The sequence below is a fragment of the Pseudomonas sp. NPDC090208 genome (assembly GCF_044746785.1).
Classification (GTDB): Bacteria; Pseudomonadota; Gammaproteobacteria; order Pseudomonadales; family Pseudomonadaceae; genus Aquipseudomonas.
Genome location: NZ_JBIVCU010000005.1, coordinates 287,589 through 392,987, shown reverse-complemented (window position 1 = coordinate 392,987; position 105,399 = coordinate 287,589). Strand labels below are relative to the sequence as shown.

The 105,399-nt window shown below is 62.6% G+C and carries 93 protein-coding genes and 2 pseudogenes (1 of these 95 cut by a window edge); 46 read left to right on the top strand and 49 right to left on the bottom strand.

Annotated elements, in window-relative coordinates; translation table 11 throughout:
• On the top strand, positions 1–603 hold a 603-nt coding region (locus ACIPL0_RS12120), incomplete at its 5' end, for a type VI secretion IcmF C-terminal domain-containing protein (protein ID WP_400731535.1).
• Between the two features lie 365 nt (positions 604–968).
• Entirely contained in the window at positions 969–2,891 is a 1,923-nt protein-coding gene (locus tag ACIPL0_RS12115) for a tyrosine-protein phosphatase (RefSeq protein WP_400602215.1), read from the top strand.
• A 31-nt stretch (positions 2,892–2,922) separates the two neighbouring features.
• Here the strand turns inward: ACIPL0_RS12115 and ACIPL0_RS12110 are convergent, their stop codons facing one another.
• The 4 genes from ACIPL0_RS12110 to ACIPL0_RS12095 form a co-directional block, all read right to left on the bottom strand.
• Positions 2,923–3,903, bottom strand: coding sequence for a helix-turn-helix domain-containing protein (locus ACIPL0_RS12110; protein ID WP_400602213.1), 981 nt, complete (start codon positions 3,901–3,903; stop codon positions 2,923–2,925).
• Between the two features lie 313 nt (positions 3,904–4,216).
• Positions 4,217–5,653 (bottom strand): efflux transporter outer membrane subunit, encoded by a 1,437-nt coding sequence (locus tag ACIPL0_RS12105; RefSeq protein ID WP_400602211.1) that lies wholly within the window; start codon positions 5,651–5,653, stop codon positions 4,217–4,219.
• Positions 5,650–7,230 (bottom strand): DHA2 family efflux MFS transporter permease subunit, encoded by a 1,581-nt coding sequence (locus tag ACIPL0_RS12100; RefSeq protein ID WP_400602209.1) that lies wholly within the window; start codon positions 7,228–7,230, stop codon positions 5,650–5,652. Before ACIPL0_RS12100 ends, ACIPL0_RS12105 begins: the two co-directional genes overlap by 4 nt.
• A complete protein-coding gene (locus tag ACIPL0_RS12095) occupies positions 7,223–8,329 on the bottom strand; it encodes an HlyD family secretion protein (protein ID WP_400602207.1) in 1,107 nt (368 codons plus the stop codon). The genes ACIPL0_RS12100 and ACIPL0_RS12095 overlap by 8 nt, the downstream gene beginning before the upstream one ends.
• A gap of 100 nt (positions 8,330–8,429) precedes the next feature.
• Here ACIPL0_RS12095 and ACIPL0_RS12090 point away from each other — a divergent pair, with 100 nt between their 5' ends.
• Positions 8,430–9,140, top strand: a complete 711-nt coding sequence (locus ACIPL0_RS12090) for a CerR family C-terminal domain-containing protein (protein ID WP_400602205.1) — start codon at positions 8,430–8,432, stop codon at positions 9,138–9,140.
• 194 nt (positions 9,141–9,334) lie between these two features.
• Here ACIPL0_RS12090 and ACIPL0_RS12085 read toward each other — a convergent pair whose 3' ends face one another.
• The gene (locus ACIPL0_RS12085; RefSeq protein ID WP_400602203.1) at positions 9,335–9,778 is read right to left on the bottom strand and encodes a hemerythrin domain-containing protein; all 444 of its coding nucleotides are present in this window, start codon (positions 9,776–9,778) and stop codon (positions 9,335–9,337) included.
• Between the two features lie 207 nt (positions 9,779–9,985).
• Here ACIPL0_RS12085 and ACIPL0_RS12080 point away from each other — a divergent pair, with 207 nt between their 5' ends.
• The 3 genes from ACIPL0_RS12080 to ACIPL0_RS12070 all read left to right on the top strand — a co-directional run bounded on the left by ACIPL0_RS12080 (position 9,986) and on the right by ACIPL0_RS12070 (position 13,929).
• A complete protein-coding gene (locus ACIPL0_RS12080; protein ID WP_400602201.1) occupies positions 9,986–10,927 on the top strand; it encodes an aliphatic sulfonate ABC transporter substrate-binding protein in 942 nt (313 codons plus the stop codon).
• Between the two features lie 15 nt (positions 10,928–10,942).
• Positions 10,943–12,268, top strand: coding sequence for an LLM class flavin-dependent oxidoreductase (locus ACIPL0_RS12075; RefSeq protein ID WP_400602199.1), 1,326 nt, complete (start codon positions 10,943–10,945; stop codon positions 12,266–12,268).
• A gap of 923 nt (positions 12,269–13,191) precedes the next feature.
• Positions 13,192–13,929, top strand: a complete 738-nt coding sequence (locus ACIPL0_RS12070) for an alpha/beta hydrolase (protein WP_400602197.1) — start codon at positions 13,192–13,194, stop codon at positions 13,927–13,929.
• 175 nt (positions 13,930–14,104) lie between these two features.
• Here the strand turns inward: ACIPL0_RS12070 and ACIPL0_RS12065 are convergent, their stop codons facing one another.
• From ACIPL0_RS12065 to ACIPL0_RS12020, 10 genes and pseudogenes are all read right to left on the bottom strand, one after another.
• The gene (locus ACIPL0_RS12065; RefSeq protein ID WP_400602195.1) at positions 14,105–15,778 is read right to left on the bottom strand and encodes a BCCT family transporter; all 1,674 of its coding nucleotides are present in this window, start codon (positions 15,776–15,778) and stop codon (positions 14,105–14,107) included.
• Positions 15,779–16,058: 280 nt separating this feature from the next.
• Positions 16,059–17,306: an MFS transporter gene (locus ACIPL0_RS12060; protein ID WP_400602193.1), complete on the bottom strand. Its 1,248-nt coding sequence runs from the start codon at positions 17,304–17,306 to the stop codon at positions 16,059–16,061.
• A 72-nt stretch (positions 17,307–17,378) separates the two neighbouring features.
• A complete protein-coding gene (locus ACIPL0_RS12055; protein WP_400602191.1) occupies positions 17,379–17,750 on the bottom strand; it encodes an ethanolamine utilization protein EutQ in 372 nt (123 codons plus the stop codon).
• Positions 17,747–19,075 (bottom strand): NAD(P)/FAD-dependent oxidoreductase, encoded by a 1,329-nt coding sequence (locus ACIPL0_RS12050; protein ID WP_400602189.1) that lies wholly within the window; start codon positions 19,073–19,075, stop codon positions 17,747–17,749. Before ACIPL0_RS12050 ends, ACIPL0_RS12055 begins: the two co-directional genes overlap by 4 nt.
• Positions 19,076–19,085: 10 nt before the next feature.
• Positions 19,086–20,378 (bottom strand): FAD-dependent oxidoreductase, encoded by a 1,293-nt coding sequence (locus ACIPL0_RS12045; RefSeq protein WP_400602222.1) that lies wholly within the window; start codon positions 20,376–20,378, stop codon positions 19,086–19,088.
• Positions 20,367–20,531: pseudogene (locus ACIPL0_RS12040) on the bottom strand (rubredoxin); the annotation flags it as partial. The gene ACIPL0_RS12045 and the pseudogene ACIPL0_RS12040, both read right to left, overlap by 12 nt.
• A gap of 5 nt (positions 20,532–20,536) precedes the next feature.
• Positions 20,537–21,982 (bottom strand): aldehyde dehydrogenase family protein, encoded by a 1,446-nt coding sequence (locus ACIPL0_RS12035; protein ID WP_400602187.1) that lies wholly within the window; start codon positions 21,980–21,982, stop codon positions 20,537–20,539.
• An 11-nt stretch (positions 21,983–21,993) separates the two neighbouring features.
• The gene (locus ACIPL0_RS12030; RefSeq protein WP_400602185.1) at positions 21,994–23,181 is read right to left on the bottom strand and encodes an aromatic ring-hydroxylating dioxygenase subunit alpha; all 1,188 of its coding nucleotides are present in this window, start codon (positions 23,179–23,181) and stop codon (positions 21,994–21,996) included.
• 541 nt (positions 23,182–23,722) lie between these two features.
• On the bottom strand, positions 23,723–24,637 hold the full coding sequence (locus ACIPL0_RS12025; RefSeq protein ID WP_400602183.1) for a LysR substrate-binding domain-containing protein: 915 nt from the start codon (positions 24,635–24,637) through the stop codon (positions 23,723–23,725).
• Positions 24,638–24,813: 176 nt separating this feature from the next.
• Complete coding sequence (locus tag ACIPL0_RS12020) at positions 24,814–25,680, bottom strand: LysR substrate-binding domain-containing protein (RefSeq protein WP_400731534.1); 867 nt, start codon at positions 25,678–25,680, stop codon at positions 24,814–24,816.
• 369 nt (positions 25,681–26,049) lie between these two features.
• On the opposite strand from ACIPL0_RS12020, the gene ACIPL0_RS12015 reads away from it, so the two are divergent.
• From ACIPL0_RS12015 to metC, 6 genes are all read left to right on the top strand, one after another.
• On the top strand, positions 26,050–26,892 hold the full coding sequence (locus tag ACIPL0_RS12015) for a transporter substrate-binding domain-containing protein (protein WP_400602179.1): 843 nt from the start codon (positions 26,050–26,052) through the stop codon (positions 26,890–26,892).
• A 3-nt stretch (positions 26,893–26,895) separates the two neighbouring features.
• The gene (locus tag ACIPL0_RS12010) at positions 26,896–27,630 is read left to right on the top strand and encodes an amino acid ABC transporter permease (RefSeq protein WP_400602178.1); all 735 of its coding nucleotides are present in this window, start codon (positions 26,896–26,898) and stop codon (positions 27,628–27,630) included.
• The gene (locus tag ACIPL0_RS12005; RefSeq protein ID WP_400602176.1) at positions 27,620–28,303 is read left to right on the top strand and encodes an amino acid ABC transporter permease; all 684 of its coding nucleotides are present in this window, start codon (positions 27,620–27,622) and stop codon (positions 28,301–28,303) included. The genes ACIPL0_RS12010 and ACIPL0_RS12005 overlap by 11 nt, the downstream gene beginning before the upstream one ends.
• Entirely contained in the window at positions 28,290–29,129 is an 840-nt protein-coding gene (locus ACIPL0_RS12000) for an amino acid ABC transporter ATP-binding protein (protein WP_400602174.1), read from the top strand. Before ACIPL0_RS12005 ends, ACIPL0_RS12000 begins: the two co-directional genes overlap by 14 nt.
• 141 nt (positions 29,130–29,270) lie before the next feature.
• Entirely contained in the window at positions 29,271–29,867 is a 597-nt protein-coding gene (locus tag ACIPL0_RS11995) for a cysteine dioxygenase (RefSeq protein ID WP_400602173.1), read from the top strand.
• A 152-nt stretch (positions 29,868–30,019) separates the two neighbouring features.
• Positions 30,020–32,758 carry a cystathionine beta-lyase gene (gene metC / locus ACIPL0_RS11990; RefSeq protein ID WP_400602171.1) on the top strand — a complete coding sequence of 913 codons (2,739 nt, stop codon included), beginning with the start codon at positions 30,020–30,022 and terminating at the stop codon, positions 32,756–32,758.
• 1,029 nt (positions 32,759–33,787) lie between these two features.
• On the opposite strand, the gene ACIPL0_RS11985 is transcribed toward metC, so the two are convergent.
• A complete protein-coding gene (locus tag ACIPL0_RS11985) occupies positions 33,788–34,510 on the bottom strand; it encodes an SDR family oxidoreductase (RefSeq protein WP_400602169.1) in 723 nt (240 codons plus the stop codon).
• A gap of 238 nt (positions 34,511–34,748) precedes the next feature.
• Here ACIPL0_RS11985 and ACIPL0_RS11980 point away from each other — a divergent pair, with 238 nt between their 5' ends.
• Positions 34,749–35,669 carry a Ku protein gene (locus tag ACIPL0_RS11980; protein ID WP_400602167.1) on the top strand — a complete coding sequence of 307 codons (921 nt, stop codon included), beginning with the start codon at positions 34,749–34,751 and terminating at the stop codon, positions 35,667–35,669.
• Between the two features lie 48 nt (positions 35,670–35,717).
• Positions 35,718–37,715 carry a DNA ligase D gene (gene ligD / locus ACIPL0_RS11975; protein WP_400602165.1) on the top strand — a complete coding sequence of 666 codons (1,998 nt, stop codon included), beginning with the start codon at positions 35,718–35,720 and terminating at the stop codon, positions 37,713–37,715.
• A 3-nt stretch (positions 37,716–37,718) separates the two neighbouring features.
• Here ligD and ACIPL0_RS11970 read toward each other — a convergent pair whose 3' ends face one another.
• Positions 37,719–38,642 carry an AraC family transcriptional regulator gene (locus ACIPL0_RS11970; protein ID WP_400602163.1) on the bottom strand — a complete coding sequence of 308 codons (924 nt, stop codon included), beginning with the start codon at positions 38,640–38,642 and terminating at the stop codon, positions 37,719–37,721.
• 113 nt (positions 38,643–38,755) lie between these two features.
• Between ACIPL0_RS11970 and ACIPL0_RS11965 the strand changes: the two genes are divergently transcribed.
• On the top strand, positions 38,756–39,097 hold the full coding sequence (locus ACIPL0_RS11965) for a carboxymuconolactone decarboxylase family protein (protein ID WP_400602161.1): 342 nt from the start codon (positions 38,756–38,758) through the stop codon (positions 39,095–39,097).
• Positions 39,098–39,924: 827 nt separating this feature from the next.
• Here the strand turns inward: ACIPL0_RS11965 and ACIPL0_RS11960 are convergent.
• The 4 genes from ACIPL0_RS11960 to ACIPL0_RS11945 all read right to left on the bottom strand — a co-directional run bounded on the left by ACIPL0_RS11960 (position 39,925) and on the right by ACIPL0_RS11945 (position 43,626).
• Positions 39,925–40,788 carry an SDR family NAD(P)-dependent oxidoreductase gene (locus ACIPL0_RS11960; RefSeq protein ID WP_400602159.1) on the bottom strand — a complete coding sequence of 288 codons (864 nt, stop codon included), beginning with the start codon at positions 40,786–40,788 and terminating at the stop codon, positions 39,925–39,927.
• Between the two features lie 63 nt (positions 40,789–40,851).
• Complete coding sequence (locus tag ACIPL0_RS11955; protein WP_400602157.1) at positions 40,852–41,424, bottom strand: TetR/AcrR family transcriptional regulator; 573 nt, start codon at positions 41,422–41,424, stop codon at positions 40,852–40,854.
• A gap of 275 nt (positions 41,425–41,699) precedes the next feature.
• Entirely contained in the window at positions 41,700–42,023 is a 324-nt protein-coding gene (locus ACIPL0_RS11950) for a hypothetical protein (protein WP_400602155.1), read from the bottom strand.
• Between the two features lie 289 nt (positions 42,024–42,312).
• Positions 42,313–43,626: an MFS transporter gene (locus ACIPL0_RS11945; protein WP_400602153.1), complete on the bottom strand. Its 1,314-nt coding sequence runs from the start codon at positions 43,624–43,626 to the stop codon at positions 42,313–42,315.
• Positions 43,627–43,721: 95 nt separating this feature from the next.
• Here ACIPL0_RS11945 and ACIPL0_RS11940 point away from each other — a divergent pair, with 95 nt between their 5' ends.
• The gene (locus tag ACIPL0_RS11940) at positions 43,722–43,943 is read left to right on the top strand and encodes a hypothetical protein (protein ID WP_400602151.1); all 222 of its coding nucleotides are present in this window, start codon (positions 43,722–43,724) and stop codon (positions 43,941–43,943) included.
• 114 nt (positions 43,944–44,057) lie between these two features.
• Here the strand turns inward: ACIPL0_RS11940 and ACIPL0_RS11935 are convergent, their stop codons facing one another.
• From ACIPL0_RS11935 to ACIPL0_RS11925, 3 genes are all read right to left on the bottom strand, one after another.
• Positions 44,058–44,690 (bottom strand): N-carbamoylsarcosine amidohydrolase, encoded by a 633-nt coding sequence (locus ACIPL0_RS11935; RefSeq protein WP_400602149.1) that lies wholly within the window; start codon positions 44,688–44,690, stop codon positions 44,058–44,060.
• Positions 44,691–44,888: 198 nt separating this feature from the next.
• Positions 44,889–45,707: an alpha/beta fold hydrolase gene (locus ACIPL0_RS11930; protein WP_400602148.1), complete on the bottom strand. Its 819-nt coding sequence runs from the start codon at positions 45,705–45,707 to the stop codon at positions 44,889–44,891.
• A complete protein-coding gene (locus ACIPL0_RS11925; RefSeq protein WP_400602146.1) occupies positions 45,704–46,852 on the bottom strand; it encodes an FAD-dependent monooxygenase in 1,149 nt (382 codons plus the stop codon). The genes ACIPL0_RS11930 and ACIPL0_RS11925 overlap by 4 nt, the downstream gene beginning before the upstream one ends.
• Positions 46,853–47,193: 341 nt before the next feature.
• Between ACIPL0_RS11925 and ACIPL0_RS11920 the strand changes: the two genes are divergently transcribed.
• The 4 genes from ACIPL0_RS11920 to ACIPL0_RS11905 all read left to right on the top strand — a co-directional run bounded on the left by ACIPL0_RS11920 (position 47,194) and on the right by ACIPL0_RS11905 (position 53,339).
• A complete protein-coding gene (locus tag ACIPL0_RS11920) occupies positions 47,194–48,243 on the top strand; it encodes a 2,5-dihydroxypyridine 5,6-dioxygenase (RefSeq protein WP_400602144.1) in 1,050 nt (349 codons plus the stop codon).
• 210 nt (positions 48,244–48,453) lie between these two features.
• On the top strand, positions 48,454–48,912 hold the full coding sequence (locus tag ACIPL0_RS11915) for a MarR family winged helix-turn-helix transcriptional regulator (protein ID WP_400602142.1): 459 nt from the start codon (positions 48,454–48,456) through the stop codon (positions 48,910–48,912).
• Between the two features lie 354 nt (positions 48,913–49,266).
• On the top strand, positions 49,267–49,755 hold the full coding sequence (locus tag ACIPL0_RS11910) for a (2Fe-2S)-binding protein (protein ID WP_400602140.1): 489 nt from the start codon (positions 49,267–49,269) through the stop codon (positions 49,753–49,755).
• Positions 49,756–49,769: 14 nt separating this feature from the next.
• Entirely contained in the window at positions 49,770–53,339 is a 3,570-nt protein-coding gene (locus ACIPL0_RS11905; RefSeq protein ID WP_400602138.1) for a molybdopterin cofactor-binding domain-containing protein, read from the top strand.
• A gap of 262 nt (positions 53,340–53,601) precedes the next feature.
• On the opposite strand, the gene ACIPL0_RS11900 is transcribed toward ACIPL0_RS11905, so the two are convergent.
• From ACIPL0_RS11900 to ACIPL0_RS11885, 4 genes are all read right to left on the bottom strand, one after another.
• Complete coding sequence (locus ACIPL0_RS11900; protein ID WP_400602136.1) at positions 53,602–54,261, bottom strand: TetR/AcrR family transcriptional regulator; 660 nt, start codon at positions 54,259–54,261, stop codon at positions 53,602–53,604.
• Positions 54,262–54,266: 5 nt separating this feature from the next.
• A complete protein-coding gene (gene pssA, locus ACIPL0_RS11895) occupies positions 54,267–55,610 on the bottom strand; it encodes a CDP-diacylglycerol--serine O-phosphatidyltransferase (protein WP_400602134.1) in 1,344 nt (447 codons plus the stop codon).
• Positions 55,611–55,968: 358 nt separating this feature from the next.
• On the bottom strand, positions 55,969–58,131 hold the full coding sequence (locus tag ACIPL0_RS11890; protein ID WP_400602132.1) for a TonB-dependent receptor: 2,163 nt from the start codon (positions 58,129–58,131) through the stop codon (positions 55,969–55,971).
• A gap of 340 nt (positions 58,132–58,471) precedes the next feature.
• A complete protein-coding gene (locus ACIPL0_RS11885) occupies positions 58,472–59,476 on the bottom strand; it encodes an NADP-dependent oxidoreductase (protein WP_400602130.1) in 1,005 nt (334 codons plus the stop codon).
• Between the two features lie 357 nt (positions 59,477–59,833).
• On the opposite strand from ACIPL0_RS11885, the gene ACIPL0_RS11880 reads away from it, so the two are divergent.
• Positions 59,834–60,595, top strand: a complete 762-nt coding sequence (locus ACIPL0_RS11880) for an SDR family oxidoreductase (protein ID WP_400602128.1) — start codon at positions 59,834–59,836, stop codon at positions 60,593–60,595.
• Positions 60,596–60,789: 194 nt separating this feature from the next.
• Here ACIPL0_RS11880 and ACIPL0_RS11875 read toward each other — a convergent pair whose 3' ends face one another.
• The gene (locus ACIPL0_RS11875) at positions 60,790–61,365 is read right to left on the bottom strand and encodes a TetR/AcrR family transcriptional regulator (protein ID WP_400602126.1); all 576 of its coding nucleotides are present in this window, start codon (positions 61,363–61,365) and stop codon (positions 60,790–60,792) included.
• Between the two features lie 188 nt (positions 61,366–61,553).
• On the opposite strand from ACIPL0_RS11875, the gene ACIPL0_RS11870 reads away from it, so the two are divergent.
• The 4 genes and pseudogenes from ACIPL0_RS11870 to ACIPL0_RS11855 all read left to right on the top strand — a co-directional run bounded on the left by ACIPL0_RS11870 (position 61,554) and on the right by ACIPL0_RS11855 (position 65,765).
• The gene (locus tag ACIPL0_RS11870; RefSeq protein ID WP_400602124.1) at positions 61,554–62,324 is read left to right on the top strand and encodes an SDR family NAD(P)-dependent oxidoreductase; all 771 of its coding nucleotides are present in this window, start codon (positions 61,554–61,556) and stop codon (positions 62,322–62,324) included.
• A 98-nt stretch (positions 62,325–62,422) separates the two neighbouring features.
• Positions 62,423–63,352 carry an LD-carboxypeptidase gene (locus ACIPL0_RS11865; RefSeq protein ID WP_400602122.1) on the top strand — a complete coding sequence of 310 codons (930 nt, stop codon included), beginning with the start codon at positions 62,423–62,425 and terminating at the stop codon, positions 63,350–63,352.
• 394 nt (positions 63,353–63,746) lie between these two features.
• Positions 63,747–64,904: pseudogene (locus ACIPL0_RS11860) on the top strand (HAMP domain-containing protein); the annotation flags it as partial.
• Positions 64,884–65,765, top strand: coding sequence for a methyl-accepting chemotaxis protein (locus ACIPL0_RS11855; protein ID WP_400602219.1), 882 nt, complete (start codon positions 64,884–64,886; stop codon positions 65,763–65,765). The pseudogene ACIPL0_RS11860 and the gene ACIPL0_RS11855, both read left to right, overlap by 21 nt.
• Before the next feature lie 214 nt (positions 65,766–65,979).
• On the opposite strand, the gene ACIPL0_RS11850 is transcribed toward ACIPL0_RS11855, so the two are convergent.
• Together ACIPL0_RS11850 and ACIPL0_RS11845 are read right to left on the bottom strand one after the other, a co-directional pair.
• The gene (locus ACIPL0_RS11850; protein ID WP_400602120.1) at positions 65,980–67,167 is read right to left on the bottom strand and encodes a benzoate/H(+) symporter BenE family transporter; all 1,188 of its coding nucleotides are present in this window, start codon (positions 67,165–67,167) and stop codon (positions 65,980–65,982) included.
• Positions 67,168–67,393: 226 nt separating this feature from the next.
• Positions 67,394–67,837: a MarR family transcriptional regulator gene (locus ACIPL0_RS11845; RefSeq protein ID WP_400602118.1), complete on the bottom strand. Its 444-nt coding sequence runs from the start codon at positions 67,835–67,837 to the stop codon at positions 67,394–67,396.
• 81 nt (positions 67,838–67,918) lie between these two features.
• Here ACIPL0_RS11845 and ACIPL0_RS11840 point away from each other — a divergent pair, with 81 nt between their 5' ends.
• Genes ACIPL0_RS11840 through ACIPL0_RS11830 form a run of 3 tightly spaced genes read left to right on the top strand, consistent with a single transcriptional unit; the run spans position 67,919 to position 70,170 of the window.
• Positions 67,919–69,085 (top strand): PLP-dependent aminotransferase family protein, encoded by a 1,167-nt coding sequence (locus ACIPL0_RS11840; RefSeq protein WP_400602116.1) that lies wholly within the window; start codon positions 67,919–67,921, stop codon positions 69,083–69,085.
• 48 nt (positions 69,086–69,133) lie between these two features.
• Positions 69,134–69,736, top strand: coding sequence for a glutathione S-transferase family protein (locus ACIPL0_RS11835; protein ID WP_400602114.1), 603 nt, complete (start codon positions 69,134–69,136; stop codon positions 69,734–69,736).
• A gap of 47 nt (positions 69,737–69,783) precedes the next feature.
• Complete coding sequence (locus ACIPL0_RS11830) at positions 69,784–70,170, top strand: lysozyme inhibitor LprI family protein (protein WP_400602112.1); 387 nt, start codon at positions 69,784–69,786, stop codon at positions 70,168–70,170.
• A gap of 221 nt (positions 70,171–70,391) precedes the next feature.
• Here the strand turns inward: ACIPL0_RS11830 and ACIPL0_RS11825 are convergent, their stop codons facing one another.
• Positions 70,392–70,763 carry a glutaredoxin family protein gene (locus ACIPL0_RS11825; protein ID WP_400602110.1) on the bottom strand — a complete coding sequence of 124 codons (372 nt, stop codon included), beginning with the start codon at positions 70,761–70,763 and terminating at the stop codon, positions 70,392–70,394.
• A gap of 58 nt (positions 70,764–70,821) precedes the next feature.
• Positions 70,822–71,367: a GTP cyclohydrolase I FolE gene (gene folE / locus ACIPL0_RS11820; RefSeq protein WP_400602108.1), complete on the bottom strand. Its 546-nt coding sequence runs from the start codon at positions 71,365–71,367 to the stop codon at positions 70,822–70,824.
• A 604-nt stretch (positions 71,368–71,971) separates the two neighbouring features.
• On the opposite strand from folE, the gene ACIPL0_RS11815 reads away from it, so the two are divergent.
• Complete coding sequence (locus ACIPL0_RS11815) at positions 71,972–72,154, top strand: hypothetical protein (RefSeq protein WP_400602106.1); 183 nt, start codon at positions 71,972–71,974, stop codon at positions 72,152–72,154.
• Between the two features lie 150 nt (positions 72,155–72,304).
• Here the strand turns inward: ACIPL0_RS11815 and ACIPL0_RS11810 are convergent, their stop codons facing one another.
• From ACIPL0_RS11810 to ACIPL0_RS11800, 3 genes are all read right to left on the bottom strand, one after another.
• A complete protein-coding gene (locus ACIPL0_RS11810; protein WP_400602104.1) occupies positions 72,305–72,865 on the bottom strand; it encodes a Smr/MutS family protein in 561 nt (186 codons plus the stop codon).
• 96 nt (positions 72,866–72,961) lie between these two features.
• Positions 72,962–73,282, bottom strand: a complete 321-nt coding sequence (locus tag ACIPL0_RS11805; RefSeq protein ID WP_400602102.1) for a hypothetical protein — start codon at positions 73,280–73,282, stop codon at positions 72,962–72,964.
• 232 nt (positions 73,283–73,514) lie between these two features.
• Positions 73,515–74,138 (bottom strand): cysteine hydrolase family protein, encoded by a 624-nt coding sequence (locus tag ACIPL0_RS11800; protein WP_400602100.1) that lies wholly within the window; start codon positions 74,136–74,138, stop codon positions 73,515–73,517.
• Between the two features lie 256 nt (positions 74,139–74,394).
• Between ACIPL0_RS11800 and prmB the strand changes: the two genes are divergently transcribed.
• Entirely contained in the window at positions 74,395–75,303 is a 909-nt protein-coding gene (gene prmB / locus ACIPL0_RS11795) for a 50S ribosomal protein L3 N(5)-glutamine methyltransferase (RefSeq protein ID WP_400602098.1), read from the top strand.
• A gap of 114 nt (positions 75,304–75,417) precedes the next feature.
• On the opposite strand, the gene ACIPL0_RS11790 is transcribed toward prmB, so the two are convergent.
• Entirely contained in the window at positions 75,418–76,218 is an 801-nt protein-coding gene (locus tag ACIPL0_RS11790; RefSeq protein ID WP_400602096.1) for a hypothetical protein, read from the bottom strand.
• A 248-nt stretch (positions 76,219–76,466) separates the two neighbouring features.
• The gene (locus ACIPL0_RS11785; protein ID WP_400602094.1) at positions 76,467–77,462 is read right to left on the bottom strand and encodes an alpha/beta hydrolase family protein; all 996 of its coding nucleotides are present in this window, start codon (positions 77,460–77,462) and stop codon (positions 76,467–76,469) included.
• A 129-nt stretch (positions 77,463–77,591) separates the two neighbouring features.
• Between ACIPL0_RS11785 and aroC the strand changes: the two genes are divergently transcribed.
• The 4 genes from aroC to ACIPL0_RS11765 all read left to right on the top strand — a co-directional run bounded on the left by aroC (position 77,592) and on the right by ACIPL0_RS11765 (position 81,550).
• Positions 77,592–78,683, top strand: coding sequence for a chorismate synthase (gene aroC / locus ACIPL0_RS11780; RefSeq protein WP_400602092.1), 1,092 nt, complete (start codon positions 77,592–77,594; stop codon positions 78,681–78,683).
• Between the two features lie 34 nt (positions 78,684–78,717).
• A complete protein-coding gene (locus tag ACIPL0_RS11775) occupies positions 78,718–79,869 on the top strand; it encodes an MFS transporter (protein ID WP_400602217.1) in 1,152 nt (383 codons plus the stop codon).
• A gap of 46 nt (positions 79,870–79,915) precedes the next feature.
• On the top strand, positions 79,916–80,461 hold the full coding sequence (locus tag ACIPL0_RS11770; protein ID WP_400602090.1) for a 1,2-dihydroxy-3-keto-5-methylthiopentene dioxygenase: 546 nt from the start codon (positions 79,916–79,918) through the stop codon (positions 80,459–80,461).
• 372 nt (positions 80,462–80,833) lie between these two features.
• Positions 80,834–81,550 carry a LuxR C-terminal-related transcriptional regulator gene (locus ACIPL0_RS11765; protein ID WP_400602088.1) on the top strand — a complete coding sequence of 239 codons (717 nt, stop codon included), beginning with the start codon at positions 80,834–80,836 and terminating at the stop codon, positions 81,548–81,550.
• 1,805 nt (positions 81,551–83,355) lie between these two features.
• Here the strand turns inward: ACIPL0_RS11765 and ACIPL0_RS11760 are convergent.
• On the bottom strand, positions 83,356–84,000 hold the full coding sequence (locus ACIPL0_RS11760) for a TIGR02466 family protein (protein ID WP_400600234.1): 645 nt from the start codon (positions 83,998–84,000) through the stop codon (positions 83,356–83,358).
• A 176-nt stretch (positions 84,001–84,176) separates the two neighbouring features.
• Here ACIPL0_RS11760 and ACIPL0_RS11755 point away from each other — a divergent pair, with 176 nt between their 5' ends.
• The 7 genes from ACIPL0_RS11755 (at position 84,177) to ACIPL0_RS11725 (ending at position 89,526) form a co-directional block, all read left to right on the top strand.
• Positions 84,177–84,452, top strand: a complete 276-nt coding sequence (locus ACIPL0_RS11755; RefSeq protein ID WP_400600232.1) for a metal/formaldehyde-sensitive transcriptional repressor — start codon at positions 84,177–84,179, stop codon at positions 84,450–84,452.
• A gap of 10 nt (positions 84,453–84,462) precedes the next feature.
• Positions 84,463–85,401: a CDF family Co(II)/Ni(II) efflux transporter DmeF gene (gene dmeF, locus ACIPL0_RS11750; protein WP_400600230.1), complete on the top strand. Its 939-nt coding sequence runs from the start codon at positions 84,463–84,465 to the stop codon at positions 85,399–85,401.
• A gap of 233 nt (positions 85,402–85,634) precedes the next feature.
• Positions 85,635–86,561, top strand: coding sequence for a type I pantothenate kinase (gene coaA / locus ACIPL0_RS11745; RefSeq protein ID WP_400600228.1), 927 nt, complete (start codon positions 85,635–85,637; stop codon positions 86,559–86,561).
• Between the two features lie 11 nt (positions 86,562–86,572).
• Positions 86,573–86,938 carry a Rap1a/Tai family immunity protein gene (locus ACIPL0_RS11740; RefSeq protein WP_400600226.1) on the top strand — a complete coding sequence of 122 codons (366 nt, stop codon included), beginning with the start codon at positions 86,573–86,575 and terminating at the stop codon, positions 86,936–86,938.
• Between the two features lie 108 nt (positions 86,939–87,046).
• Complete coding sequence (locus ACIPL0_RS11735; protein ID WP_400600224.1) at positions 87,047–87,625, top strand: TetR/AcrR family transcriptional regulator; 579 nt, start codon at positions 87,047–87,049, stop codon at positions 87,623–87,625.
• Between the two features lie 38 nt (positions 87,626–87,663).
• Positions 87,664–88,887: a nitrate/nitrite transporter gene (locus ACIPL0_RS11730; RefSeq protein ID WP_400600222.1), complete on the top strand. Its 1,224-nt coding sequence runs from the start codon at positions 87,664–87,666 to the stop codon at positions 88,885–88,887.
• Positions 88,888–89,010: 123 nt separating this feature from the next.
• Complete coding sequence (locus ACIPL0_RS11725; protein ID WP_400600220.1) at positions 89,011–89,526, top strand: DinB family protein; 516 nt, start codon at positions 89,011–89,013, stop codon at positions 89,524–89,526.
• A gap of 685 nt (positions 89,527–90,211) precedes the next feature.
• On the opposite strand, the gene ACIPL0_RS11720 is transcribed toward ACIPL0_RS11725, so the two are convergent.
• Positions 90,212–91,132 carry a LysR substrate-binding domain-containing protein gene (locus ACIPL0_RS11720; RefSeq protein WP_400600218.1) on the bottom strand — a complete coding sequence of 307 codons (921 nt, stop codon included), beginning with the start codon at positions 91,130–91,132 and terminating at the stop codon, positions 90,212–90,214.
• 163 nt (positions 91,133–91,295) lie between these two features.
• Between ACIPL0_RS11720 and acpP the strand changes: the two genes are divergently transcribed.
• Positions 91,296–91,538 carry an acyl carrier protein gene (gene acpP / locus ACIPL0_RS11715; RefSeq protein WP_400600216.1) on the top strand — a complete coding sequence of 81 codons (243 nt, stop codon included), beginning with the start codon at positions 91,296–91,298 and terminating at the stop codon, positions 91,536–91,538.
• A gap of 93 nt (positions 91,539–91,631) precedes the next feature.
• On the opposite strand, the gene ACIPL0_RS11710 is transcribed toward acpP, so the two are convergent.
• The 3 genes from ACIPL0_RS11710 to ACIPL0_RS11700 all read right to left on the bottom strand — a co-directional run bounded on the left by ACIPL0_RS11710 (position 91,632) and on the right by ACIPL0_RS11700 (position 95,446).
• Positions 91,632–92,468 (bottom strand): PhzF family phenazine biosynthesis protein, encoded by an 837-nt coding sequence (locus tag ACIPL0_RS11710; RefSeq protein ID WP_400600214.1) that lies wholly within the window; start codon positions 92,466–92,468, stop codon positions 91,632–91,634.
• A gap of 372 nt (positions 92,469–92,840) precedes the next feature.
• Positions 92,841–94,562 carry an acid phosphatase gene (gene acpA, locus ACIPL0_RS11705; protein ID WP_400600212.1) on the bottom strand — a complete coding sequence of 574 codons (1,722 nt, stop codon included), beginning with the start codon at positions 94,560–94,562 and terminating at the stop codon, positions 92,841–92,843.
• A 107-nt stretch (positions 94,563–94,669) separates the two neighbouring features.
• On the bottom strand, positions 94,670–95,446 hold the full coding sequence (locus ACIPL0_RS11700; protein ID WP_400600211.1) for a substrate-binding periplasmic protein: 777 nt from the start codon (positions 95,444–95,446) through the stop codon (positions 94,670–94,672).
• Positions 95,447–95,610: 164 nt separating this feature from the next.
• Here ACIPL0_RS11700 and dnaX point away from each other — a divergent pair, with 164 nt between their 5' ends.
• The 4 genes from dnaX (at position 95,611) to recR (ending at position 100,140) form a co-directional block, all read left to right on the top strand.
• Positions 95,611–97,719, top strand: a complete 2,109-nt coding sequence (gene dnaX, locus ACIPL0_RS11695; RefSeq protein ID WP_400600210.1) for a DNA polymerase III subunit gamma/tau — start codon at positions 95,611–95,613, stop codon at positions 97,717–97,719.
• A gap of 74 nt (positions 97,720–97,793) precedes the next feature.
• Positions 97,794–98,120, top strand: a complete 327-nt coding sequence (locus ACIPL0_RS11690) for a YbaB/EbfC family nucleoid-associated protein (protein WP_400600208.1) — start codon at positions 97,794–97,796, stop codon at positions 98,118–98,120.
• Positions 98,121–98,440: 320 nt separating this feature from the next.
• Positions 98,441–99,469 (top strand): NADP-dependent oxidoreductase, encoded by a 1,029-nt coding sequence (locus tag ACIPL0_RS11685; protein WP_400600206.1) that lies wholly within the window; start codon positions 98,441–98,443, stop codon positions 99,467–99,469.
• A gap of 68 nt (positions 99,470–99,537) precedes the next feature.
• On the top strand, positions 99,538–100,140 hold the full coding sequence (gene recR, locus ACIPL0_RS11680) for a recombination mediator RecR (RefSeq protein WP_400600204.1): 603 nt from the start codon (positions 99,538–99,540) through the stop codon (positions 100,138–100,140).
• 223 nt (positions 100,141–100,363) lie between these two features.
• Here recR and ACIPL0_RS11675 read toward each other — a convergent pair whose 3' ends face one another.
• From ACIPL0_RS11675 to ACIPL0_RS11650, 6 genes are all read right to left on the bottom strand, one after another.
• Positions 100,364–100,912 (bottom strand): adenine phosphoribosyltransferase, encoded by a 549-nt coding sequence (locus tag ACIPL0_RS11675; RefSeq protein ID WP_400600202.1) that lies wholly within the window; start codon positions 100,910–100,912, stop codon positions 100,364–100,366.
• 75 nt (positions 100,913–100,987) lie between these two features.
• Complete coding sequence (gene fnr / locus ACIPL0_RS11670) at positions 100,988–101,722, bottom strand: fumarate/nitrate reduction transcriptional regulator Fnr (protein ID WP_400600200.1); 735 nt, start codon at positions 101,720–101,722, stop codon at positions 100,988–100,990.
• Between the two features lie 118 nt (positions 101,723–101,840).
• Positions 101,841–103,223 carry an oxygen-independent coproporphyrinogen III oxidase gene (gene hemN, locus ACIPL0_RS11665; protein ID WP_400600198.1) on the bottom strand — a complete coding sequence of 461 codons (1,383 nt, stop codon included), beginning with the start codon at positions 103,221–103,223 and terminating at the stop codon, positions 101,841–101,843.
• Positions 103,224–103,653: 430 nt separating this feature from the next.
• Positions 103,654–104,337, bottom strand: a complete 684-nt coding sequence (locus tag ACIPL0_RS11660; protein ID WP_400600196.1) for a sulfite exporter TauE/SafE family protein — start codon at positions 104,335–104,337, stop codon at positions 103,654–103,656.
• Between the two features lie 161 nt (positions 104,338–104,498).
• A complete protein-coding gene (gene ccoS, locus ACIPL0_RS11655) occupies positions 104,499–104,717 on the bottom strand; it encodes a cbb3-type cytochrome oxidase assembly protein CcoS (protein ID WP_400600194.1) in 219 nt (72 codons plus the stop codon).
• 13 nt (positions 104,718–104,730) lie between these two features.
• A protein-coding gene (locus ACIPL0_RS11650; protein ID WP_400600193.1) for a heavy metal translocating P-type ATPase crosses the window boundary here: on the bottom strand, positions 104,731–105,399 show its final stretch. 1,785 nt of this gene lie beyond the right edge of the window; the window shows 669 of its 2,454 coding nt (coding positions 1,786–2,454); its start codon lies off the right edge, out of view; the stop codon is at positions 104,731–104,733.

Below are 105,399 nucleotides of genomic sequence, written 5' to 3'. Positions count from 1 at the left end.
CAATTGATCCGCGCCGATTCCGGGCGCATCGAACAGTTTTTGCAACGCCAGCTCACCGGCGTGCTGCGCAAGGAAGGCAACCGCTGGGTGGTCGATCCACAGAACGGTCAGGGCCTGAAGGTCAATCCGCAGTTTCTCAAGGCGGTCAACCAGCTCGCCCATCTCGCTGACGTGCTCTACACCGACGGCGGCATGGGGCTGAGTTTCGAGCTGCAAGGCAAGCCGGTGCGCGACGTGGTGCAGACCACCTTCACCCTCAACGGCGAACGCCATCACTACTTCAACCAGATGGAAAAGTGGCAGCGCTTCGGCTGGCCGGGCATCAGCCCACATCCGGGGGCGAACCTGACCTGGACCAGCGTCAGAACCGGCGAGCGGTTGTACGGCGACTTCGAAGGCACCTGGGGCCTGATCCGCCTGCTGGACAAGGCGCAGGTCACGCCACTGGACGACAGCGACAGCCGTTTCCGCATCGTCATCACTGCGCCGGACGGGATTGGTTTGACCTGGTACCTGCGCACGGAGCTGGGTGCCGGGCCGATGGCGTTGCTGACGTTGCGTAATTTCAAGATGCCCAAGCAGGTGTTTTTGGTGGGGCGGTAACCCCTGTAGGAGCTGGCTTGTCCTGCGACCTGACGCGAAGCGGCAGCAAACCCGGCTGATGCGGTGTATCAGGCAAACGGCGTTCTGTGGGTTTACGCCGGGTGCCCCGCCGGTCGCAGGACAAGCCAGCTCCTACAGGGATCGCTGCGGTTCAACCCGTAGCAGTTCGGCTTGCCGGCGGTGGCGACCGCGAGAATGCCACCGCCGGCAAGCCGGGCTGCTACGAAAAACCTCAAAACTCATACAAAACGCGCAGCAAACAGACCGATCGCGCAGTCAATTTCGTTTGCTTTGAATCTGTAATATTTCGTTTCGGACAAGTATCGATAGTAGCCAGCCCATCCTGTATCCATGGAGGCTACACAGTGTTTTCCCGCATCCTGCCGTCGTTGTCCGTTTTGACCCTTTCCATTGGTGCTGCTCACGCGGCTGATACCTACACGCTGGACACCCCGCGTCTGACCGGTATCGACAATTTCCGTGACATCGCCGGCACCACGACGGCCTATACCACTGCGCTGGACGGCACCATGCGTTCGGGGGTGTTCTACCGCTCCAATGCGCTGACGCCGACCGCTTCCGATCTGGCGACGCTCAATACCTTGGGCATCAGCGCGGTGTATGACCTGCGCACCGCCAGTGAGATCGCCGCGACCCCGGACACGCTGCCGACCGGCGCGACTTACACCAATATCGACATCATCGGCAGCGGTACGTCGGGTGCGAATATCACCACTGTGGCGGTCAGCAGCCCGGCGGAGGCGGTGGCGATGATGCAGCAGGCCAACCGTAGTTTTGTCAGCGATGCCGGGATGCGCAGTCAGTTTTCCGTGCTGTTCAATGATCTGGCCGGTGTCGATGGCGCCGCGCTGTTCCATTGCACCGCCGGCAAGGACCGTACCGGCTGGACCACCGCCGTGTTGCTGAGCATTGCCGGGGTCGACAGTGCCACCATCATGAGTAACTACCTGGCGACCAACGATTACACCGCCGACCGGGTCGCCGCGACGCTGGCGGCGATGCCGGCCAGCATGGCGGCGGTCTATGCGCCGTTGCTGGGTGTCGAGGCCAGTTACCTGCAAGCGGGCCTGGACGAGGTGACTGCCGAGTACGGCAGCATGGACAACTACCTCAAGCAGGGGCTGGGTCTGTCGCAGGAAACGATCTATGTGCTGCGCGGCAAGATGGTCTATTACAACAGCCTGCCGGGTCAGGTCGGGCTGGTCGGCAACGACGCTGCCGGTGCGGGTCTGCTGCAGCAACTGCAGAACAGCAGCCTGTCAGGCAACGACACCGCCTACAACTATTACCTGCAATCGGCGCTGGATGCCGGCAGCCTCGGCGGCGTGCAATCCACCGTGGGCGGTCAGGTGCATGCCGATGCCGCCAGTTATCTGCTGCGTCAGCCGACTGTGGTCGGCCAGGCTGCGGCAGCCTACACCAGCGGGGTCGATCTGAAAGACGGGCAGAGCCGTGTGTGGACCACGGGCCTGGCCGGCTACCTCGGCACCGACGGCTCGTCCCATGCCGCCAGCAGCAACGAACACACCCAGGGCACGCTGATCGGTCTGAGCCAGCGCTTCTCCAGTCAGTTGAGCGGCTATGCCGCCTTCGGCTACAGCCGTGGCACGGTGGCTGGGGCCGGTGGCGAGGCCGATACCGATCTGACCTTCGGTTCGATCGGCGCCCGGTTCGCGCCGGACGGTCTGGAGCGCGGCGTGTTCGTCGCCGCCGACCTCGGTGCCGGCTGGGTGGATTACAGCAGCAAGCGTGAGCTGGGCGGTGGACTGGGCGCAGCCAAGGGCGACACCCATGGCAACCTTGCCAGCGCGCAAGTGGCGTTGGGTTATCGCATGCCGATGAGCAGCGTGACGCTGGAGCCGAGCGTGGGCATGCGGGTCAGCCGCCTGGATCTGAACGGCTTCCAGGAGAAGGGCAGCGAGCTGGCGCTGGACGTCGACGGTCAGCAGACCACTCGCCGCAGCGCCTTTACCGACCTCAAGGCCTCCTTCGCGCCCATGGGCATTGGTGGTGGCTGGCAGTTGGTGCCCGGCGTGCAGGTGGGTTACGAGCATGTGTTGGGCGATCACCGCGTAGAAAGCGATGCCAGTCTGCTGGGCTTCGACGTGCAGCAGCGTGCGGCCTATGACAACCGCGACCAGTTCAGCGGCGCGGTCAATGTCATGGCCAGCCTCGGCGCGTTCAGCGTAGGTGCAGAAGCCGGTGCGGTGGGCGGTGGCGACAGCCACGGTTTCAGCGGCAGTCTCAAGGCCAGCTATCAGTTCTGACCGCCTTGTGATGGGGGCAGGCCTGCATCGCTCAGTGGCGGTGCAGGCCCTTGCGCACGTCCTGCGGGCGCAGGCCGTAGGCTTGCTGGAAATACTGGCTGAAGCGGCCGGCATTGGAGAAGCCCAGGCGCAGCGCCACTTCATTGACCGAGGATGAAGGCTCGCACTGCAACAGCTTCCAGGCGTACTCAAGGCGCACCTGGCGCTGATAGGCGACGATCGACGTGCCGACAAAGCGTTTGAAGCCTTCTTGCAGCGCGCGCAGGCTGACGTTGCTCAGCGCCGCCAGTTCGGTGCCGCTGACCAGCGTTTGCGGGTGTTCCTGCAGGTAATCCATCGCCAGTTTCACATGCCGTGGTGCGATGCCCGGTTGTGGCCGTTGCAGGTCTTCGCTGTAGCTGTGCGGCCACACCTCCAGCACGGCGTCGATGAGCATCTCTTGCAGGCGCTCCGGCATCAGGCTGCGGGCGTTGATCAGCGAGTCGGCCTCAACACTGGTGGCAAACCCCACCAGCGCTTTCAGTCCGTCAAAGGCCTTGTCGCTCAGGTCGACCCGAGACTGAAAGTGGATGGCCTTCATCACCGGCCGGCCCAGCAACACCGACAGGCGTTGCACGAACAGCCCGCGACGTATGGAAAAACCGTATTGGGTGTGGCCATCGAGCATCCGCACCGAGCGCATGTGCGATTTTTCCACGGCCAGCCCTACCGCGGGTGTGGCCACACTTTGTGTCAACAGGTTGGCGATCATTTGCCCGGTGGTGGGCAGGATGAAGCTGATTTCGTCGGCCATGTCCGGGGTGGCGAACGCCACGTCTCCGCCATAGCGCATGTGCCTGAAACTGACGCCGTCGTAGCGGCCATACACGCCGCAGACCCGTATCGGCGTTTCCTGCGCGGGGAAATTCGCATACAGATCGCCGAACACGCGGGAGAACAGCGCGCCGAATTCGTCGGCGTTCATGTCGTCGGAGCGGATGACGATGGGGTGGCGCAGCGCGGCTGAAATCATGGTTCGGCGGATCCGGAAGGCTGACGGAACACCGTCCGGCATCACGCCAGCCCGCGGAGCGAGGGGACGGCAATCCGTTGCACACGATGAACAGCGGCTCCGCGGGCGTGGGCATGCTGGCAGGGGGATATGACGAACGTGTGACAGGTTCGGGTGCAGGCATCACAAGGTCCGGCGGCAAACACGCAGCCCCCCTGTGGGAGCGAATTCATTCGCGAGGGGCCGGTCCGGTCGATACACATTCGTTGTCTGGAACACCGCATCGCGAATGAATTCGCTCCCACAGTTTTGAAGTCGGGGGAGGGCGTGAAATTTACAAGGTCCAGCCCAAGCCGAGGGCCTTGTGCAGCGAGGCGAAGTCCTTGAGCAGGGCGGCGTCGCCGGATATTCGGCTTTCCTGGGCCTGGTAGCGGGTGCGTTCGGCGTCGAGCCAGTCCAGCGTGCTGGCGGTGCCGGCGCGGTAGCGTTGGCGGGTCAGGTCGGCGGCGCGCACGGCCGAAGCTTCGACGGTGCGCAGCAGTACGACGTTTTCCCGCTGGTGGCCGTAACGGGCCAGGGCCACGTCGGCGTCGCGCAGGGCGCTCAGCACCACGCCTTTGTATTGGGCGAGCGCTTCGTCATGGCCGGCTTCGGCGCCTTCGACGCTGGCGGCAACCCGGCCGAAATCGAGGATGTTCCAGGTCAGTCGCGGCAACAACAGCCAGGTGCCGTTGCTTTGGCGCGCCAGGTGGCCGGGGTCGGCGGCGCTGAACGACAGGTCGCCGGTCAGGCTGAGTTTGGGGAACCAGTCGGCCTTTTTCTCGCCGATCTGCGCGTTGCTCGACGCCAGTGCGCGTTCGGCGACACGGATGTCGGGACGCGCCTTGAGAATCGCCGCCGGGTCGGCAAACGGCACTTGGCTCGGGATCGATGGCAGCGGACGAACCGGGTTGAGACGGCCATCCAGTTCGCCCGGTTCCAGACCACACAGCAGGCTCAGTTGATCGACCGACTCGACGATCGAACTCTGCAACGGCAAGCGCTGGGCGCGGGTATTTTCCGCCTGGGTCAGCACCTGTTCCAGTTGCAGTTGCGAGGCGACCCCGCGACTGCGCCGCTGTTGCGTCAAGTCCAGCGCCTGTTCCTCAATGGCGACACTGGCCTCGACCAGCGCCAGTCGGGCCTGCTGATCACGCAGGTCGGCGTAGGTCTGCACCACCTCGGCGGCCAGTTGCACTTGCGCGTCGGCCAGCCGCGCCTGGGTCGATTCGGCTTCGGCCCGCGCGGCTTCGATGGCGCGACGGTTGCCGCCGAACAGGTCGGCCTCCCAACTGGCATCGAAGCCAGCCAGATACAACGTCAGCGGACCGCGCCCACCACCGCCACCGCTGCCACCCAGCGCGGAAGTGTCCGGCGAGCGCAGTTTGAGCATGGCCGCATCGGCACTGATTTTTGGCAAGGCATCGGCACGCGAGCCGCTGAGGCTGGCGCGGGACTGACGCAAACGGGCTTGGGCTGTGGCGATGTCCGGGCTGTTTTTCAAGGCCTGCGCGACCAGTTCGTTGAGCTGTGTATCGCCCAGCGATTGCCACCATCGCGCGACGCCAGGCTCATGGGTGGCCGGGTTGTCGGCCTGATTGTTGCCATGGGGCAGGCGCCCGGCGGCCAGGGTTTTCGGCGCCACGTCGGGGGCGCCGTGGTAGTCCGGGCCTACGGTGCAGGCAGCCAGCAGGCCGGTGCCGAGCAACAGCGCGAGGGAACGGGAAATCATGGTCGGGAGCCTGCCTGCGCCGCGCGCTTTTTCAGGATGAAGATCAGCGGGAGGCAGGCGAGCATCGCCAGCCCCAGCAAGTGGAACGCATCGTTGTAGGCCATCACCGAGGCCTGCCGGGCAATGTCGCTGGCCAGTTGCATGAAGGCCTGCAATTGCGCAGTGGATGGATCACCGCTTTGCGCCAGGTAGCTGGCGGTGTTGCTCGCCATATGGTCCTGCGCCAACTGGCTGTTGGCGAGAATGCCTTCGCGCAGCCTGTCGTCGTGGAAGTGGCTGCGCCGGTCCATCAACACGCCGAGCAGCGCCAGGCCGATGGTGCCGCCGAGGTTGCGCGACATGTTGTAGAGCCCGGCGGCATCGCCGGCATGCTGCGCACCCACCGCGCGCATCGACAACTGGCTGAGCGGCATCATCACCAGAATCTGGCCGAAGCCGCGCAGCAGCTGCGACAGCACGAAGTCATGGCCGACGCTGTCGGTGGTCAGCGTGGTGTCGACAAAACAGCTGGCCCAGTACAGCAACAGGCCGGCGCCGACCATCAGGCGCAGGTCATAGCGACCGAGCATCTTCGGCAGGAACGCCATCAGCAGAAACGCCGGAATGCCCGACAGCAACATGATCGAGCCGGACTGCTGCGCGTTGTAGCCTGACAGTACGCCGAGAAATTGCGGCACCAGATACGCCGTGCCGTACAGCCCGGCGCCGACGGCGGTGGCGATCAGCAGGACGCTGCCGAAGCTGCCGTTGAGCAGCAGTTGCAGGCGCAGGATCGGCGTACTTGAGCGCAACTGGCCAACGGCGATCAGGAAGAAACCGACCACCGTGGCGATGCTCAGCCAGATGATCAGCAGCGAGTCGAACCAGTGTTCGCGCTGGCCTTCCTCCAGCACCACGGTCAGCGAACTCAGGCCCATGGCCAGGCCGACAATGCCCAGCCAGTCGGCCTTGATGAAACGCTCAAGGTTCATCGGCTCGCGGGGCAGGCCGGTCAGCAGCAGGGTGATCAGGGCGATGGCGATAGGCAGGTTGAGAAAGAAACACCAGCGCCAGTCGATGTTTTCCGTGAGCCAGCCACCGATCACCGGCCCCATCAGCGGCCCGAGAATCGCGGTCATGCCGAACAGCGTGGTGCCGATCGGCAACTGGTGAGCCGGCAGGCGGGTGCGGACGATGGTCTGCGCGGTCGGGATCATCGCACCACCGGCAAAGCCCTGGCCGATACGGCCGGCGATCATCGCACCGAGGCTCGACGACAGGCCGCAGAACATCGAGAAGAAGGTGAACATCAGCGCCGTGCCGATCAGGAAACGGCGCAGGCCGAACACCCGTGTCAGCCAGGCCGCCAGCGGAATCATGACGATTTCCGACATCAGGTAACCGGTGGCGATCCAGGTGCCTTCGGTGCCAGTGGCGCCGATCTGCCCCTGAATCTGCGGCAGCGCGGAGTTGGTGATGGAGATGTCCAGGGTCGCCAGCAGTGCCCCCAGCGAACCCGCCGCCACCGCCAGCCAATCCGTCAGCGAGGCGTTCTGCGGCGTGTCCGCCGGCATCGCCGTCACGCTCAACTCAGCCATGGCTGGCGTCCGCCGCGTGGCTACGGGTGTCTACTTCGACGGTCGCCGACAGGCCGGGCACCAGCGCCGCGCGCACGTCGTCGGGCACGTCGAGGCTGATGCGCACGGGCACCCGCTGGACGATCTTGGTGAAGTTGCCGGTGGCATTGGACGGCGGCAGCAGGGCGAATTGCGCACCGGTGCCGGGTGCGAGGCTGTCGATGTGGCCTTGCAGGTCGCGGCCCGGCAGCGCATCGACATGCACGGTGACGGTCTGGCCGGGGCGCATGTCGCCGATCTGGGTTTCCTTGTAGTTGGCGGTCAGGTAGATCGCGCTCACCGGCACCACGGTCAGCAGGCGCGTGCCCGGCTGCACGTATTGGCCGACGCGCACGCCACGGTCGGCGATGCGGCCGTCCAGCGGGCTGACGATCACTGCGTCGTCGACGTCGAGCTGGCTCTGCGCTTCGCTGGCTTTGGCGACACCGAGCTGCGCCTGCGCCTGTTTGAGCTGGGCTTGCAGGGTGCCGTAACGGGTCTGGCTGGAGCGCAAGGCTGCCTGTTTTGCCGCCAGCGTGCTGCGGGCCTGAGCCAATTGGTTGTTGAGTTGTGCCAGGCGTTCTTCCGGCTCGGCGCCCGAACGCGCCAATGGGGCGTAGCGAGCGACCTCGGTCTGGGCATGACGAACATCCGCTTCGGCGCCCTGCAATTGCGCCTGAGCTTCGGCAATCGTCGAATCCTGTTGCGTCAGATCGGCCTGGGCCTTGGCCAGATCCGCCGTGCGCGCTGCGATGGTGGCCGAGGCCTGATCGCTGATTGCCTGATACTTGCGGGCATCCAGACGCACCAGCACATCGCCCCGTTTGACTGCCTGGTTGTCGCTGACCAGCACTTCACCGACGTAACCGCTGATCTTCGGCGCGACGCTGATGCTGTCGGCTTGCAGGTAGGCGTCGTCGGTGGTTTCGATGAAGCGACCGGCGAGCCACCACCAGGCGCCCCAGACCAGCCCGCCCGCCAGCGCCACCGTGACCAGGGTCAGCAGAATCCGTCGGGCCTTGCCGCGCTGAGTGCGGGTGTCCTCGGACAGGACTTGAGGGGAGGGTGGCGCGGCGGACATGGGGGTGGCTCCAGATTTATATCAGTCGGAATAAATTCAGCGCTTCGCCAATTTTTGTCAACTGGTATATTTTTGTCCGGGTATCCGAGGGGAGCTGCACATGGCACGACACAAACCGGCCGCCGAAGGGGGCTATCAGCGCGGTGAAGAAACCCGCGCGCGCATCATCGAGGCCGCCGTCGAGGTGTTCGCCGAGCGCGGCTACGACGGCGCGTCCACCCGCGATATCGCCAGCGCGGCGGGGGTCAACACGCCTGCTTTGCAGTACTACTTCGATGGCAAGGAAGGGGTTTACCTGGCCTGCGTCGAGCACATGATCACGCGGATGTGGGGGATCATGGGTGACTCGGTCACGGCAGCGGAACAGGCACTGGAGCAGGCCGATGTCGACGACGAGACCCTGATCGAGCGCTCGCTGGGGATTCTCGGCACGGTGATTTCAACCATTCAGGACAGCCCGCAATCGACTATCTGGCGGGCCTTTCTCGACCGCCATCAGGCCGGCCTGTGCCCGGAGAGCGCGACGACCGCCTTTGAAGAACGCTTCAAGGCCCGCGTTGGTGCGGTGATCCGGCGGTTGATTGCCCGTCTGGCGGGTTTCGAGGTCACCGATGAACGCACGGTGATTCATTCGATGGCGCTGTTCACCCAGGGGCTGGCGTTCCGCGTGCAGAAGCCGAAATTGCTCGAAGCCTTGAAGTGGACCGAAGTCGGACGGGCAGAAATGGAGCGGGTCAGGGACGTGGTCCTGACCCAGGCGCGTTTTACTCTGGAGGGGTTAGTGCGTTTGCGTGGTGATGGACGTCAGTAAGCGGAGCAGGCTGTTGATTCTGCCGAAGGCGTAGGAGCGTGGCTAGCCCGCGATCTGGCGCGCAGCGGCAGTCAATCATGCGAGCACGTTTTGCCAGACCCCCGCGTACACAGGGTTGATTGCCGGTTCCCGGCAAATCGCGGGCAAGCCACGCTCCCACGGGCTGCGCCCAGAATCGGAAGGGCGATAAGCCCTCAAGCCTCCGCCAGTTGCTCCTCGTATTCCTTCACATAACCGCCGGCGAGGCTTTCTTTCTGCTTGTCATTGAGCAGTTTGCCGGCCATCTGAAAGAACTTCTGTTCCTCTTCCTCCAGATGGTGATGAACCTTCTCCGACAGTTTCTTCGCGGCGGCCAGCCAGGCGGGGCTGGACATCTCGGTGTCATCCAGCGTCTCCATCATTTCGTCCATCTCATGGTGCTCGGCGATGGCGTGGCGGCTGAGGTCGACGCCGTTGTCGTATTTCATCAGCGGCACGTAGAAGAAGCGCTCTTCGGCGGTTTCGTGGGCCTGCAATTCGGCCTTGAGCTGCTTCCAGGCCTCCGCGCGGGCCTTGCTTTCACCGTGGGTGTGGATCAGCGCCTTGGCGTAACCGCGTTGCCGTTCATGGCTTTCTCTCAGGGCTTCAAAGATGTTCACGGGCGATGTCCTCATTCGGCTGTATGGATGCTTCTTGCTAGACCACACTGTGTCTTCGGACGTTCAACCGGCGTTGCGACATAAGCTTAGATCCATACGTTTCTTTCATAATCCTCCGTGTTTTTTATAATCAAAACGACTTTCAGAATCGGCGCTCATGCTTTTCCGTGCTGAGCATTTCACTTCCTCGAACATCAAAGGATTGCCATGTCCCTTCGTAAGCTTCTGGTCACGGCGGCGCTGCTGCTGACGACCGTCACGGCCCATGCCGAGCAGGTCATCAACATCGGTTATCAGCGCTCGTCGACGCTGTGGATTCTGCTGAAGAACGACGGGCAGATCGAGGAACGCCTCAAGCCGCTGGGCTTTACCGTCAAATGGCACGAGTTCAGCAGCGGGCTGCTCAGCGCGATCAACGCCGGCAGCGTCGATCTGCATGCCGACGTGGCGGATGCGTTCGCGTTGTTCACCCAGGCCGCCAATGCACCGCTGACCTACTACGCACGGGAAAACCCGTCACCGACCGCTCAGGCGATCATCGTCCAGGACAACTCGCCGATTCGCAGCGTCGCCGATCTCAAGGGCAAGACGGTAGCGGTATCGAAAGGCTCCGGCAGCCACTTTCTGCTGATCTCGGCGCTGAAGAAGGCCGGTCTGACCCTGGACGACATCACCGTGCGTTACCTCGAAGCGCCGGATGGCGTGGCGGCGTTCTCCAGTGGCAACGTCGACGCCTGGGCCATCTGGGACCCGTTCCTCGCTACCCAGCAACGTGAACACCATGTCCGCGTGCTGGCTGACGGCAGCCATGGCGTGGCGAACTACAACCGTTTCTATGTCGCCAATACCAGCTTCGCCAAGGCACATCCGGAAGTGCTGCAAGTGGTGTTCGACACCCTGCGTCAGGCCGGCCAGTGGGTCAAAGGCCATCCGCAGGAAGCGGCGAAAAACCTCGCGCCGCTGTGGGGCAACATTCCGCCGGAAACCGTCGAGCTGGCCAACAGCCGCCGCAGCTACGACATCGTCCCGGTCAAGATCGACCAACTGGCCGAGCAGCAGCGCATCGCCGACCTGTACTACGCGGCAAAGATGATTCCGCAGCCGCTGCAGATTTCCAACATCGCGGTCTGGGTACCGCAGAGCAAATAAGTCAGGAGCCGGTTCATGAGTCGTCAAATTCACCTGTCCGCCTTCCTGCTGAGCGGCCCGGTCATTCACAGCCACGCCGCGTGGCGTCATCCTGAAACCCAGGGCAATTACCTGGACCCTGAGTACTACGCGCGCACGGCGAAAGTGGTGGAGGAGGGGCTGTTCGACTTCCTGTTCTTCGCCGACCGTCTGGCCGTGGGCGACCAGATGGGCGGCTCGCGAGAGCTGGCGCTGCGTTACGGCGCACAGGATGCAACGCGGCTCGACCCGATGCCGATCCTGTCGTACCTGATCGGCCAGACCAGCAAGCTGGGCCTGGGCGCCACCCGCTCGACCACCTATTTCGAGCCAGCCCATATCGCCCGCTCGTTTGCCACCCTCGATCACCTGTCCAAGGGCCGGGCGGCGTGGAACATCGTCACCTCGATGAACGACAGCGAAGGGCGCCTGTTCGGCAAGGACAAACATCTGGAGCACGACCTGCGTTACGACCGCGCCGACGAGTTCGTCGAAGTGGCGCTGAAACTATGGAACAGCTGGGGCCCGGATGCGCTGAAACTCGACCGGGAAAACGGCGTACTCGCCGACCCGGCCAAGGTCACGTCGGTGCAGCATCAGGGCGAGTGGTTCAAGGTCGAAGGGCCGCTGAACATCCCGCGCTCGCCGCAAGGCCGGCCGGTACTGATCCAGGCCGGCTCGTCCGGACGCGGACGGCGTTTCGGCGCGCGCTGGGCCGAGGCGATCTTCACCATCCATCCACACTTGCGCGCCATGCAGGCCTTCCGCGAAGACGTGCGCGGCCAAGTGGTGCAACAAGGACGAAGCGCCGACAGCTGCAAGGTACTGACTGCGGTGATGCCGTTCATTGGCGGCAGCGAAGCCGAAGCGCGGGCCAAGCGCGACAGACACAACGCCCTGGCGCGACCTGAACTGGGGTTGGTGACACTGGCGTCGCAGCTGAACGTCGACCTGTCGCCGTTTTCGCTGTCGTCCACCTTGGCGGAAGTCGCCCGTTCGCCGTCGATCCACCCGGCGGCTGCCGAAAAACTGCTGGCGCAAGGTGCGGACCTTACGCTGGAAGCGCTCGGCCGGATCTTCGCCAGCAGCGTGCGCGTGCCGCAACTGGTCGGCACCGGCGCGCAAATCGCCGACCAACTGGCCGAACTCTTCACCCAGGGCGGCTGCGACGGTTTCGTGATCTCGCCCGCGTATCTGCCGGGCTCGTTCAGCGAATTTGCCGAAAGCGTCATCCCGCACCTGCAACGCAAGGGACTGTTCCGTACAGCGTATGAAGGCTCGACTCTGCGTGAGCATTTGGGGTTGGAAGAATTGCAGGGTTGAGTGGGGTGACGTGCTGTTGTGGGTGATCAGTCGAAAACAGTGTTGTCTGGACTGACGCTATCGCGAGCAGAGCTCCCTCCCACGGATGGGGGATGTTTGTGATGTCTTGGCATGGCAAGACTGCCAATAGCATCACCTCAATCTCCCGTAGGAGCCGGCTTGCTGGCGAACATGGCAGATAAGACACCGCAGGGTTGACTGACCTGACGCCTTCGCCAGCAAGCCGGCTCCTACGGCCTTCGGCCAGAATCAAAGGCAGATGGTGTTCACCAATCCGTGGCAGTCCGGCTTGCTGGCGGTGGCGATCTTGAGGACGCCTTCGCGGGCGAGACCGCTCCCACAAGGAGAAATGCGATCACTCACAAACGAGAGGTCGGACGTTAGTCCGCCTCGGCGCGAGATTTTGATCTGGCTTTTGATGTTGGGGCCCCGTCCCAGAAGGCCGAACGCAGGCGATGTGGAGTGGCGCCGAGCGGCATGGATGCCGCGAGAGCCGCGTGGGCCATGGATGGCCCATTCGCGGCGGGCCCACGGAGCGTCGCCGGAGTGAGGGCACATCGAGCCTAGGCGAGATGCCGTATGGCGGGGTAAGGAGCCCTTGGTTACTTGGGGCTCTTCCAAGTAACTCGCCGTCAGGCGAAACCAAGCTGCGTTAGCAGCTACAGCAATCAGTCAGACACACCGCAGGCACAGGTTTTACGACGACTTCGGTCGGACGCGACCCCGGCGCGCTCGCAGGGCAAGCCAGCTCCTACAGTTGATCGCGGGCAAGCGCGCTCCTACAGGCGCTCGCAGGACAAGACCGCTCCAACAATCGGCAATCGGTACAGCAAACTGACAGCATCCCTTGATCGATTTCGGGCTGACAACACAGACATGCTGCGTATGATGGGCCCGACGTTTTCTCAAAGGGCCCGTCCTCAATGATGAAGTTTTTCGCCGCCTTGCTCTGCGTATTCGCAGGCTTCGCCCATGCCGATCCCGCCGTGCTCACCGACCTCGCCTTGCCTTACCTCGCCGCCGCGCCCGCCGACAGCAAGGACAAACCCCTGATCATCTTCCTCCACGGCTACGGCAGTGACGAACGTGACCTGTTCGGCCTGCGCAGCGAACTGCCCCAGGACTACACCTACCTGTCCGTACGCGCGCCGCAGGAAGTCGATGGCGGTGGCTACAAGTGGTTCAGCCAGGACACTGACCAGGCCGAATACGAAGGCGTGACCAGCGACGTCGACAAAAGCACCGACCTGCTGCGCACCTTCATCGAACAGGCCACCGAAAAATACGCCACCCAACCGGACAAAGTGATCCTGGTCGGCTTCAGCCAGGGCGCGATGATGAGCTACCAGATCGGCCTGCAATACCCGCAGATGGTCCGCGGTATCGCACCGCTGAGCGGCAAGATCCTCGCCGCCCTTAACAGCCGTCTCAAACCGGACGACAGCCTCAAGCCGCTGAAGGTCTTCATCGGCCACGGCGCCGCCGACAACCGCGTGCCGTTCACCGGTGCCAGCGAAGCGCGCACGGTACTGGAGAACCTGCTGATCAGCCCGGAATTTCATTCGTACGCCGGGGCCGGGCATACCATCACCACGGCTGAGGTCGCTGATTTGAAGAAGTGGCTGCAGGCTCAGCTGGCCGCGAACCAGGCTCGGCTTTGACCGGGCACAGCGCCAGGCGTGAGGGCTGCTGGCGTTGCGTGACATGATCCACCGCTTTCGCGACCCTCGTGACCTCGGATCCCTCCCACTGTGATCAGGGTGTCGAACACCCTGCGATCTTCAGTGGGAGGGGCAGCGATTCAGATGTCCATCGCTGCCGTTGTGACGACGATCATCAGGCCGTGGCCGGTGATCGTTCCGGGTTGATGTTGCGCTGCCTGGCGTGGGCCACGGGCTCGCCCGGCAAGCTGTCCAGGGCGGGTGTCCAGGCCGGCACGCTCGGCATTTCCTTGCGCAGACTGTGAATCAGCGTGCCGGACATCACCGTCAGCAACAGTGCGATGGGCAGGCCGGCGGCGATACTTGCCATCTGAATCGCCTTGAGCCCTCCCGCCAGCAACAGCCCCGCCGCAATCGCGCCTTCCAGAATGCACCACAGCAAGCGAATCCAGTTTGGCGGGTTGGTGCTGCCCAGCGAGCACAGGGTGCACAGCACCTGCGTGCCGGCATCGGCGGTGGTGACGAAGTGCACGCCGAGCAAGACGCACACCAGAATCGACAGGGCGGCGCCGATGGTCTGGCCGTCGAGCGTCTGCAACAGGGTGAACATGGCTGCCGTGGTTTCTTTCTTGGTGGCCAGCAGTACCGAGCCGCCTTCGAATTTCGCCTGGTCTTGTGTCACTTGCTGCGCAGCGGCGGCGGTCTGATAGGCCTGGCGGTCCTGCTGCTCGTTCTTCAGCGCCGCGCCGCCGAACACCGACATCCACAGAATGGTCACCAGCGTCGGCACGATCAGCGCGCCGATCACCAGTTCACGAATGGTGCGGCCCTTGGAAATACGGGCAATGAACAGGCCGACAAACGGCCCCCAGGTCATCCACCACGGCCAGTAGAACGCCGTCCACCAGTTCTGCCATTCGGTGTCTTTCTGCGCGTCCATCCAGAAGCTCAGGCCGACAATGTTCTGCACATAGTCACCCGTGGACTCGAACATCAGATTGAGGATGTAACGGCTCGGGCCGATGGCGAGCACCGCGAGCATCAGGGCGAAAGACAGGTACATGTTCAGCGTGGAAATACGCTTCATGCCTTTGGACAGACCGGCTACCAGCGAAACGCAGGCCACCACACTGACAAACAGGATGATGGACAGCTGCAGCCCGACACTGACCGGCACACCGAAGACGTTATGCAGGCCGGTGTTGATCTGGACCACGCCCAGGCCCAGCGACTGGGAAACGCCGAAAGCGGTAATCACCACGCCCATGATATCGACCACATGGCCGATCCAGCCGTAGATGCGCTCGCCGATCAGCGGATACAGCAACGAGCGCAAGGCCAGTGGCAGACCTTTGCGGTAGGCGAAGTAGGCCAGGCTCAGGCCGATCATGGAGAAAATCGCCCATGGGTGCAGGCCCCAGTGGAACAGGGTGATGCGCATCGCCAGCGTCGCGGACTCGTCGGTCAGGCCCTTGGAGAACGGGTTGTCGGCGTAGTGCAGCATCGGTTCGGCCACCGACCAGAAGATCAGGCCGATGCCCATGCCGGCGCTGAACAGCATCGCGATCCACGAGGCGAAGCTGAATTCGGGTCGGTCATGTTCGCCGCCCAGTTTGAGATTGCCGAAACGGCTGATGGAGATATACAACAACAGGCCAAGTACACCGCTGATCAACGCGATGTAATACCACTTGAAGTTGTGAAGAATGAACACCGAAGCCATTTCAAAGGCTTTGGAAGATTGTTGGTCGTTAAACGCACAAAACACGACGAACATGATCACCCCGATCAGGGAGGCGACCGTGACTGTCGGATTAAGGCCTTTCAATATGCCGGATTGCGCACGCACTGTTATCCCCTTTTGTTCTTGTTCAAGGGTTAGTTGTTATTCCGCAGGAAGTTGATCGCCTGATATCGAGGGATATCAGGGCATGTCACTGTGTGTCTGCAGGTTTGTTTCGGTCTGTCCCGGTGTTGGCATCGCGGCCAAGATGATGGAAGCCCGGCCACTGTTCAAACCATATTTAATCACCCGTTCATGAGAAAAACACATCAATGTAAGGACGCTCTTCCTTGACATGTCAGGCGGCCGGCGAGTGTTCGCCAGCCGCCAGATGACACAGACGTTTTCAACGCGGCTCGATCCGCTCAGGCACGGGTTCGCCCACTGACATCAGACTGGAACTGGCGATGCCGTTGGGGATGACCACGTGCTGCAGCGGTGCGTCGTCTTGCAGGTGCTGGCCGGTGACTTTTGCCTGGCCGACGCACAGCGCCAGGAGCAGGGCGCTGCCGGCGTAGAAACCGTAAAAAATCGACGCATCGAGGTATTCCATCATGGCGCCGGCGATCAAGGGTCCGACACAGGCGCCAATGCCGAAGGTGATCAGCAGCATGCCCGACAGCGACACCCGCAAGGCCGACTCCATGTTGTCGTTGGCCAGCGCCACGCCCAGTGGGTACAGGCAGAACTGCAAAAAGCCGATGGCCGCGCCGAAACACAGCAGGGTGATGAACGACGGGCTTCGATCGAGCGCCAGCGGCAGGCTGATGACGATCAACAGCACGGCCACGGCACGGATCAGGCTGGCGCGCGGCAGGCGATCGGAGAGCCATCCCAGTGGCAACTGCGCCAACAGTCCAGCGGCAATCGACAGCGCCATGAACTGCCCGACCTGCGCGGTGCTGAGCCCCTGCTTGCTGGCATAGATTGCCGCCAGGCCATAGAAGCTGCCGTTGAGCATGCCCGACACCAGCACGGTGACCAGCGACTGCGGAATCCGTTTCAGGAACAGGCGCACGTCGATGGAGGTTGCTGGCACGGCCTGAGGGTGCATGCTGCGGGTCAAGGCCACGGGCACCGAGCCCAGGGCGAAGACCATGGCCACGCCGAGCAGGGCACGGATGCCCAGGTCTTCATCCAGGCTCAAGGCCAGATTGCCGAGCATCATGCCGACGTAACTGGCAACCATGTACAGCGCCAGCACACTGCCGCGCTGCTCGGTCCTGGCCTGGTCGTTGAGCCAGCTTTCCAGCACCATCAACTGGCACATCATCGCCAGCCCGACCAGACCTCGCAGCACCAGCCAGAATGGCAGTGCCGTGCTGAATTCATGGGCCAGCACCGCTGCCGAAATGATCCCGGCGCAGGCCGTGTAGGTGCGGATATGGCCGACCCGGGCGATCAGGCTGCGTCCGACCCATCCACCGGCCACCATGCCCAGCGCGTTGGCGGCCATCAGCGCGCCGCCTGCGGTTTCCGCCGCGCCGGCCATGTTCAGGCGCAACGCCAGGTAGGTCATCAGCAGCATCGAGCCCAGTTGCATCATCAGGCTGGCCAAATACAGCGCGCCGAACGTTTTCGTCAGTCGAAACACGGTGCCGATTCCGGAAAAAAAGAGAAGGTGAAGTCCGGACGCGCAGCGTGGCTGCGGGTCCGGGTAGAAGGCTCAGGCCAGGCCGTGAAGGGCTTTCCAGTTGCCGGGATGCACGACGTAGCCGAACAGCGCATGGCCGCCATACACCAGCTCGGTACCTTCGGGAATCCACAGCAACTGGCCGGGCGTGACCTGGAACAGCTCATCGCCGACCTGCAGTTCGAAGCAGCCTTCGATCACGAAGATCACTTCGTCGTACAGCACCGTCCAGGCCACCTGCGCGCCTTCCCAGCGGGCGAAGCCGACGCCGATGTTCGGCGAGACTTCGTTGCTCAGGGCCCGGGCCACCCAGGCGGCGCCGGGCGGGCCGCCGCGAAAGGTGAATTCCAGGTCTTGATGGTCGATGCGCAGCACCGGCTTTTTGACTTTTCCGGCGGTGCTCATAGCTCGCTCCGGCTGTTCCACGCCGCCAGGTGAATGCGCGAACGCACACCCAGCCCGAGGAACGGCTCCGGCGGGTTGAGCGATGGCATGCCGGTGACCGCGCGGATGTCGTCCAGTTGCGAGGACTCGGCGCCCACCGCCATGTCTGCCAGCAGAGTGCCGGAAATGGTGCCCCACGCCGCGCCGACGCCGTTGTCACAGGCCGAGGCATGGACGCCGGGCTCCAGCTCGCCGAAGAAGTTGGTGAAGTTGCGCGAGATCGCGTAGACCCCGCCCCAGGTGTGAGTGAACGGTACGTCGGCCAGTTGCGGGAATCGCGCCTTGAACGCCTTGCGGTGCGACTCGCGGATCCTCAAGCGCATGCCGTCGCTGGTGCTGCGTCCGTACTTGGGCACGTGCTTGTAGGTGTTGCGGATGATCAGGCGGCGGTCCTGGGTCATGCGCACCGTGGTGCCGGCGTGGTCCGCCGGGGTCAGGCCCCAGTCCAGTTGGCCGCCGTAAGTGGCCAGCTCGGCATCGGTCAGCGGGCGGGTCCAGCTGGCGAAGGTCATCACCGGCAGCAAGCGGTTACGCAGGTAGCCGAACTCCTGGGTAAAGATGCTGGTGCCCAGCAACAGTTGCGGCGCGCGGATCACGCCGTTGCTGCCGTGCAGAATCCAGCCGCCGCGACCGTCTCGCTCCAGGCGTTGGATCGGCGACTCCTGCAGCAACTCGACGTTGTCCGGCAGGCTGCGGGCAAGGCCGGTGACCAGTGCCGCCGGTTGCATCAGGTAGCAGCCCGGCGTGTAGATCGCGCCGCTGTAATGGCGGGTGCCCAGCACGCTGGCCAGCTCGCTGGTGCCGACCCGACGGAACGGTTCGCCCAGATCGGTCATCAGCCGTTCGAAGTGATCCAGATAGGCCATGCCACGAGGGCCGACCGCGCCCTGATACTTGCCGGCGTGGGACCACTGGCAATCGATGTCGTGTTGCTGGATCAGCCCCTGCAGCTGCGAGATGGCCGAGCGGTTGAGCGACAGCAAGCGCTGTTTATGCGCGGGGTCCGGATGCTCCAGCGCAAACTTGTGGGGCAGGTCGATGACAAACCCCGAATTGCGTCCCGAAGCACCGTGGGCCACGCGCTGCGCGTCGACCAGCAGAATCCGCGCCTGCGGGTGATGCAGCGCCAGGCGGCGGGCGGCGGCGAGGCCGGCGAAGCCTGCGCCGATCACCGCGTAGTCGGCTCGTTGCTCGCCGGACAGGCGGGTCACGGCCGGTTGTTCAGGCAAGGCTGCGTACCAGCCGCAGCTTGCGTCGTCATAAGGCAGATTGATCGAGTTTTTCATGGGGGCGGCCTCAGGCGAGCTCTTGCTGAGTGGTCTGACAGGACTGCAGCAATACGCTGCGCTGTGTTTGCGCGTGGCGACCCAACAGGGCAAAGCCGTTGAGCCTGCCGTCGGCGTCATAAAAGCTGGCGCTCATGCCATCAGGTGTCGGCGTGCAGCGCCATTCGCCAGTGGTACCCGGCACCAGCAGGCACAGTGGTGCAGCCGGGGTTTTCACGGTTACCGGCATCAACGGGTAATCGACGGCCGTGGGCTGGCCGAGCAGGGTTTTGCTCAGTGCCTGGATGCCCTGGTTGATCGGCGCCAGATACGGCAGCAGTTGGCCGTCGATTTCGATGCAGTCGCCCAGCGCATAGATGCCCGGTACCGAGGTCTGCAGTTCGGCGTTCACCTGAATGCCGCGCCCGACAGCAAGGCCGGCGCTCTGCGCCAGGCTCAGATCAGGCCGCAGCCCGACCGCCGACAGCACCAGATCCGCCGTCAGCGTCTGGCCGTCGGCGAGTGTCAGAACATAGCCCTGGTCACTGGATTCAATGGCCTCCACGGTGTTCTGCAAGTGCCAGCGCACGCCCAGATCGCTCAACGCCGTTTGCAGCAGTTGCCCCGTTTCCACCGGCAGCAGGCGCTCCATCGGCCAGCGCCCGAGGCCGATGACATCGACGCTGAAACCGTTGTGCGCCAGGTCGTTGGCGAACTCGCAGCCGATCAGGCCGTCACCGAGGATCGCCACCCGCTGCACGCCGGTCAGGCGCTCGCGGAAGTGCCGGTAATCCTGCAGGTTGTTGACGCTGACCATGGCCTGCGCCTGGCCCTTAATCGGCAGGCGGATCGGTTGCGCGCCGCTGGCAATCACCAACTGGCCGTATTCCATGTCACCGAAGCTGGTGTGCAAACGCCGCGCCGCGCTGTCGATGCTCTGCACCGTGCAGTGCGGATAGACGCGGATGTTCAGGCGCTTTTCAATCGCCAGCGGCGACTCACCGGCCAGCGCTTCGGCGCTCTTGCCTTGAGACAGGCCGATGGACAGCGCCGGCTTGGAATACAGGTGACCGGATTCCTGGGTCAGCACGCGGATTTCGACCTGCGCATCTGCCTTGCGCAATGCTTGAGCCAGGCCATAACCGGCATAACCGCTGCCGATGATGACGATGGGCTGACGTGGCGCTACGGTTGCAGCCGAGGTCGCCACCGCAGCTTTTGCGATCACTGTTTTCGCGATCACTGGCACGGCCACGGCGGGAGGCGGGGTGCCGACCGGCACGCTGGCGGTGACGGCCTGGGTGTGTTCGCTGATGTCGAGCATCTCGAAATCAGCCTTGCCGACGTGGCATTCCGGGCAGACCCAGTCTTCCGGCACATCTTCCCAGCGCGTGCCGGCGACGATGCCGTCATCCGGCCAGCCCAAGGCTTCGTCGTAAATCAGGCCGCAAACGATGCACAGCCAAGTCTTGAACATGCTGTTCACTCCCCAGCGACCCGGATCGCCACGTTTTTGGTGCGCACGTAGCTGTACAGGGCTTCCTGGCCTTTTTCCCGGCCAAAGCCCGACAGGCCGACGCCGCCGAACGGTGTTTCGATGCCGCCGGCATACCATTCGTTGACGAACACCTGGCCGGATTTGAGGCGGCGGGTGCAGCGCATGGCGCGGCTGATGTCCTGGGTGAAGACGCCGGCCACCAGACCGAAATCGGTGCCGTTGGCGATGGCGATGGCTTCTTCTTCGGTGTCGAACGGCATGATCGCCAGCACCGGGCCGAAGACTTCTTCCTGAGCGATGCACATCTGCGGCGTGACGTCGCGGAACACGGTCGGGCGCATGAAGTGCCCGGCACGGTCGTTGAAACGTTCACCGCCCGTGACCGTCACGGCGCCATCTTCCACAGCCCGGCGGCACAAGGCCTCGATGCCCGCCAGTTGCCCGGCGCTGACCACCGGCGTGAGGTCGGCGTTGTCCTGGCCCAGACCGACGCTGAGTCCCTCGGCCATCGCCACCACCGCTTCGACCACTTCTTCGTAGATCTCGCTCTGCACCAGCAGCCGCGACATCGCCGAACAAACCTGGCCGGCATTGAAGAAGATGCCCCACTGCACGCTGGACAGCAGTTGTTCGAGATTGGCGTCGGCGAAGGCAATCGCCGCCGACTTGCCACCCAGCTCCATCACGCTAGGAATCGCGTGCTCGGCGGCGTCGCGCAAGATCGACTGGCCGGTCGGCACGGAGCCGGTGAAGACGATCTGGTCGACGCCGCGATGGCTGACCAGGTGCGAACCGACTTCACGGCCACGGCCGCAGATCAGGTTGACCGCGCCGTCGGGCAGGCCGGCCTTGGCGATGGCGCGGATCAGCACGCACATGCCCAGTGGCGACAGTTCCGGCGACTTGATGACCACCGAGTTGCCGGCCGCCAGGGCCGGTGCCAGCGAGCGGGCACAGATCGACACCGGGAAGTTCCACGGCACGATCTGCGCCGAAACGCCCATCGGGTCGTACAGGGTGAAGTCCATGTAGCCGTTGCCCAGCGGGATCGAAGTGCCCTCGATCTTGTCGGCCATGCCGGCGTAGTACTCGAAGTAGCGCGCGGCTTCGATGAACTCGTCCCTGGCATCGCTCAGGCGCTTGCCGTTTTCCTGGCACAGCACCCAGGCGCCTTCATCGGCGACCGCACGAATCTCTTCGGCGATGCGCAGCAGCCAGGTGACGCGCTGGGCAGGGCGGGCGCGGGTCAGCTCGCCACTGTCGGCGCAGCGTCGGGCCGCCTGCAAGGCGCGCTCGGCGTCGGCGACGGTGGCCTGGGCGATGGTCGCCAGCGGTTCGCCGGTGCCGGGGTTGTTCACGGTCAGACGCTGGACGCTGTCGGTCCATTGCCCGTCGATGTAGTTGAGCCAGTGAGAGGCGATCGGGTACATGGCGCTTCTCCTCAGGCCGATTCGGTGGTGGCAAGCAGTTGACGGGCCGCCCACTGGTGGAAAAAGTGTGTCGGGATGTCCATTTCCGGCGAGAACGCGCCGCCTTTGTAGCCAGGCGAATGACGGCCTTTCTGCATGCCTTCCACGGAGCTGATGTCTTCGGCGAACACCACTTTCCAGGACTCCAGGATCGCTTCGCGGCAAGCGCTGAACTCTTCGCTGCTGGCCGCTTCGTCGCCGACGTAGAACAGGCGCAGGTGCTCGATGGTGCGGCCCGGGGAGACCGGCTCAAGCTGCATGGCGAACGCGTGGTCAGCCTGGATGCCGAGCAGTACGTTCGGGAAAAACGCCACGTATTCGGCGTTGCGCAGGCGGTCCAGCGGCCAGGCCGGGAATTTCGGCAGGTGCGTACCGGCGACGTCCGACAGGTTGTAGGCGTAGCTGCCCTGACCGGAGAAGTGCTCGCCGACGATGATGTTGTAGTGGTCTTCCAGGCGCGAATAGGAGTTCAGGCTCGGATGGACCCACGGCAGGTGATAGGCCTCGCAGTAGTTCTCGACCGCCAGCTTCCAGTTGCAGTTGATGTCCAGGGTGGTCGCGTCATGGCCCGGGCGGCGGCTCAGCAGGCTCATGCCGTCTTCGCCGAGAAACTGCGACCAGCGCGCGGTCAGCGGAGCGAGCATTTCTTCCAGCGGTTGTGCTTCACCGGACAGGTTGATGAACACCATGTCCATCCAGATCGCGCTGCGAATGGCTTTCAGGCCGTGTTTTTCGCAGGCGAAGCGCTCGTCCTTGTGCTGATCGATACCACCGACGTGAGGCGTGCCGCGCAGGCCGCCGTTGAGGTCGTAGGTCCAGGAGTGGTACGGGCAGCGGATCACGCCTTGCACTTCACCGGCCTGCTCGACCAGCTTCATGCCGCGGTGGCTGCAGACGTTATGGAACACTTGCACCAGGCCGTCGCGGTTGCGCATCAGCAGCAGTGGCAGGCCCATGAAGTCGACCGGCTTGACCGAGCCGGCCTTGGTCAGATCACTGGCAAAACCGACACAGGCCCAGGTTTTGCCCATCACCTGATCGCGCTCGAGTTCGAAGTAGCGTTGTTCGGTGTAGAACTCGTTGCTCAGGCCGGTCGCTTCATGGATCGGGTTGAGCACGGTTTCGAGGTTCTGCACTGGAATCTGTTGGAGGGTGGTCATTGTTCTTTTCCCCTGCTGGGCACGGTATGGATTGATCGGCAGGCTGGCTGGCCAGGTCCGCGGGCGGCAATTCTGGAAAAATGACCGGGGCGCGGACAAACGATATTTCCGGCGTGATTGATGAGTTTTCATCATCAATAAAGGCGTGGCAGGGGGAGGATGAGTTTTGCTGCGGGTCGCAGGGCCGTAGTGGTGCAAGAGCAGTGCGGGTGTTCCCAAATCCACCAGCCAACATAAAACCTGTGGGAGGGAGCTCTGCTCGCGAAAGCGTCGGGCCAATCAATGCAGTGCTGACAGACCCACCGCCTTCGCGAGCAGAGCTCCCTCCCACGGGCTTGCGTCATTCACAAAATTTGCGGTCGATATAGGCCCTGTAGGAGTGAGCTCTGCTCGCGATGGCGGTGTGTCTGACCTGACGCTTTCGCCAGCAAGCCGATTCCTGAAGCAGTCCGGCTTGCCGGCGGTGGCGATTTCAAGGACGCCATCGCGGGCAAGCGCGCTCCTACGGCTTATGGGGCATTCGATCCTGCGAGCAGTGGGATCACTGAATCGCGGCCGCCGGCAGCTGGTTCATCAGCCAACTGCGAAAACGTTTCACGCCCTGGCGCATGCCGCCGCGGGACAGCGGCTCCAGCAGGCAGAACTGGGCATCGGTCTGCAAGGTAGCGTCCAGGGGCCGTACCAGCGCGCCGCTCTGCAGGTAGTCGTTGACCAGGTTGGACCAGGCCAGCGCAACACCCTGTCCATTGAGCGCCGACTGAATGACCATGGAGTAGCTGTTGATGTTGATCCGCCGCTTGGGCTCGACGTTTTTCAGCCCCTGGCTGTCGAACCATTCGGGCCAGCCAAGCCAGTCGCGTTGCGGGTCGTCGAGCACCAGCCAGGTGCAGGTCGCCAGATCCCGAGGCGTGCGCAAGCCCGGATGTTTGGCCAGGTAAGCGGGACTGCACACCGGGTAGACCTCTTCGGAAAACAGCGGCGTGACCTGCATTTCCCGAGGCGGCGTGCTGCAGTAATACAGGGCCAGATCGCAGTCCAGGCGCGAGAAGTCCTTGACCTGATCATGGGCGATGATGCGCAGATCGATCTCCTCATGCTCGCGCTGGAATTCGCTGACCTTGGGCAGTAACCACAGGGAAGCCATGGCGGTGCTGGTGGCGACCGTCACCTGTTCGGCGCCGCGCCAGTGGCGAATCTCACCGGTGGCCTGGGCCACCTGCATCAGCGAGGCGCGCACGGTTTCGTAGTATTGGCTGGCCGCCTGACTGAGTTGAATGGTGCGGGTGGTGCGCTCGAACAGCGTCTTGCCCAGGTAGTCCTCCAGCAGACGCACCTGTCGGCTGATTGCGCCTTGGGTCACGTTCAATTCTTGCGCTGCGAGGGTGAAGCTCAAATGGCGCGCAGCGGCTTCAAACGCCACCAGGCTGTTGAGCGGCGGCAGGGGGTGCATTTTCATCAGGCAAGGTCACGTCGTTATTGTGGTTTTGTCGCGCGAATCGGTTCCGGCATCGTCCGGTTCGGACGATGTCGACAATGACGGCCCAGGCAGGCCGCTGCAAAAGGGGGCAGCCCCATTGCGGGGCGCGAATCTAGCAGTAGCCTTTGCGGTTGGGCAATAACGCGGGGCTGCCGTCAGTCCGATCCTCGCAGACCCTGACTGCCACGAATCAATTCATACGCCCGCCGCGCCAGCGGGTTGACCGTGTTGGGACGAATCCACAGGTGGTAGGTGACGTCGGGCAGGCGCGGCAGGCCGTCGGCTTCGCCGAGCACGCGCATGTCCGGGCCGAGCATTTCCATGCTGCGCGCGGTGACACCGAGGCCGGCGCGGGTGGCGGCCTTGATGCCGATCAGGTTGGACGCCAGATAGGCCTGGCGCCAGGCGATGTCGGCGCGCTCCAGCGCTTCGATGGCGTAGCGCCGGTAGATGCTCGGCTCGTCCACCAGAATCAACGGAATCGGCTCGCCCGGCACGTGGTGATAGTGCGCGGCGCAGATCCACCACACCGGCGAGGTGCGCAGCGCAAAACCTTCCAGGCCCGGGTCTTCGCGGGTCGAAATCACCATGTCGACCTTGCCACGATGCAGATCGTCCATCAGAAACGGGCTGCGCCCCACGTCGATTTCCAGACGCAGTTTCGGCGCCGAACGGGCGATGTGGCTGAGGATCGGCGGCAGGATGGTGTCGGCGATGTCGTGGGGCGAGCCGATGCGCAGCACGCCGCTGAGGCTGCTTTCACGCAGGGAGTTGAGCGCGTCGTCGTTGAGCGACAGCATCTGCCGGGCGTGACGCAGCAACTGCCGGCCTGGCTCGGTGAGTTGTTTTTGCCGGCCCTGTTTCTGGAACAGGCTGACCCCGACCTGTTGCTCCAGGCGCTGCATGTGCTGGGTCACCGACGATTGCGTGCGCGCCAGACGCGCGCCGGCCTCGGCGAAGCTGTGGTGATCGACCACGGCGACGAAGGTGCGCAGCAGTTCGAGGTCAAGGGTGTCGGGCATGATTAAAATCCTGGGAACGTACCCCTTGTAGGAGCCGGCTTGCTGGCGAATGCGGTGGGTCAGCTACGTTTGTGTCGCCTGACATGACGCATTCGCCAGCAAGCCGGCTCCTACAGGGACCGTGTTTCATATCAGCTGGTGCTGGAAATACATTACGATTTTTTATGTTTTCTTTGGAGTGTTTTGAGAGGGTCTGCTCGGAGGCCTTTAAGAACAGCACTTATAACCATTTTGTCAAAACCCGAAAACAGGAAAGTTATAACCATATTTGATATTTGAATTTCCGCTGATCCATTACCCTCCCTACGATGCCGGTCATACAAGGTGCTGATACAAGCGCCGCGCCGATGACCATTCGAGGGGAAGTCCATGCCGTTCACACGTTCGCCCGTTACCCGTTTGCTGCCGTTGTTCGTCGGCGCCATCGCCACGCTGGGGGCCAGTTTTGCCGCTCAGGCCGACGCCACGCTGGACAAGATCGAGCAGCGCCACCGGCTGGTGGTCGGCGTGCTGTTGTCGGGCGGGCCGTTCGGTTCCATCGACCCGAGCAACCAGAAACCCAAGGGCCTGAATGTCGACATGGCCGAAGACCTGGGCCGTCAGTTGGGCGCAGAGGTGGAGCTGGTGCCGGTGCTGCCGGCCAACCGCGTGCAGTTTCTGCAACAGGGCAAGGTCGATCTGCTGATCGCCAACATGGAATGGACCGCCGAACGCGGCCAGCAACTGGGCTTCGTGCCGACGCCGTTCTACCGCGTCGGTGGCACCGCCGCGGTGCTCAAGGACAGCAAGATCACCCGCTGGGAAGACCTCAAGGGCCAGCCGGTGTGCACCTCGCAGGGCAGCAGTTACGTCAAGCCGCTGACCGAGTTCGGCGCTGAACTGAAGGCCTTCAAGAGTTCTTCCGAATCGCTGCTGGCGCTGCGCGGCAACAATTGTGTGGCTGCCGTGCACGACGCCACGCTGATAAACCCGCTGGTGGCCGGCAGCCCGGAATGGAAGGACTACCGCGCGATCACCCCCGAACTGAACCCGGCGCCCTCGGTGATCTGGACCCGTCCCGGTGAAACCGACACCCAGGCCAGGCTGGACAGCATCGTCAAAGGCTGGCACCGCAGCGGCTGGTTGATCGAAGGGGAGAAGCGCCATCACATCACCCCGGCCTCGCCGGCGCTGGTTGAGCTGCACGACAAGTTTCAGGCCGCCGGGGCCTGACGCATGAGTCACTGGCTTGAACTGTTTGTGCAGTGGACGGCGGCGCTCGGCCTGAACTACAGCTTTCTGCTCGACGCTTACCCGCGCGGTTCGCTGGTCAATGGCGCGCTGACCACGGTGTTGCTGTGCCTGTTCACCATTGTTGGCAGCCTGCTGGCGGGGGTGACACTGGCGGCCATGCTGACCAGCGGCAAGTGGTATCTGGCCGGCCCGGCGCGGCTGTTCATCGAAGTCACGCGCAACACGCCAACGCTGGTGCAGCTGTATTGCGCGTTTCTGGTGCTGAACATGCTGCTGACCCAGGCGGTCGGCACGGCCAATCCGCTGACGCCGTTCGCCTGGGTGGTGATCGTGATTTCGCTGCACAAGGGCGCGTTCCATGCCGAAGCCTTGCGCGCCGGCATCGAGGCGGTGCCCGCCGTGACCCTGGAAGCCGCCAGCTCGCTGGCGTTCAGCAGCCGTCAGTTGCTGTGGAACGTGCAACTGCCGCTGGCCCTGCGTTTTGCCTTGCCGTCGCTGATCAACAACCTGATCGATCTGGTGAAGATGACTGCCGTGGCCTCGGCCATCGCTGTCGGCGACATCACCTACGCCTCGATCATGATCTGGACCCAGAGCGATAACGTGCTTGAACTGATGATTCTGCTGCTGGCGTTTTTCGGCCTGCTCAGCTTCGTCGTCAACTGCGTGGGCCGTGCCCTTGAAGCAAAATTGAGGATGCCCGGTTATGGTCATTGAGCCTTTTGCCGCGCTGCTGGAGTGGTCGCCGGCGCTGGCCGCAGGTTTCGGCCAGAACATTCTGATCAGCCTGCTCGCCATTGTCATAGGCTCCGTGCTGGGCCTGCTGATCGGCGCGCTGGCCGTGTCGCCGCTGTGGATCACCCGCCAGCTGGCGCGGATCTGGGTGCAGGTGTTCCGCAATGCACCGTGGCTGGTGCTGATCTATTTCACCACCTACGTGTTCCCCTTCGAGTTGCACATCGGTGGGCATTGGCTGGCGTTTCCGGACTGGGTGAAAGTCACCCTCGGCCTGGCGCTGCCGGCCAGCGCCAACGTGGCGGAGATCTTTCGCGGGGCTATCGGTTCGATCCCCAGTACCCAGTGGGAAGCCTCGCGTTCGCTGGCGTTCACCCGGGTGCAGATTTTCCGTTCGATCATCCTGCCGCAGTGCTTCAAACGCATGCTGCCGCCGTGGATGAACCTGTATGCGGTGATCACCATGGGCACCGCGCTGGCCTCGCTGGTGGGCGTGCATGACCTGATCGATACCGCGCAGATCGCCAGTAATACGGTCAACCGCACCGGCTTCACCGTGCTGATCTACTTCAGCGTGCTGGCGTTGTTCTTCGCGTATTGCTACCCGATTTCCCGATTCACCCAATCTCTGGAGCGACGTTATGCCTTCTCCTGAAACGCGCGCCGCCGAGCCCCTGATCAGCCTGCGCGATATTCACCTGGCGTTCGGCGACAACCGCGTGCTCAAGGGCATCGACCTCGATGTGCAGCGTGGTCAGGCGGTGTCGATCATCGGTCCGTCCGGCTCGGGCAAGTCGACCATCCTGCGCTGCATCACCGGCCTGCTGCAGCCCCAGCGCGGCAGCATTCGCGTCGGCAGCACCGAGGTGCACAAGCTGGCCAGCGAGGCGCAGCGCATCGAGTTGCGCAAGCGGGTCGGCTTCGTGTTCCAGCAGTACAACCTGTTCCCGCATTTGTCGGTGCTGGAAAACCTGGTGATTGCGCCACGCAAGGTACTCGGGCGCAATTCCGTCGATGCCGAGAAAGAGGCGCGGGCGCTGCTGGCCAAGGTGCGCATGGAGCACAAGGCCGATGCGTATCCGGGGCAGCTGTCCGGCGGTCAGCAACAGCGGGTGGCGATTGCCCGCGCGCTGGCGATGCGCCCGGAACTGATCCTGTTCGACGAAGTGACCTCGGCGCTCGACCCGGAAACCGTCGGCGAGGTGCTGACGGTGATCCGCGAGCTGACCGAGGAGGGTATGACCTGCGTGCTGGTCACCCACGAAATGCGCTTCGCCGAGGACATCAGCGACGTGGTGTATTTCACCGAAAACGGCCTGATCGTCGAGCACGGCAGCGCCGAACAGATTTTTCAGCACCCCGCCAGCGAACGGACCCAGGCGTTTCTGCGCCACGCCCTGGGCGATGGCGGACGGCGTCCGGTGGTGAGTGGGGATCCGTATCTGTTGAGCAATATCAGCCGGTATGGGTTGTCGGTTTAGTGGACCCCACAACCCTGTAGGAGCCGGCTTGCTGGCGAACACGGTGGATCAGCTACGTTTGTGTTGCCTGACACGACGCGTTCGCCAGCAAGCCGGCTCCTACAGGAATATGCATGCAATGACTCATAAAAGGAGCACCTGATGAGCATCGAAAACCGCAGCCAAGTGATCGAAGATTTCCTCCAGCAAATCCGCGTCATCCACCAGCGCGGTGTCGACCGTGACGCGCTGAAGGAAATCGTCGGCCTGCTGGAAGGTCTGGCCGAGCGCCGCGACCTGTTCAACTTCGACACCTTTCCGGCGCCGGTACCGGGTGAGGGCGACACTGCGTTTCGCTACCGCCTGAACGACGACGGCGAAACCCCGACGCTGTACATGAACTCGCTGCTGCCGGGCAAAAGCACGCTGCCGCACAACCATGAAACCTGGGCGGTGATCGTTGCCGTGGAAGGGCAGGAGATCAACTACGTGTGGGCGCGCACCGACGACGGCAGCAATCCTGCGTTCGCCAAACTGGAGCTGGAGAAAGAGGTGGTGGTGCAGCCCGGTACCTCGATCAGCTTTCTGGGTGAAGACTTACACGGCATCAAGGTCGACGGCGAAACCCCGACCCTGCATTTCCACCTCTATGGCCGGCCGCTGGAGTCGCTGAACGGCCGTTACGGGGTCAACACCGAAGGCAAGGTGCTCAATTACAACGCCTCGCAAATGGCGCCGTCGATCAAGGCCTACGCTTGATGTGAGGTCGCACAGATCCTGTAGGAGCCGGCTTGCTGGCGAACCGCGGTGGACCCGTTGCCGAGGTGTCGACTGACACAACGCATTCGCCAGCAAGCCGGCTCCTACAGAGGTACGCGTCAGCTTCGTTTTTATCGGATCACGAGAATCCCATGAGTCAGAAGATCACCCCGCAACACCTGCAAGACTGGCTGTTCGATGGGCAGGAAATCGCCGTGTTCGATGTGCGCGAGCACGGTCAGTATGGCGAAGCGCATCTCTTCTACGGGGTGAGTCTGCCCTACAGCCGCCTGGAGCTGGAAGCCCGTCGGCTGGCGCCCAACCCGACGGTGCGTCTGGTGATCTACGACCAGAACGACGGTGCTGTCGCTGCTCGTGCCGCCGAGCGCTTGCACGCCTTGGGCTACACCCGCGTGCATGTCCTTGAAGGCGGCGCCGATGGGTGGCGGGCGGCGGGTTTCGAGTTGTTCGCCGGTGTGCATGTGCCGTCCAAGGCGTTTGGCGAGCTGGTCGAAGAGGCCAGCCACACGCCGCACATCAGCGCCACCGAACTGGCGGCCTGGCAGGCCAGAGGCGAGCCGTTGGTGCTGCTTGATGGCCGGCCGTTCGACGAATACCGCAAGATGACCATCCCCGGTTCCGTGTGCTGCCCCAACGGCGAGCTGGGTTACCGCCTGGCCGATCTGGTGAGCGATGAAACCACCCCTATCGTGGTCAATTGCGCCGGGCGTACCCGCAGCATCATCGGTGCGCAGACGCTGATCGACCTTGGCGTGAAGAACCCGGTCTATGCGCTGGAAAACGGCACTCAGGGCTGGTACCTCGCCGACCTGCCGCTGGAGCACGGTAGCAGTCGGCGGTATGCGCCGGTTTCGGCTGCCGCGCCGTTGAATGAGCAGCGCCAGGCCGCGCAACGGCTGGCTCGGCGTGGCGGCGTGCAGACCGTCAATGCCGCGCAGGTCAACGCCTGGGCACAAGATCCGGCGCGCAGCCTGTTTCTCTGCGATGTGCGTACGCCGGAAGAGTTTGCCGAAGGCAGCTTGCCGGGCGCGCAGCACACCCCGGGCGGGCAATTGATCCAGTCCACCGACCTGTACGTCGGCGTGCGCAAGGCGCGGCTGGTGCTGTTCGACAGCGACGGCGTGCGTGCGCCCATCGTCGCCGCCTGGCTGCGTCAACAGGGCCATGAGGCGTACGTGCTGGAGGGCGGCTTGAGCAGCGGTCTGGCGCTGGCCGATCAGGCGCCTGTATTTGAGCCATTGCCAGGCATCAGCGCGGCCGAACTGGCCGATTCGCTGCGGGACAACGCGGTCACGCTGGTGGATCTGCGCGGCAGCATGGCGTTCCGCAAGGGCCATATCGACGGCGCGCAATGGTCGATCCGTCCACGGCTGGCCGTCGATGTGGTCGGGCAAACGAAGCCGCTGGTGCTGGTCGCCGAACAGGCTGGCGTCGCGGCGCTGGCGGCTCTGGAATTGACCGAAGTACAACGGCAGCAGGCGCGCTGGCTGAATCTGCAAGACTGGCAAGCCGCAGGCCTGCCGCTGACGCAAAGTGCCAGTCAGCCGACAGACGCGCAGTGCATCGACTTTCTGTTCTTTACCCACGACCGCCACGCCGGCAACAAGGACGCCGCACGGCAATACCTGGCTTGGGAAATCGGCCTGATCGGCCAGATGACCGCGCAGGAAATCGCCAGCTTTACGCCGTTGGCTTCGTCCGCCAGCGAAAACCGCGTGCGGACCCGCCTGGTGCATGCCGCCCGGGGCGGTAAGGGCAGCGGTGTGCGCGGGGTCAACCCGTCGGTGTCACGAATGAGCACCGTGCTGTTCGACAGCCTCGGCGACATGCGCGATGCACGCAGGCGGCGCGACAGCGAGCGGGTGCTGACCTACGGCGCGCGGGGCAACCCGACCGCGTTCGAGCTGGAAGATCTGGTCACCGAACTGGAGGGCGGCTATCGCACGCGGCTGTTCAGCACGGGCCTGGCCGCGGTGGCGCAGACGTTTCTGTCCTACCTGCGTCCCGGCGATCACGTGCTGATCACCGACGCGGTGTACTCGCCGGTGCGTCAGGTGGCCAAGGAGTTTCTGGAGCCGTTCGGCATTCAGTACAGTTACTTCGCCGCCGACGGCAGTGGGCTGGAGGAGGGGCTGCGCGCCAACACCAAAATGGTCTACGCCGAAGTGCCGGGCTCGCTGCTCTACGAACTGAGCGACCTGCCGGCGATCGCGGCGCTGTGTAAGGCGCGCGGCATCCTGCTGGCGGTGGACAACACCTATGGCTCGGGCTACCAGTACCGCCCGCTGACGTTGGGTGCGGACATCTCCATCATGGCCCTGACCAAATACCTGGCCGGCCACAGTGATGTGGTGATGGGCAGCGTCTGCACCACCCAAGCTGCGTGGCAGCCGCTGGCCGTGATGACCGACACCTTCGGCAGCACCGTCAGCCCGGACGACGCCTGGCTGGTCCTGCGCGGCGCCCGCACCCTGGCGGCGCGGCTGGATGTGCATCAACGTCAGGGCCTGGAAGTGGCGCGCTGGCTGCAAAATCATCCGCAGGTCAAACGGGTCTTTCATCCGGCACTGCCCGACCACCCGAATCACGCCTTGTGGAAGCGCGACTTCAGCGGCAGCAACGGCTTGCTGACGTTTGAACTGGCGGACAGCGACCCGAAACATCTGGAACGCTTCATCGACGCCCTGCAACTGTTCGGCCTGGGCGCGTCGTGGGGCGGGTTTGAAAGCCTGATCATCGTCGCCAGCGTTCATGACCGTGACAACGTCGCGGACAAACAACTGAACCCGCTGCTGCGTCTGCACGTCGGGCTGGAAGATGTAAATGCGCTGATCGAAGACCTGCAGAGAGGGTTTGCGGCGATTCGGTGAGGTGGCCGTTGCAGGTTACGGGGTGAGCCGTTGATGTGGGGGTGACTGGGCTGACGCGATCGCGGGCAAGCGCGCTCCTGCGGCCTTCGGCCAGAAGCAAAAGCAGGTGGCATGCGCTGATCCGTAGCCGTCCGGCTTGCCGGCGGTGGTGATTTTGCGGGCTCTGGATAAGGTTGAGGTCACTACAGATCGATGTGGGAGGGAGCTCTGCTCGCGATAGCGCTGGGTCAGGCGGCACAGCATCGTCTGGGTTGGCGCTTTCGCGAGCAGGGCTCCCTCCCACGGGTAGTGGTGTTTGCGGGATCTTGGCATGGCAATGCGTCAGTAGAATCACTGCGGATTCTGTGGGAGGCATCCGAGGTTACGAGGGTCGCGAAAGCGGTTTGCCTGACCCACCGCCTTCGCCAGCAAGCCGATTCCTACGGCCTTTGGCCAGAACCAAAAGCAGCGGTGCTCGCAGATCTATAGCAGTCCGGCATGCCGGCGGTGGCGGTCTTGCAGGCGGCAAACAAGATTGGAGCCAGCATAAATCGATGTGGGAGGGAGCTCTGCTCGCGATAGCGGTAGATCAGCCTCCCCGGGATTGGCTGGACTGCCGCTTTCGCGGGCAAGCCCGCTCCCACAGCGAATCTGTGTTACGCCAGCTTTTGATCTGGCTTTTGATCTGGCTTTTGATCTGGCTTTTGATCTTGGGGCCCCGTTCCAGGAGGCCGACCGCAGGCGATGCGCAGTGGGCCGAGCGGCAGGATGCCGCGAGAGCCGCGTGGGCCATGGATGGCCCATTCGCGGCGGGCCCACGGAGCGTCGCCGGAGTGAGGGAACACCGAGCATCAGCGAGGTGCCGTATGGCGGGGAAAGAAGCCCTTGGTTACTTGGGGCTTTTCCAAGTAACTCGCCGCCAGGCGAAACACGGCTGCGTTAGCAGACTCATCGATCCATCAGACACACCGTATGCACAGGATTTACGACGACTTCGTCGCCGCTCGCAGGGCAAGCCAGCTCCTACAGTTGCGTGCAGGCATCCGCAGATCAAAATCCTGCCTTGCCCACCGACGCTCCACCATCAACAAACAACGTCTGCCCGGTGATGAACCCGCTCTGCTCCGACAGCAGAAACGCAATCGCCGCGGCAACCTCATCCGGCTGACCGAAACGCCCCATCGGTACACCCGACAGATAACGCTGTTCACCTTCACTGCCCGGCGGGTTGTTCTGGCGGAACAACTCAGTCTCGGTCGGCCCCGGCGCGACGGCGTTCACCGTAATACCAGTCCGCGCCAGCTCCAGCGCCCAGGAGCGAGTGAAGCTGATCAGCGCCGCTTTAGCCGCCGCATACGCCGTACGCTGGGTGATGCCCAGCACCGTCAGGCTGGAAATGTTGACGATCCGCCCCCAGCCTTGCTCACGCATGCCCGGCAGCAACGCCTGAGTCGCCAGAATGGCCGAGTGCAGATTCACCCCCATCACCGCGTCGAAATCCTCCAGCTCGATCTGCCCCAGCAACTGCGGGCGCACCAGGCCGACGTTGTTCACCAGCCCGTCGAAACGGTAGTGCTGGGCCAGTTCGGCCATGCCGCAACGGGTCTGGTCCTTGTCACCCAGATCAAGCGCCTTGAGCACGCCGGGGAACGTCGGGTCGTCGGCGTTGCGGGCGATGCCCACCACCTGATGGCCGGCGGCGGCCAGTTGTTCGGACAGAGCGCGGCCGATGCCTTTGCTGGCGCCGGTGATCAGGAAAGTGCGTTGCGACATGAGCGGACTCCACGGGGTCGGGTGGTCTGGCAGGTCGACTCGGGCAAGGTCGGACATCTGACAGCAGAATGTTTCAGAGGCTAACGCTTTTTCGTTGCGTTAAGAAGCTGCTTCACCGGATAAGTGTTATTCCTGCTGACGCAGGTCACGTCCGCCGCGGTCATGCACCCGTCAACGCGCCGAAACTTTTCCTCGCGCGCTCCGGTCACTGCTAGACACATCCTGCGGAATGACGGCTATGGCTCGGGCAATCTGGAAAGGCGCGATCAGTTTCGGGCTGGTGCATATTCCCGTGGCGCTGGTCTCGGCGACCTCGCGCGAGGGCGTCGACTTCGACTGGCTGGACAAGCGCAGCATGGACCCGGTGGGTTACAAGCGGATCAACAAGGCCACCGGCAAGGAAGTCAGCAAGGACAACATCGTCAAGGGCGTGCAATACGAAAAAGGCCGTTATGTGGTGATCAGCGAAGAAGAAATCCGCGCCGCGCACCCGGATTCCAGCCAGACCATCGACATCTTCGCGTTTGTCGACAGCCAGCAGATCCCCTTGCAGAACATCGACACGCCGTACTTTCTGGCGCCCGACAAGCGCGGCGAGAAGGTCTACGCTCTGTTACGGCAAACCCTGCTCGACACCGGCAAGGTCGCTCTGGCCCATGTGGTGATCCGCACCAGCCAGCATCTGGCGGCGGTCATGCCGCTGGAGTCGGCCATTGCCCTGGTGCTGCTGCGCTGGCCCGCCGAAGTGCGTGGGGTCGACAGCCTCGAACTGCCCAAGTCAGTGACCGGGGCGAAGCTGAGCAAGGCCGAGCTGGACATGGCCAGGCGTCTGGTCAAGGACATGAGTACCGACTGGACGCCGGATGCCGACGAGTACCGCGACACGTTCCAGGACCAGATCATGACGCTGGTCGAGAAAAAGGCCCGGGATGGCAGGATCGAAGAGGTGGAAACCGACGCCGGCGAGCCCGAGCGCAAATCCGCCGATGTCATCGATCTGACTGAGTTGCTCAAACGCAGTCTGGGCAGCCGCGGCGGTTCCGCCAAGGCCCCTGTGAAAACCAAACCTGCCAGCAAGAGCAAAACCGCAGCCGCTGATGAAGTACCTCCGGCCAAACGGCGCGCCCCTGCAAGGAAAAAAAGCACCAAGGCGTCGTGATTCGCGGCACCGGGGTGTGCAGATCAAGGTGCAGAGGTCCAATCGATCATGGCAAAACCCGTTAACGCATCTTCTCGCAAGAAAATCCCTGCCGTACCGGAAAAACTCTCGCCGCAACTGGCGACCCTGATGGACACGCCGCCCGCCGGCGAGTGGTTGTACGAAATCAAGTTCGACGGCTATCGCATCATGACCCGCATTCTGGATGGCGAAATCCGTTTGCTGACGCGCAACGGCCACGACTGGACCGAGCGTCTGCCGTTGCAGGCCAAGGCGTTGAGCGAGCTGAAGCTGGGCGACGGGTGGCTCGATGGCGAAGTGGTGGTCCTCAACGGCGGCGGCCTGCCGGATTTTCAGGCGCTGCAGAACGCCTTCGAGATCGGTCGCAGCAAGGACATCGTCTATTACCTGTTCGATGTGCCGTTCCTCAATGGTCAGGACCTGCGCGACACGCCGGTGGAAGACCGCCGTGCCGCGCTGAAGAAGCTGCTGGGCAAGCAGAAGAATCGTCTGTTGCGGTTCTCCGATGCGTTTTCCGCCAGTCATCGCGACATCATCGAAAGTGCCTGCCTGCTGTCCCTGGAAGGGGTGATCGGCAAGCGCGCCGGCAGCCCGTATCAGTCCCGCCGCAGTCCGGACTGGATCAAGCTCAAATGCAAGCTGCGCCAGGAGTTCGTCATCGTCGGTTTCACTCAACCCCAAGGCACGCGCAGCGGTTTCGGCGCGCTGTTGCTGGCGGTGAACGAGGAGGGCGCGGGACTGGTGTATGCCGGGCGGGTCGGCACCGGTTTCAGCCAGAAAGCCCTGGGTGAGTTACATGAACAACTCAAAGGGCTGGAGCAGGACAGCTCGCCGTTGAACAAGAAGCTCACCAGCGCCCAGGCCCGCGGCGTGCATTGGGTCAAGCCGGTGCTGGTGGGCGAGGTCGAGTTCAGCGAGTGGACCCGCGAGGGCATCATTCGCCACTCGGCATTTATCGCCCTGCGCAGCGACAAGCCCGCCGCCGAGGTGGTGCACGAGTACCCGAAAACCCCGACCGACCTGAAAGCGCCGTTCAAACCCAAGGCATCCCGCGCCAAGGCGGCGAAAGCCGAGCCGGCCAAGGCTGAACCGAAACCGGAAACAGCCGGCAAGCGCGGGGCGAAGGACAAGGTCGCCGTCGCTGGCGTGACCATCAGCCACCCGGACCGGGTCATCGACGCGCAGAGCGGGGCGCACAAGGTCGATCTGGCGCATTTTTACGAGTCTATCGGCGACTGGATCCTGCCGCACCTGGATCACCGGGCGGTGAGTCTGTTGCGTTGTCCCGAAGGCATCGATGGCGAGCAGTTCTTTCAGAAACACGCCGAGCGTCTGGCCATTCCGCACATCAAGCAGCTGGATCAGGCGCTGGACCCCGGTCATGCGCGGCTGATGGAAATCGACAGCGTGGCAGCGCTGATCGGTGCGGTGCAGATGGGCACCATCGAGCTGCACACCTGGGGTTCGACCTGGGACACCATCGAGCTGCCGGACCATTTCGTCCTCGACCTGGACCCCGACCCTGAGCTGCCGTGGCGAAGCATGATCGAAGCCACGCAACTGGCCCTGTCGGTGCTCGATGAGCTGGGCCTGGACGCCTACCTCAAGACCAGCGGCGGCAAGGGCATGCACATCCTCGTGCCCCTCGCGCGCAAGGCCGGTTGGGACACGGTCAAGGCCTTCGCCAAGGCCATTGCGCAGTTCATGGAGAAGCAGTTGCCGGAGCGCTTTACCGCGACCTCCGGGCCGAAAAACCGGGTCGGCAAGATCTTCATCGATTACCTGCGTAACGCCCGTGGTGCCAGCACCGTGGCGGCCTATTCGGTGCGGGCGCGGCCGGGGCTGCCGGTGTCGGTGCCGGTGACTCGCGAAGAGTTGACCAGTCTCAAATCGTCGGCGCAGTGGAACATCGGCAACCTGCAAAAACGCCTGCGCAAGCTCAAGGCCGATCCGTGGGCGGGGTACAAGAACAGCCAGCGCATCACCAAACCGATGTGGAAGCGGCTGGGCGCCAAGGCGCCGTGAGGTTCAGCCGCCGCTGGTTTCCAGACTGCGGCGCAGCTGCCCCGGCGCCATGCCGTAGGTGTCCTTGAACACCTTGCTGAACGCCGCCTGGGACTGATAACCGACCTGGGCGGCGATGTCGCTCAGGCCGGCTTGCGAGCGGCTCAGCAGACCGTAGGCCAGTTGCATGCGCACTTGCGTGAGCAGCGTCCAGGGCGAGCTGCCACTGAGTTTGCTGAACGTGCGCATGAACGTCGCCCGCGACATGCTCGCCAGGTCCGCCAGCGCCTCGACCGTCCAGTCGTGGGCAGGGTCCTGCAACATCGCCTGCCAGGCCTTGCCCAGCCGCTTGTCGGTGAGCAGCGCCAGACTGCCTTCGCTCTGCGGCGACTGCTGCAGAAACGCACGCAGCACCAGAGTGAACAGCGCCGAGGTCAAGGCGTTGACCATGAACTGCCCGCCGGGGTTGTTGGCGTCGGCTTCGCTGCGCAGCAGTTCGACCAATGCGCACAACGGCGCGCCTGTCGTCAGGGATTGGCTGGCGATCAGCAGATGATCGGGCAGCGCCGAAAACAGCATCGCGTCCGACTGATAGAGAAAGCGGCCGCAGAGCAGGTCCAGCCCTTCGCCACCGCTATCGCCAAAACGTCGCACCGGCAGCAGACCGCCTCGTTGCAGGCGGGGCAGGGACGTGGAGACGCGTTCGCCGGAACTGGCGAGCACATGCTCGGTACCGCCGGGCAGCACCACGATATCGCCGGCCGACATGGTCACTTTGCGCCCATTGGGCAATTCCATGCGGCACTGACCGGCCAGCACGATGTGGTAAGGCGCGATGCCGACCGCCTGCTGATCGTGGTCCAGCGCCCAGTCGCCCTGAAACTGGCAACGCAGGTCCAGACTGCCGCGCACGTCGGCTAGAGTGATGAGCGTGTCGATGGCGTTCATATGAGATTTTCAGACAAAAGAATGAGCCAAACGAGCAAGTTCTCCGAACGCCCTTGGCGGACACTGTTTGTGTTCCCGGCGCAGTCTAGTCGCCGCTCTCAGGAGATACCACCATGTTCAGCAACTGGCCCGACCTCGTTACCACCATCAAGAAATCCTTTGGCGCATTGTCCAGATCCAACCCGAAAATGGTTGGCGCGTACAAAGCCCTTGGCGACGCCGCTGCCGAAAACAACGTGCTCGATGCCAAGACTCGCGAGCTGATTTCCATTGCGGTGGCGATCACCACCCGTTGCGACGGCTGCATCGGCGCCCACTCCGAAGCCGCCATCGCCGCCGGTGCCACCCGTGAAGAAGTCGCTGCCGCCCTGGCCACCGCCATCTCCCTCAATGCCGGCGCTGCGTACATCTACTCGCTGCATGCACTGGAAGCGTATGACGCGCTGAAGAAGTAAAGCGGCTGCGAAAGGGGCCTGAACCACGTAAAAAGGGTTTAGGCCATCACAGGATTCACGTTGTTGGCCGGATGTCGGAACGACAGCACTGCCCGTTGGTCACCCCCGTCCCCTGTGGGAGGGATCCGAGGTTACGAGGGTCGCGAAGGCGGTGGGTCAGTCAGCACAGCGTTGACTGAGCTGACGCCTTCGCGAGCAGAGCTCCCTCCCACGGCCTTCGGCCAGAATCAAAAGCAGGTGGCACAGTCCGCCCCGTAGCAGTCCGGCTTGCCGGTGGTGGCGATCTCAAGGGCGCCTTCGCGGGCGAGCCCGCTCCCACAGGGAGTGTGTGTTTCGCCGGCTTTTGATCTGGCTTTTGATGTTGGGGCCCCGTTCCAGAAGGCCGAACGCAGGCGATGCGCAGTGGGCCGAGCGACAGGATGTCGCGAGAGCCGCGTGGGCCATGGATGGCCCATTCGCGGCGAGCCCACGGAGCATTGCCGGAGTGAGGGTATGCCGAGCATTAGCGAGGCACCGTATGGCGGGGAAAGAGCCCTTGGTTACTTGGGGCTTTTCCAAGTAACTCGCCGCCAGGCGAAACAGGGCTGCGTTAGCAGATCAGCAATCCATCAGACACACCGCGTGCGCAGGTTTTACGACGACTTCGTCGCCGGTCGCAGGACAAGCCAGCTCCTACAAGGGTCCGTGTAACGTGCCGACAGTGAAAGCAAGGCTGCGTTAGCAGCCAATGCAATCCGTCAGACACACCGCATGCACAGGATTTACGACGACTTCGGTCGGACGCGACCCCGGCGCGCTCGCAGGGCAAGCCAGCTCCTACGCGGGCCTCAAAACGCTGGCAACGCCGGCACCGGCCCGGTGGCGGTCACATCCACCGCCGTACTGATCGCCCTCCAGCGCTCGGCGCTGGCAGCGCGGTTGTCCTCCACCGGCTTGAGGTACTGCAACGCATCACTGCCCAGCAACAGACGCAACGGCGGCTGCTCATGGCTGGCAAGCTTCAACACCACCTGCGCCACCCGCGCCGGGTCGCTGTTTTCCTGGCCGACCAGCCCACGCAACAACTCACGACGCTGCCCCAGATGCGGTGCATAAGGCGTCAGAATCGGTGTGTCAGCCCCCCGCGCACGCAGCGCCCAATTTGTACGCATGCCGCCCGGCTCCAGCGTCGTCACCTTGATGCCCAACGGCTTGACCTCGGCCGCCAGCACATCGGAAAACCCGCCCACCGCCCATTTCGCCGACTGATAGGCGCTCATCCCCAGCGAGGCCAGACGCCCACCCACTGAAGATATCTGGATGATGTGCCCGGCACCCTGTTCGCGCATGACCGGCACGGCGGCGCGACACAGGTTCACCACGCCGAAGAAGTTGGTCTCGAATTCCACCCGGAAATCAGCCGGGTCGATCTGTTCGAACGGCAACATGTGGCCGAAACCGGCATTGTTGACCAGCACATCCAGACGGCCGAACGTGGCGACTGCCGCCTGTACTGCGGCTTCGGCCGCCGCCGCATCGGTGACGTCAAGGTCGAAAGGATGAATCCAGGCGCCGTAGCGCTCGACCAGATCATCCAGACGGCGAATGTCACGGGCAGCGGCGAGCAGTCGCCCGCCCGAGGCGAGTACCGCTTCGGCAATATCGCGACCCAGGCCGCTGGCGGCTCCGCTGACTAACCAGACTTTGGACATGGTGTATCTCCTGCACAGGTTGGTGTATGACTGAGTAATCACTCATTTTTAAGACAAAAAAACTCAATCCCTTGCAATGGCATTCCAGTAGGCCTCAAAGCCGGCGTCGCAATAACGCTCGGCGTTTTCAGGTTCGTTACTCATGAAATCCATGGTGGTGTCGGCCATGGCCCGCATCAGCGCGGCGGTGAATTGCACGGGTTGTTCACGCAGCGCGCCGGCGGTTGCACCTTCGTGCATGTGGCGATGGATGGCGTTGAAGGCTTCGCTACCGGCCTGTTTGCTGCTGTCGCTGACCCGGTCGGACATCATCAGCAGGGCCATGACCTTACGCTTTTGCGGGTGCTCGACGCCCCAGCCGACGTAGGTGTGCCAGGCGTGACGCAGGCGCGCCTTCAAATCCTGATCGCTGGGGTAGCCCGGCAGCATCACGTCGCGCAGCTGCGCCTTGAGCTCGACATACAGCTGATTGAGCAGGTCGTCCTTGGTCTCGAAATAGTTGAACAGCGTGCCCTCGGCGACCCCGGCGTTTTTGGCGATCTTCGAGGTCGGCGCGGCCAGCCCCTGCTCGGCAAAGACCTGCAGAGCGGCGTCGAGCAGGGCGTTACGTTTGTCTTCGCTTTTTGGACGAGCCATGAGGGGAGGGGTAATTAATAAGTGAGTAGGCGCTCATTTATACGCCTGGGGTGGATGTGGTGCAAGGGTGGATCACTGCAGTGCAACGATCGCAAGAACTCGGGAAGGCATCCAGTTCGCGAAATTGACTTGGTAATACATGACCTGTGGGAGGGAGCTCTGCTCGCGATGGCGGTGGGTCAATCAGCACGGCGTGGCTGGACTGACGCCATCGCGAGCAGAGCTCCCTCCCACAGGATTTGTGCACTTTTCTTGAGTTCCATGCACATCAGACCCTACAACGCTGGTCCGATGTCCGCCGGGTAGAACTCACCCTTCAACCCCAGCGTCTGCAAACGCTGGCGCACATCGGCTTCCATTTCCAGCACCTGCTCGGGATCGTCGATGTCGTCCACCACCAGCCATACGCCGGCCACGTTCTGTTCGTGGGTGCCTTCGCTGAGCATGTCATGGGTGAAGTACTGGCTGGAGCGCCACAGGCACAGTTCGTCTTCGCTGTGACCGCTTTCGGCCAGGGCCTCGGCCGAGGTCAACCAGATTTCGCTGTAGGGTCGAAGGTCTGCTTCTGCCAGTTCCTGCAGGGTGATTACCGTCTTCATCGCGTTTCCTCCACGGCCAGTGCTTAACGTGTGACGCATCTGGCTCGCGAGCGTTCCCGCGATTCTGTCGCAAGCCTCGATGCGCACGACATGGCGGTATCCCTATCGGTTGCTGGAGGAATGCGATCCCCTGTAGGAGCTGGCTTGTCCTGCGACCGGCGAGGCACTCGTCGTAAGACCGGTCAACGCGGTGTGTCAGCAATACATCGTCGTCAGGGTTTACGACTGCTGCGCAGCCGGTCGCGGGACAAGCCGCGCTCCTACAGAGGTCGCGGCGAGCCAGGTTGCATCAGCGGTTGACCAGCTTTGCCGGCAACGCCACCACCAGCAGGCTGCTCAGCACCAGGCAGCCGGCGAAGAACCACAAGGCCCCCGCGCTGCTGCCGGTGACGTCGATGGCGATGCCCATCATCGAGTTGCTGACCAGGCCGGCAATGTTCGCCAGCGAGCAGGCGAGGGCGAAACCGGTCGCTGCCGCACGGCCCTTGAGGAAGGTAGCCGGCAGGCTGAAGAACACCGGCACCGCGCCGATGATCGCCGCCGAAGCCACCGCGAACAGCGCCACGGTCGCCACCACGTTGTGGGTGAAGAACGGGCTTGCACCCATGGCCACGGCACCGATCCAGAACGGCACGATGATGTGCCAGCGGCGTTCGCGACGGCGGTCGGAACTGGCGCCGATCAGCAGCATGCCGATCAGCGCGGCGACGCTGGGCAGAGCGGTCAGTACGCCGATATGGAAGGTGTCGGTGACCCCGGCGTTCTTGATGAAGGTCGGCATCCAGAAGCCCATGGCGTAGGCGCTGAGCAGGATCGAGAAGTCGATGCCGCCGAGCATCCACACTTTCAGGTTGAAGAAACCGTCACGGAAGCTGTGTTTGCTGTGCTTGCCTTCGGCGTCGTCCAGGCGCAGCTCGCCTTCGAGCAGGGTCTGTTCCTCGGCGTTCAGCCATTTGGCGTCTTTCGGCGCATTGGGCAGGGCCCAGAAGGTCAGCACGCCGAGCAGCACGCTGGGAATGCCTTCGATCAGGAACAACCATTGCCAGCCGCGCAGGCCGGCGGCCTGGTCGAAGTGGCCCATGATCCAGCCCGACAGCGGGCCGCCGATGACGCTGGACAGCGGCAGACCGATCATGAACAGCGCGATGATGCGTCCGCGCCGGTAAGTCGGAAACCAGGTGGTCAGGTAAAACAGCACCCCCGGCAGAAAGCCCGCTTCGGCGGCGCCGAGGAAGAAGCGCAGCACATAGAACTGCATCGGCGTGCTGACGAACAGGGTGCACACCGACAGCGCGCCCCAGGTGATCATGATCCGCGCGATCCAGATCTTCGCGCCGACCCGTTCCAGCACCAGGTTGCTTGGCACTTCAAAGAGGATGTAGCCGACGAAAAACAGCCCGGCGCCGAGGCCGAACGCGGTTTCACTGAAGTGCAGCTGGTCGAGCATCTGCAGCTTGGCGAAGCCGATGTTGATGCGGTCCAGATAGGCCGCCAGATAGCAGAAACACAGGAACGGAATGAGCTTCCAGGTGATCTTGTGGTACAGCGCCTTGATCGGGTCTGCGGCGTCGGCCGCAGTGGTTTCTACATTCGCAGAGGGCATGGGTGTCTCCTGGCGGTTCTGTGACCGGTGAACGCGGTCGCGGCTGATCTTGCCTGCGTTTTGCGCGTTCTCATACGGCCTGTTGTGGTTTTTGTGTGCCGCACATCAAGTACTTTGGCAAGCACCGGATGGCGGCTTCCAAAGGCAGTGTCAGAAGACTGGGCAATGGCCCGCCGATCCATGGCGAAACCGTGTCCAGTGATGCGCAATCGGGTTACGCGACCAGCGCTCTATGGCCTGGTTCTGACGGCGGAAAATCCGTTTCTGCCGGTGGTTCGTTTTTGCTGTCGCTCTTGAATCTCTCGGATGATCACTGAACTCCTGTGGGAGCGAATTCATTCGCGAGGCGTTGGCACGGCCTCAGAATTTCTGTCGGATGTACCGGCCTCTCGCGAATGAATTCGCTCCCACAGGTCAGGGGGCATCGTGGTTTATTTCTCGAACTGCCTCATTGCCTCGTGTTTGCTCACGACATCGCCATATTTGCTGTCGATGTCGAACAGGTTCGCTTCATGGGGATCGGGGTGGCGATCGCCGACGCATTCGCGCACGACGATGGTCCTGAAGCCATGCTGCACCGCATCCACCGCGGTGGCGCGGATGCAGCCGCTGGTGGAGCAGCCGGCCAGCACCACGGTGTCGATGCCCTGAGCGTGCAGCATCGATGCCAGCGAGGTGCCGAAGAACGAACTGGCGTATTGCTTGCTGATCACCAGCTCTTCCGGCAACGGCAGCACTTCTTCGCAGAACGCCGCCAGCGGATTGCCTTCGACCATGTCTTTCATGACCGGGGCTTTCTTCACCCAGATGCCACCGTCGGCGAAATGCCCCGGGTGATAACGGATGTTGGTGTGTACCACCGGGATGCCGTGCTCGCGGGCGCAGGCCAGCAGCTCGACACTCTCGGCCACGGCACTGACCACGCCGGGAGCAAACAGCGGCGCGCCGGGTGTGGTGTAACCCTGCATGAAATCGATCATCAGCAGCGCCGGCTTGTCGCCGAAACCGATGCGGTTGCCCCAGACGCCCTGGTAATTGGCGTCGGCGCTTTGTGGGTCAGTCATGGTGTTGTCCTCTCAAATGAGCGCTGGCATGCCGTGAACACGACCGGGAAAACCACACGATCCCCGTGGGAGGGAGCCCTGCTCGCGAAGGCGTCCGCACAGACACTTTCGTGTTTGCAGGCATACCGCCTTCACGAGCAGGGCTCCCTCCCACGGCCTTCGGCCAGAAGCACGGCAGGCTTTCCAGGTCGATGCGCATCACACCAACGGGCTACCCAAAAAGTCGCCGAACGCGGCGAAGAACCCCGGCAGGTTGTCCCACGGAATCATGTGCCCGGCGTTTTCCACGCGGGCGATCAGGATCTGCGGCTGCAACTGGCGGATTTCCGCTTCGTCCTCGACCTGAATCACGCCACCGCGCCCGGCGACGATCAGCAGGGCAGGGACCGGCAACTTCGGCAGGTCCTGATGGAAATCCTCGTCATGGAAATCGTTGAAGGCGCGGACGATGGCCGGTTCAAAGCAGGTGTGCAGCCATTCGGCGCGCAGCTGCAGTTGCTCATCGCTCCAGGTCGGGCAGAACACGCGCATGTCGTCGGCGCTCATGCCCTGTTGCGACTGGCGGATCGAGTCGACGTACCACGGCAGCTTCGACGGGTATTCGCGACGGCCCGGGCCGGACACCGGCGGGTCGATCAGCACCAGGCTTTGCAGGCCGGGAGCACCGCGCACTGCCGTGCGGGCAATGAAGCGTGCGCCCATGGAGTGGCCGACCAGGTGATAGCGCTCGATGCCCATGGCCTGGGCAAAGGCACTGATGTCATCGGCGCAGGTGTCGACGCTGTAGTCCAGTTCGGGGCCGGTGGACGACAGGCCGCGACCACGGGCGTCGAGCACGTAGGTGTCGAAATACTTGCCCAGGCGTTCGGCGACGAAGCCCCAGGTGATTGCCGGGCTGGTGATGCCCGGAATCAGGATCAGCGCCGGCTGGTCAGCGTGACGCAGGCCGCCGTAGCGCAGGTAATGCTGACGAATGCCGTTGGCCTGAACGTGGCCACCGTGGATGAACGTACTCACGCCGCCACCCCCGATTTCAGTTCCTGACCGTACAGGTCGTAACCGTAGACCCAGGCCGGATCTTCCTGGGTGCGCAGCCAGGTGTTGGCGTTGGACACCGCCTGCACGCGAGAGGCGCGTTCCTTGCGGTTGGCTTCGTACAGCTCGAAGGCGGTGCGGTAATCGGTGAGACCGGTTTCCTGCAGGCAGCGGGTCAGCATGGCGGCGTCTTCGATGGCCATGCCGGCGCCCTGGGCCATGTGCGGCTTCATCGGGTGGCAGGCGTCGCCCAGCAGCACCAGCCGGCCACGGCTCCACAGTGGCAGCGGGTTGCGGTTGAGCAGCGGCCACTTGGTCACGCTGTCGGTGGATTCGATCAGGGCCTGCACAGTCGGGTGATAGCCGGCGAAGGCTTCGTACATTTCCGCCTGGCTGCTGTCGACGAAATTGCCCTGGAAGTCCCAGGCTTCGTGCGGCACGCCGGTGACGTAGTAGTACTCATCGCGCTTGCCGGTGGTGTGGTAGACCATCATGTGGCGGTCTTCGCTCCACCACTTCACGCAGTTCTCGAAATCGAGGCTGTACTTGCGCAGCACGTCGCTGCGAATCAGCGCACGGTGCGCGACCCAGCCGCTGTACAGCGGTTTCTCCTGGCCCAGCAGCACTTCGCGGATCTTCGAGTTGATGCCGTCGGCGCCGATCACGATGTCGGCATCGGCATGGCTGCCGTCGGCGAAATTCAGGCGCACGCCGTTGCCGGTTTCTTCAAGGCTGCTCAGGCATTTGCTGAAGTGCACGCTGCCGGGGGCGAGGGTGGACATCTGCAGCGCATGCAGGTCGCCCCGGTGCACGGTGATGTAGGCGGCGCCGTATTCCTTCACGGCGAACTGGCCCAGGGCGATGCGCGACAGGTAGTCGCCGCTGGCGCCGTCGCGGCTGAACCAGAAGTCCGGGTGCGAACCCATGTCGCTCAACTGCTGCTCGATCCCCATGCGACGGAAGATCTTCATGATGTTCGGGCCCATGTGGATCCCCGCACCGATGCGTGAAAACTCGGAGGCCTGCTCGTAGACGTCGACGGTGAACCCGGCTTTCTGCAACAGGGTGGCGGCGGCTGCTCCGCCCAGACCGGCTCCGACGATGGCGATTTTTTGCTTGGTTGGCATGGCGCGGTTTCCTTCGTGTTTCGTGAATCCCGGTGAATGTGTGGCGACTGATGATAGTCGCCGTTTTGCGTTTTTAAAGTGTATGCACTGAAAAAAATAAAAGTGAACAGGTTTTTCAAAAAAATCTGTACGACGTCGTAAATAGACATGTCACTACAAGTAACCCTATAAACGCGGCGTTTGTGTGCGTTGGTAACGATTTGGCGTGGCTATTGCAGTCGCCTTGCAAATCATGTCTTATCGCGTTTAATTAGCGTATACACTTTAAATATGCACCGATCTGAAGCGCCATGCCTTCAGCTGGTGCACAGACCTACCGCCGAATCACGAGGAAGCCAGAGATGCCGGTTAGCGATTGCGAATTGACCCAGATGTTCGAGCACGTGCTGAAACTGTCAAAGGTGGACCCGACCCAGAGCGTCGCCGTCCTCAAGAGCCACTACTCCGATGCGCGCACCGTGCGTGCGGCGATGGATGCTGCGCAGCGCCTGGGCGCCAAGGTGTATGCGGTGGAATTGCCGTCGTTCAACCACCCCAAGGCCATGGGCAACGACATGACCGCCTACTGCGGCGACACCGCGCTGACCGGCAATATCGCCGCGCAGCGGGCGCTGGAGGCGGCCGACCTGATCGTCGACACCATGATGCTGCTGCACTCGCCCGAGCAGGAGCAGATCCTCAAGACCGGCACGCGCATTCTGCTGGCCGTCGAGCCGCCGGAGGTGCTGGCGCGCATGCTGCCGACGGTGGCTGACAAAGAGCGCGTGCTGGCTGCCGAACAACTGCTCAAGGCGGCGCGTTCGATTCATGTGAAGTCCCGCGCCGGCAGCGATTTCCGCGCGCAGCTGGGGCAGTATCCGGCGGTCACCGAGTACGGCTATGCCGACGAGCCGGGGCGCTGGGACCATTGGCCCAGCGGCTTTCTGTTCTCCTGGCCGAACGAGGAAACCGCCGAAGGCACGCTGGTCATCGACGTTGGCGACATCGTTCTGCCGTTCAAGACCTATTCCCGCGAGCGCATCACCCTGGATATCGAAAAGGGCTTCATCACCGGCATTCACGGCGGCTTCGAGGCTGAATACCTGCGCGATTACCTGAAGTATTTCAACGACCCCGAGGTGTACGGCATTTCCCACATCGGCTGGGGTCTGCAACCACGGGCGCAGTGGACCGCCATGGGCCTGCACGACAAGAACGACGGCATGTGCATGGACGCCCGGGCGTTCTACGGCAACTTCCTGTTTTCCACCGGGCCGAACACTGAAGTCGGCGGCACCCGCAAGACGCCGTGCCACCTGGATATCCCGCTGCGCCATTGCGACATCTACCTGGATGACCAGGCGGTGGTGCTGGGTGGGGATGTGGTGGCGCCGGAGGCTTCAAAGGCTTGACGCCGCCTGCAGGGCGCGCGCTTGCCCGCGAATCCCTGTAGGAGTGAGCTTGCTCGCGATGGCGGTGTTACCGTCACAGCAAGAGTGTCTGGACAATTGCAATCGCGAGCAAGCTCACTCCTACAGTCCGCTGTTTTCCAAGATGATTCCCCTGCCTGCCCGCAACCGTTAATGTACCGCCCACGTTTCCAGCCGCCGAACGAGCCTTCCGTGTCCACTGACAATCCGTCCAACAATAATCAGTCCTACACCTTTTCCGAGCAGGTCGGCCATTTGCTGCGCAAGGCGTATCAGCGCCATCTGGCGATCTTTCAGCAGAACGTCGGCGACTCACAGCTGACCGCCGTGCAGTTCGTCACCCTGTGTGCGCTGCGCGATCACGGGCCCAGCTCGCAGACCGAACTGGTCAAGGCCACGGCGGTGGATCAGGCGACCATTCGCGGGATCGTCGACCGCCTCAAGGCTCGCGATCTGATCAGCCTGGAGCCGGACCCGCAGGACCGCCGCAAGGTCATCTGCAGCCTCACTGACAGCGGCCTGCAACTGGTGCAGGAAACCGTGCCCCGCGCCGCGCAGATCAGCGAACTGACCTTGAGCAAACTCAACCCCGCCGAGCGCGTGGCAGTGTTGTTTCTGCTGCGCAAGCTGATTGACGAGCCGGAAGAATAAGACCGGTTCACATGCCCCTGTAGGAGCGCGCTCGGGCTGCGATTTCATGTAGGAGCTGGCTTGTCCTGCGAGCGGCTGCGAAGCAGTCGTAAATCCTGTGCACGCGGTATTCCTGACACTGCCAATGCGCATGGATTTACGACGACTGAGTCGCCGCTCGCAGGACAAGCCAGCTCCTACAGTTCCGGGCTAGCCATGGCGAATGAATTCGCTTCTACAGTTGTTTGCCCTTCCTGCGTAAAAAACTCCTCATTCCTACAGCCTTTTCTCCACTGGCACGCTTCCTGCTCTCCTTTCGTGAAGTAGTTACTTCATCAAAAGCGATTTCAGTCGGTAACACATGGGGAATGGGATATGAGCGAGCAGGTGCTGGCCGTCGAGAAGACCGTGACCTTGAAGGTCAATGGTCAGGCGAGCCGTGTCACGGCCATGGCGGACACGCCGCTGTTGCTGGTGCTGCGCAACGACTTGCAGCTCAACGGCCCGAAATACGGCTGCGGTCTGGGTGAATGCGGGGCGTGTACGGTGATCGTAGATGGCGTCGCGGCGCGCTCCTGCGTATTTCCCCTGGCCGGCGCCGAGGGCCGCGAGATCACCACCCTGGAAGGCATCGGCACGCGGCAGTGCCCACACCCGGTGCAACAGGCGTTCATTGACGAGCAGGCCGCGCAATGCGGCTACTGCATGAACGGCATGATCATGACCGCCAAAGCCTTGCTCGACCGCAACCCGCACCCCACCGAAGCGCAAGTCCGTCAGGAACTGTCGGCCAACCTGTGCCGCTGCGGCACCCACATCGAAATCCTCCGGGCGGTCATGCGTGCCGCCCGCCAACAGCCTTGAACGGACCCTTCTTCATGACCCAGACCACGCCCACTCGCGATCATCTGCTGGCCAAAGACGGCGTGCTGCTGATCGTCGATGACATCCTGCCGCCGTCCGGACCCGTCGCCAAAGGCGGCACGCCAACGGTCAAGCCCAAGGAGCTGGGGCTGTTCATCGCCATCGATCAGGACGACACGGTGTATGCCTTCAACGGCCACGTCGACCTGGGCACCGGCATTCGCACCTCGCTGGCGCAGATCGTCGCCGAAGAACTCGACCTGCGGATGGATCAGGTGAGCATGATCCTCGGCGACACCGAGCGTGCGCCAAACCAGGGCGCGACCATCGCCAGCGCCACTTTGCAGATTTCCGCGATTCCATTGCGCAATGCCGCTGCCGAAGCCCGCCGCTATTTATTGCAGACTGCAGCGCAGCGTTGGGGCGTCGCGGCGGACACGCTGACTATCGACAGCGGCGTTATAAAAGCGGCGGATGGACGCCACTGCCGGTTTGGCGAATTGCTCGTCGGCGAACACGTCGAGCTGCGGATTTCCGGCAACGCGCCGCTCAAGCGTCTGGAGGATTACAAGCTGGTCGGCACGGTGGCAGCGCGAGTCGATATTCCGGGCAAGGCCACCGGCGAGCTGACTTACGTCCACGACATGCGCCTGCCGGACATGCTTCACGGCCGGGTAATCCGTCCGCCCTATGCCGGTTACGACAGCGGCGATTTCGTCGGCAATAGCCTGCTGGCGGTCGATGAGTCGTCGATTGCGCACATTCCCGGCATCGTCGCCGTGGTGGTCATCCGCGATTTCGTCGGCGTGGTGGCGCTGCGCGAAGAACAGGCGGCCAAGGCTGCGCGCGAGCTGAGCGTCAGCTGGAAGCCGTGGCAGCAGCAGTTGCCGGACCTGAGCGATGTCGAGCAGGCGATTCGTGACAACCCGAGCATTCAGCGGGTGGTGCTGGACAAGGGCAATGTCGACGAAGCCCTGGCCCAGGCCAGTGAGCGGATGACCCGCACCTACCTGTGGCCGTATCAACTGCACGGCTCCATCGGGCCATCCTGCGGGCTGGCGGATTACCGCGAGGACGGCATCCGCGTCTGGTCAGGGACGCAGAACCCGCACATGCTGCGCGCCGATCTGGCCTGGCTGCTGGAGTACCCCGAAGACAATATCGAAATCATCCGCATGGAGGCAGCTGGTTGCTATGGGCGCAACTGCGCCGACGACGTGTGCGCCGATGCGGTGCTGCTGTCGCGGGCGGTGGGGCGGCCGGTGCGGGTGCAACTGACGCGCGAGCAGGAGCATGCGTGGGAGCCCAAGGGCACCGCGCAATTGATGGAAGTCGACGGCGGCCTGAACGCCGAAGGCGGGGTGGCCGGTTATGACTTCCAGACCAGCTACCCGTCGAACAACTCACCGACCCTGGCGCTGCTGCTGACCGGGCGTGTCGAGCCGGTGCCGGTGATGTTCGAAATGGGCGACCGCACCTCGATCCCGCCCTACGACTTCGAACACATGCGCGTGACCATCAATGACATGGCGCCGCTGGTGCGGGCCTCGTGGATGCGCGGCGTATCGGCGTTGCCCAACACCTTTGCCCACGAGTCCTACATCGACGAACTGGCGTTCGCCGCCGGGGTCGACCCGGTGGAATACCGCTTGCGTTACCTGCACGACGAGCGCGCCGCCGAGCTGGTGCGTTCCACGGCGGAGCGGGCCAACTGGTCGCCGCGCACCGAGCCGATGCAGATTCCCGAAGAGGACGGCGTGTTGCGCGGTCGCGGTTTTGCCTATGCCCGTTACATCCACAGCAAGTTCCCCGGCTTCGGCGCGGCATGGGCGGCGTGGGTTGCCGATGTAGCGATCGACAAACACACCGGCGATGTTTCGGTGACGCGGGTGGTGATCGGCCACGACGCCGGGATGATGGTCAACCCGGCCGGGGTGCAGCATCAGATTCATGGCAACGTCATTCAGTCCACCAGCCGTGTGCTCAAGGAACGGGTGACGTTTGAAGAATCGACTGTGACGAGCAAGGAGTGGGGTGGTTATCCGATCCTGACGTTTCCGGAAGTGCCCAAGGTCGATGTGATGATGATGCCGCGCCAGGCCGAACCGCCGATGGGCGCGGGCGAGTCGGCGTCGGTGCCGAGCGCAGCGGCGATTGCCAATGCCATCTACGACGCCACCGGCATTCGTTTCCGCGAACTGCCGATCACCCCGGAACGGGTGCTGGCGGCCTTGAAAGGCGCGGGAGATGAAGCCAGTCGCAACCCGCCGCAATCGCCGAAGGGCAAACGCTCGAAGTGGCTGTTCGGTTCGCTGTTCGCGGCGTTGGGTGCCTTGCTCGGCATGGCCGCGACGGCGTTGCCGTGGCGTGCGGAAATTGCCCCGATCGCGCCGCCCGCTGCCGGTACCTGGTCGGCGGCCACTCTGGAACGCGGGCGTTTGCTGGCGGCAGCAGGGGATTGCGCGGTGTGTCACACGGCGCCGGGCGGGGTGACCAACGCTGGCGGTCTGGCGATGGAAACACCGTTCGGCACCCTGTACAGCAGCAACATTACCCCGGACCCGGAAACCGGCATCGGCAACTGGTCCTATCCGGCTTTTGAACGGGCGATGCGTGACGGTATCAGTCGTGATGGCAAACATCTGTACCCGGCGTTTCCCTACACGGCTTTCAGAAATATCAACGATGCCGACATGCAGGCGCTGTACGCGTACTTGATGTCGCAGGCCCCGGTGAAACAGGTGCAACCGGCCAACGACATGGCTTTCCCGTTCAACCAGCGACCGTTGATGGCCGGCTGGAACGCGCTGTTTCTGCGCAAGGGCGAAGTGCAGGTGCAACCGCAACGCAGCGAGCAGTGGAACCGTGGGCAATATCTGGTCAACGGTCTGGGCCACTGCGCGGCCTGCCATTCCCCGCGCAACCTGCTGGGCGCGGAGAAGGGCGGCGCGGCGTTTCTCGCTGGCGGCATGGTCGATGGCTGGGAAGCGCCGGCGCTCAACAGCCTGTCGAAAGCGCCGACGCCGTGGACCGAGGATCAGTTGTTCAATTACCTGAGCACCGGCTATTCCGATGCCCACGGCGTGGCGGCGGGACCGATGGGGCCGGTGGTGTCGGAGCTGGCGAAGCTGCCGAAAGCCGATATCCGCGCGATGGCGGTGTACCTGGCGTCGCTCAATGAGTCCGCCGAAGCCGTGCCGGTCAACCCGGTGGCTGTCACGTCGCAGCCCCAGGCGTCGGCGCAGTCGCTGAGCAATGGCCGGCGGGTGTTCGAGGGCTCTTGTCAGGGCTGTCATGCCGATGGTCTGGGGCCGAAGCTGTTCGGCGTCAGCCCGTCGCTGGCGAGCAACAGCAACGTGTACAGCGCAGTGCCGGACAACCTGATCAAGATCATCCAGCAAGGCATCGCCAAACCGGCGACGGCGGACCTGGGTTACATGCCGGGCTTCAAGGACAGTCTGTCGGACAGCCAGATCAGCGACCTGGCGGCCTACCTGCGCAACCGCTTCGCACCGAACGAACCGCAGTGGACCGGGTTGCCGGAGAAAGTGGCGTATCTGAAGGCGAATCCCGGTACCCACTGACAGCGCAGTATTTTTGTAGGAGTGAGCTTGCTCGCGATCAGATGTGTCAGTCACCCTTGCGGCGTCTGGATTAATGCATCGCGAGCAAGCTCACTCCTACAGATAAATTGCACAGTGTTCTGCAGATATCCAACAGGGTCGTGCGCAGGGATAAATGGTGGGAGCGAATTCATTCGCGATTGGCCGGTTCGGGCGACGTTGATCTGTCGTCCGAAATACCGCATCGCGAATGAATTCGCTCCCACAGTGTTCTGCAGACCGCCTACAGGTCGGAGTTCTGCGCCGGCAACACCATCACCCCACGCACCACCAGGTCCTGAATGAACCCCAGCCAGTCCTGGCGTTCGGCGGGTGCGGCCATGTCCTGGCCGAGGAAGGAGGTCAGGGTGTGCAGGTTGGAGTTATAGAAGTAGCAGAGCGAGGCGATCATCAGGTAGACGTGCTTGATGTCCACGTCTTCGCGAAACAGCCCCTGTTGCTGGCCGGCTTCGATGATCGGCCGCAACACGCCCACCGCCTCGCCGGACAGTCGTCGCAGTTCGCTGGACTGCCTGGCGTGTTTGCCCTTGTGCAGGTTTTCGATGCTGAGGATGGCGACGAACTCCGGGTGCGTGACGTAGTACTCCCAGACGAACGCCACCAGCTGCCGCAGGGTTGCAACCGGTGTTGCCGGGTCCAGTTGCAGGGTGCTTTCGGCGCGGTTGAACTGCTCGTAGGTGTGCTCCAGCACTTTGACGAAGAGCTTTTCCTTGCTGCCGAAGTAGTAATAGATCATCCGGTCGTTGGACTCGGCCTCGGCGGAGATCTTCTCGATGCGGCCGCCCGAATAGCCGTCGCGGGTGAATACCGTGACGGCGGCCTGCAGGATGCGCGCGCGGGTTTCTTCGGCCTGTTGCGCGCGGATGCCGGTGTTTTTGCTCATGGCCGTCAGAGGATCCGGTACAGCAGGCGCTCGACCCGAACCCGGCTGACCCGGCGCAGGAATGTGCGCACGCCGTTGGGGTATTCGCTCAGGGTGTCCAGTTCGTCGAACTTGCCGACCCGGTGGGTATTGCGCATCAGCAGGTCGAGTTCCTCCGCGCGCGGCGTCAGCCATTCGCCCTGCGGGTCGTCGATCAGCACGGCGTTTTCCAGGTCGAGCTGGAAGGCGCGCGGGTTGAGGTTGTTGCCGGTCAGCAGGGTGTAGCGCTGATCCGACCACAGGCCTTTGAGGTGGAAGGTGTTGTCGCCGTGCTTCCACAGGTGAATGTTCAGCTGATGGCGGGCGGTGGCGTTCTGATGCTTCTGCATGAAGCGGCGCAGGCTGATTTCGTACAGGTACGGCAGCGCCGAGATGACCTTGAACGGCTCTTCCGGCGGGATGAAGAAGTCGTTGGCGGTCTTGTCGCCGATGATGATGTCGATCTTCACGCCGCGCTTGAGCGCCCGGTTGATCTCGCGTTTGACCGACAGCGGCATGTTGAAATACGGCGTACACAGGGTCAGTTGCTGGCGGGTCGCGGCGATCAGCTCGCACAGCACCTTGCTCAGCGGGTTCTTGTTGCCGATGCCGAGCAGCGGAATCAGGCGGAATCCGCCGTTGTCCCGCACGCCGTCGTTGACGTCGTAAGCGGTGCGCTTGAGGCGCTGGCGGAACTGACGGATTTCCCCGCGCAGGCTGCGCGAGGTCGGCGGCGAGGGCAGATCGAGGCGGTGTACGGCATCGGACGGCAGGATGTGCTCGCGCACCAGACGCTGAAAGGAGTCGGCCAGTGCCTGGTTTTCCAGCAGGTGGTAGCGGTCCAGGCGGTACTTGCCGAGTTTGTGCAGGTATACGTTGTTGATGCTGGCGCCGGTGTAGATCACGCAGTCGTCGATGATGCTGCCCTTCAGGTGCAGCACGCCGAACAGTTCGCGGGTCTGCACCGGCACGCCGTAGATCGGCACTTCGGCGTCATGTTCCAGATGCTGGGCCTGATACCAGGCCGAGTTGCCGGCCTGTTTGCCGGCACCGATCAGGCCGCGCTGGGCGCGGAACCAGTCGACCAGCACGACGATGTCCAGCTCGGGCCGGGCGGCCTTGGCGGCGTACAGTGCGTCGAGGATTTCCTGGCCGGCTTCGTCCTGTTGCAGGTACAGGGCGACGATGCAGATACGCCGCGTCGCGGTGGCGATCTTCTCCAGCAGGATACGGCGGTAGTCGGCGGCGCTCGGCAGCAGGGTGATGGCTGCGCCGGACGATTCAAAGCCACGCAACGCCGCCAGGGTAGAACGTCGGAAGGGAGCCCGCATAAGCCTCTCGATGGTCAAATCAACAGCGCACGAGCTTACACCAGAGTGCGCCTTGTGGTGGCTTTGGCAGCAGCTTCGTTGAGTTGTTCAGCGGATTATCAGGAAAAAAAGCGGGGAATTCGGCGCGCACCCTTGTAGGAGCTGGCTTGTCCTGCGACCGCATGTAGGAGCTGGCTTGCCCTGCGACCGGCTGCACAGCAGTCGTAAACCCTGACGACCATGCAGCTCTGACACACCGCATTTGCCGGTTTTACGACGGGTGCCCCGCCGGTCGCAGGGCAAGCCAGCTCCTACAGGCGGAGGGACCTGAGATCGCCACCGCCGGCAAGCCGGACTGCTACGGGAGAGTGTGCGGCCTTTAGAAATCAACTGTTCCGGAGAACTTCACCAGCCGCGGATCGCCCTGGGTCAGATAGCCGCCGTTGGCCGAGGCCCAGTAGTTCTTGTCGGTGATGTTCTCCACGTTGACCCGCAGCGTCACGTCCTTCTGAGCGACCTTGAAGCCATAGCGTGCGCCGGCATCGAAGCGGTTCCAGGTCGGCAGGCTGAGGTTGTTGGCCGGGTCGGCATACTGCCCGCCGGTACGCAGGAAGCGCGCACTCAGCGCCGCGCCCGGAATCCCCGGCACGTCCCAGTCGACGCTGGCGTTCATCAGGAAGGTCGGCACGCCGACCGCGTGATTGCCGTCGTTGGCGCCGCCCGCGGTGTCCTCCAGTTTTGACTGCATGCGCGTGGCGCCCGCCAGCAGGCGCAAGCCATCGACGGGTTCGCCATAGACGCTGAACTCGACCCCGCGGTTGATCTGCTTGCCGTCGCGCAGGAACAGGTTGGTGGCCGAATCGACGAAACCGTCCGTGGGTTTTTCGATGCGGAACGCCGCCAGATTGGCGCCGAAGCTGCCCATGTCCAGCTTGATGCCGGCCTCATATTGCTTGGTGCGCCCCGGCGGGAAAGTTTGCCCGACGTTGAGCACCGTGCCACCGGCCGTCGGCCCCTGGGCCAGACCTTCGATGCGGTTGGCGTACAGCGACACGCTCTCGATCGGCTTGTAGACGATGCCGTACACCGGCGTGGTGATGCCGTCGTCGTACAGCGAGGTGCGCGCGCCCGTGCCGACGCTGTAGTTTTCCACGCGCAATTGCTGACGACGGACGCCGTAGGTCAGCAGCAGGGTGTCGTCGAACAGGCCCACGGTATCGGACAGGGCGATACTGCGGTTACGGGTCTTGCCGGCCAGGTCCGGGTCGCCCAGATCGCCCGAGGCGAAGGTGACCGTGCTCGGTCTGGCTATCGCCGGGGTGTTGAAGATGTTAGTCGGCACGCTGTTGAAGAAGACAAAGGCGTTTTCCTGACGGGTCCAGATGCTGGACGCACCCAGGGCGACCTGGTGGCTGACCGGGCCGGTCTGGAACTTGCCGTTGACCCCAGCCATCACCGTGCCGTTGTCTTCGTTGTGGTTGATGTTCGACGAACCGATGGTGGCATCGCCGGTGGCTGCGTTGTTCAGCACTGGCGTGCCGTAGGCGCCGGTTTCCCGGGTGTGCCGGCCGCCGCCTGCGAGGTACGCCGTCCAGCTGTCGCTCAGGTCGTATTCAGCGCGGAACATGCCGAAAGTGTCCTCGGTTTCCTGATGGCTCCAGTCCTGGCCGTAATTGTGGTCAGCGTCCGGCGCGCGGGGAATGCCGGTCAGCCCGGCGCCTAGCTGGACGTTGTTGCGCAGGTGGTTGATGCGCTCCTTCTGATAGCCGAGGTCGGTGGAAATGCGGAAGCGGTCGCCGCGATAGTCCAGGCCGACGATAAATAACTTGGAGCGCTGGTCCATGTCGTCGATGGCGGTTTCACCTTCGCGCTGGCTGAGGTTGATCCGCGCGCCGAAACGGTTGTCCTCGCCGAAACGCTGGCCGAGGTCCAGATGCTCGCCCACCCGGCCGTCGGTGCTGATGTCCTGCGTATAGCGGCGGGTCGGGATGTCCTCGGCCCGCTTGGGTTGCAGGTTGACGTTGCCGCCCAGGCCGGTGCCGGTCGGGCTGGCGCCGTTGAGAAAGGCGTTGGGGCCCTTGAACACTTCGACGCGCTCGACCGAGTCGATGGAAATGATCTGCCGTGGCAGCACGCCATACAGGCCGTTGAAGGAAATGTCATCGCCGTTCAACGGCAGGCCACGGATCACGAACGCCTGCGACTGGTTGCCAAAGCCGCCTGACATCCGCACCGAAGGGTCGTTGAGCAGCACATCGCCAACGTTTTCCGCGCCCTGGTTCTCGATCAGCTTCGAGGTGTAGCTGGTCATGGTGAACGGCACGTTCATGTTGTCCTGATTGCCGAGCAGGCCCATTTGCCCGCCGCGAGCGACCTGGCCACCGGCAAACTCTTCGGGAAGGGTGCTGGGTGTTTGTTTGACGGCATCGGCGTTGATCGCCGTGGCGCCCAGTTCGAGTGTCTGATCGGCGGCGTGGGCGGAAACACCGACCGAACAGCACAGCGCCAGCAGGGTAGGACGGGAGGGAAAACGTATGACCATGGGAGGGCTTCCTCTAAGAGTCGGGTGTCAACTGACAGGCCCTCCATGGCAATGCGACTGCTTCTCGGGAAGAGATTATAGAAACGTATTGCAAATTGTTATCATTCGGTATCTATATTTTTACAAATTTTTCACATCGGTAGGCGGAATAGCTGCGTACGGCGATTGTCGGGGGAGGGGAGGAGTAGATGCGCTGAGCAGTCCTGCCAGCAACTCGGGCTTGCGGCGAGACGTAATACCTGTGGGAGCCGGCTTGCTGGCGAATGCGTCAGATCAGTCACTACAGCGCTGAATGACACACTGCGTTCGCCAGCAAGCCGGCTCCCACAAAGGAATGGATTTACACCTTCAATACCAACTTGCCGTTGTTCTCGCCCTTGAACAGCATCTGCAGGGTTTCCGGGAAGGTTTCCAGGCCGTCGACGATGTGCTCCTTGCTCTTGAGCTTGCCCTGGGCCAGCCAGCCGGCCATTTCCATGCCGGCGCGGCCGAAATGTTCGGCGTGATCGAACACTACGAAGCCTTCCATGCGCGCGCGGTTGACCAGCAGCGACAGGTAGTTGGCCGGGCCCTTGACCGCTTCCTTGTTGTTGTACTGGCTGATGGCGCCGCAGATCACCACCCGGGCTTTCAGTGCCAGGCGGGTCAGCACCGCGTCGAGGATGTCGCCGCCGACGTTATCGAAAAACACGTCGATGCCCTTGGGGCACTCGCGTTTCAGCGCGGCGTGAAGGTCTTCGCTCTTGTAGTCGATGGCGCCGTCGAAGCCGAATTCTTCGATCAACGTGCGGCACTTGTCCTGGCCGCCGGCGATGCCGATCACCCGGCAGCCCTTGATTTTGGCGATCTGCCCGGCAACGCTGCCGACCGCACCGGCGGCGCCGGAAATCACCACGGTGTCGCCGGCTTTCGGCTGGCCGACTTCGAGCAGGGCGAAATACGCCGACATGCCGGTCATGCCCAGCGCCGCCAGGTACACCGGCAGCGGCAGCAATTTCGGGTCGACCTTGTGGAAGCCCTTGGGCTCGCCGAGGAAGTAATCCTGCACGTGGGTGACACCCTGCACGTAATCGCCCACCGAGAATTTGGGGTTGCGCGATTCGACGACCTTGCCCACGCCCAGTGCGCGCATCACCGCGCCCAGTTCGACCGGGGCGATGTACGACTTGCCCTCGTTCATCCAGCCGCGCATGGCCGGGTCCAGCGACAGGTATTCATTCTTCACCAGCACCTGGCCCTCGCCGACGTCGCCCACCGGCACGCTCTGGAAGGTGAAATCTTCACGGCTGGCAGACCCTACCGGGCGGCGGGCGAGAAGGAATTGACGGTTGTTCAGCGCGGTCATGGGCAGCATTCCTGATCGGAGGACAAACGCCAGTGATAGACCCGCACCGGTATTCAGGCAAGCAAAGCCGGTGCAGCGAATGCGCGCCGATCCATGGCAATGATGCTGCTCCCTCACACCATCACCACAACGCATGACGTCGTAACCGGGCTTTTGATAGTGCTGACGGGATGGCTGAGGGGCTGACTAAACTGCCAGCCAGCCGTTGCTGCATCACCCCGGACCTGTAGGAGCGCGCTTGCCCGCGATTCATTCATCCAGACGCAGCGTTTGAGCCTGACTGATTGCTATCGCGAGCAAGCGAAGGCCTACAGAGGAATGGGTCTTTTACTACGAGCACAAAAAAAGGATGACTCCATGAGCATGACGTTTTCCGGCCAGGTGGCGCTTGTCACCGGTGCCGCCGCAGGTATTGGCCGCGCCACGGCGCTGGCGTTCGCCGCCGAGGGGCTGAAGGTGGTGGCGGTGGACCTGGACAGTGACGGCGGGGAGGGCACCGCCGAGCTGATTCGTCAGGCCGGCGGCGAGGCGTTGTTCCTGCGTTGCGACGTGACCCGGGAAAGCGAAGTCCAGCAGATGGTGATCAAGGCCGTGGAAGTGTTCGGTCGCATCGATTACGCCTTCAACAACGCCGGCATCGAGATCGAGAAAGGCAAGCTGGCCGAGGGCAGTGAAGCCGAGTTCGACGCGATCATGGGGGTCAACGTCAAAGGCGTGTGGCTGTGCATGAAGTATCAACTGCCGGTGATGCTGGCCCAGGGCGGCGGCGCCATCGTCAACACCGCCTCGGTGGCCGGGCTGGGCGCGGCGCCGAAGATGAGCATCTACGCGGCGTCGAAACACGCGGTGATCGGCCTGACCAAGTCGGCAGCCATCGAATACGCCAAGAAAAACATCCGGGTCAACGCGGTGTGTCCGGCGGTGATCGACACCGACATGTTTCGCCGTGCTCACGAAGCCGATCCGCGCAAGGCCGAATTCGCCGCGACCATGCACCCGGTCGGACGCATCGGCAAGGTCGAGGAAATCGCCAGTGCGGTGCTGTACCTGTGCTGCGACGGCGCGGCGTTCACCACCGGTCATTCGCTGGCGGTGGATGGTGGGGTGACGGCGTTTTAACCAGCGCTGCGCCACCCTTGTAGGAGCTGGCTTGTCCTGCGACCGGCGACGCAGTCGTCGTAAAACCTGTGCACGCGATTTGCCTGATACACCGCGTTCACCGGATTTGCTGCCGGTGCCCGGCAGGTCGCAGGACAAGCCAGCTCCTACAAGGGGGGGGGCGCAGGGCAGGCCAGTTCCTTGGGCGACGCCGTTTAGTTTTCCAGCGCCTTGAGCAGTGTCTTGCCGCTGCTCAACAACTCCGCCGACAGTGCCTCATCCTTTACCGCCCGCGCCAGGCCGATGGCGCCGACCAGCGTACACATGGCCATGATCGCCTGGGCGCGTTTCTTAGCCGGCTGCTTGCTGCTGGTCAGGTGAATAAGTGTCGCCAGTTCCTTTTCCAGCCCCTGCTGGTAGATCTCGCGAATCGAGTCGCCGCTGCGTGCCACGTCATTGACCAGCGCGGCGATGGCACAGCCGCTGCCCGGCTCGTTCAAGTGGCGCTCGCTCAAGTAACGCTCCACCAGATCGGCCATGGTCAGGGTCGATTCCGCTTCGCAATAGGTATCCAGCACCGCCGAACGCTTGTCGACGGCGCTTTGCAGCGCCTCTTCGACCAGCTTTTCCCGCGATTCAAAATGCTTGTAGAAACCACCGCCGGTCCGCCCCGCTTCCTTCATGAGGTCGGCCACGCCGATGCCGTTCAGCCCGACTTCACGAAAGCGCGAGGCCGCCAGATTGACGATGTGTTCATGAATGACGGCCTTTTCAGCCTGTGAACGCGACATGGAATCCTCCGCGGGGTGTGACATTCGGTGTCGATATGGTGAGCGATCATACTCCAGATTGTGCAGAGATGAATTTTAATTTGGAGTATGTACGAAATCCAAAATAGGAGTATGTTGATACTCCAAAGCGTGTCGGAAAACCTCCCGCGCCACGTCCTCCACTCCTGTAAGCGATCAAGGGAACCACCATGACAGTCAAAGACAAATCGATTCTGGTCACCGGCGGCAACAGCGGTATCGGTCTGGCGACCGCTCGTCTGCTTCTGGAAAACGGCGCCCGCGTCGCCATCACCGGTCGCGACCAGGCCAAGCTCGACGCCGCCGTGGCGGAACTGGGCGGCAACGTTCTGGCGATCCAGGCCGACCTGAACAACCTGGCCGACATCGGCACCGTGGTGAAGACAGTCGGCGACGCCTTTGGCAGCCTTGACGTGGTGTTCGCCAACGCCGGCATTTCCGGGCCGACGCCGTTGGGTGGCACCACCCTGGAAGCCTTCGAAGCGATCCTGCGCACCAACCTGACCTCGGTGTTCTTCACCGTGCAGGGCGTGTTGCCACTGATGAAAGAAGGCAGCGCGGTGATTCTCAACGGCTCGGTGATGCGCGAACTGGGCTCGCCGGGGTCATCGGCCTACTCGGCGACCAAAGGCGCGATCACCTCGATGGCCAAGGTGTTCGCTTCGGAGCTGGCGCCCAAGGGCATTCGCGTCAACACCGTGGTGCCGGGCGCGACCCGCACGCCGATCTGGGCACGCGGCGCCCGCGCTGGCGCCACCATCGACGGTACCGAAAAGGCCATGGCACCGCGTATCCCTATGGGCCGTTTCTCCGACCCTGAAGAGCTGGCACAAGCGGTGATGTTCCTCGCTTCCGACGCGTCCTCGGGCATGACCGCTGCCGAAATCGTCGTCGACGGCGGCAACACGGGCGCGCCATGGGGCATTCCGCTGTTCCGCTGATAACCGGCGCACGCACCATCACCGGGGCGTCTCGGCTGGATTGAAGGCAAGCAGTGGTCTACATTGCCACCTCATGTGAACACCAGCCGAGCTGCCCAATGCCTGTACCCCGACCGACCCTGCACCCCCACGTTCTGCAACCCGGCGACGCCGTGGCCCTGGTGTCGCCCGCCGGCCCGGTTGCCGAGTCGCGCGTTCAGGCCGCTGTTCGCGAACTGACGTCCTGGGGGCTGCGTCCACGGGTCTATCCCCACGCGTTGGACGCCGAGGCTTTTCTCGCCGGCAGCGACGCCAACCGTGTTTCCGACCTGAACGACGCTCTGGCCGATCCCGAGATTCGCGCCGTGCTGTGCAATCGCGGTGGCTATGGCGTGCAACGGATCATCGGGCATCTGGACTACGACGCCGTTCGCCGTGATCCGAAGCTGGTCAGCGGCTTTTCCGACATCACCGCCCTGCACGCAGCGCTGTGGAAAAACACCGGCCTGGCGACGATTCACGGCCCGGTGGCGGCGCAACTGGAGCGCGGAGGCGAGTTCGCCAGCAGCCTCAAGCAGGCGCTGATGAGCCGCGATCCACTGATCGTGCAGGCCGACGCCACCGAACCGACCTTCAGCGTGCGCACCTCCGGCGTGGCCGAAGGCATCCTGCTCGGCGGCAATCTGAGCATGCTCAGTACCTGCATCGGCACGCCGTTCATGCCGGACCTGGAGGGCGCGATCCTGCTGATCGAGGATGTCGGCGAACTGGCCTACCGCGTCGACCGCCTGCTGACCCACCTGCTCAATTGCGGAGTTCTGCAAAAGCTGGCCGGCATTGCCATCGGCCAGTTCAGCGAGCCCGGCCACGGCAACAACCCGATTCGCCCGCCGGATGTGCTGCGCGAGCGCCTGGGTAATCTGGGTATCCCACTGCTGGGCGGCCTGCCCATCGGTCACGGTGATCGCAACCGCTCGGTGGCGCTGGGCTGCCAGGCGCTGCTGGATGCCGACAACGGCACCCTGACGGTGGCCCCGGCAGTGCGCTGAAAACGGGCGCTGTACCGCCTCCCTTGTGGGAGCGAATTCATTCGCGATGCGATCTGTCAGGCGACAGATTTGTATCGATCAACTGGCCCATCGCGAATGAATTCGCTCCCACAGTGTTTGTCCTTTGCCAGCCCCGGAAAGTCAGGCACGTTACCGGCGCAAGGACTGTCACCCGGCGCCGGTTTTGCCCCGGCATGACGCGTTACCTTTTGCCGCAACGCCGGCATTCCGGCACCCGCTTCCAGCGCTGATTTCCCCCTGAAGATTCCCCAAACGCCGAAAACCATTCTGGAAACGACGTTGGCGTAGCTATTTGCCATTATTCCGACGTCAAAGAGTCGTTTCTCCGGAAAACACTGGCGACTCTGCACGAAAATTGAATGCCCCTCACGACATGGCCTCATTGTGTGCGCCTGAAGTTGTTGAACGGGGATTGAGCGTTATGGTGTCGGCCGTGCAATCGCGTTTTGCCAACCTGGGGATGGCCAGGAAACTGGGGATCGGCTTCTTTCTGGTGCTGTTGCTGACAGCGCTGGTGGCGGCTATCGGTGTCTGGTCGCTGCGTTCGATCAGTGTGCATTTCGACAGCCTCAAGGAGATGACCGCGCTCAACAGCGGCCTTGGGCGGGTGCGCCTGCTGGAGCAGGATTTCGCCCTGCACAGCGACCCGAAAACCGCTGACGAACTGCATGCCGGCCTCGACGGGCTGAATGCTCAGGCCGAATCGCTCAAGGCCCGTTCGGCGGTCAACCAGCAGGCGATGGCCGAGGTGCAGCAGGGGCTGGCGGCTTACCGCAAATCCTTCGACGAATTCGTCAGCATCAGCCAGAGCAAGGATCTGGCGCTGGACATGGCCAGTTGGTCGGTGTCCAGCGTCGCCAATAACCTCGACGTGCTGCAGGCCGGGCTGGCCGACGACGGCACCTATGGCCTGAAGGATTCCCAAGGGCAGCAGGGCGCCGAGTTTATCGAGCAGTCCGCCCAGGTCAGCCAGATCGCCAAGCTGATGATGCAAGCGCTGGACGAAGCCCGCGTGCGCCTGGACAAGAGCCGCAAGCGCGGTTCGGGTGACGAGGTGTCGACCGGCAAGATCGAGCAGGCGGTGCAGGCGCAGGAACTGGCCGAACAGCTCAAGGGCGTGATCAAGGACGCCGGTTACCTGACCGTGCTGACGGAAGTCGGCGGGCACATCAGCAATTTCAACGACAAGCTCAACGAATACACCGGCCTGCTCGGCGACGAGGCGCGGGTGTCGCAGCAACTGGCGGTCAACGCCAAGGCCGTGGTGCAGCAGGTCAATCAGGCCTACGACGCCGAAGACCAGTCCATGCTCGGCGAACTGCAGAGCAACGCGCTGAAGATCATCGGCTCGTCGGTGCTGGCGCTGTTCGTCGGGCTGATCGCGTCCATCGTCATCACCCGCCTGATCGTCGCGCCGCTGCGCAGCGTGATCGCCATCGCCCAGCGCATCGCTGCGGGTGATTTGAGCGGCACGGTGCACGTGACGCGCAAGGATGAGATCGGCCAGTTGATGCAGGCCATGCAACAGATGGGCGCGGGCCTGAGCGGGATTGTCAGCGGTTTGCAGGCGGGCATCGAGCAACTGGCAACCTCGGCGCATTCGCTGTCGGCGGTGACCGAGCAGACCAATCTGGAAGTCAGTACCCAGAAAGAAGAAACCGAGCAGGTCGCCACGGCCATGAACCAGATGACCGCGACTGTCCACGACGTGGCACGCAACGCCGAGGAAGCTGCGGTGGCCGCGCAGACCGCCGACACCAAGGTCGACAGCGGCCAGGCGGTAGTGCGCCAGAGCATGCAGCGCATTGAACAACTGGCGACCTCGGCGACGTCGGCCAGCGACAGCATCGAAAACCTCAGCGCCGAAATCCAGAACATCGGCAAGGTGCTGGAAGTGATCAAGAGCGTCGCCGAGCAGACCAACCTGCTGGCGCTCAACGCTGCCATCGAAGCCGCGCGGGCTGGCGAGCAGGGCAGGGGCTTTGCCGTGGTGGCCGATGAAGTACGGGCGCTGGCCCGGCGCACCCAGCAATCGACCGAAGAAATCGAGCGGCTGGTCACCCGCCTGCAAAGCGGCGCCCAGGCCTCGGTGGAGCAGATTCAGAGCAGCGGTGAACTGGTGAAACTGGCGGTCAGTGACGCGTTGCAGACCGAAAGCGCGCTGGGCAGCATTGCCGCCGCCGTGTCACTGATCCAGCAGATGAATCAGCAGATCGCCGCTGCGGCCGAGGAGCAGAGCTCGGTGGCCGAAGAGATCAACCGCAGCGTCACCAGCATCCGCGCCAGCGCCGATCAGTCGGCCCTTGCCATGCAGGGCAACGCCGCGTCCAGCATTCAGTTGGCGTCATTGGGGATGGAGTTGAAGGGGATGGTGGGGCATTTCCGGTTGTAAATGTGGGAGCCGGCTTGCTGGTGAATGCGGTGTGCCATTGCGCCTTGATGTAACTGACTCGACGCCTTCGCCAGCCAGCCGGCTCCCACAGGGTTTGCATTTGCCGGATAACCTGCGACCCACGCGAATCCTGTAGCAGTCCGGCTTGCCGGCGGTGACGTCCTCAAGATCGCTACCGCCGGCAAGCCGGACTGCTACGGATATCATCGTTACGTCACTTTCTGCCGTTGAGAATCACCAGCGTCAGCACCCCCGCAACAATCCCCCAAAACGCCGAGCCCACGGAGAACAGCGTCAGCCCCGAAGCGGTGACCATGAAGGTGATCAGCGCGGCTTCGCGTTCTTTCGGCTCGTTCATGGCCACGGTCAGGCCGTTGATGATCGAACCGAACAGCGCCAGTGCGGCGATGGACAGCACCAGTTCTTTGGGGAAAGCGGCGAACAGCGCTGCCAGGGTTGCGCCGAAAATCCCGGCAATCGCATAGAAAATCCCGCACCAGATCGCCGCCGTGTAGCGCTTGTTGCGATCTTCGTGGGCATGCGGGCCGGTGCAGATCGCGGCACTGATCGCCGCCAGGGTGATGCCATGGGCGCCGAACGGCGCGGTGATCAATGAGATCAACCCGGTGGCGGTGATTAGCGGCGAGGCCGGCACGTGATAGTCGTCGGCGCGCAACACGGCAATGCCCGGCATGTTCTGCGAGGTCATCGCCACTACGAACAGCGGGATGCCAATGCTGATGGTCGCGCCCAGCGAGAACGACGGCGTGGTCCACACCGGCACCGCGACTTCCAGGGTGAAGCCGCTGAAATTCAGCATGCCGAGCATGGCCGACAGCGCGACGCCCACCAGCAATGTCACCAGCACCGCGTAGCGCGGCGAGTAGCGTTTGACGATCAGATAGGTGAAAAACATGCTCAGCACCAGACCGGTGCGGTGCTGCGCGGCGACGAAGATTTCGCTGCCGATCTTGAACAGGATGCCCGCCAGCAGCGCCGCCGCCAGCGAGGTCGGCAGGCGTTTGACCAGCTTCTCGAAACTGCCGGTGATGCCGCAGATGAACACCAGAATCGCGCTGGTGATGAACGCGCCAATGGCTTCGGGATAGGCCACATGACCGAGGCTGGCAATCAGCAGCGCGGCCCCCGGCGTCGACCAGGCCACCGACACTGGCGAGCGATAACGCAGTGACAGACCGATGCTGCAGATCGCCATGCCCATGAACAGCGCCCAGATCCACGACGAAATCTGCGCCGAGGTCAGCCCGGCAGCCTGTCCGGCCTGGAAAATCAGCACCAGCGAGCTGGTCACCCCGGTCATCATGGCGATGAAACCGGCAACGATGGCGGAGGGCGAGGAATCGCTCAGCGGGCGCAGCGGCGTATGAGTCGCGTCAGTCATGCGGTCTATCCTTGGAACGGCCATTTCACAGAGCAGCAAGCCTATACGCAGATGTGACAATTCGTTGCGATACAGCCGTAAAAACATTGATCGGCACAGTTGTCGAGATGAAGCCTTGTAGGAGTGAGCTTGCTCGCGATGCATTTGATCTGATTGCATTGGGGATGCTGACCCGGTGAATCGCGAGCAAGCTCACTCCTACAGGTGAGTGTTCAACCGTCGAGGATCACCTTGGCTTGAGCGTATTCCCCAACGCCTGATTCACCGCCAGCCAGCCATCCACTGCTTCCCGCCCGGCGTCGGCAAAAACCTTTTGCAGCAACTTGACCTGCTCGCGGCGCAGCGATTCTTCGAACTTCGCGCCCTCGGCGGTCAGCTCCAGCAGGCGTTTGCGCTTGTCATCTTCCGGCGTGACGCTGAGCACCAACTCCATCTCCACCAACTGGCGCAACGGTGTGTTCAGCGCCTGCTTGCTCACGCCCAGCACGTTGAGCAATTCCTTGACGCTCAAGCCGGGGTAGCGGGCAATGAAAAACACGATGCGCTGGTGTACCCGGCTCAGCCCCCGGCGGTCGAGCATTTCGTCGGCCTTGGCGGTGAACGCCTGGTAGCCGAAGAAAAACGCTTCCATGGCGATTTGTTGGGTCGATGCATTTTTAAGGTCAAGCATATTGACGTATCCGGGCAAGGCGTCGTAATTTCGGTCAACCAGTTTGACGTATTTTCCATTCTTTCTGCCAGCGGTGATCTCATGGCTTTTTCCGAACGCGTCACCCGTTTGAAGAGTTCTCTGATTCGCGAAATCCTCGCTGCCGCCCAGCGTCCGGAGATGATGTCCTTTGCCGGTGGCCTGCCGGCGGAGACCATGCTGCCGCACAGCGACTGGACCGGCATGCCGCGCAGCATCGGCCAGTACGGCATGAGCGAAGGCGAGCCGGCCCTGCGTGAAGCGCTGGCGGCGCAGGCGCGGGCGCTGGGCATTGCCTGCGAAGCCAGCCAGGTGATGATCGTCAGCGGCTCGCAGCAGACCCTGGATCTGGCGGCCAAACTGTATATCGACAAAGGCACCGAGATCCTGCTGGAAGGCCCGACCTACCTGGCCGCGCTGCAGATTTTTCAGCTGTTCGGCGCCGATTGCCTGACCGTGCCGCTGCTCGCCGAAGGGCCGGATCTGGACGTTCTGCGTCAGCGTCTGCAACAGCACAAACCTGCGTTCGCCTACTTGATTCCGACGTTCCAGAATCCGTCCGCCGTGCGCTACAGCGAACAGGCGCGGGATGCGGTGGCGGCGTTGCTCGATGAATTCGGCGTGACCCTGATCGAGGACGAACCCTACCGCGAACTGAGTTTCGACGGCGCGGCGGCGCGGCCGATTGTCAGCCGCTTGCAGAACGCCAGCTGGATCTACACCGGCACCGTATCGAAAACCCTGATGCCGGGGTTGCGGGTGGGGTATCTGATCGCATCGAAGGATCTGTTTCCGCACCTGCTCAAGCTGAAACAGGCTGCCGACCTGCACACCAATCGCGTCGGCCAGTGGCAGGCCCTGCAATGGATCGGCAGCGAGGCGTACGCGGCGCATCTGCTGGAGCTGCGCAGTTTCTACCGCACTCGCCGCGATCAGTTCGAAGCGGCGCTGCAACGGCATTTCAGCGATCTGGCCGAGTGGAACAGCCCGGAAGGCGGCCTGTTTTTCTGGCTTACGCTCAAGGACAAGCTCGACACGCGCACGCTGCTCGACCGGGCACTGGCGCAGAACGTGGCGTTCATGCCGGGTGAGCCGTTCTTCACCGATCCGGACGCCAACCCCGGCTATCTGCGGCTGAATTTCAGCCATATCGATCCTCAACGGCTGGACGAAGGATTGAAACGACTGGCGGCGGTCATCAGACAGGCCCAGGCTGCCCTGGCGGCCTGATACATTATTCGAGTGCAACCACGGGGCACACAAACGGGGAGAGCAGCGATGTACAAGGTTTACGGCGATTACAACTCGGGCAACTGCTACAAGATCAAGCTGATGCTCAGCCTGCTGGGCGCACAGTACGAATGGGTGCCGGTGGACATTCTCAACGGCGAGACGGAAACCGAAGCGTTTCTGGCGAAGAACCCTAACGGCAAGATTCCGGTGCTGGAACTGGAAGACGGCACCTGCCTGTGGGAGTCCAACGCAATCCTCAACTTCCTCGCCGAGGGCACGCCGTACCTGTTGACCGAGCCGCGCCTGCGCACGCAGATGCTGCAATGGCAGTTCTTCGAGCAATACAGCCATGAGCCGACCATCGCCGTGGCCCGTTTCATCCAGTTTTACCTGGGCCTGCCGGACGAACGTCTGGAGGAATACCGCTCGTTGCACAAACGCGGTTACAAGGCGCTGAAGGTGATGGAGAAGCAGCTGACGCAGACGCCGTTCCTGGTAGGCAATCAGTTCTCCATCGCCGATATCGCGCTGTATGCCTACACTCACGTCGCCCACCAGGGCGGTTTCGACCTGAGCCAGTTCCCGGCCATCGAACAATGGCTGGAGCGTGTCAGGCAGCAACCGGGTTACGTCGGCATGCTCGACTGATGATCAGGCCGAAACAGGAAGACTGAACACTGAAAAGGGAGATTTCCATGGGTTACAAGACTCTGGCCATTGGCGCACTGATGGCGCTGGGCATTGGCTGCTCGGCGCAGGCCGAAGATTGCAATGCCAATCAGGCCGCGATGAATCAGTGCGCCAGCAAGCAGTACGCCACGCTGGATGCTGAGCTGAACAAGCAGTACAAGGCGCAGATGGCCTGGCTGACCACGCCGGAACGCAAGAAGACGTTTCAGGAAGCACAGCGCAAATGGCTCGCCTTCCGTGATGCCGAGTGCCTGTATCAGACCGGCAAGGCCGAAGACGGCGGCTCGATCTGGCCACTGGTGCAGGCTCAGTGCCTGGCCGAACAGACCAAGGTGCGGGTCGAGCAGTTGAAGGTGTACACGGCGTGCCGGCAGGAGGGGTGTCCGAAATAACCCCTTCAGGCACTGGCGCCAAACAACCCTGTGGGAGCGAATTCATTCGCGAGAGGCCGGTCCACCCGACACAACTGTGTCGCCGGGTCGGCCGCGATCCCTGTGGGAGGGAGCCCTGCTCGCGAAGGCGTCCGATCAGTCAACGTTGCATCGACTGAATGACACTATCGCGAGCAGAGCTCCCTCCCACGGCCTTCGGCCAGAGCCACAAGCGGTGTGAATCAAACCGCCGAAAAGCGCTTGTCCAGATAGTCGATGATGACCTTGGAGTCATACATCCAGACCGTCTTGTCGCCTTCTTCGATGCGCAGGCATGGCACCTTGATCTTGCCGCCTTCCTTGAGCAGGGTCTGGCGATCGAGCTCGTTGTTCTTCGCGTCGCGTGTCGCCACCGGTACGTTCAGGCGACGCAGGGTGCGGCGGGTTTTCACGCAGAACGGGCAGGCATGGAACTGATACAGGGTCAGGTCCTTGGCGGATGCCTCGACCGCGGCCTGAGCCTCGGGCGAACGTTTCTTCTTGGCCGGACGGGTGAGGAAGTCACCCAGAATGACCAGTTGGCCCAGGCCAACCCTCAATGCTTTCATCAACACGCTAAAACCTCGCTCGACGCGCCATGGCACCCGGCCACGGCCCGTCACTATGCCCGGATCACTTGATCAGGCTGAGAAACTCGGTGCGGGTGGCCGCATTTTCGCGGAACTCGCCCAGCATCACCGACGTGATCATCGACGAATTCTGCTTCTCGACGCCGCGCATCATCATGCACATGTGCTTGGCTTCGATGACCACCGCGACACCCAGCGCGCCGGTGACCTGCGCGATGGCTTCGGCGATCTGGCGGCTGAGGTTTTCCTGGATCTGCAGGCGACGGGCGTACATGTCGACGATGCGCGCGACCTTGGACAGGCCCAGCACCTTGCCGCTCGGAATGTAAGCCACGTGGGCCTTGCCGATGAACGGCAGCAGATGGTGCTCGCACAGCGAATACAGCTCGATGTCCTTGACCACCACCATTTCACTGTTGTCGGAGCTGAACAGCGCGCCGTTGGTGACTTCTTCCAGCGTTTGCTGATAGCCACGGCAGAGGTACTGCATGGCCTTGGCCGCGCGTTTCGGGGTGTCGAGCAGGCCTTCGCGGGAGACGTCCTCGCCCAGTTGACCAAGGATCGCGGTGTAATTCTGTTCCAGTGTCACAGGATTTGTGTTCCGTGTCGGTTCAAAAAACGCAGGGTTGCGGGCCTGCAAAGGCGCACATATTAACGTGTCCGGGCGAGGAGGGGTACGGCCAGGCTGCGGCAAGTCGCCGCCAGCCGGGGGCGAGGCGACCTTTACCTAACCTTTACCGAGCGAATATGTCGAATTGTGTCGGTTTGTTGTCTGAGTTAACGGGTGACAGATGCCCGGATGAAGAGAGTAGAGATCATGTTTAGCCGAATCGCGAAAATCGCACTGGTGATTGCCCTGACGTCATCGGTTTCGGGATGTTTCTTTGGTCCCGGCTGGGGACGCCATGGTGGCTGGCACGATCACCGTCATTTCGATGGTGGGCATTATGACGGCGGGTATTATCGCCGCTGATACCCATTGACCCGGACGGGTGAGGATGCCCCGTCCATCAACGTTTTGAATCGGTAAAGGCCGTGACGGGAGGGATTCTCCGTCGCGGCCTTTTCGTTTCTGCGCGGTGTTCGTATCGGTCTGGATACCCGACGGCTACCAAGTGGCGACGCGGTTTGGCCTGTTTCTGCTGTCAGAATTTGCAGGTGATCGATGCCTGTTCTTCAAGAGAGAAACGAAAATGTTGAGTCGTATAGCGAAAGTCGCGATGGTCATCGCGGTCATGTCGGCCATGGCGGGCTGCTGGCCTTTCTGGGGGCCGGGCGGTGGCGGTCACGGCGGAGGTCATGGTGGCGGTGGTGGCCACTATGAAGGTGGCGGGCAGGGTGGTCCTGGCGGTGGCGGCGGACCTGGTCCGCGTTAAGGTCCGGGTATAGGGCCCGCATGGGACCCTTGTGGGAGCGAATTCATTCGCGAGACGTCCTTTCAATAGACATATGTTTATCGACTGGAATACTGAATCGCGAATGAATTCGCTCCCACACAAAACCTCCACCCCCAGGTGGCCGACGGCTTACTCGTCCCGCCCTTCCATCATCGTGCGCTTGAGCATCACGTACACCGCCCCGGCGCCGCCGTGTCTGGCGATGCACGAAGTGAAACCCAGCACATTAGGATGCTGACGCAGCCAGGTGTTGACGTGGCTCTTGATCATCGGCCGCTTGCCGTCCAGGCGTACCGCCTTGCCATGAGTGATTCGCACGCAGCGGATTTCCAGCTTGGTCGCCTCGGCCAGAAATTCCCACAGGGTTTCCCGGGCCAGTTCCACACTCATGCCGTGCAGGTCCAGGCTGCCTTCGAAGCTGATCTGGCCGGCCTTGAGCTTGCGCATCTGGCCTTCCTGAACACCGTTGCCGGCCCAGTACAGTTCGTCCTCGGGGCCGACATCGATCACGAACTGGTCGGACAGACCGTCCACGGTAATCGTCGCTTCCGAGCGCACGGTCGCTGCCTGGCGCAGTTTGCTCAGGCTCTTGCGGTCGGTCTTGGGTTTGCCTACGTCGGCGCGATCGGTCTTGATCGGCTTGATGCCGCGCGTCTCGGCTCTGAACAGGGAAAAATCGTCGTCTTGCATGGTCGTCTCCGCGAAGGCCGCCAGTTTAACCAAGTCACGCCGAAATCGGCGCGACTAAAAACGGTCAGAACGGCAAGCGGGGTGACGAAGGCGGGCTCAATCGTGCTTTTTCATCAGGTGCGGGGACATGTTCAACTCGCCGGCGCGACGGCGGCGACGACGGCTGCGGCGCCACAACCAGACACCGATATACAGCAGAAACAGACCGACGACGGTGGTGACCACCGCCCCGGCAGGGCTGGCGTTGAGTTCGCCCAAAGCCGGCGGATGGCCGATCAGGCTGGCAACACCGGCCATCGCCAGCAACACGCCGACGGTGGCAAAAATCGCTGCAATGGCTGCGCCGATGCGCATTCGCCAGTTGCGCTGGCCCCGGGGGCGCAGGCGACGGGCATCGAAACCATCGGATATCTTCATTCCGATTTCCTCTAGGGTTATCGGCGCTCTGACCCGCTGACGGCGGCGTGGTTCCCGACCGGTGGGCTTTCAGCGGTCAATACGAACGATTTACGGATAGGCGGTTATGTGACGGGAGTCACATCACCTGATGACAGTAGTTGTACGCTTTTTCTTCAGGAACTGCCGGAAAATGATGCGAGCCTGTGGCGACTCTGCGGATCAACGGGTCAGCTCCTGATGAATCGGGCAGTCAGATCAGGTCTTTGGTCAAGGCGAGCTTGGCAAAGTTGTCGTTCATGATCGCCATTTCCGCACGTTGCACGTCTTTGGCCGGAATCACACCTTCCGGGGTCGGCAGGTCACGGGTGGCGCAGGCATCTTCGACCAGTGTGCAGCGGAATCCGTACTCCTTGGCAGCGCGCACGGTAGTGCTGACGCTGGAGTGGCTCATGAAGCCGCACACCACCAGGTCAAGGCGGCCGAGGCTTTCCAGCACGCTGTGCAGGCTCTTGCGGTCGTCGCTGGCCACGGTGCCGTTGAGGGCGTTGGGCAGGCGTTTTTCAATGATGATTTCGTCGCCCTGGGGGTGCAGCTCGGGGACGAACTTGCCGCGTTCACCCTGCGGATCGAACATGCCGCCGACGGTGCCCAGGTGGCGGACGTGGATGATCGGCGACTTGGCGGCGCGGGCAGCGGCGACCAGTTGGACGATGTTGTCGATGGCATCCTGAACCCCGGTCAGGGCAAGAGGACCGCTGAGATATTCTTTCTGGGCATCGATAATGATCAGCGTGGCATTACTCAAAGTGGCTGCTGCGTATTCACGGCCACTGAGTTGAAACATGGTCTTTGGACCGGTGGTTGAAACGGACATCCAGGGGGCTCCTTCGAATGGGGCTTTTGCCACATTGTCCACTGGCAGAGCGATTCTGTGAATCGCCATGCTCGCAGACCTCGTTTTTTTTGCCGGGCTTCAAGCCGTCGAGCAGGTCGCGGTTGCTGTCATATTGCCTGCAAAATCGCCGAAAGGCTGTGGAAAATTTCAACCTCTGGCCCTTGCCGGCGCACAGGCATCGTCGGATCGACGGTGTGCTGATAGAATCGCCCGTCGTTTTTTCAAGGAGTCTGCCGTGATCACTTCCCGCCTGCGCACCCTGCGCGATCATATCCGTTGGGCTGTCAGCCGTTTTCATGGGGAAGACCTGTTTTACGGGCATGGCACCGACAATGCCTGGGACGAAGCCCGACAACTGGTGCTGGGTGCTCTGCATCTGCCTTGGGAAATTTCTGACAGCTACCTGGACTGCAATCTCGAAGACGACGAGCTGGTCAAGCTGCAGCGGCTGATCAAGCGTCGCATCGAAGAACGTGTGCCGACCGCCTACCTGTTGGGCGAGGCCTGGTTCTGCGGCATGTCGTTCATTGTCGACGAGCGCGTGTTGATCCCACGCTCACCGATTGGCGAACTGATCGAAAACCGCTTTGAACCGTGGCTGGGGCATGAGCCGGCGCGCATTCTCGACCTGTGTACCGGTTCGGGTTGCATCGGTATCGCTTGCGCCGACGTGTTCCCGGACGCCGAAGTGGCGCTGGCCGATCTGTCCTTTGAAGCACTGGAAGTCGCCAACCAGAACATCGAGCGTCATGGTCTGGAAGAGCGGGTCTACACCGTGCAGGGCGATGGTTTCGATGGTTTGCCGGGGCAGCGTTTTGACCTGATCGTGTCCAACCCGCCGTATGTCGATGCCGAGGATTTCGCCGACATGCCGGACGAATACCAGCACGAGCCGGAACTGGCGCTGGCCTGTGGCGACGATGGCCTGAATCTGGTGCGGCGCATGCTGGCCCAGGCGGCGGATCACCTGACCGAGAAGGGTTTGCTGATCGTCGAAGTGGGCAACAGCCAGGTCCACGTTGAGGCGCTGTACCCGGAAGTCGACTTTGCCTGGCTGGAATTCCAGCGTGGCGGGCATGGCGTGTTCATGCTGACCGCCGAGCAGTGCCGTCAGCATCAGGCGGTGTTTGCGGCGCGGGTGTAAGAGCGGGCGTTGATGTTTGTAGGAGCGCGCTTGCCCGCGATTGCGTTTTTTCAGACGGTTCAAACGTGTCTGACACGGCGCAATCGCGGGCAAGCGCGCTCCTGCGGTTCGGATTCAGCGATGCGTCGCAATCCAGATCAATAACCCTGCCTGAAACACGGCAAAGGTCACCAGGCAGGCAATGGTGAAGCGCAAGCCACTGTCGTCGCGACGGTACTTGCTGACCTTGTCTTCCTGCTTCTTCAGGGCGATTTCCTGTTCGAGGATTTTCTGCTCGGCCTGTTGCAGCATGTGTGCGGTGTCGAGAATCTGCACCACCTGCACCTTGTCGGTGTTCCAGGTGTTGTTGAGGTTGCCGACCTTGGCGTCCTTGATACTGCCTTTCAGATGCTGGGCATCGGCATAGGCCACTTCAAAACCCTGCACCTTGAGGAAATGATCGCGACGCAGACGGGTGTCTTCGTTGAGCGCGTCCTTGTTGGCCAGCGCGGTGCCTTCGATCTTGTATTCAGACCAGCGCTTCTGTGCCCAGAGAATCCCCTGCGCCACCATGAAACGGCCCAGCCCGCGGTTGACCGGCTCCATCTGCAGACCGGAGTCGGGGCCGATGCGCACGGTGCGGTGGGCGTGGTCGACCCAGACGTCCAGCTGATTCTGTTCCTTGCGGGTTTTCTGGCCGGGCAGCTGATAACTCATGCGCAGCAGGCTGAATTCCTTGCTGCTGCGCTCGGCGCGGCCGAATTCGACAAAGCGCAGCGGGCGTGCGCCGGTCGCCCGGTCGGTGGGCAGCGGCGCCAGGCGCAGCATGGAAAAATGTTCGGCATGCACATCCGCCCACAATACCGGGGAGGGGCTTTCGCCTTCAGTGGCGGCGCCTGCGGCGGGCGTTTCGGCCTGGAGGGTTGCTTCTGTCATCACGGCGATCCTGTTATCGACATTGCCCGGCAATCACAATGCCAGCAATCCCGCTATCGGCCGTTTTTGGGGAAGCTTAAGGGGTCAGTTGGATGAGTCAGGGGCGAGCCTGGCACTGACGAGGCGATCTTTCCTGTGGGAGCAGGCTTGCCCGCAAAGAGGGTGGCATGCACGCCAACGATACATCGACCTTGCCGGCCCGATCGCGGGCAAGCCCGCTCCCACAAAAAGCATGATGTGCGGGGCTTTCAAGCAGCCGGCAACGCACCGATGAATTTCAGAATGCGGTCGGACAACTCGCTCGCCAGCGGCAATTGCGGGTCCTTGTAGGACGCCAGTTGCCGGCGCATGTCCATCGGCACGATGCGCAGGACATGGTTCATGCCGTCAATGATCGCCAGTTGCGAGTCCGGCTTGGCTTGATGCAGCAACTCCGCGTCGCCGACGCCGACCTGCATGTCGTTGCGGCCCTGAATGATCAGCGACGGAATCTTCAACTGACCGAAAGCGCTTGCCGGGTCCTGACGGAACAGCGAAATCAGGTACGGCTGCACGCTGGGGCGGAACACCACTTGCAGTTGTTCCGGCACCTTGTCATCGGTCTGGCCGGCCTTGAGTTCGCCGATCAATTCTTCACTGCGCGCCAGCAGTGGCGGCGGCAGGCGGTATTTGAGCTGTTCGCGCAGGACCTGATCCACCGGACGCCCGGTGCCGGCCACCGAAATCAGCGCCACGGCGCCGGATTTTTCTGCGGCCAGGGTGGCGACCAGCGCGCCTTCGCTGTGACCCAGCAGGATCAACGGGCCCAGGCGCGGGTCGGCCTTGAGCTTGTCGGCCCAGGCCACCGCGTCTTCGACATATTTTTCGATGCTCAGATCGCGCTCGTCGGGCGTGGCCGGGCGGCTGGCCGCGACGCCGCGTTTGTCGTAGCGCACGCTGGCGATGTTGTGCCGAGCAAGAATCTGCGCCAGCCGCTTGAGGCTGTCGTTACGGCCGCCGTCGGGGTTGTTGCCGTCGCGGTCGGTGGGCCCGGAGCCGGCAATCATCAGCACCACCGGGACCGGCGCGGTGGATTTGGGTAGCAAAAGGGTGCCGAACAGCTCACCGCTGGCGGTTTCCAGGCTGATCGGTCGTTGCAGCACGACGGGGTTGCCGGCATGGGCAATGGAAGAGAGCAGGGTCAGGCTCAAGATGATCGCTCGCAGCGGCCAGAAGCCGCGAATCAGGGACATAACACTTAGCATCGCAAGACCATCATCAATAAAGTGTCAATTGGACGCGACCAATCGCATAAGGTTCGAGGGTGAACTACGCGAGCAGCCTGCGTATACTGGCGCGCCTGTGTTTTCGATCGATTTTTCGGAGCGTCCTGCATGTCCGGCAATACCTACGGCAAGCTGTTCACTGTCACCACCGCCGGCGAAAGCCACGGTCCGGCGCTGGTCGCCATCGTTGACGGCTGCCCGCCGGGTCTTGAGCTGTCGCTGGAAGACCTGCAGCGCGACCTGGATCGCCGCAAGCCGGGCACCAGCCGCCACACCACCCAGCGTCAGGAGCCCGACGAAGTCGAGATTCTGTCCGGCGTGTTCGAAGGCAAGACCACCGGCACTTCCATCGGCCTGCTGATCCGCAACACCGACCAGAAGTCCAAGGACTACTCGGCGATCAAGGACCTGTTCCGCCCGGCCCACGCCGATTACACCTATCACCACAAATACGGCATCCGTGACTACCGTGGCGGTGGCCGCAGCTCGGCGCGGGAAACCGCCATGCGTGTGGCGGCCGGTGCCGTCGCCAAGAAATACCTGGCGACCCTGGGCATTACCGTGCGCGGCTACATGAGCCAGCTGGGTCCGATTGAAATTCCGTTCAAGACCTGGGATTCGGTCGAGCAGAACGCCTTCTTCTGCCCCGATCCGGACAAGGTGCCGGAACTGGAGGCGTACATGGATCAGCTGCGTCGCGACCAGGATTCGGTCGGCGCGAAGATCACGGTGGTTGCCGAAGGCGTGATGCCGGGTCTGGGCGAGCCGATCTTCGACCGCCTGGACGCCGAACTGGCCCACGCGCTGATGAGCATCAACGCGGTCAAGGGCATCGAGATCGGTGCCGGGTTCGCCAGCATCGCTCAGCGCGGCACCGAGCACCGCGACGAGCTGACGCCCCAGGGCTTCCTGTCGAACAACGCCGGCGGCATTCTCGGCGGCATTTCTTCCGGCCAGCCGATTGTCGCCCACCTGGCGCTCAAGCCAACGTCGAGCATTACCACGCCGGGGCAGTCCATCGATGTCGATGGCAATCCGGTGGAAGTGATCACCAAGGGCCGTCACGACCCGTGCGTCGGTATCCGTGCCACGCCGATTGCCGAAGCGATGATGGCCATCGTGCTGCTCGACCACCTGCTGCGCCATCGCGCGCAGAACGCCGATGTACGGGTGAACACGCCGGTTCTGGGCCAGCTGTAATGCCACAGTCCGGTGCCGCTGCCACGGGTCTTTGATCGTGGCAGCGCTTCCTTACTGGCGACTGTCCAGCTTCTACCTGTTCTATTTCGCCTTGCTGGGCTCGACAGCGCCGTTTCTGGCGCTGTACTTCAATCACCTGGGTTTTCCCAGCGCGCGCATCGGCGAGCTGGTGGCGATCCCCATGCTGATGCGCTGCGTGGCGCCGAATATCTGGGGCTGGCTGGGCGATTACACCGGGCGGCGGCTGGCCATCGTGCGCTTTGGCGCGGTGTGTACGCTGGGCTGTTTTTCCCTGATTCTCGTCGACAAGTCCTACGCCTGGCTGGCCATGGTCATGGCCCTGCATGCGTTTTTCTGGCATGCGGTGTTGCCGCAGTTCGAAGTCATCACCCTGGCTCACCTGCAAGGTCAGACCTCGCGCTACAGCCAGATCCGTCTGTGGGGCTCGATCGGTTTCATTCTTACCGTGGTCGGCCTCGGGCGGCTGTTCGAGTGGTTCAGCCTGGACCTTTATCCGCAGGCGCTGCTGGTGGTCATGGCCGGCATCGTCGCCAGCAGCTGGTGGGTGCCCAATGCGCAGCCGGCAGTGTCGAGCCAGCGCGCGGCGGGTGAGGGCTTTCTGCGGCAATTGTTCAGCCCCGGCGTGGTGGCCTTCTACATCAGCGTCGCGTTGATGCAACTGAGCCACGGCCCGTATTACACCTTCCTGACCCTGCACCTGGAACATCTGGGTTACAGCCGCGGCACCATCGGCATGCTCTGGGCGGTGGGAGTGGTCGCCGAGGTGCTGATGTTCCTGGCCATGAGCCGCATTCTGCAGCGGGTCAGCGTGCGCCACGTACTGATGGCGAGCTTTCTGCTGGCGTCGCTGCGCTGGCTGTTGCTGGGCAATTTCGCCGATCACCTGCCGATGTTGGTCTTTGCCCAATTGCTCCACGCGGCGACGTTCGGCAGCTTTCACGCCGCTGCCATTCATTTTCTGCAACGCAGCTTCGGCCCACGCCAGCAAGGCCAGGGACAAGCCCTGTATGCCGCACTGTCCGGCACCGGCGGTGCCATGGGCGCGCTGTACTCCGGTTATGCCTGGAATGCACTGGGCGCCGGCTGGACCTTCGCAATCGCCAGTCTGGCGGCTCTGACTGCCGCCATTCTGACCGCCACACGCATGCAAGAGGAGCGCACATGAGTCGCCAGACGAATGCGCCGCTGAACATCACCGAGGATTCACCGATATGAGCATCCTGTCCGTTTACCACGTGTCATCCCCCGATCTGCCGAACAAGGTTCTGACCCACGCCGAAGACATCGCGTCGACGCTGGCCGAACATGGCGTCGTCTTCGAACAATGGCAGGCATCGGCACCGGTGACACAAAGCACCGGCCATGAAGAAATGATCGCTGCGTACCGTGCGCCGATCGACAGGCTGATGACCGGCCGTGGCTATTCCGATATCGAGGTGGTGAGCATCAACAGCGACCATCCGCAAAAAGCCGAGCTCCGCGCCGAACTCCTTGAAGAGCATCAGCGTGACGAAGACGTCGTGCGATTCTTCGTCAGTGGCCGTGGCCTGTTCAACCTGCACATCGGCGATTTCATCTACGCGGTGTTGTGCGAGAAGAATGATCTGATTCTGCTGCCGGCCGGTACCCGACACTGGTTCGACATGGGCGAGCATCCGCGTTTCGTCGCCATCCGCCTGTTCAACGGTGCGGCTGGCGGTGCGCCGACGTTCACCGGCGACAGCATCGCCAGTCAGTTTCCGCGTCTGGAAGATTGAGACGGGCACGCCCTTGGCGTGAACGCGCCTGAATCGATCCGAACGCGTACTGACAAAACAAAAAAGCATGCAAAACGTAAGGCCAATATCCGTGATGTTGGCCTTTTTTGTGAGTATCTGTAGAAAAATGTAAGCGCGTTTTGCTTATTTTGTGGGACGTTGCCTGTTTGAAAGTCAGGCATGCCTGTTTGTTTTCGCCCTTGTGTTTAACCCCTTCGTCTTGTGTAACCCTTCGCCGGTCGGACCGTGAAAGCCTTTGCGGACGCCGGTTCATGCTGCTCTGGCAGCCATCGGTGACCCTGTCGGCTGCAAACAATTAAAACGCTAAAGAGCATCCAGGGACGCCTCATGACGTTTTACACGGAGGGAAACATGAAAAACGCAGAAACAGGGACGCTGAGCCCGTTGATACAGCAAATGGTCAGCAGCATCACCGAACAGGACAGCGACGCGGCCATCGCCAACGCGCTGGACTGGTTGAGAAAGGAATGCCGCTGCGAGCGGGCCATGCTCTATCAGTATCGCAACGGCACTCTGCTCAGTTGCATCACCTGCAATGTCGACAACTACTGGAAGGAGCTGTACTGCCAGGGGCGGCTGATGATCGAAGACCCGGTCATCCGCTGTTTTCGTCACACCACGGGGTTTCTCGACTGGGAGGAGGCGTTCAAGACCTATCCACCGTCGTCTGCCTATATGGCGGCCGTGGAGGATTGCGGGCTGTTGCCGGGGTTCTCCTACGGTTACACCAGCCAGAACCGCGCCAACACGGGGGTGATGACGATCTGCTCGCTCAATGGCATGGAGGGGCCGTTGACCCACAACGACCGTTACCTGCTGACCAGTCTGGTGCCGATGCTGCATGTGGCCGGGAAAGGGCGTCAGTTGCACACCCGTGCGCTGACCGCCAAAGAGCTGGAAATCCTCCGCTGGGCCCGCGAGGGCAAGACGGCCTGGGAAATCGGGCTGATCAAGGAGGTGTCGGAGGCCACGGTCAAGCATCACTTCAAGAGCATCTACGCCAAACTGGGGGTGTCCAACCGGGCGCAGGCGGTGGGGGAGGCGTTGTGTCGGGGGATCATTCAATAAGTGGGTAGAGCGCTGGCTTTGGTGTAGACGCTGGCAGTGTATGCATACCCGTTATTGGTGGGGGTGTTGAGACATTTGTGGGCGCGAATTCATTCGCGATGACCTTTCAGCCGGTACGAAACCATCGTCAGGAAAATCGCATCGCGAATAAATTCGCTCCCACGAGTCTCGAGAGTGTCCGGCAGATTTCGGCACGTCGCCAACACCTGTAGCAGTCCGGCTTGCCGGCGGTGGCGATCTCAAGGCCGCTTTCGTCCGAATGCGGCCCAGACCAAGCCCGCTCCCACAGGGAGTGTGTGTTTCGCCGGCTTTTGATCTTGCTTTGGATTTTGATCTAGGGGCCCCGTCCCAGAAGGCCGAACGCAGGCGATGCGCAGTGGAGCCGAGCGGCATGGATGCCGCGAGAGCCGCGTGGGCCATGGATGGCCCATTCGCGGCGTGCCCACGGAGCATTGCCGGAGTGAGGGTATGCCGAGCCTAGGCGAGGCACCGTATGGCGGGGATAACAGCCCTTGGTTACTTGGGGCTTTTCCAAGTAACTCGCCGTCAGGCGAAACCAGCTGCGTTAGCAGCTAAGGCATCAGACCAGACGCACCGCATACACAGGTTTTACGACGACTTCGTCGCCGCTCGCAGGACAAGCCAGCTCCTACAAGGTCTGCGTAACGTGCCGTCAGGCGAAACGGGCTGCGTTAGCAGCCAATGCAATCCATCAGACACACCGCATGCACAGGATTTACGACGACTGCTTCGCCGCTCGCAGGACAAGCCAGCTCCTACAAGGGTTTTGTGTTTCGCCGGCTTTTGATCTTGCTTTGGATTTTGATCTTGGGACCCCGTCCCAGAAGGCCGAACGCAGGCGATGTGGAGTGGGTCGAGCGGCATGGATGCCGCGAGAGCCGCGTGGGCCATGGATGGCCCATTCGCGGCGGGCCCACGGAGCGTCGCCGGAGTGAGGGTATGCCGAGCCTGTGGCGAGGCACCGTATGGCGGGGTAAAGAGCCCTTGGTTACTTGGGGCTTTTCCAAGTAACTCGCCGTCAGGCGAAACCAGCTGCGTTAGCAGCTAGAGCGTCAGGCCGGAAACACCGCATGCACAGGTTTTACGACGACTTCGTCGCCGGTCGCAGGACAAGCCAGCTCCTACAAGGTCTGCGTAACGTGCCGTCAGGCGAAACGGGCTGCGTTAGCAGCCAATGCAATCCATCAGACACACCGCATGCACAGGATTTACGACGACTCCGTCGCCGCTCGCAGGACAAGCCAGCTCCTACAAGGGTTTTGTGTTTCGCCGGCTTTTGATCTTGCTTTGGATTTTGATCTTGGGACCCCGTCTCAGAAGGCCGAACGCAGGCGATGTGGAGTGGGTCGAGCGGCATGGATGCCGCGAGAGCCGCGTGGGCCATGGATGGCCCATTCGCGGCGGGCCCACGGAGCATTGCCGGAGTGAGGGCACATCGAGCCTAGGCGAGATGCCGTATGGCGGGGTGTGGAGCCTTTGGTTACTTGGGGCTTTTCCAAGTAACTCGCCGCCAGGCGAAACAAGGCTGCGTTAGCAGCCAATGCAATCCGTCAGACAAACCGTGTGCACAGGTTTTACGACGACTGCGTCGCCGCTCGCAGGACAAGCCAGCTCCTACATTTGACCGCGTAACTCGCCGTCAGGCGAAACAAGGCTGCGTTAGCAGCCAATGCAATCTGTCAGACACACCGCATGCACAGGATTTACGACGACTGCGTCGCCGCTCGCAGGGCAAGCCAGCTCCTGCAAGGGGGCGCGTAACGTGCCCAAGCCCACGTCAGCGTTCACACCGAAAAATTGAACGCCACCGATATCCGCGGCCGTTGGCCCAGATACGGACTGACCGAATGCAGCAGCCACGACGGAAACATCAACAGCGTGCCCGCCCGGGGCGTGATGTTTTTCATGAAACCGGCATCCAGACAACCCTCGATCCGCATGCGCAAATGCGGATGCGCCAAGCTGGGCGTGAGGCCTCGCGGGTCGAGAAACTCCAGTTCGCCGCCCTGGTGCTCATCGCCGGCATCCACCCAATACACCGCTGACCAATAGGCCCCCGGATGCCCATGCAGGCGATTGGAATGGCCGTGCAGATTGATGTTGGCCCAGGCGTTGTGCGTCCACGCCAGCCTGGCTTCGACCAGCCCGTGCTCCGGGCTCTGCACCGCCGACAGCTGATTGGCCAGTTCGCGGGCGAAGTCCAGCAATCGCTGGCCGGGTTCGTCCGCCCAAGCCGGGAAGTCATCACTGGACTGCCAGCCGCCCTGATTGCTGTGCAAGGTACCGGAGCACTGCTCGGCACGGGCCAGGATGATGGCTTTCAGTTCGGTATTGAGCGTCTCGAAGCCGGGGTATCGCAGCGAGGCAATGGGCGTGGGGAACAGGCGAGTGATCTGAATCTGGTCGGGATCGAGCAGGGAAACGCACATGGTCGAAGGCTGTCGGCTGTAAACGGCTCACTTATGCCGGCGCGGCATGTCGTCAGGATGTCGAGGTCGTACCGGGTTCGATACCGAAACGAATCCGCTGATCCGGACAGTGCGCAGCTTGCCAACGCGTCAATAGCAGTCCATCATGCCGCCAAATATAGGTAGGGGGGTATGGTATGGCGCACATTCACGCCGAAAAAGACGAACTGCTCAAGCGGGTCCGGCGCATTGCCGGGCAAGTGCAGGCCATCGAGCGCGGGCTGGAGTCGGACACCGATTGTGCGAAGACCCTGCATCTGGTCGCCGCCACCCGTGGGGCGATCAATGGCCTGCTCGATCAGATCATCGAAGCCCATGCCCGCGAGCATGTGGCTGCTCCAGGGCTGAGTGACGCCGAGCGGGCCCAAGGCCTGGAAGAATTGCTGGAAGCGGTTCGCCGCTATTCGAAGTGAGGAACAACGCATGATGACTGCAGGTAAACCGGCCCACGATCACATGTTTCTGGGCGACGCCCACGACGACAACGCCCGCCGCACGCTGTGGGTGGTGCTGCTGACGTTCGTGATGATGGTCGGCGAGATCGCCGCCGGCTACATCACCGGTTCCATGGCGCTGCTGGCCGATGGTTTTCATATGGCGACCCATGCCGGAGCGCTGGGGATTGCTGCTGCGGCTTATTCGTTTGCCCGACGCAATGCCGATAACCGCCGCTACAGCTTCGGCACCGGCAAGGTCGGTGATCTGGCCGGCTTCGCCTCGGCGCTGATCCTGATGCTGGTGGCGCTGGGCATTGGCGGCGAGTCATTGCTGCGGCTGTTTCAACCGACCCAGGTGGCGTTCGGTGAAGCGACGTTGATCGCGGTGGTCGGGCTGCTGGTCAACATCGTCAGTGCGTTCATGCTGGCAGGCGATCACGGCCATCACCATGATCACCACCACGGCCATGAACACCACAGCCATCACGATCACAGCCACTCCCACGGCGGTGACAACAACCTGCGTTCTGCCTACATGCATGTGTTGGCCGACGCACTGACCTCAGTGCTGGCGATTGCGGCGTTGCTGGCCGGGCGTTATCTGGGCTGGGTCTGGCTTGATCCGTTGATGGGCGTGGTCGGCGCCGTGGTCATTGCCAAATGGTCGGTCGGCCTGATCCGCCAGAGCGCCGGCGTGCTGCTGGATGTCACCGACGAGCACGTTGCCGAAGAAATCCGCGAAGTGGTGCAGGCCAGTGGCGATGTGCAGATCACCGATCTGCATGTGTGGAAAGTCGGGCCGGACGCCCGTGCAGCGATTGTCAGCGTGGTGGCGGCGGGCGGGGTATCTGCTGAAACGATTCGTGAGCAGCTGGGCGTGGTTCACGAGGTGTCGCACCTGACCATCGAATACCGCGCGGCGTGATCCTCAGCGGCGGCCTGTGGGAGCGAATTCATTCGCGAGACGGCGCTACGTCTGACGGCCATGTAGCGGATGTACTGGCCAATCGCGAATGAATTCGCTCTCACAGTGTGTGGGCATGACATGTCGATTCGGTCAGGAATGCGTGCCAAATCAAAGAAATCTGCCCGGTTTTTTGGGCAATACGATAGTCTTCGCACCATTGTCGAAATCGACACTGGATTGGAAGGCTATAGATGGCGCCTGATGACTACCTCGTAATGACCAGCACCGAGTGGGCGGGGCTGCGCGCGAACACGCCGCTGACCCTGTCCGAAGACGATCTGGCGGCGTTGCGGGGCGTGAACGAAGATATTTCCCTGGAAGATGTCGTCAACATCTACCTGCCGCTGTCGCGGTTGATCAATCTGCATGTCAATGCGGCGCGCAACCTGGACAGCATCAAGGACACCTTTCTCGGGCGTCCTGCCAAAAAACAGACGTTTGTGGTCGCCGTCGCCGGCAGCGTGGCGGTGGGCAAGAGCACCTTTGCCCGGGTCCTGCAGGCCCTGATGGCGCGCTGGCCCGATCATCCGCGGGTCGATCTGGTCACCACCGACGGCTTCCTGCACCCCAATGCCCGGCTCGACGCCGAGGGCATCATGCACCGCAAGGGCTTCCCGGAAAGCTACGACCGCAAACGCATGGTGCGGTTTCTTTCCGACCTCAAGGCCGGTGTCGCCGAGATCAGCGCGCCGGTCTATTCGCACATCAGCTACGACATCGTGCCGGACCAGTTCCTCAAGGTCAGCCAGCCGGACATCCTGATTTTCGAAGGACTGAACGTGTTGCAGACCGAAGGCAACGACGGGCAGAAACCGGGCAGCATCGTTTCGGACTTCTTCGATTTCTCGATCTATCTGGATGCCGATGAAACCGATATCGAACGCTGGTACGTCGAGCGCTTCCTGATGCTGCAACGCACTGCATTCCGCGCTCGCGGTGCGTATTTCCGCGAACTGGCCGACCTGCCGCCGGAAAAGTCGCCGGATGCAGCGCGCAAGATCTGGCGCGACATCAACCGTCCGAACCTGCTGGAAAACATCCTGCCGACCCGCGAGCGCGCCAGTCTTGTGGTGCGCAAGGCGGCGGATCACGCGGTCAAGGAACTGTGGTTGCGGTGAGGTCGGCTGCGTTGAGAACCGTCGCCGGCGTGTTCGTCCTGCTGGCGTGCGGTCTCGGCACGCCAGCGTTTGCCGATGGCAACAAGCTGCTGCTCGAATGCCAGGACGGCATTCAGAGCATGAGCGGCGGTGTGGCGAAAAATCCGGTGGGCATCGGCCACTGCGTCGGTGTGTTGCAGGCGACCATCGACACCCTCGATCTGTTTCACGAAGCCGGCGATGTGCCGAAGCTGGTCTGCGTGCCCGAAGGTGGCATTCCGATGATCCAGTCCATGCGCATCGTCGTGCAGTCCCTCGAAGAACACCCGCAAAGCCTGCACCTCAACGAATCGGTGCTGGTGGTGGCCGCGCTGAAAAACGCCTTTCCCTGCCGCTGACATTCCGTCGTCGCTGACCGTTGGTCATCTGTCGCTTCTGGCAATGGATTGTTGCGCACTCGCGTCTATCCTTACCGGTCAGTACAGTTTGCTTGATGAAGTGATTTCATGCCGACCCGACTTGCTTCCACCGTGACCCATCAACGCCTGATCGACGCCGCTGCCGCGCTGTTTTTCCGCGACGGCATCAACGCCACCGGGATTGCCGCCGTGGCGCAGTTCGCCGGGGTGTCGAAGATGACGCTGTACGCGCACTTCACCTCCAAGGACGAATTGATCGTGGCCTACCTCGACCAGCGCAACGAGCGCTGGAATGCCGCTGTGGCGAAGTCGCTGGCGGCGGCCGAATCGCCGGTGGACAAACTGCTGTCGCTGTTCGATCTGCACCGGCAGTGGCTGCGCGAAGGCGGTCTGCGTGGCTGCCCTTACGTGAATTCGGCGGCGGAATTCCCTGACCGCAGCCACCCGGTACGGGCAGCGGTAGAGCGGCACAAAGGCAGCGTCAAGGATCACCTGCTGAACCTCGCCGGGATGGCCGGGCTGAACGATGCCCAGACCCTGGTGCGGCGCTTGTTCCTGCTGCTGGAGGGGGCATTTCTGACCGGCGCACTGGAAAACGACGACAGCGTGTTTCTGATTGCCCGGACGCTGGCGGCGGAACTGATCGAGGCGGCGCAACCGGGCTGAGGCTTTTCCAATCTCCGAGAAGAACAAGGAAGCTGACCATGCGTATCAATGCACTGATCGTGTTGTTGCTCACCGGCCTGGTGGCCGCCACTTACGGCTTCGGCATTTACCTGTTCGCCCAACTGGTGCCGGACATGCGCGCCAGTCTGGGCTTCGACATTTCCCATGTCGGCACCCTGACCGCAGCGGGGCAGTTCGGCTTTCTGCTCAGCGCATTGCTGGCGGCCTGGTTGACGCCGCGCGTGGGCGGGGGCTGGGTGATTTTCGGCTCCGGGGTGGTGTGTGCCGTCGCCTTGCTGCTGATGCCGCTGGCCCACAACGTGGTGATGGTCGGCATGTTGCTGACCGTGTTGGCGGGTACTGCGGCCACGGTCTACGTGCCCATGGTGGACGTGATTGCCCGTGCCGTAGCGTTCAAGTATCGCGGCATGGCCATGGGCCTGGTGTCCAGCGGCACCAGTTATGGCGTGTTCATCAACAGCCTGCTGGTGCCGCTGTACGCGCCTCAGGGCGAATGGCGGATAGTCTGGTGGATCGTCGGCCTGATCACCGTGGTCCTGGCGGTCGGGGTGTTGCTGGTGTTTCAGCGTGGGCGGCTGTTCGCTCGTGATCGGGAGTCGACGGCGGTGGCCCATGGCGCGACCGCCGTGAACCGGCACGCGCTGACGCAGCCCTGGGTGCTGATGATCTGGTCGATGAATTTTCTCGTGGGTTTTTCCACGTTTCCATTTCAGAACTACCTGTCGTCCTACCTGCGCACCGAGTTGAATTTCGACGTGGCCTACACCGCGCAGATCTGGGCCAGCATCGGTTTCGTCGGTATGTTCGCCGGTCTGGCGCTGGGCTGGCTGTCAGACCGCATCGGCCTGCGCACCACCATGCTGCTGGTGTATGCCTGCGTGGCGCTGGCGGCGACGATTCTGGTGATGCATCCGTACGGTCACTGGCCGCTGATTGCCGGCGTGCTGTTCGCCGTGGCGTTCTACCCGATCTTCGGTCTGATCCCGGCCTACGTGTCGAAAATGGCGGGCGGTGCGGCGCTGGCGGTAGCGATTTTCGGCATCGCCAATATCCTGCAGGGTGTCGGTGGCATGCTCGGCAATTTCTGCGCCGGACTGCTGGCGGAATTCAACGCGTCGTTTGTCGGGGTGTATATGGTCATCGGCATGATCGCGGTGCTGTGCGGCCTGTTGACCACCCGCCTGCCACGGGAGGCGCAGGAGGTGATGCAGAGCGAAGCAGCGATGACCGGTCACAATTGATCCGGCGTTAAAACGGTCTCTGGAAAATGCCGGATCCACGGGCCGTCGAGGAGGCCAATCGCCCGCGAAACGGGACTATCATTGCCTGACCATTTCCGTTCGAGCAGCGCTCCGGAGGTCGACATGATCAATGTGCGAACCGCTCACATGCTCGCGCACTACAAACAGTGGGCCGATGAACAGATGTTTGCCAGCGTGGCGACCTTGCCGCCGGGCGAGGCGACCAGGGAGCGGGTCACGGTGTTCAAGAACATGGTTGGCTGCCTCAATCACATTTATGTGGTGGACCGTATCTGGCAGGCGCATCTGGAAGGCCGGCCCCATGAGTTCAAGACCCGCTTCGAAGTGCCGTACCCGGAGTTCGAGTCGCTGCAGGCGGCGCAGATCGAAATGAATGCCTGGTACCGCTCCTGGAGCGCGGCGCAGACCGATGAGTCGCTGGCCGAACCGGTGGATTTCAATTTTGTTTCCGGTGAGAAAAGCGTGATGACGGCGGGGGCAATGTTGATGCATGTGGTCAACCACGCCGTGTATCACCGGGGCTGGGTGGTACAGATGTATTTCGATGTGCCCGCCAAACCGCCGTTGACCGACCTGCCGGTGTTTCTCGGGCAGTTCGGCGAATACACCTTCACCTGAATCGCGCACGGTTTCCGGTAGGAGCGCGCTTGCCCGCGATGCTTTGTGGGAGCGAATTCATTCGCGATGGTTGTTTCAGACGCCAGAGCTGTGCCGGCCGGACTGACCATCGCGAATGAATTCGCTCCCACAGGTTTCTCGGGGGCTGGCAAATTTCGCTTTCGTCAAAACCCATAGCAGTCCGGCTTGCCGGCGGCTGCGATTGCAAAGACGCCACCGCCGGCAAGCCGGACTGCTACGGGCCTGCGAGTGCCGCCATGTGCGCTTCTGGCCGAAGGCCGTGGGAGCGGGCTTGCCCGCGAATGGGATGTGTTTTATCTGGCGCTGTAGCTGCTAACGCAGCCCTGTTTCGCCTCACGGCGAGTTACTTGGAAAAGCCCCAAGTAACCAAGGGCTCTTTACCCCGCCATACGGTGCCTCGCCACAGGCTCGGCATACCCTCACTCCGGCAATGCTCCGTGGGCCCGCCGCGAATGGGCCATCCATGGCCCACGCGGCTCTCGCGACATCCTGTCGCTCAACCCACTCCACATCGCCTGCGTTCGGCCTTCTGGGACGGGGCCCCAACATCAAAAACCAGATCAAAAGCTGGCATTGTTCCCGTATCAGTCCGGCTTGCCGGCGGTGGCGATCTCAAGGCCGCTTTCGCGGGCAAGCCCGCTCCCATAGGGCTTTGGGCTGGTTGTCATTTCTCGATCGGCAACGGTGCCGACATGTGTTCGGCGATCCGCGAGCGCAGCCAGCGTTCAGCGGGGTCGTTGTCGTGGACGCCGTTCCAGACCATCGACAGTTCCGACGGGACGATGGGGAAGGGCGGGTCGTCTGCGCGCAGTTTGCAGCCGTCGACCAGTGCGCAGGCGGCGTAGTCCGGGACGGTGGCGAGCATCTCTGTTCCGGGGAGCAGCGAGCGCAGGCCGCTGAATTGCGGCACCGCCAGAATCACCCGTCTGGAGCCGCCGACCCGTGCCAGGTCGTTGTCGATGTTGCCGCCCAGGTCGCCGGAAAACGACACCAGCGCGTGGGGCCGTTCGCAGTAATCCTCCAGTGTCAGGGCGCCGGGGCGGTCGTCGCCGCGCAGGATCTTGCAGCTCAGGTCGCGCAGTTTCTTGCGTTTGGCGTTGGCCGGCAGCTCGGTGGTGAAGCTCACCCCAACGGAGATTTCCCCGGAGGCGAGCATTTGCGACATCAGCAGAAAATTCACTCGCCGCACCACGATCACCACGTTGGGCGCTTCTTTCTGCAATTGCTTGAGCAGCGGCGGAAACAGACCGAACTCGGCGTCGTCCGACAGGCCGATGCGAAACACGTCGCGGTTGGTCGAGGGGTCAAAATCCTTGGCCCGGCTGACCGCGCCGGAAATGGTGTCCATCGCCGGCTGCAGTTCCTTGAGGATGGCGATGGCCCGCTGGGTCGGTTCCAGGCCACGGCCATTGCGCACCAGCAGCGGGTCATCGAACAGATCACGCAAACGCGCCAGCGCCGCACTGACGGCGGGTTGCCCGAGAAACATCTTTTCCGCCACGCGGGTGAGGTTCTTCTCGAACATCAGCGCTTCGAAAATCACCAACAGGTTCATGTCCACGCGGCGCAGGTCATTGCGGTTCATGGGCGCTACTCAAGCGATTGCGGGGTGTCGTTGAGTAAAGCAGCAATGGGCGCAGGCGCCATGGTTCGAGGCAATCGCTATTGGGGTGATTGCGAATGGATCTAATGGAAGGGCGAGTGTGGGGTTAGGCTTTGGATAGATAAGGAAAGGATGGAGGTGGGTTATGACCAGGGATGAAGTGGCAAAGAAAGTCAAAGAAGTTGTGGCGGACCAGTTAGCTTGCGATTTCAGCCAAGTTACCGAAAACGCACGTTTTATCGACGATCTCGGAGCAGATTCATTGGATCTGGCTGAGCTACCGATGGCGGTTGAGGAGGCGTTTGGTATTCAGTTTCGCGAGGATGAGGCGGAGAAAATTCAGACGGTCAAGCAGGCAATCGATCTGATTTATCTGAAAGTGAAGTGAAAGAGCCTCGTCCCATCGTTTGTACAAGGCCTGTAAAAGCCGTCAGCCTGATGAAACAGTCGATTTCCATCAGGCTGACACAAACGGCTTCATTCAAAGGCTGACACGCCCCTCGATACACTTCTGCACATCACCCCCAATCCAGATCTGCTCATCGATCTGCTCCACGCTGATCCGCCCGCAGTGGCCGATCACCGTACCTTGTCGAGCGGTGTAGCGAGCTGGCGCCAGGCCAGCCGGAATCAGCCACTGCGCCAGGCTGGCGTTGAGGCTGCCGGTGACGGGGTCTTCGGCGCTTTGGGTGCCCATCAGCGCGCGCACTTCAAAATCGGCTTCGGCGTCAGGGCCGGTCCACGGGGCGACAGCGCCGACGCTCAAACCTTCCAGCACCGCATAGTCCGGGCGCACCGCCAGCAGTTCTTCGCGGCTGGCCAGCATCACCGCGACCCAGCCAGGCCCGTTATCGGCCCACTGACTGGCGACAATCTGCTCGCGGGCCAGGTTCAGACCGGTGGCCAGGCGTTGCAGCAGTTCTTCCTCCACCGCACCGCTGCGACGCAACGGCGGGGCGGCGAAGGCCAGGCGCGAACCGTCGCGGCGGATGCGCACCAGGCCGGCACCGCATTCTTGAACGATCTCCTCGGCCTCCGCCTTGCCGCCGTTGTCCAGCCAGACGAAGCAACTGCCCAGGGTCGGATGACCGGCAAAGGGTAGCTCGCGGTTGGGGGTGAAAATGCGTACGCGGTAATCGGCTTCCGGGTGAGTGGGGCGCAACAGGAAGGTGGTTTCGCTGAGGTTGGTCCAGCGGGCGAAGGCGGCCATCTGCTCGTCGGTCAATTCATCGGCGCCGCTGACCACGGCCAGAGGGTTGCCCTCGGTTGCAGTGCTGGCGAACACGTCGACCTGCTGAAAATTGAATGTCCGGGGCATGGCGCTCTCCTGAGTCGTGTGGAATGAGCACTCACTCTAGGGAGGGGGGCGAGGGGCTGTACATAGACAGATGGCGCGGATTTTCGGGCGCAAGTGAAGGGTGACTTTTTGAAATCGCCACCATCGGCAACTGTGGGAGGGGGCTCTGCTCGCGCCGATGATCATGTGTAGGAGTGAGCTTGCTCGCGATGGCGGTGGGTCAGTTCATACGCCAGTGCAGATCCAACGCTATCGCGAGCAGAGCTCACTCCTACGGCCTGCGGCCAGAAGCAAAAGGGATTGTGTGCGCTGAACCCGTAGCAGTCCGGCTTGCCGGCGGTGACGTTCTTGAGGCCGCTGGCGCCGGCAAGCCGGACTGCTACGAAAGGGCAATCACGCCGGGAAGTGCAACGTCCCGGTCAAATCGCCCATCGGCGCCTGTCCACGGGCAACCATGGCCTTGTCCCGCTCGGCGATGCCGTCGAGGGTTTCCAGGCCGTGCACGCGAGTGATCAAACGCAGGATCGAGGCGGTGTCGTAGACCGTGTGATCCACCGTGCCCTTGCGTGCGAACGGCGAGATGACAATGGCCGGAATCCGTGTGCCCGGCCCCCAGCGATCGCCTTTTGGCGGTGCCACGTGGTCCCACCAGCCGCCGTTTTCGTCGACGGTGACAACGATCACCATGTTCTTCCACTGCGGGCTGTTGCGCAGGATCTTCACGGCGCGGTCGATATGCCGGTCACCGGCGGCGACGTCGGCATAACCGGCGTGCATGTTGAGGTTGCCCTGGGGCTTGTAGAAGGTCACCGCTGGCAGCTTGCCGGCTTCAGCGTCGGCGAAGAACTTGTTGGTCGACGACTCGTCGCCCAGACCGCCGTCGCGCAGGCGCTTGTTGCGCTCGGCAACATGCTCCGGACCTTGCTGCTTGAAGTAGTTGAACGGTTGATGGTGGTACTGGAAGTTGGGGATCTTCGGAATCCCGCTGGAATCCTTGTAGGCATCAAGGGTGACCTGCCAGGCGCCGGCATACCAGGCCCAGTCGACGTTCTTCTTCGACAGCTTGTCGCCGATATGGTCGTGGGTCTGCGGCACCAGCACGTTGGCGAGGTTGGGCTGCGAGTAGTCGGGGTTGTCCTTGTCGCGCAGCCAGGTCGGCCAGTACGGCGGGGCCATGGTGTTGACCGCGTAGCCGTCCGGCGTCAGCAGGCTGGGGCCGAACTGCGGTGGGCCGACCATGGCGCTGGCCGGTGATTTGTCCAGTGGCTTGAGGCGATAGTCCAGCGGGTCGCTGCTTTCCAGCGTGGCGATCTGCGACTTGGCCGGGGAATTGGCCGCATCCGGGTAGAACGGCACCTTGGCCGACACCAGGTACTGATGGTTGAGGAACGAACCGCCGAAGGCACCCTGGAAGAAGTTGTCGCACAACACGAACTCACGGGCGACGTCCCACAGGCGCAGGGAGTATTGGGTCTGGCTGTAGTGGCCCATGGTCAGACTGCCGGAGTCGGCCCAGGCGACGAAACCGTCGTTCTTGCCGCCGTTAATCTGCATCTGGTTCTGGTAGAACACGTGCCACAGGTCGCGGGTGACCACACCCAATGGCAGGTCTTCGCCGCTCGGCCCCTTGAGCGCGTACGGCGCGTTGGGCAGGTTTTCCTGATATTGCGTGCCGGTGGCGTAGGTCACGCCATCAATGCTCTGCGGCCCGACCTGGCAAACACCGCCCCAGCATTGCGGCAGGGTTTCCAGCAATTTGCCGTCGCGGTCGCGCTGTTGGTAGTCGGCTGGCTTGACCGCCGACAGCGGTTTCTCGACGCCGGGGAAATTGGCGAACAGGTTGTTGAAGCTGCGGTTTTCACCGTAGATGACCACGATGGTCTTGACGTTGTCTTGCAGCGCCTTGTCCAGCGCAGCGCCGCTGAGGCTGGATTGCAGCGTGCTGTTCTGGCCGGTGGCCGCGCTTTCGCTGGCGCTGACCACACCACTCAAGGTGGCGCCAGCACCCAGCACGGCCACGCCGCCGAGGAAGCGGCGACGGCTGCTGTCTGTGGGAGAATCGCTGGAAATCGGGGTAACGGACGGCTTGGACGGGTCTTCTTGTTTGTCGCTCATCACGGCTCCTGATCAGGAATCTGAGGTGTTACCAATTATGTCGACGGAGCCTATTCCTGCAATGTGACATTATTGCTACAGCCTGCAGAGCCCATTCCAGAGCCGTTTCAGCGATCCTCGCGAGCAGGGCGATCCGGCGGCAGGCCGGTCACGGTGTTGTAACGCGCGGTGATGCGCTCGATTTCGCCGGAGTCGCGCATGTTCAGCAGCACGCGCATCAGTTTCTGCGCCGGGATGTTCCGGTCGTTGCGCACGATACAGCCCACCGGCTGCTCGTCGATGACCGCCACGCCGCGCAGCTTCTGGTCGTCGGACAGATTGCGGTTGAACCAATCCAGCGACCACTGATTGGCCACCGCATAGTGGTAGCGATGCATCTGCAGCTTTTGCAGCACCTGAGATTCGCTGCGGGCGTCTTCGCGGCTCAGGCGCCGGGTGTCGAACGCGGCCTGCAGGGTTGGATAGGCGTAGCCGAGCACGGTGCCGATGACCTGTTTGTCGAGACGCGCGAGATCGACCGGCGTGGCATTGTCCGGTGTGCTGATCAGCAGATCGCGTTGCACCAGCAGCGGCAGACTCCAGGTGACGTCCCCGGACATGCTCGGCATCCACGATTGCGCGGTATAACAGCGCACGTCGATCTGGCCCTGCTCCACGGCGCGTTGCACACGGTTGATCGACAGCACGCGTAATTCCGCCGCGAACCCGGCGTGGGTCGCCATGCTTTGCATGATGTCGACCATGATGCCGCCGGTGGCTTGGCGATCGTCGATCTGCGCCATCGGCATCGACCAGGCGTCGGCGATGGAAAAGCGCAGCGGCGCTTCTTCACCATGACCCGTCCCACTCATCAGCAACAGGGCGCTCAAAACCGGCAGGCGCATAAGGTCCCTCAAAACAGGCGGAGTGAGCGTGACAGTGCCAAATGGGCTGATGGCAGTTTAGCGGCAGATTGTGGATATGCGCACAGTCATATTGTGCGGATGCAATTTTGCCCCCGCTCCGCTAGCATTAGCGGTCTTCCGCAACCCAGTCGCGACGGTTTTCAATGAGTTATCAGGTTCTTGCACGTAAATGGCGTCCGCGCTCGTTCCGCGAAATGGTCGGCCAGACCCATGTGCTCAAGGCCTTGATCAACGCCCTGGACAGCCAGCGCCTGCACCATGCGTACCTGTTCACCGGCACGCGCGGGGTCGGCAAGACCACCATCGCGCGGATCATCGCCAAGTGCCTGAACTGTGAAACCGGCATCACGTCTTCGCCGTGTGGCGAATGTTCGGTGTGCCGGGAGATCGACGAAGGCCGTTTCGTCGACCTGATCGAGATCGACGCCGCGAGCCGGACCAAGGTCGAAGACACCCGCGAACTGCTCGACAACGTGCAGTACGCGCCGAGCCGCGGGCGCTTCAAGGTCTACCTGATCGACGAAGTGCACATGCTCTCCAGCCACTCGTTCAACGCCTTGCTCAAGACGCTGGAAGAGCCGCCGCCCTACGTCAAGTTCATCCTCGCGACCACCGACCCGCAGAAGCTGCCGGCCACCATCCTGTCGCGTTGCCTGCAGTTCTCCCTGAAGAACATGACCCCGGAGCGCGTGGTCGAGCACCTGAGCCACGTGCTGGGTGCGGAAAACATTCCTTTCGAAGACGACGCGCTGTGGCTGTTGGGCCGTGCCGCCGACGGTTCGATGCGCGACGCCATGAGTCTGACCGACCAGGCCATCGCCTTCGGTGAAGGCAAGGTACTGGCCACCGATGTGCGGGCGATGCTCGGCACGCTGGATCACGGTCAGGTCTACGACGTACTGACCGCGCTGATCGACGGTGATGCCCGTGGCTTGCTGGAGGCCGTGCGTCATCTGGCCGAGCAGGGCCCGGACTGGAGCGGCGTGCTGTCGGAAATCCTCAACGTCCTGCACCGCGTGGCGATTGCCCAGGCGCTGCCGGATGCCGTCGACAACGGCCATGGCGACCGCGAACGCGTATTGGCGCTGGCCCAGGCATTGCCGGCCGAAGACGTGCAGTTCTACTACCAGATGGGCCTGATCGGGCGCCGCGATCTGCCGCTGGCACCGGACCCCCGTGGTGGCTTTGAAATGGTCCTGTTGCGCATGCTGGCGTTCCGCCCGGCCGACAGCGATAACGTACCGACGCAACCGTTAAAGTCAGTGGGGATCAACCCGGCCACGGTTGATTCCCCTAAGCCGGTGGCCGCGGCCCCCGTCATTGCACCACCGCCCGTCGCGCCGGTGGCCCAGGCACCGGTTGCGCCTGCGCCACGGGTCGAGGCTCCGGTGCAACCCGAGCCGGCACCGCCCGCAGAAGACATCGACCTGCCGTGGAACGAGCCCAAGGTCGCCGCGCCCGTCAGCGCGCCTGAGCCTGCTGCTGCGCCTGTCGTCGAAGACATTCCGGAACCAGTGCTCGATACCGTGGCCGAGCAGCCCGAACTGACACCGATGCCGATCCCGGCGCCAGCCAGTCCCGTGCCGGACGCGCCGGAGGTGGAATCTGTCGAGCAGCTGCAGGCGGCTGCCGAAGCGGTCAGCCCGTCGATGCTGGAACACGTGCCCGGCGCCGTGCCTTACGTGCCGGCGCCGATGGAGCGCGACGACGAGCCGCCACCGGACGACGACTACAACGAGCCCGATATCGACATCGACCCGGCCTCGTTCGCCTATCTCGACGATCTGGCCCACGACACCGTGACCGAAACGGTGGAAAAGGAGCCTGAGTTGCTGCCCGCGGCCAAACCGGCCACAGGCCTCGCAGCGGACTGGCTGGAACTGTTCCCGAAACTGCCGATTTCCGGCATGACCGGCAGCATTGCTGCCAACTGCACGTTGATCGCCGTGGACGGCGACGACTGGCTGCTGCACCTGGACCCGGCCCACAGCGCACTGTTCAACGCGACCCAGCAGCGCCGCTTGAACGAAGCACTGAACCAGTACCATGAGCGCACGATCAACCTGAAGATCGAGCTGATCACGCCCGAGCAGGAAACCCCGGCCCAGGCCGCCGCACGTCGGCGTGCCGACCGCCAGCGCCAGGCCGAGGTCTCGATTCACGAAGACCCGTTCATCCAGCAGATTCTGCAGCAGTTTGGTGCGATCATCCGCGAGGACACCATCGTGCCCGTGGATGCACCGGCGCCGTAACCCGTTATTGAGCACAGGGCGCTAAGCTTGTGGAGCGCCCTTTTAAGACACCGCGACTTTCGAGGAGATACCCCATGATGAAAGGTGGCATGGCTGGCCTGATGAAGCAGGCCCAGCAAATGCAGGAAAAAATGGCCAAGATGCAGGAAGAGCTGGCCAACGCCGAAGTGACCGGCCAATCGGGCGCAGGCCTGGTGAGCGTGGTGATGACCGGTCGTCATGACGTCAAGCGCGTGAGCCTGGACGACAGCCTGATGCAGGAAGACAAGGAAATCCTGGAAGACCTGATCGCCGCCGCCGTCAACGACGCCGTGCGCAAGATCGAGCAGAACAGCCAGGAAAAAATGTCCGGCGTGACCGCTGGCATGCAACTGCCTCCAGGCATGAAACTGCCGTTCTGATTCGGTGGTTGATGCGTCGTCGAAAATGCCAGGCCCTGTGCCTGGCATTTTTGTTTGTGGCGCACGCCCACTGTAGGAGCTGGCTCGTCCTGCGACCGACTGCGCAGCAGTCGTAAAATCTGTGCACTCGGTACATCTGACACTGCCAATGCGCATGGATTTACTGCCGCTTCGCGCCAGGTCGCAGGACAAGCCAACTCCTACAGGTGCTATACAGGGCGCCAAAAATGGGGTGTAGCGACAGATATTGCGAACCCCCGATCGCGTCCACAGTCTGCTTTTCTATAATCCTTCTCTGACCTGTCACGGAGTTTCCCGTCATGTCGCAAGAATTGATCCTCAACCAGCGTATCGTTCTGGCCTCTCGCCCTCAGGGCGCGCCGACGCCTGAGAATTTTCGTCTGGAGCGCGAGGCATTGCCCGACCTGCAAGAGGGCCAGGTTCAGTTGCGCACGCTGTACCTTTCTCTCGACCCCTACATGCGTGGCCGCATGAGCGATGCGCCATCCTATGCCGCGCCGGTGGCCATCGACGCGGTGATGGAGGGCGGGGCGGTCAGTGTGGTCGAACAGTCGCGCAACCCGGCGTTTCAGGTCGGCGATCTGGTGGTCGGTCAGACCGGCTGGCAGAGCCACAGCATTTCAGACGGCAAGAACCTCCTGTCGGTGCCCAAGGATCTGCCCAGCCCGTCGATGGCGGTCGGCGTCCTTGGCATGCCGGGCATCACCGGTTACATGGGGCTGATGGACATCGGCAAGCCCAAGGCCGGTGAAACCCTGGTGGTCGCCGCAGCCTCCGGCGCGGTCGGGTCGGTGGTGGGCCAGGTCGCCAAGCTGCACGGCCTGCGGGTGGTCGGTGTGGCCGGTGGCATCGATAAGTGCCGCTATGTCGTCGATGAACTGGGTTTTGATGCCTGTATCGACCACCACAGCGAGTTTTTCGCTGAACAATTGAGTGAAGCCTGCCCCAGCGGCATCGACATCTATTTCGAACTGGTCGGCGGCAAGGTGTTCGAGGGCGTACTGCCACTGCTCAACCAACATGCGCGGATTCCGCTGTGCGGCGTGATCGCGCAATACAACGCCCAGCGCCTGCCTGACGGGCCGAACCAGTTGCCATTGCTGCTGCGTACGTTGCTGACCAAGCGCGCGCGGATTCAGGGTTTTATCGTCTACGAGGAGTATTACCACCGTCTGGGCGAGTTCATGCAGGCCATGGTGCCGCTGGTGAAAGACGGCAAGGTCAAGTTCCGCGAAGACGTGGTCGAAGGCCTGGAACATGCGCCCGATGCGTTCATCGGCCTGCTGGAAGGGAGGAACTTCGGCAAGCTGGTGGTCAAGGTGTCATGAGCTGATTTGACGCTGCCAGGAGGCGCGGGTATAAACCGCGTCTCGTGTTTTTGTGAGACTTTTCTTCGATGAGCTTCAGCCCTCTGATTCGCCAGTTGATCGACTCCCTGCGCATCCTGCCCGGCGTTGGTCAGAAAACCGCCCAGCGCATGGCGTTGCAGTTGCTTGAGCGTGATCGCAGCGGTGGTTCGCGTCTGGCCCAGGCCTTGAGCCAGGCCATGGAGGGCGTCGGGCACTGCAAGCAATGCCGCACTCTGACAGAAGACGAACTGTGCCCGCAGTGCGCCGACGTGCGCCGGGACGATTCGCTGCTGTGCGTGGTTGAAGGGCCGATGGACGTGTACGCGGTGGAGCAGACCGGCTATCGCGGCCGCTACTTCGTACTCAAGGGCCATCTGTCGCCGCTGGACGGCCTGGGGCCGGAGGCTATTGGCATTCCGCAACTGATGGCGCGGATCGAAGAGCAGGGCACCTTCGCGGAAGTCATCCTTGCCACCAACCCGACCGTGGAAGGCGAAGCCACGGCTCACTACATCGCCCAGTTGCTCAACAACAAGGGCCTGGTCACCTCGCGCATCGCCCACGGCGTACCGCTGGGTGGCGAGCTGGAGCTGGTGGACGGCGGCACCCTGGCTCACTCGTTTGCCGGGCGCAAGCCAATCAAGTTGTAAAACCGTAGGAGCGCGCTTGCCCGCGAGGCGGAGATCATGACACGTAGAGGGTGTCTGACGGATTGCAATCGCGAGCAAGCTCACTCCTACAGATCATCGGCTTGCGCAAAAGGCTGGATAGACACAGAACTTGTAGGAGTGAGCTTGCTCGCGATGACGCTCTGTCAGGCGACACCCATGTCGTCAAGAGTATCGCAATCGCGGGCAAGCGCGCTCCTACGGCTTATTTGTCTGTCAGGGCAAACTGCGTCAGGCAGAACGTCGGGATGTTCATGTCTTGAATGCGCTGGCTGCCGCCCAGTTCCGGCAGGTCGATGATCGCGGCCGCTTCGTGGACCTTGGCGCCCATGCGGCGGATCAGGTTGGCGGCAGCGATCAGCGTGCCACCGGTGGCGATCAGGTCATCGAACATCACCACCGAGTCACCGTCGCACAGGCTGTCGGCGTGGACTTCCAGAAACGCTTCGCCGTATTCGGTCTGATAACCCTCGGACAGCACGTCAGCCGGCAGTTTGCCCTGCTTGCGGAACAGCACCAGCGGTTTGTTGAGTTCGTAGGCGATGATCGAACCGATCAGAAAGCCCCGCGCATCCATGGCGCCGACGTGGGTGAATTCCGCGTCGATGTAACGCTGGATGAAGCTGTCGATCACCAGGCGCAAGGCCTTGGGCGATTGGAACAGCGGGGTGATGTCGCGGAAGATCACGCCGGGCTTGGGAAAGTCCACAACCGGGCGGATCAGGGATTTGAAGCTGAATTCGTCGAAGATCATCGAAAGAACCTGGGCAGATCACACAAAGGCGCTAGTTTAAGCCTGCCCGGTTCTTCCTGCATCCGCTTTCCGGCATCAACTGTCCAGTGAACCGCCGGCCAGCGCGCACAGCTGGATAGGGTCAAGGATGCGGATTTCCTTGCCTTCGGCGGCGATCAGCTCGTTTTGCTGAAAACGGGTGAACACCCGCGACACGGTTTCCACTGCCAGCCCCAGGTAGTTGCCGATTTCGTTGCGCGACATGCTCAGGCGGAATTTGTTGGCGGAGAAGCCACGGGCACGGAAGCGCGCCGACAGGTTGACCAGAAAGGTGGCGATGCGCTCGTCGGCGGTCTTCTTCGACAACAGCAGCATCATCTGCTGGTCGTCACGGATTTCCCGGCTCATCACCCGCATCAACTGGCGACGCAGTTGCGGCAGTTGCACCGACAGCTCATCGAGCCGCTCGAAGGGAATCTCGCACACCGAGGTGGTTTCCAGGGCCTGAGCCGACACCGGATAGGCTTCGGCGTCCATGCCCGACAGGCCGACCAGCTCGCTGGGCAAGTGGAAGCCGGTCAGTTGCTCGGCCCCGGCATCGCTGAGGCTGAAGGTTTTCAGCGCGCCGGAGCGCACTGCGTAGACTGAATCGAAGGTGTCGCCCTGGCGAAACAGGAATTCGCCCTTTTTCATAGGGCGGCCGCGTTTGACGATTTGGTCCAGTGCATCCATGTCTTCCAGATTGAGGGAGAGGGGAAGGCACAGAGCGGCCAGGCTGCAATCCTTGCAGTGCGCCTGGGTATGAGCGCGCAGTTTGACTGGCTCAGACATCGGGAAATTCCTTGTTAAAAACACACAACAGTCGTAAGGGTAACCCACCGGTCAAGACGCCGACCAGCGCGCGCCGTCCATGGCGTGAAAAAGGCACCTGTCGGTCAGGGCCGTTCACTCAGATCACCCGGGAAAATTTCTGACGGTTCGGAAGGCTGAGGTACACGTCGAAGACCATGCAGATCGAGCGCACCAGCAGACGCCCCGCCGCGGTCACGCGGATACCGCTGATGTCGAGCTGGATCAGCCCGTCTCTGGCCATGTCCAGCAACCGTGGCCATTCTTCGGCGAAGTAGTCGCGAAAGCGCAGGGCGAAGCGGCTTTCGATGCTGGCGAAATCGAGGCTGAAGTGGCAGATCAACTGCTGGATCACTGCCCGCCGCACCTGATCATCGGCGTTGCACTGCAGGCCGCGTTTGGTTGCCAGTTGATCGCTGCCCAGCAGGTTCTGGTAGTCGGTCAGGTCGTTGCTGTTCTGCGTGTACAGGCCGCCCACCTGGCTGATCGCCGACACGCCCAGCCCCAACAGGTCGCAGTGGCCGTGGGTGGTGTAGCCCTGGAAATTGCGCTGCAGGGTGCCTTCCTCCTGAGCGACCGCAAGATCGTCGTCGGGCAGGGCGAAATGGTCCATGCCGATGTAGCGATAGCCGGCACCGGTCAGTTGTTCGATGGTGCGTTGCAGCATCGCCAGTTTCAGTTCGGCAGCGGGCAACTGCGCGCTGTCGATGCGCCGCTGCGGCATGAAGCGCTCGGGCAGGTGGGCGTAATTGAACACCGACAGGCGATCGGGTTGCAGGGCGATGACTTCTTCCACCGTGCGCGCGAAGCTGTCCGGGGTTTGCAGCGGCAGGCCGTAGATCAGGTCGATGTTCAGCGAACGGAATTGCAGGGTGCGCGCGGCTTCGACGATGTCGCGGGTTTCGCCGAGGCTTTGCAGACGGTTGATGGCGCGCTGCACCTGTGGGTCGAGGTCTTGCACACCGAGGCTGACCCGGTTGAAGCCCAGCTCGCGCAGCAGGCCCATGGTCGACCAGTCGGCTTCGCGCGGGTCGATCTCGATGCCGTAGTCGCCGGAATCGTCGTCGAGCAGGTTGAAGTGCTGACGCAGGTGGCCCATCAACTGGCGCAGTTCCACATGGTTGAGGAAGGTCGGCGTGCCGCCACCGAAATGCAGCTGCTCGACCTGTTGACGTTCATCAAGGTGGCAGGCGGTCATCTGGATTTCATGCTCCAGCCGCCGCAGGTAGGCCTGGGCGCGTCCGCGATCCTTGGTGATCACCTTGTTGCAGGCGCAGTAGTAGCAGATGTTGGCGCAGAACGGGATGTGTACATACAGCGACAGCGGGCGCAAGGCCTTGCGGCTGTCGCGCAGGGCATGGAGCAGATCAAAGGCGCCAACCTGTGAGTGAAATTGCACCGCCGTGGGGTAGGACGTGTAGCGCGGCCCTGTCAGGTCGTAGCGATGAATGAGTTCAGAGTCCCAACGAAGGTCGTCGAGCATGCGGGCGTTCCCGAAAAGGCTGGCGGTAGAAGCAGTTTAGGGCGCGGCGGGGTGGAGAATATTGATCTGGGTCAATGAATCTTGAAACGCAGCCTTTGCTGGTGGCCTTTGTCCTGATAACACGATTGCGGGCCAGACTGATGACCCGTGGGAGGGAGCCCTCCCACAGGTTTGGCGTTGTCTGACGGATGTCGGCAAGACACGGAATCCCCCCGTAGGAGCGCGCTTGCCCGCGATGCGTCCAATCAGACACCACGATGGCGACTGCCCTTTATCGCGAGCAAGCTCACTCCTACAGGTCACGGTTATCTTCAAAATAGAAGGCCCACAGAGATTCGTAGGAGTGAGCTTGCTCGCGATTGCAGTCCGCTCGACAACCTCGATGTGTCTGATCCGGCACATCGCGGGCAAGCGCGCTCCTACGGGCCGTTCAATGCCCCATCAGCCAATGCTGATGCGGTCCCGGCAGTGTCCACAGGCCGAACAGGATCACCAGCAGACCACCCGCCACTCGCACGCCGCGCTGGCGCAGCAGGGCGACGCTGCGTTCGGCGGCAAGGCCTGTGACGATCAGCACCGGCCAGGTGCCGATGCCGAACGCCAGCATCAGCAGCGCGCTGTTCAGTGCATTGCCTTGGCTGGCCGACCACAACAGCGTGCTATAGACCAGCCCGCACGGCAGCCAGCCCCAGATGGCGCCGAGCAGCAACGCGCGCGGCAGGCTTTTCACCGGTAACAGGCGGCTGGCGAAGGGTTGCAGGTAGCGCCACAGCCCGCGCCCGAGACTTTCGATGCGGGTCAGGCCGCTCCACCAGCCGGCCAGGTACAGGCCCATGCAGATCAGCAACAGCGCAGCGATCACCCGCAACACCAGCGCGCCGGGACTGGCGGCGATGACGTGCCCGGCCAGGCCCATCAGCAAGCCGGCGCAAGTGTAACTGGCTACGCGACCGAGGTTGTAAGCCAGCAACAGGCGCAGGCGCTGGCCGCGTTGTTCCTTGGGGATCGCCAGGGTCAGAGCGCCCATCAATCCACCGCACATGCCCAGGCAGTGACCGCCGCCGAGCAGGCCGAGGATCAGCGCGGAGAGGAGTTGGGGGAGCAGTTCAGGCATCGGATCCGCCAGCGCTTTTGAGGGTGTCCCTGCGGGCGCATTCGCGGGCAAGCCCGCCCCCACAGGCGATGTCTTTCAGCCTTGGCAGGTGTGCCATACGCAGTATCTGTGGGAGCGGGCTTGCCCGCGAAGAGGCCGGTAGAGACTGCACATCATCCTGCTCATTCATCGGGTTTGTGTTCGGCGGGCGAGGGGGCAGATTTTTTTGAGGCTTGCGCCACCCCCGCCTGATGATCCGGGTCCTGATCATCGAACAGAATGCTGTGTGCCGGGCTGTCCAGATCGTCGTACTGACCGCTGTCCACCGCCCAGAAAAACACATAGATCGCCACCGCCACGATCAGCAACGCGATGGGAATCAGAATATAAAGCGCGGGCATCGGGCCTCCACCATCAAACCGGCAACGGGCGCGAATGGGCGACCGTTGTCGGCACCGTAGCAGGTCCGCCGGCGCGCGTCAGGCGCAGCGCATTGAGCACCACCACCAGCGAGCTGACGGACATCCCCGCAGCAGCCCACAACGGAGTGATCCAGCCCAGTGCGGCGAATGGCAACATCAGGCCGTTGTACAGCGCGGCCCACAGCAGGTTTTCGATGATGATGCGGCGAGTGCGCCGCGCCACTTCGAACGCCTGCACCAGGGTTTGCAGGCGATTGGACAGCAGCACCGCGTCGGCGCTGGTCTTCGCCAGATCGGTGGCCGAGCCCATGGCCACACTGATGTCGGCGGCGGCCAGCACCGGCACATCGTTGACCCCGTCGCCGAGCATCAGCACCTTGTGCCCTTGAGCACGCAGTTGCTGCAGAATCTCCAGCTTGTCGTCCGGGCGCAGGCTGCCACGGGCTTCATCGATTTTCAGCTGTGCGGCAACGCTGGCGACCATCGGCGAGCTGTCGCCGGACAGCAGCAAGGTCTTCCAGCCACGCTGGCGACAGGCATCGATCAAGGTGGCGGCGTCATCGCGCAGGCGGTCGTCCAGCACCAGCCAGGCCAGCGCTTCCTGCTCGTCGCCGAGCAGCAGCCATTGCCCGGCGTTGTCCGGCACGCTCGGCACCGGGCA

Bases quoted from the DNA above. Each gene is read 5' to 3' on its own strand.
- ACIPL0_RS12110 (WP_400602213.1), bottom strand. From the start codon at position 3,903: ATGATTTCAGCCGCGCTGCGCCACCCCATCGTCATCCGCTCCGACGAC.
- ACIPL0_RS12105 (WP_400602211.1), bottom strand. From the start codon at position 5,653: ATGATTTCCCGTTCCCTCGCGCTGTTGCTCGGCACCGGCCTGCTGGCT.
- ACIPL0_RS12100 (WP_400602209.1), bottom strand. From the start codon at position 7,230: ATGGCTGAGTTGAGCGTGACGGCGATGCCGGCGGACACGCCGCAGAAC.
- ACIPL0_RS12095 (WP_400602207.1), bottom strand. From the start codon at position 8,329: ATGTCCGCCGCGCCACCCTCCCCTCAAGTCCTGTCCGAGGACACCCGC.
- ACIPL0_RS12090 (WP_400602205.1), top strand. From the start codon at position 8,430: ATGGCACGACACAAACCGGCCGCCGAAGGGGGCTATCAGCGCGGTGAA.
- ACIPL0_RS12080 (WP_400602201.1), top strand. From the start codon at position 9,986: ATGTCCCTTCGTAAGCTTCTGGTCACGGCGGCGCTGCTGCTGACGACC.
- ACIPL0_RS12075 (WP_400602199.1), top strand. From the start codon at position 10,943: ATGAGTCGTCAAATTCACCTGTCCGCCTTCCTGCTGAGCGGCCCGGTC.
- ACIPL0_RS12070 (WP_400602197.1), top strand. From the start codon at position 13,192: ATGATGAAGTTTTTCGCCGCCTTGCTCTGCGTATTCGCAGGCTTCGCC.
- ACIPL0_RS12055 (WP_400602191.1), bottom strand. From the start codon at position 17,750: ATGAGCACCGCCGGAAAAGTCAAAAAGCCGGTGCTGCGCATCGACCAT.
- ACIPL0_RS12050 (WP_400602189.1), bottom strand. From the start codon at position 19,075: ATGAAAAACTCGATCAATCTGCCTTATGACGACGCAAGCTGCGGCTGG.
- ACIPL0_RS12045 (WP_400602222.1), bottom strand. From the start codon at position 20,378: ATGCTCGACATCAGCGAACACACCCAGGCCGTCACCGCCAGCGTGCCG.
- ACIPL0_RS12035 (WP_400602187.1), bottom strand. From the start codon at position 21,982: ATGTACCCGATCGCCTCTCACTGGCTCAACTACATCGACGGGCAATGG.
- ACIPL0_RS12030 (WP_400602185.1), bottom strand. From the start codon at position 23,181: ATGACCACCCTCCAACAGATTCCAGTGCAGAACCTCGAAACCGTGCTC.
- ACIPL0_RS12025 (WP_400602183.1), bottom strand. From the start codon at position 24,637: ATGAAAATGCACCCCCTGCCGCCGCTCAACAGCCTGGTGGCGTTTGAA.
- ACIPL0_RS12020 (WP_400731534.1), bottom strand. From the start codon at position 25,680: ATGCCCGACACCCTTGACCTCGAACTGCTGCGCACCTTCGTCGCCGTG.
- ACIPL0_RS12015 (WP_400602179.1), top strand. From the start codon at position 26,050: ATGCCGTTCACACGTTCGCCCGTTACCCGTTTGCTGCCGTTGTTCGTC.
- ACIPL0_RS12010 (WP_400602178.1), top strand. From the start codon at position 26,896: ATGAGTCACTGGCTTGAACTGTTTGTGCAGTGGACGGCGGCGCTCGGC.
- ACIPL0_RS12005 (WP_400602176.1), top strand. From the start codon at position 27,620: ATGGTCATTGAGCCTTTTGCCGCGCTGCTGGAGTGGTCGCCGGCGCTG.
- ACIPL0_RS12000 (WP_400602174.1), top strand. From the start codon at position 28,290: ATGCCTTCTCCTGAAACGCGCGCCGCCGAGCCCCTGATCAGCCTGCGC.
- ACIPL0_RS11995 (WP_400602173.1), top strand. From the start codon at position 29,271: ATGAGCATCGAAAACCGCAGCCAAGTGATCGAAGATTTCCTCCAGCAA.
- metC (WP_400602171.1), top strand. From the start codon at position 30,020: ATGAGTCAGAAGATCACCCCGCAACACCTGCAAGACTGGCTGTTCGAT.
- ACIPL0_RS11985 (WP_400602169.1), bottom strand. From the start codon at position 34,510: ATGTCGCAACGCACTTTCCTGATCACCGGCGCCAGCAAAGGCATCGGC.
- ACIPL0_RS11980 (WP_400602167.1), top strand. From the start codon at position 34,749: ATGGCTCGGGCAATCTGGAAAGGCGCGATCAGTTTCGGGCTGGTGCAT.
- ligD (WP_400602165.1), top strand. From the start codon at position 35,718: ATGGCAAAACCCGTTAACGCATCTTCTCGCAAGAAAATCCCTGCCGTA.
- ACIPL0_RS11970 (WP_400602163.1), bottom strand. From the start codon at position 38,642: ATGAACGCCATCGACACGCTCATCACTCTAGCCGACGTGCGCGGCAGT.
- ACIPL0_RS11965 (WP_400602161.1), top strand. From the start codon at position 38,756: ATGTTCAGCAACTGGCCCGACCTCGTTACCACCATCAAGAAATCCTTT.
- ACIPL0_RS11960 (WP_400602159.1), bottom strand. From the start codon at position 40,788: ATGTCCAAAGTCTGGTTAGTCAGCGGAGCCGCCAGCGGCCTGGGTCGC.
- ACIPL0_RS11955 (WP_400602157.1), bottom strand. From the start codon at position 41,424: ATGGCTCGTCCAAAAAGCGAAGACAAACGTAACGCCCTGCTCGACGCC.
- ACIPL0_RS11950 (WP_400602155.1), bottom strand. From the start codon at position 42,023: ATGAAGACGGTAATCACCCTGCAGGAACTGGCAGAAGCAGACCTTCGA.
- ACIPL0_RS11945 (WP_400602153.1), bottom strand. From the start codon at position 43,626: ATGCCCTCTGCGAATGTAGAAACCACTGCGGCCGACGCCGCAGACCCG.
- ACIPL0_RS11935 (WP_400602149.1), bottom strand. From the start codon at position 44,690: ATGACTGACCCACAAAGCGCCGACGCCAATTACCAGGGCGTCTGGGGC.
- ACIPL0_RS11925 (WP_400602146.1), bottom strand. From the start codon at position 46,852: ATGCCAACCAAGCAAAAAATCGCCATCGTCGGAGCCGGTCTGGGCGGA.
- ACIPL0_RS11920 (WP_400602144.1), top strand. From the start codon at position 47,194: ATGCCGGTTAGCGATTGCGAATTGACCCAGATGTTCGAGCACGTGCTG.
- ACIPL0_RS11910 (WP_400602140.1), top strand. From the start codon at position 49,267: ATGAGCGAGCAGGTGCTGGCCGTCGAGAAGACCGTGACCTTGAAGGTC.
- ACIPL0_RS11905 (WP_400602138.1), top strand. From the start codon at position 49,770: ATGACCCAGACCACGCCCACTCGCGATCATCTGCTGGCCAAAGACGGC.
- ACIPL0_RS11900 (WP_400602136.1), bottom strand. From the start codon at position 54,261: ATGAGCAAAAACACCGGCATCCGCGCGCAACAGGCCGAAGAAACCCGC.
- pssA (WP_400602134.1), bottom strand. From the start codon at position 55,610: ATGCGGGCTCCCTTCCGACGTTCTACCCTGGCGGCGTTGCGTGGCTTT.
- ACIPL0_RS11890 (WP_400602132.1), bottom strand. From the start codon at position 58,131: ATGGTCATACGTTTTCCCTCCCGTCCTACCCTGCTGGCGCTGTGCTGT.
- ACIPL0_RS11885 (WP_400602130.1), bottom strand. From the start codon at position 59,476: ATGACCGCGCTGAACAACCGTCAATTCCTTCTCGCCCGCCGCCCGGTA.
- ACIPL0_RS11880 (WP_400602128.1), top strand. From the start codon at position 59,834: ATGAGCATGACGTTTTCCGGCCAGGTGGCGCTTGTCACCGGTGCCGCC.
- ACIPL0_RS11875 (WP_400602126.1), bottom strand. From the start codon at position 61,365: ATGTCGCGTTCACAGGCTGAAAAGGCCGTCATTCATGAACACATCGTC.
- ACIPL0_RS11870 (WP_400602124.1), top strand. From the start codon at position 61,554: ATGACAGTCAAAGACAAATCGATTCTGGTCACCGGCGGCAACAGCGGT.
- ACIPL0_RS11865 (WP_400602122.1), top strand. From the start codon at position 62,423: ATGCCTGTACCCCGACCGACCCTGCACCCCCACGTTCTGCAACCCGGC.
- ACIPL0_RS11855 (WP_400602219.1), top strand. From the start codon at position 64,884: ATGCAGGCCATGCAACAGATGGGCGCGGGCCTGAGCGGGATTGTCAGC.
- ACIPL0_RS11850 (WP_400602120.1), bottom strand. From the start codon at position 67,167: ATGACTGACGCGACTCATACGCCGCTGCGCCCGCTGAGCGATTCCTCG.
- ACIPL0_RS11845 (WP_400602118.1), bottom strand. From the start codon at position 67,837: ATGCTTGACCTTAAAAATGCATCGACCCAACAAATCGCCATGGAAGCG.
- ACIPL0_RS11840 (WP_400602116.1), top strand. From the start codon at position 67,919: ATGGCTTTTTCCGAACGCGTCACCCGTTTGAAGAGTTCTCTGATTCGC.
- ACIPL0_RS11835 (WP_400602114.1), top strand. From the start codon at position 69,134: ATGTACAAGGTTTACGGCGATTACAACTCGGGCAACTGCTACAAGATC.
- ACIPL0_RS11830 (WP_400602112.1), top strand. From the start codon at position 69,784: ATGGGTTACAAGACTCTGGCCATTGGCGCACTGATGGCGCTGGGCATT.
- ACIPL0_RS11815 (WP_400602106.1), top strand. From the start codon at position 71,972: ATGTTGAGTCGTATAGCGAAAGTCGCGATGGTCATCGCGGTCATGTCG.
- ACIPL0_RS11810 (WP_400602104.1), bottom strand. From the start codon at position 72,865: ATGCAAGACGACGATTTTTCCCTGTTCAGAGCCGAGACGCGCGGCATC.
- ACIPL0_RS11805 (WP_400602102.1), bottom strand. From the start codon at position 73,282: ATGAAGATATCCGATGGTTTCGATGCCCGTCGCCTGCGCCCCCGGGGC.
- ACIPL0_RS11800 (WP_400602100.1), bottom strand. From the start codon at position 74,138: ATGTCCGTTTCAACCACCGGTCCAAAGACCATGTTTCAACTCAGTGGC.
- ACIPL0_RS11790 (WP_400602096.1), bottom strand. From the start codon at position 76,218: ATGACAGAAGCAACCCTCCAGGCCGAAACGCCCGCCGCAGGCGCCGCC.
- ACIPL0_RS11785 (WP_400602094.1), bottom strand. From the start codon at position 77,462: ATGCTAAGTGTTATGTCCCTGATTCGCGGCTTCTGGCCGCTGCGAGCG.
- aroC (WP_400602092.1), top strand. From the start codon at position 77,592: ATGTCCGGCAATACCTACGGCAAGCTGTTCACTGTCACCACCGCCGGC.
- ACIPL0_RS11770 (WP_400602090.1), top strand. From the start codon at position 79,916: ATGAGCATCCTGTCCGTTTACCACGTGTCATCCCCCGATCTGCCGAAC.
- ACIPL0_RS11765 (WP_400602088.1), top strand. From the start codon at position 80,834: ATGAAAAACGCAGAAACAGGGACGCTGAGCCCGTTGATACAGCAAATG.
- ACIPL0_RS11760 (WP_400600234.1), bottom strand. From the start codon at position 84,000: ATGTGCGTTTCCCTGCTCGATCCCGACCAGATTCAGATCACTCGCCTG.
- ACIPL0_RS11755 (WP_400600232.1), top strand. From the start codon at position 84,177: ATGGCGCACATTCACGCCGAAAAAGACGAACTGCTCAAGCGGGTCCGG.
- dmeF (WP_400600230.1), top strand. From the start codon at position 84,463: ATGATGACTGCAGGTAAACCGGCCCACGATCACATGTTTCTGGGCGAC.
- coaA (WP_400600228.1), top strand. From the start codon at position 85,635: ATGGCGCCTGATGACTACCTCGTAATGACCAGCACCGAGTGGGCGGGG.
- ACIPL0_RS11735 (WP_400600224.1), top strand. From the start codon at position 87,047: ATGCCGACCCGACTTGCTTCCACCGTGACCCATCAACGCCTGATCGAC.
- ACIPL0_RS11730 (WP_400600222.1), top strand. From the start codon at position 87,664: ATGCGTATCAATGCACTGATCGTGTTGTTGCTCACCGGCCTGGTGGCC.
- ACIPL0_RS11725 (WP_400600220.1), top strand. From the start codon at position 89,011: ATGATCAATGTGCGAACCGCTCACATGCTCGCGCACTACAAACAGTGG.
- ACIPL0_RS11720 (WP_400600218.1), bottom strand. From the start codon at position 91,132: ATGAACCGCAATGACCTGCGCCGCGTGGACATGAACCTGTTGGTGATT.
- acpP (WP_400600216.1), top strand. From the start codon at position 91,296: ATGACCAGGGATGAAGTGGCAAAGAAAGTCAAAGAAGTTGTGGCGGAC.
- ACIPL0_RS11710 (WP_400600214.1), bottom strand. From the start codon at position 92,468: ATGCCCCGGACATTCAATTTTCAGCAGGTCGACGTGTTCGCCAGCACT.
- acpA (WP_400600212.1), bottom strand. From the start codon at position 94,562: ATGAGCGACAAACAAGAAGACCCGTCCAAGCCGTCCGTTACCCCGATT.
- ACIPL0_RS11700 (WP_400600211.1), bottom strand. From the start codon at position 95,446: ATGCGCCTGCCGGTTTTGAGCGCCCTGTTGCTGATGAGTGGGACGGGT.
- dnaX (WP_400600210.1), top strand. From the start codon at position 95,611: ATGAGTTATCAGGTTCTTGCACGTAAATGGCGTCCGCGCTCGTTCCGC.
- ACIPL0_RS11690 (WP_400600208.1), top strand. From the start codon at position 97,794: ATGATGAAAGGTGGCATGGCTGGCCTGATGAAGCAGGCCCAGCAAATG.
- ACIPL0_RS11685 (WP_400600206.1), top strand. From the start codon at position 98,441: ATGTCGCAAGAATTGATCCTCAACCAGCGTATCGTTCTGGCCTCTCGC.
- recR (WP_400600204.1), top strand. From the start codon at position 99,538: ATGAGCTTCAGCCCTCTGATTCGCCAGTTGATCGACTCCCTGCGCATC.
- ACIPL0_RS11675 (WP_400600202.1), bottom strand. From the start codon at position 100,912: ATGATCTTCGACGAATTCAGCTTCAAATCCCTGATCCGCCCGGTTGTG.
- fnr (WP_400600200.1), bottom strand. From the start codon at position 101,722: ATGTCTGAGCCAGTCAAACTGCGCGCTCATACCCAGGCGCACTGCAAG.
- hemN (WP_400600198.1), bottom strand. From the start codon at position 103,223: ATGCTCGACGACCTTCGTTGGGACTCTGAACTCATTCATCGCTACGAC.
- ACIPL0_RS11660 (WP_400600196.1), bottom strand. From the start codon at position 104,337: ATGCCTGAACTGCTCCCCCAACTCCTCTCCGCGCTGATCCTCGGCCTG.
- ccoS (WP_400600194.1), bottom strand. From the start codon at position 104,717: ATGCCCGCGCTTTATATTCTGATTCCCATCGCGTTGCTGATCGTGGCG.